Origin of the sequence: Actinophytocola algeriensis (assembly GCF_014203735.1) — a bacterium.
Lineage (GTDB): Bacteria > Actinomycetota > Actinomycetes > Mycobacteriales > Pseudonocardiaceae > Actinophytocola > Actinophytocola algeriensis.
The window spans coordinates 825,343-937,830 of sequence record NZ_JACHJQ010000005.1; the positions used below are offsets into that span (position 1 = coordinate 825,343).

The 112,488-nt window shown below is 72.2% G+C and carries 114 protein-coding genes, 1 pseudogene and 1 riboswitch (2 of these 116 cut by a window edge); of the genes and pseudogenes, 58 read left to right on the top strand and 57 right to left on the bottom strand.

Annotated features, from left to right (window positions below; translation table 11 throughout):
• The 4 genes in view from FHR82_RS26530 to rfaE2 are tightly spaced (each overlapping or abutting the next) and all read left to right on the top strand, a layout consistent with a single transcriptional unit that may run on beyond the window.
• On the top strand, positions 1-18 hold the 3' portion of the coding sequence (locus FHR82_RS26530) for an SDR family oxidoreductase (protein ID WP_184813181.1). Its footprint begins 675 nt before the window's first position; 18 of the gene's 693 nt are visible here — the last part of the coding sequence; the start codon falls outside the window, past its left edge; it ends in the stop codon at positions 16-18.
• On the top strand, positions 15-1,394 hold the full coding sequence (locus FHR82_RS26535; RefSeq protein WP_311771289.1) for an aldehyde dehydrogenase family protein: 1,380 nt from the start codon (positions 15-17) through the stop codon (positions 1,392-1,394). The genes FHR82_RS26530 and FHR82_RS26535 overlap by 4 nt, the downstream gene beginning before the upstream one ends.
• Positions 1,391-2,476 (top strand): glycosyltransferase family 9 protein, encoded by a 1,086-nt coding sequence (locus FHR82_RS26540; RefSeq protein ID WP_184813182.1) that lies wholly within the window; start codon positions 1,391-1,393, stop codon positions 2,474-2,476. Before FHR82_RS26535 ends, FHR82_RS26540 begins: the two co-directional genes overlap by 4 nt.
• Positions 2,473-3,951, top strand: coding sequence for a D-glycero-beta-D-manno-heptose 1-phosphate adenylyltransferase (gene rfaE2, locus FHR82_RS26545; RefSeq protein ID WP_311771290.1), 1,479 nt, complete (start codon positions 2,473-2,475; stop codon positions 3,949-3,951). Before FHR82_RS26540 ends, rfaE2 begins: the two co-directional genes overlap by 4 nt.
• On the opposite strand, the gene FHR82_RS26550 is transcribed toward rfaE2, so the two are convergent.
• Entirely contained in the window at positions 3,935-4,798 is an 864-nt protein-coding gene (locus tag FHR82_RS26550; RefSeq protein ID WP_376706445.1) for a glycosyltransferase family 9 protein, read from the bottom strand. The two genes, rfaE2 and FHR82_RS26550, sit on opposite strands and share 17 nt — an antisense overlap.
• Positions 4,799-4,849: 51 nt before the next feature.
• On the opposite strand from FHR82_RS26550, the gene FHR82_RS26555 reads away from it, so the two are divergent.
• Positions 4,850-5,815, top strand: a complete 966-nt coding sequence (locus FHR82_RS26555; RefSeq protein ID WP_184813183.1) for a glycosyltransferase — start codon at positions 4,850-4,852, stop codon at positions 5,813-5,815.
• Positions 5,816-5,884: 69 nt separating this feature from the next.
• Positions 5,885-6,154 carry a hypothetical protein gene (locus FHR82_RS26560; protein WP_184813184.1) on the top strand — a complete coding sequence of 90 codons (270 nt, stop codon included), beginning with the start codon at positions 5,885-5,887 and terminating at the stop codon, positions 6,152-6,154.
• 96 nt (positions 6,155-6,250) lie between these two features.
• Here the strand turns inward: FHR82_RS26560 and FHR82_RS26565 are convergent, their stop codons facing one another.
• Complete coding sequence (locus FHR82_RS26565; RefSeq protein WP_225943868.1) at positions 6,251-7,189, bottom strand: DNA polymerase domain-containing protein; 939 nt, start codon at positions 7,187-7,189, stop codon at positions 6,251-6,253.
• A gap of 83 nt (positions 7,190-7,272) precedes the next feature.
• On the opposite strand from FHR82_RS26565, the gene FHR82_RS26570 reads away from it, so the two are divergent.
• From FHR82_RS26570 to FHR82_RS26630, 13 genes are all read left to right on the top strand, one after another.
• On the top strand, positions 7,273-7,470 hold the full coding sequence (locus FHR82_RS26570) for a DUF2795 domain-containing protein (protein WP_184813185.1): 198 nt from the start codon (positions 7,273-7,275) through the stop codon (positions 7,468-7,470).
• Between the two features lie 55 nt (positions 7,471-7,525).
• Positions 7,526-7,993, top strand: a complete 468-nt coding sequence (locus FHR82_RS26575) for a YybH family protein (RefSeq protein WP_184813186.1) — start codon at positions 7,526-7,528, stop codon at positions 7,991-7,993.
• 353 nt (positions 7,994-8,346) lie between these two features.
• Complete coding sequence (locus tag FHR82_RS26580; RefSeq protein ID WP_221464246.1) at positions 8,347-9,042, top strand: response regulator; 696 nt, start codon at positions 8,347-8,349, stop codon at positions 9,040-9,042.
• Between the two features lie 11 nt (positions 9,043-9,053).
• On the top strand, positions 9,054-9,890 hold the full coding sequence (locus FHR82_RS26585; protein WP_184813188.1) for an aminoglycoside phosphotransferase family protein: 837 nt from the start codon (positions 9,054-9,056) through the stop codon (positions 9,888-9,890).
• A 105-nt stretch (positions 9,891-9,995) separates the two neighbouring features.
• Positions 9,996-11,234: an MFS transporter gene (locus FHR82_RS26590; RefSeq protein ID WP_184813189.1), complete on the top strand. Its 1,239-nt coding sequence runs from the start codon at positions 9,996-9,998 to the stop codon at positions 11,232-11,234.
• Between the two features lie 165 nt (positions 11,235-11,399).
• Complete coding sequence (locus tag FHR82_RS26595; protein WP_184813190.1) at positions 11,400-14,582, top strand: non-ribosomal peptide synthetase; 3,183 nt, start codon at positions 11,400-11,402, stop codon at positions 14,580-14,582.
• On the top strand, positions 14,575-16,674 hold the full coding sequence (locus FHR82_RS47625) for a type I polyketide synthase (protein WP_184813191.1): 2,100 nt from the start codon (positions 14,575-14,577) through the stop codon (positions 16,672-16,674). The genes FHR82_RS26595 and FHR82_RS47625 overlap by 8 nt, the downstream gene beginning before the upstream one ends.
• Entirely contained in the window at positions 16,674-16,937 is a 264-nt protein-coding gene (locus FHR82_RS26605; protein WP_184813192.1) for a phosphopantetheine-binding protein, read from the top strand. The genes FHR82_RS47625 and FHR82_RS26605 overlap by 1 nt, the downstream gene beginning before the upstream one ends.
• A complete protein-coding gene (locus FHR82_RS26610) occupies positions 16,937-20,206 on the top strand; it encodes a non-ribosomal peptide synthetase (RefSeq protein WP_184813193.1) in 3,270 nt (1,089 codons plus the stop codon). Before FHR82_RS26605 ends, FHR82_RS26610 begins: the two co-directional genes overlap by 1 nt.
• Complete coding sequence (locus FHR82_RS26615; protein WP_184813194.1) at positions 20,203-23,061, top strand: type I polyketide synthase; 2,859 nt, start codon at positions 20,203-20,205, stop codon at positions 23,059-23,061. The genes FHR82_RS26610 and FHR82_RS26615 overlap by 4 nt, the downstream gene beginning before the upstream one ends.
• On the top strand, positions 23,058-24,995 hold the full coding sequence (locus FHR82_RS26620; protein ID WP_184813195.1) for an amino acid adenylation domain-containing protein: 1,938 nt from the start codon (positions 23,058-23,060) through the stop codon (positions 24,993-24,995). Before FHR82_RS26615 ends, FHR82_RS26620 begins: the two co-directional genes overlap by 4 nt.
• 74 nt (positions 24,996-25,069) lie before the next feature.
• Positions 25,070-26,194: an acyltransferase family protein gene (locus FHR82_RS26625; RefSeq protein WP_184813196.1), complete on the top strand. Its 1,125-nt coding sequence runs from the start codon at positions 25,070-25,072 to the stop codon at positions 26,192-26,194.
• Positions 26,195-26,204: 10 nt separating this feature from the next.
• Positions 26,205-26,939, top strand: coding sequence for a hypothetical protein (locus tag FHR82_RS26630; protein ID WP_184813197.1), 735 nt, complete (start codon positions 26,205-26,207; stop codon positions 26,937-26,939).
• A gap of 3 nt (positions 26,940-26,942) precedes the next feature.
• On the opposite strand, the gene FHR82_RS26635 is transcribed toward FHR82_RS26630, so the two are convergent.
• A complete protein-coding gene (locus tag FHR82_RS26635; RefSeq protein ID WP_311771291.1) occupies positions 26,943-27,653 on the bottom strand; it encodes a M48 family metalloprotease in 711 nt (236 codons plus the stop codon).
• Between the two features lie 448 nt (positions 27,654-28,101).
• Positions 28,102-28,392, bottom strand: a complete 291-nt coding sequence (locus FHR82_RS26640) for a hypothetical protein (protein ID WP_184813198.1) — start codon at positions 28,390-28,392, stop codon at positions 28,102-28,104.
• A gap of 69 nt (positions 28,393-28,461) precedes the next feature.
• Between FHR82_RS26640 and FHR82_RS26645 the strand changes: the two genes are divergently transcribed.
• Genes FHR82_RS26645 through FHR82_RS26655 form a run of 3 tightly spaced genes read left to right on the top strand, consistent with a single transcriptional unit; the run spans position 28,462 to position 33,283 of the window.
• Positions 28,462-29,160 (top strand): protein kinase family protein, encoded by a 699-nt coding sequence (locus FHR82_RS26645; protein ID WP_184813199.1) that lies wholly within the window; start codon positions 28,462-28,464, stop codon positions 29,158-29,160.
• An 11-nt stretch (positions 29,161-29,171) separates the two neighbouring features.
• Positions 29,172-32,078: a DEAD/DEAH box helicase gene (locus FHR82_RS26650; RefSeq protein ID WP_184813200.1), complete on the top strand. Its 2,907-nt coding sequence runs from the start codon at positions 29,172-29,174 to the stop codon at positions 32,076-32,078.
• Complete coding sequence (locus FHR82_RS26655) at positions 32,075-33,283, top strand: hypothetical protein (RefSeq protein WP_184813201.1); 1,209 nt, start codon at positions 32,075-32,077, stop codon at positions 33,281-33,283. The genes FHR82_RS26650 and FHR82_RS26655 overlap by 4 nt, the downstream gene beginning before the upstream one ends.
• Before the next feature lie 21 nt (positions 33,284-33,304).
• Here the strand turns inward: FHR82_RS26655 and FHR82_RS26660 are convergent, their stop codons facing one another.
• Positions 33,305-34,621, bottom strand: coding sequence for a family 43 glycosylhydrolase (locus FHR82_RS26660; protein WP_221464247.1), 1,317 nt, complete (start codon positions 34,619-34,621; stop codon positions 33,305-33,307).
• 232 nt (positions 34,622-34,853) lie between these two features.
• On the opposite strand from FHR82_RS26660, the gene FHR82_RS26665 reads away from it, so the two are divergent.
• Entirely contained in the window at positions 34,854-36,095 is a 1,242-nt protein-coding gene (locus FHR82_RS26665; protein ID WP_184813202.1) for an MFS transporter, read from the top strand.
• A gap of 14 nt (positions 36,096-36,109) precedes the next feature.
• Here the strand turns inward: FHR82_RS26665 and FHR82_RS26670 are convergent, their stop codons facing one another.
• The gene (locus FHR82_RS26670; protein ID WP_184813203.1) at positions 36,110-37,033 is read right to left on the bottom strand and encodes a LysR family transcriptional regulator; all 924 of its coding nucleotides are present in this window, start codon (positions 37,031-37,033) and stop codon (positions 36,110-36,112) included.
• A gap of 83 nt (positions 37,034-37,116) precedes the next feature.
• Here FHR82_RS26670 and FHR82_RS26675 point away from each other — a divergent pair, with 83 nt between their 5' ends.
• Positions 37,117-38,421, top strand: coding sequence for an aspartate aminotransferase family protein (locus FHR82_RS26675; RefSeq protein ID WP_184813204.1), 1,305 nt, complete (start codon positions 37,117-37,119; stop codon positions 38,419-38,421).
• 55 nt (positions 38,422-38,476) lie between these two features.
• Positions 38,477-39,376 (top strand): LysR family transcriptional regulator, encoded by a 900-nt coding sequence (locus tag FHR82_RS26680; protein WP_184813205.1) that lies wholly within the window; start codon positions 38,477-38,479, stop codon positions 39,374-39,376.
• A gap of 12 nt (positions 39,377-39,388) precedes the next feature.
• On the opposite strand, the gene FHR82_RS26685 is transcribed toward FHR82_RS26680, so the two are convergent.
• Positions 39,389-39,670 (bottom strand): acyl carrier protein, encoded by a 282-nt coding sequence (locus FHR82_RS26685; RefSeq protein WP_184813206.1) that lies wholly within the window; start codon positions 39,668-39,670, stop codon positions 39,389-39,391.
• 221 nt (positions 39,671-39,891) lie between these two features.
• On the opposite strand from FHR82_RS26685, the gene FHR82_RS26690 reads away from it, so the two are divergent.
• Complete coding sequence (locus FHR82_RS26690; RefSeq protein ID WP_184813207.1) at positions 39,892-42,717, top strand: AfsR/SARP family transcriptional regulator; 2,826 nt, start codon at positions 39,892-39,894, stop codon at positions 42,715-42,717.
• 395 nt (positions 42,718-43,112) lie between these two features.
• Here FHR82_RS26690 and FHR82_RS26695 read toward each other — a convergent pair whose 3' ends face one another.
• Positions 43,113-43,637 carry a hypothetical protein gene (locus FHR82_RS26695; protein WP_184813208.1) on the bottom strand — a complete coding sequence of 175 codons (525 nt, stop codon included), beginning with the start codon at positions 43,635-43,637 and terminating at the stop codon, positions 43,113-43,115.
• 176 nt (positions 43,638-43,813) lie between these two features.
• Here FHR82_RS26695 and FHR82_RS26700 point away from each other — a divergent pair, with 176 nt between their 5' ends.
• The gene (locus FHR82_RS26700; protein ID WP_184813209.1) at positions 43,814-44,206 is read left to right on the top strand and encodes an STAS domain-containing protein; all 393 of its coding nucleotides are present in this window, start codon (positions 43,814-43,816) and stop codon (positions 44,204-44,206) included.
• Between the two features lie 9 nt (positions 44,207-44,215).
• Here FHR82_RS26700 and FHR82_RS26705 read toward each other — a convergent pair whose 3' ends face one another.
• The 7 genes from FHR82_RS26705 to FHR82_RS46460 all read right to left on the bottom strand — a co-directional run bounded on the left by FHR82_RS26705 (position 44,216) and on the right by FHR82_RS46460 (position 50,184).
• Positions 44,216-44,908 (bottom strand): class I SAM-dependent methyltransferase, encoded by a 693-nt coding sequence (locus FHR82_RS26705; protein ID WP_184813210.1) that lies wholly within the window; start codon positions 44,906-44,908, stop codon positions 44,216-44,218.
• A complete protein-coding gene (locus tag FHR82_RS26710; protein WP_184813211.1) occupies positions 44,905-45,681 on the bottom strand; it encodes an ABC transporter ATP-binding protein in 777 nt (258 codons plus the stop codon). The genes FHR82_RS26705 and FHR82_RS26710 overlap by 4 nt, the downstream gene beginning before the upstream one ends.
• Positions 45,678-46,661 (bottom strand): ABC transporter substrate-binding protein, encoded by a 984-nt coding sequence (locus FHR82_RS26715; RefSeq protein WP_184813212.1) that lies wholly within the window; start codon positions 46,659-46,661, stop codon positions 45,678-45,680. Before FHR82_RS26715 ends, FHR82_RS26710 begins: the two co-directional genes overlap by 4 nt.
• Before the next feature lie 16 nt (positions 46,662-46,677).
• Complete coding sequence (locus FHR82_RS26720; protein ID WP_311771292.1) at positions 46,678-47,787, bottom strand: FecCD family ABC transporter permease; 1,110 nt, start codon at positions 47,785-47,787, stop codon at positions 46,678-46,680.
• A gap of 115 nt (positions 47,788-47,902) precedes the next feature.
• On the bottom strand, positions 47,903-48,055 hold the full coding sequence (locus tag FHR82_RS26725) for a hypothetical protein (protein ID WP_184813213.1): 153 nt from the start codon (positions 48,053-48,055) through the stop codon (positions 47,903-47,905).
• Between the two features lie 30 nt (positions 48,056-48,085).
• On the bottom strand, positions 48,086-49,870 hold the full coding sequence (locus FHR82_RS26730; protein WP_184813214.1) for a metallophosphoesterase family protein: 1,785 nt from the start codon (positions 49,868-49,870) through the stop codon (positions 48,086-48,088).
• 95 nt (positions 49,871-49,965) lie between these two features.
• A complete protein-coding gene (locus FHR82_RS46460) occupies positions 49,966-50,184 on the bottom strand; it encodes a hypothetical protein (RefSeq protein WP_225945321.1) in 219 nt (72 codons plus the stop codon).
• A gap of 94 nt (positions 50,185-50,278) precedes the next feature.
• On the opposite strand from FHR82_RS46460, the gene FHR82_RS46465 reads away from it, so the two are divergent.
• A complete protein-coding gene (locus FHR82_RS46465) occupies positions 50,279-50,464 on the top strand; it encodes a hypothetical protein (protein ID WP_260418117.1) in 186 nt (61 codons plus the stop codon).
• Here FHR82_RS46465 and FHR82_RS46470 read toward each other — a convergent pair.
• Positions 50,417-51,049: pseudogene (locus FHR82_RS46470) on the bottom strand (cation:proton antiporter domain-containing protein); the annotation flags it as partial. The gene FHR82_RS46465 and the pseudogene FHR82_RS46470 sit on opposite strands and share 48 nt — an antisense overlap.
• An 85-nt stretch (positions 51,050-51,134) precedes the next feature.
• A complete protein-coding gene (locus tag FHR82_RS26740) occupies positions 51,135-51,515 on the bottom strand; it encodes a DNA polymerase ligase N-terminal domain-containing protein (RefSeq protein ID WP_184813216.1) in 381 nt (126 codons plus the stop codon).
• A 248-nt stretch (positions 51,516-51,763) separates the two neighbouring features.
• On the opposite strand from FHR82_RS26740, the gene FHR82_RS26745 reads away from it, so the two are divergent.
• The gene (locus FHR82_RS26745) at positions 51,764-52,261 is read left to right on the top strand and encodes a hypothetical protein (protein WP_184813217.1); all 498 of its coding nucleotides are present in this window, start codon (positions 51,764-51,766) and stop codon (positions 52,259-52,261) included.
• A gap of 114 nt (positions 52,262-52,375) precedes the next feature.
• Here the strand turns inward: FHR82_RS26745 and FHR82_RS26750 are convergent, their stop codons facing one another.
• From FHR82_RS26750 to FHR82_RS26765, 4 genes are all read right to left on the bottom strand, one after another.
• Entirely contained in the window at positions 52,376-53,107 is a 732-nt protein-coding gene (locus FHR82_RS26750; RefSeq protein ID WP_184813218.1) for an ABC transporter permease, read from the bottom strand.
• Positions 53,104-54,009, bottom strand: a complete 906-nt coding sequence (locus tag FHR82_RS26755) for an ABC transporter ATP-binding protein (RefSeq protein ID WP_311771293.1) — start codon at positions 54,007-54,009, stop codon at positions 53,104-53,106. Before FHR82_RS26755 ends, FHR82_RS26750 begins: the two co-directional genes overlap by 4 nt.
• A 119-nt stretch (positions 54,010-54,128) precedes the next feature.
• Entirely contained in the window at positions 54,129-55,694 is a 1,566-nt protein-coding gene (locus tag FHR82_RS26760) for a bifunctional 3-(3-hydroxy-phenyl)propionate/3-hydroxycinnamic acid hydroxylase (RefSeq protein ID WP_184813220.1), read from the bottom strand.
• A 9-nt stretch (positions 55,695-55,703) separates the two neighbouring features.
• Entirely contained in the window at positions 55,704-58,634 is a 2,931-nt protein-coding gene (locus tag FHR82_RS26765) for an ATP-binding protein (RefSeq protein ID WP_184813221.1), read from the bottom strand.
• 116 nt (positions 58,635-58,750) lie between these two features.
• Between FHR82_RS26765 and FHR82_RS26770 the strand changes: the two genes are divergently transcribed.
• The 6 genes from FHR82_RS26770 to FHR82_RS26795 all read left to right on the top strand — a co-directional run bounded on the left by FHR82_RS26770 (position 58,751) and on the right by FHR82_RS26795 (position 62,781).
• Positions 58,751-59,143 carry an STAS domain-containing protein gene (locus FHR82_RS26770; protein WP_184813222.1) on the top strand — a complete coding sequence of 131 codons (393 nt, stop codon included), beginning with the start codon at positions 58,751-58,753 and terminating at the stop codon, positions 59,141-59,143.
• Between the two features lie 183 nt (positions 59,144-59,326).
• A complete protein-coding gene (locus FHR82_RS26775) occupies positions 59,327-59,656 on the top strand; it encodes an STAS domain-containing protein (RefSeq protein ID WP_311771305.1) in 330 nt (109 codons plus the stop codon).
• Positions 59,657-59,727: 71 nt separating this feature from the next.
• Positions 59,728-60,966, top strand: coding sequence for a serine/threonine-protein kinase (locus FHR82_RS26780; protein WP_184813224.1), 1,239 nt, complete (start codon positions 59,728-59,730; stop codon positions 60,964-60,966).
• A gap of 67 nt (positions 60,967-61,033) precedes the next feature.
• The gene (locus FHR82_RS26785; RefSeq protein WP_184813225.1) at positions 61,034-61,606 is read left to right on the top strand and encodes a sigma-70 family RNA polymerase sigma factor; all 573 of its coding nucleotides are present in this window, start codon (positions 61,034-61,036) and stop codon (positions 61,604-61,606) included.
• Between the two features lie 101 nt (positions 61,607-61,707).
• Positions 61,708-62,325, top strand: a complete 618-nt coding sequence (locus tag FHR82_RS26790) for a sigma-70 family RNA polymerase sigma factor (RefSeq protein WP_184813226.1) — start codon at positions 61,708-61,710, stop codon at positions 62,323-62,325.
• A 105-nt stretch (positions 62,326-62,430) separates the two neighbouring features.
• Positions 62,431-62,781 carry a hypothetical protein gene (locus FHR82_RS26795; RefSeq protein ID WP_184813227.1) on the top strand — a complete coding sequence of 117 codons (351 nt, stop codon included), beginning with the start codon at positions 62,431-62,433 and terminating at the stop codon, positions 62,779-62,781.
• Between the two features lie 36 nt (positions 62,782-62,817).
• On the opposite strand, the gene FHR82_RS26800 is transcribed toward FHR82_RS26795, so the two are convergent.
• Positions 62,818-63,375: a 2'-5' RNA ligase family protein gene (locus FHR82_RS26800; protein WP_311771295.1), complete on the bottom strand. Its 558-nt coding sequence runs from the start codon at positions 63,373-63,375 to the stop codon at positions 62,818-62,820.
• 126 nt (positions 63,376-63,501) lie between these two features.
• Entirely contained in the window at positions 63,502-64,371 is an 870-nt protein-coding gene (locus FHR82_RS26805; protein WP_184813228.1) for a poly(ethylene terephthalate) hydrolase family protein, read from the bottom strand.
• Between the two features lie 162 nt (positions 64,372-64,533).
• Here FHR82_RS26805 and FHR82_RS26810 point away from each other — a divergent pair, with 162 nt between their 5' ends.
• Positions 64,534-66,969: a LuxR C-terminal-related transcriptional regulator gene (locus FHR82_RS26810; protein ID WP_184813229.1), complete on the top strand. Its 2,436-nt coding sequence runs from the start codon at positions 64,534-64,536 to the stop codon at positions 66,967-66,969.
• Positions 66,970-67,152: 183 nt separating this feature from the next.
• Here FHR82_RS26810 and FHR82_RS26815 read toward each other — a convergent pair whose 3' ends face one another.
• A complete protein-coding gene (locus tag FHR82_RS26815) occupies positions 67,153-67,422 on the bottom strand; it encodes a helix-turn-helix domain-containing protein (protein WP_184813230.1) in 270 nt (89 codons plus the stop codon).
• An 85-nt stretch (positions 67,423-67,507) separates the two neighbouring features.
• On the opposite strand from FHR82_RS26815, the gene map reads away from it, so the two are divergent.
• On the top strand, positions 67,508-68,332 hold the full coding sequence (map, locus tag FHR82_RS26820; protein ID WP_184813231.1) for a type I methionyl aminopeptidase: 825 nt from the start codon (positions 67,508-67,510) through the stop codon (positions 68,330-68,332).
• 66 nt (positions 68,333-68,398) lie between these two features.
• Positions 68,399-68,701: a DUF3817 domain-containing protein gene (locus FHR82_RS26825; protein WP_184813232.1), complete on the top strand. Its 303-nt coding sequence runs from the start codon at positions 68,399-68,401 to the stop codon at positions 68,699-68,701.
• 43 nt (positions 68,702-68,744) lie between these two features.
• Here the strand turns inward: FHR82_RS26825 and FHR82_RS26830 are convergent, their stop codons facing one another.
• Complete coding sequence (locus tag FHR82_RS26830; RefSeq protein ID WP_376706446.1) at positions 68,745-69,038, bottom strand: hypothetical protein; 294 nt, start codon at positions 69,036-69,038, stop codon at positions 68,745-68,747.
• 133 nt (positions 69,039-69,171) lie between these two features.
• Here FHR82_RS26830 and FHR82_RS26835 point away from each other — a divergent pair, with 133 nt between their 5' ends.
• Positions 69,172-70,059, top strand: a complete 888-nt coding sequence (locus FHR82_RS26835; RefSeq protein ID WP_184813234.1) for a bile acid:sodium symporter family protein — start codon at positions 69,172-69,174, stop codon at positions 70,057-70,059.
• Positions 70,060-70,249: 190 nt separating this feature from the next.
• On the opposite strand, the gene FHR82_RS26840 is transcribed toward FHR82_RS26835, so the two are convergent.
• The gene (locus FHR82_RS26840; RefSeq protein WP_184813235.1) at positions 70,250-71,230 is read right to left on the bottom strand and encodes a helix-turn-helix transcriptional regulator; all 981 of its coding nucleotides are present in this window, start codon (positions 71,228-71,230) and stop codon (positions 70,250-70,252) included.
• A gap of 232 nt (positions 71,231-71,462) precedes the next feature.
• Between FHR82_RS26840 and FHR82_RS47630 the strand changes: the two genes are divergently transcribed.
• Entirely contained in the window at positions 71,463-72,419 is a 957-nt protein-coding gene (locus FHR82_RS47630; RefSeq protein ID WP_184813236.1) for a GNAT family N-acetyltransferase, read from the top strand.
• On the opposite strand, the gene FHR82_RS26850 is transcribed toward FHR82_RS47630, so the two are convergent.
• Both FHR82_RS26850 and FHR82_RS26855 read right to left on the bottom strand, forming a co-directional pair.
• The gene (locus FHR82_RS26850; protein WP_184813237.1) at positions 72,350-73,015 is read right to left on the bottom strand and encodes a nicotinamide mononucleotide transporter family protein; all 666 of its coding nucleotides are present in this window, start codon (positions 73,013-73,015) and stop codon (positions 72,350-72,352) included. The genes FHR82_RS47630 and FHR82_RS26850 overlap by 70 nt on opposite strands.
• Before the next feature lie 15 nt (positions 73,016-73,030).
• A riboswitch (FMN riboswitch) is annotated at positions 73,031-73,156 on the bottom strand.
• Between the two features lie 92 nt (positions 73,157-73,248).
• Complete coding sequence (locus FHR82_RS26855; protein WP_184813238.1) at positions 73,249-73,626, bottom strand: DoxX family protein; 378 nt, start codon at positions 73,624-73,626, stop codon at positions 73,249-73,251.
• A gap of 101 nt (positions 73,627-73,727) precedes the next feature.
• Here FHR82_RS26855 and sigJ point away from each other — a divergent pair, with 101 nt between their 5' ends.
• Both sigJ and FHR82_RS26865 read left to right on the top strand, forming a co-directional pair.
• Positions 73,728-74,642 (top strand): RNA polymerase sigma factor SigJ, encoded by a 915-nt coding sequence (gene sigJ / locus FHR82_RS26860; protein ID WP_184813239.1) that lies wholly within the window; start codon positions 73,728-73,730, stop codon positions 74,640-74,642.
• Between the two features lie 38 nt (positions 74,643-74,680).
• Positions 74,681-74,851 carry a hypothetical protein gene (locus FHR82_RS26865; RefSeq protein WP_184813240.1) on the top strand — a complete coding sequence of 57 codons (171 nt, stop codon included), beginning with the start codon at positions 74,681-74,683 and terminating at the stop codon, positions 74,849-74,851.
• An 8-nt stretch (positions 74,852-74,859) separates the two neighbouring features.
• On the opposite strand, the gene FHR82_RS26870 is transcribed toward FHR82_RS26865, so the two are convergent.
• Both FHR82_RS26870 and FHR82_RS26875 read right to left on the bottom strand, forming a co-directional pair.
• On the bottom strand, positions 74,860-75,183 hold the full coding sequence (locus FHR82_RS26870; protein ID WP_184813241.1) for a hypothetical protein: 324 nt from the start codon (positions 75,181-75,183) through the stop codon (positions 74,860-74,862).
• A 91-nt stretch (positions 75,184-75,274) separates the two neighbouring features.
• The gene (locus FHR82_RS26875; protein WP_184813242.1) at positions 75,275-75,766 is read right to left on the bottom strand and encodes an MSMEG_6728 family protein; all 492 of its coding nucleotides are present in this window, start codon (positions 75,764-75,766) and stop codon (positions 75,275-75,277) included.
• Positions 75,767-75,889: 123 nt separating this feature from the next.
• Here FHR82_RS26875 and FHR82_RS26880 point away from each other — a divergent pair, with 123 nt between their 5' ends.
• Together FHR82_RS26880 and FHR82_RS26885 are read left to right on the top strand one after the other, a co-directional pair.
• The gene (locus tag FHR82_RS26880; protein ID WP_184813243.1) at positions 75,890-76,336 is read left to right on the top strand and encodes a hypothetical protein; all 447 of its coding nucleotides are present in this window, start codon (positions 75,890-75,892) and stop codon (positions 76,334-76,336) included.
• Between the two features lie 122 nt (positions 76,337-76,458).
• Entirely contained in the window at positions 76,459-77,064 is a 606-nt protein-coding gene (locus FHR82_RS26885) for a DUF3159 domain-containing protein (RefSeq protein WP_184813244.1), read from the top strand.
• On the opposite strand, the gene FHR82_RS26890 is transcribed toward FHR82_RS26885, so the two are convergent.
• A complete protein-coding gene (locus FHR82_RS26890; protein WP_184813245.1) occupies positions 77,028-78,125 on the bottom strand; it encodes an FAD-dependent oxidoreductase in 1,098 nt (365 codons plus the stop codon). The two genes, FHR82_RS26885 and FHR82_RS26890, sit on opposite strands and share 37 nt — an antisense overlap.
• A gap of 96 nt (positions 78,126-78,221) precedes the next feature.
• Between FHR82_RS26890 and FHR82_RS26895 the strand changes: the two genes are divergently transcribed.
• On the top strand, positions 78,222-79,241 hold the full coding sequence (locus tag FHR82_RS26895; RefSeq protein ID WP_184813246.1) for an LLM class flavin-dependent oxidoreductase: 1,020 nt from the start codon (positions 78,222-78,224) through the stop codon (positions 79,239-79,241).
• Positions 79,242-79,340: 99 nt separating this feature from the next.
• Here FHR82_RS26895 and FHR82_RS45290 read toward each other — a convergent pair whose 3' ends face one another.
• From FHR82_RS45290 to FHR82_RS26920, 5 genes are all read right to left on the bottom strand, one after another.
• On the bottom strand, positions 79,341-80,015 hold the full coding sequence (locus FHR82_RS45290) for a sigma-70 family RNA polymerase sigma factor family protein (protein WP_221464250.1): 675 nt from the start codon (positions 80,013-80,015) through the stop codon (positions 79,341-79,343).
• Complete coding sequence (locus FHR82_RS26905; protein WP_184813247.1) at positions 80,008-80,934, bottom strand: RNA polymerase sigma-70 factor; 927 nt, start codon at positions 80,932-80,934, stop codon at positions 80,008-80,010. The genes FHR82_RS45290 and FHR82_RS26905 overlap by 8 nt, the downstream gene beginning before the upstream one ends.
• 96 nt (positions 80,935-81,030) lie before the next feature.
• Complete coding sequence (locus FHR82_RS26910) at positions 81,031-81,192, bottom strand: hypothetical protein (protein ID WP_184813248.1); 162 nt, start codon at positions 81,190-81,192, stop codon at positions 81,031-81,033.
• The gene (locus FHR82_RS26915; RefSeq protein WP_184813249.1) at positions 81,189-81,533 is read right to left on the bottom strand and encodes a TraR/DksA family transcriptional regulator; all 345 of its coding nucleotides are present in this window, start codon (positions 81,531-81,533) and stop codon (positions 81,189-81,191) included. Before FHR82_RS26915 ends, FHR82_RS26910 begins: the two co-directional genes overlap by 4 nt.
• 52 nt (positions 81,534-81,585) lie before the next feature.
• Positions 81,586-82,788, bottom strand: a complete 1,203-nt coding sequence (locus tag FHR82_RS26920; RefSeq protein ID WP_184813250.1) for a PQQ-dependent sugar dehydrogenase — start codon at positions 82,786-82,788, stop codon at positions 81,586-81,588.
• 157 nt (positions 82,789-82,945) lie between these two features.
• Between FHR82_RS26920 and FHR82_RS26925 the strand changes: the two genes are divergently transcribed.
• Complete coding sequence (locus FHR82_RS26925) at positions 82,946-83,101, top strand: hypothetical protein (RefSeq protein WP_184813251.1); 156 nt, start codon at positions 82,946-82,948, stop codon at positions 83,099-83,101.
• A 2-nt stretch (positions 83,102-83,103) separates the two neighbouring features.
• Here the strand turns inward: FHR82_RS26925 and FHR82_RS26930 are convergent, their stop codons facing one another.
• Positions 83,104-83,517, bottom strand: coding sequence for a VOC family protein (locus FHR82_RS26930; RefSeq protein ID WP_184813252.1), 414 nt, complete (start codon positions 83,515-83,517; stop codon positions 83,104-83,106).
• A 149-nt stretch (positions 83,518-83,666) separates the two neighbouring features.
• Here FHR82_RS26930 and FHR82_RS26935 point away from each other — a divergent pair, with 149 nt between their 5' ends.
• From FHR82_RS26935 to FHR82_RS26955, 5 genes are all read left to right on the top strand, one after another.
• Positions 83,667-84,770 carry an S-(hydroxymethyl)mycothiol dehydrogenase gene (locus FHR82_RS26935; protein ID WP_184813253.1) on the top strand — a complete coding sequence of 368 codons (1,104 nt, stop codon included), beginning with the start codon at positions 83,667-83,669 and terminating at the stop codon, positions 84,768-84,770.
• A gap of 63 nt (positions 84,771-84,833) precedes the next feature.
• A complete protein-coding gene (locus FHR82_RS26940; protein WP_184813254.1) occupies positions 84,834-85,457 on the top strand; it encodes an MBL fold metallo-hydrolase in 624 nt (207 codons plus the stop codon).
• A 72-nt stretch (positions 85,458-85,529) separates the two neighbouring features.
• Complete coding sequence (locus tag FHR82_RS26945) at positions 85,530-86,336, top strand: class I SAM-dependent methyltransferase (RefSeq protein WP_311771296.1); 807 nt, start codon at positions 85,530-85,532, stop codon at positions 86,334-86,336.
• A 56-nt stretch (positions 86,337-86,392) separates the two neighbouring features.
• On the top strand, positions 86,393-87,646 hold the full coding sequence (locus FHR82_RS26950; protein WP_184813255.1) for an aspartate aminotransferase family protein: 1,254 nt from the start codon (positions 86,393-86,395) through the stop codon (positions 87,644-87,646).
• Positions 87,647-87,684: 38 nt separating this feature from the next.
• The gene (locus FHR82_RS26955) at positions 87,685-88,386 is read left to right on the top strand and encodes a transporter substrate-binding domain-containing protein (RefSeq protein ID WP_184813256.1); all 702 of its coding nucleotides are present in this window, start codon (positions 87,685-87,687) and stop codon (positions 88,384-88,386) included.
• Here the strand turns inward: FHR82_RS26955 and FHR82_RS26960 are convergent.
• The 5 genes from FHR82_RS26960 to FHR82_RS26980 are packed head-to-tail and all read right to left on the bottom strand — an operon-like array spanning position 88,356 to position 92,338.
• Positions 88,356-89,303 carry an SRPBCC family protein gene (locus FHR82_RS26960; protein ID WP_184813257.1) on the bottom strand — a complete coding sequence of 316 codons (948 nt, stop codon included), beginning with the start codon at positions 89,301-89,303 and terminating at the stop codon, positions 88,356-88,358. The genes FHR82_RS26955 and FHR82_RS26960 overlap by 31 nt on opposite strands.
• On the bottom strand, positions 89,300-89,614 hold the full coding sequence (locus FHR82_RS26965) for an ArsR/SmtB family transcription factor (RefSeq protein ID WP_184813258.1): 315 nt from the start codon (positions 89,612-89,614) through the stop codon (positions 89,300-89,302). The genes FHR82_RS26960 and FHR82_RS26965 overlap by 4 nt, the downstream gene beginning before the upstream one ends.
• 33 nt (positions 89,615-89,647) lie before the next feature.
• A complete protein-coding gene (locus tag FHR82_RS26970) occupies positions 89,648-90,478 on the bottom strand; it encodes a class II fructose-bisphosphate aldolase (RefSeq protein ID WP_184813259.1) in 831 nt (276 codons plus the stop codon).
• On the bottom strand, positions 90,459-91,427 hold the full coding sequence (locus tag FHR82_RS26975; protein ID WP_184813260.1) for a 1-phosphofructokinase family hexose kinase: 969 nt from the start codon (positions 91,425-91,427) through the stop codon (positions 90,459-90,461). The genes FHR82_RS26970 and FHR82_RS26975 overlap by 20 nt, the downstream gene beginning before the upstream one ends.
• Positions 91,424-92,338: an ROK family protein gene (locus FHR82_RS26980; RefSeq protein ID WP_184813261.1), complete on the bottom strand. Its 915-nt coding sequence runs from the start codon at positions 92,336-92,338 to the stop codon at positions 91,424-91,426. The genes FHR82_RS26975 and FHR82_RS26980 overlap by 4 nt, the downstream gene beginning before the upstream one ends.
• A gap of 42 nt (positions 92,339-92,380) precedes the next feature.
• Here FHR82_RS26980 and FHR82_RS26985 point away from each other — a divergent pair, with 42 nt between their 5' ends.
• Positions 92,381-93,163 carry a DeoR/GlpR family DNA-binding transcription regulator gene (locus FHR82_RS26985; RefSeq protein WP_184813262.1) on the top strand — a complete coding sequence of 261 codons (783 nt, stop codon included), beginning with the start codon at positions 92,381-92,383 and terminating at the stop codon, positions 93,161-93,163.
• A gap of 15 nt (positions 93,164-93,178) precedes the next feature.
• Here FHR82_RS26985 and FHR82_RS26990 read toward each other — a convergent pair whose 3' ends face one another.
• The 7 genes from FHR82_RS26990 to FHR82_RS27020 all read right to left on the bottom strand — a co-directional run bounded on the left by FHR82_RS26990 (position 93,179) and on the right by FHR82_RS27020 (position 98,488).
• Positions 93,179-93,472 (bottom strand): hypothetical protein, encoded by a 294-nt coding sequence (locus FHR82_RS26990; RefSeq protein ID WP_184813263.1) that lies wholly within the window; start codon positions 93,470-93,472, stop codon positions 93,179-93,181.
• A gap of 231 nt (positions 93,473-93,703) precedes the next feature.
• On the bottom strand, positions 93,704-94,249 hold the full coding sequence (locus FHR82_RS26995; RefSeq protein ID WP_184813403.1) for a TetR/AcrR family transcriptional regulator: 546 nt from the start codon (positions 94,247-94,249) through the stop codon (positions 93,704-93,706).
• A gap of 77 nt (positions 94,250-94,326) precedes the next feature.
• Entirely contained in the window at positions 94,327-95,412 is a 1,086-nt protein-coding gene (locus FHR82_RS27000) for an acyl-CoA dehydrogenase family protein (RefSeq protein ID WP_184813264.1), read from the bottom strand.
• Positions 95,409-96,581, bottom strand: a complete 1,173-nt coding sequence (locus FHR82_RS27005) for an acyl-CoA dehydrogenase family protein (RefSeq protein ID WP_184813265.1) — start codon at positions 96,579-96,581, stop codon at positions 95,409-95,411. The genes FHR82_RS27000 and FHR82_RS27005 overlap by 4 nt, the downstream gene beginning before the upstream one ends.
• Positions 96,582-96,642: 61 nt before the next feature.
• On the bottom strand, positions 96,643-97,095 hold the full coding sequence (locus tag FHR82_RS27010; protein ID WP_184813266.1) for a MaoC family dehydratase: 453 nt from the start codon (positions 97,093-97,095) through the stop codon (positions 96,643-96,645).
• Positions 97,096-97,107: 12 nt separating this feature from the next.
• On the bottom strand, positions 97,108-97,863 hold the full coding sequence (fabG, locus tag FHR82_RS27015; protein ID WP_184813267.1) for a 3-oxoacyl-ACP reductase FabG: 756 nt from the start codon (positions 97,861-97,863) through the stop codon (positions 97,108-97,110).
• A gap of 109 nt (positions 97,864-97,972) precedes the next feature.
• Positions 97,973-98,488 carry an XdhC family protein gene (locus tag FHR82_RS27020; RefSeq protein WP_184813268.1) on the bottom strand — a complete coding sequence of 172 codons (516 nt, stop codon included), beginning with the start codon at positions 98,486-98,488 and terminating at the stop codon, positions 97,973-97,975.
• 19 nt (positions 98,489-98,507) lie between these two features.
• On the opposite strand from FHR82_RS27020, the gene nudC reads away from it, so the two are divergent.
• From nudC to FHR82_RS27040, 4 genes are all read left to right on the top strand, one after another.
• Positions 98,508-99,356 (top strand): NAD(+) diphosphatase, encoded by an 849-nt coding sequence (gene nudC, locus FHR82_RS27025; protein WP_221464254.1) that lies wholly within the window; start codon positions 98,508-98,510, stop codon positions 99,354-99,356.
• Between the two features lie 84 nt (positions 99,357-99,440).
• Positions 99,441-100,217, top strand: a complete 777-nt coding sequence (locus tag FHR82_RS27030; RefSeq protein WP_184813270.1) for a class I SAM-dependent methyltransferase — start codon at positions 99,441-99,443, stop codon at positions 100,215-100,217.
• 4 nt (positions 100,218-100,221) lie between these two features.
• Positions 100,222-100,842 carry a phosphoribosyltransferase gene (locus FHR82_RS27035; protein ID WP_184813271.1) on the top strand — a complete coding sequence of 207 codons (621 nt, stop codon included), beginning with the start codon at positions 100,222-100,224 and terminating at the stop codon, positions 100,840-100,842.
• A gap of 13 nt (positions 100,843-100,855) precedes the next feature.
• On the top strand, positions 100,856-101,341 hold the full coding sequence (locus FHR82_RS27040) for a barstar family protein (RefSeq protein WP_221464255.1): 486 nt from the start codon (positions 100,856-100,858) through the stop codon (positions 101,339-101,341).
• Positions 101,342-101,538: 197 nt separating this feature from the next.
• Here FHR82_RS27040 and FHR82_RS27045 read toward each other — a convergent pair whose 3' ends face one another.
• Both FHR82_RS27045 and FHR82_RS27050 read right to left on the bottom strand, forming a co-directional pair.
• Positions 101,539-104,055 carry a DEAD/DEAH box helicase gene (locus tag FHR82_RS27045; protein ID WP_184813272.1) on the bottom strand — a complete coding sequence of 839 codons (2,517 nt, stop codon included), beginning with the start codon at positions 104,053-104,055 and terminating at the stop codon, positions 101,539-101,541.
• Between the two features lie 136 nt (positions 104,056-104,191).
• A complete protein-coding gene (locus tag FHR82_RS27050) occupies positions 104,192-105,232 on the bottom strand; it encodes a hypothetical protein (RefSeq protein ID WP_184813273.1) in 1,041 nt (346 codons plus the stop codon).
• Positions 105,233-105,434: 202 nt separating this feature from the next.
• On the opposite strand from FHR82_RS27050, the gene FHR82_RS27055 reads away from it, so the two are divergent.
• Both FHR82_RS27055 and FHR82_RS27060 read left to right on the top strand, forming a co-directional pair.
• Entirely contained in the window at positions 105,435-106,691 is a 1,257-nt protein-coding gene (locus FHR82_RS27055; protein ID WP_184813274.1) for an SGNH/GDSL hydrolase family protein, read from the top strand.
• A gap of 120 nt (positions 106,692-106,811) precedes the next feature.
• Positions 106,812-107,609, top strand: a complete 798-nt coding sequence (locus tag FHR82_RS27060; RefSeq protein ID WP_184813275.1) for an SGNH/GDSL hydrolase family protein — start codon at positions 106,812-106,814, stop codon at positions 107,607-107,609.
• A 132-nt stretch (positions 107,610-107,741) separates the two neighbouring features.
• Here the strand turns inward: FHR82_RS27060 and FHR82_RS27065 are convergent, their stop codons facing one another.
• From FHR82_RS27065 to FHR82_RS27090, 6 genes are all read right to left on the bottom strand, one after another.
• Entirely contained in the window at positions 107,742-108,161 is a 420-nt protein-coding gene (locus tag FHR82_RS27065; RefSeq protein WP_184813276.1) for a DUF6010 family protein, read from the bottom strand.
• Between the two features lie 74 nt (positions 108,162-108,235).
• Entirely contained in the window at positions 108,236-108,553 is a 318-nt protein-coding gene (locus FHR82_RS27070; protein WP_184813277.1) for an antibiotic biosynthesis monooxygenase family protein, read from the bottom strand.
• Between the two features lie 22 nt (positions 108,554-108,575).
• Complete coding sequence (locus tag FHR82_RS27075; RefSeq protein WP_184813278.1) at positions 108,576-109,259, bottom strand: FHA domain-containing protein; 684 nt, start codon at positions 109,257-109,259, stop codon at positions 108,576-108,578.
• A gap of 4 nt (positions 109,260-109,263) precedes the next feature.
• Positions 109,264-110,595: a vWA domain-containing protein gene (locus FHR82_RS27080; protein ID WP_184813279.1), complete on the bottom strand. Its 1,332-nt coding sequence runs from the start codon at positions 110,593-110,595 to the stop codon at positions 109,264-109,266.
• On the bottom strand, positions 110,596-111,624 hold the full coding sequence (locus tag FHR82_RS27085; protein WP_311771297.1) for a PP2C family protein-serine/threonine phosphatase: 1,029 nt from the start codon (positions 111,622-111,624) through the stop codon (positions 110,596-110,598).
• 2 nt (positions 111,625-111,626) lie between these two features.
• Positions 111,627-112,488: the 3' end of a serine/threonine-protein kinase gene (locus tag FHR82_RS27090; protein ID WP_184813281.1), read on the bottom strand. Its footprint extends 1,580 nt past the window's final position; the window shows 862 of its 2,442 coding nt (coding positions 1,581-2,442); the start codon falls outside the window, past its right edge — the gene reads right to left on this strand; its stop codon occupies positions 111,627-111,629.

Genomic DNA, 112,488 nt, shown 5'->3' on the forward strand with positions numbered 1-112,488 from the left:
GAACCGTCCTGGCCGTGAGGAGGTCCGCTGTGCTCACCGCGAACCACGACATCTCGATCAGCGATCCCGCGACGGGTGCCCACATCGGCAGCCGCGCCTCGGCCACGCAGGCCGACATCGAGGACGCGATGACACTCGCCCGCCGCACGTTCCCGATGTGGCGGCACACCGCGGCGGCCGACCGCGGCGCCGCGCTGCGCACCGCGGCCGCCGCCCTGCGCGCCGGGACCGCCGAACTGGCCGAGATCCACGAACACGAGACCGGCCGTCCCCGTGCCGAGGCGGCGGAGTCCATCGCCGCCGGGGTGTCGACGCTCGAGCAGTACGCCGAGCTGGGGCCCGTGCATCGCGGGAAGAGCCTGCACGGCGCCTGGTCGGCGACCGACCTGATGGTGCCGGAACCACGCGGAGTCGTGGTCGCGCTGACGCCGTGGAACGACCCGGTCGCCGTCGCGTGTGGACTGCTCGGCGCCGCGCTGGTGACCGGGAACACCGTGGTGCACAAGCCGAGCGAGCGGTGCCCGCACACGGGTGAGCGGCTGGGCGCCCTGCTCCGCGACGCGTTTCCCGACGGGGTCCTGCAGACGCTCCTCGGTGGCGGCGCGACCGGGGAGCGGCTCGCCGGGCACCACGACGCGGACGTGGTCGCGCACGTCGGCGGCGCCGCGACCGGCAGGCGGGTCGCCATGGCGACCGCGCGGACAGGGGCGAAGGCGTTGCTGGAGAACGGCGGCAACGACCCGTTGCTCGTCGACGACGACGTGGATCCCGGGTGGGCGGCGGAACAGGCGGCGCTCGGGTCGTTCGCCAACGCGGGCCAGATCTGCGTGTCGGTGGAACGGATCTACGTCTGCGCACGCCGCGCGGGGGAGTTCCTCGACGCGCTCACCGACGCCGCGCGGCGGTTCGCCCTGCCGCCGCTCGTCGACACCGACCACCGCGACAAGGTGCACGAGCACGTGCGGCAGGCAATCGGCGCTGGCGCGGAAGCGCTGACCGGCGCGACGATCCCGGACGGCCCTGGCGCGCACTACCCGGCCACCGTGCTCGCCGGGTGCACCCCGCGCATGACCGTCATGGCGGAGGAGACGTTCGGCCCGGTCGCGCCGGTGATGGTCGTGCCAGACTTCGCGACCGGGCTCACCGAGGCGGCCAGGGGACGGTACGGCCTCGCGGCCACCGTCCTCACCGCCGACCTGGCGCACGTGCACGAGGCGTACCGCACCCTGCCCGCGGGCACGGTGAAGGTGAACGCGGTGTTCGGCGGCGCGCCGGGCGGTGCCGCGCAACCGCGTGGCGTGAGCGGCACCGGGTTCGGCTACGGACCGGAGCTGCTCGACGAGATGACCGCCACCAAGGTCGTGCACCTGACCGCGCCGGGCGGGCTCGGATGAAGCACCCGGCCGTCGACCTCGGCCGCCCGCCGGACTGGCGGGCGGTCGAGCGGGTGCTCGTGGTCCGCGCCGACAACCTCGGTGACGTCGTGATGACCACGCCCGCGCTGCGCGCGTTGCGGCGGGCGGCGCCGCACGCGCGGGTGGACCTGCTCGCGTCCCCGGCCGGTGCCCAGGTGGCGCCGTTGATCCCGGCGGTCACCGAGGTGCTGACGGTGTCGGCGAGCTGGCAGCAGGCGGGCACGCCCCGAGCCGTGGGCGACCTGGCGGCGGAGGAAGCCCGGCTCGTCGAGCGGGTCCGGGCCGGGAACTACGACGTGATGCTGGTGCTCACGTCCCACGGCCAGTCGCCGTGGCCGGCCGCCCACGTCGGCATGCTCGCCGGGATCGGGTTGCGGGCCGTGCACTCCACGGAGTTCGGCGGCGCCGTCGCGACGCACTGGGTCACGCCACCGCCGGTCGGCACCCACCAGGTGGACCGCTGCCTGCTCCTGCTCGCCGCGCTCGGCGTCCCGCCGGCCGGCCACGAGCTGGAACTCGCGATCCCGAAGGCGGACGGTGTACCCGAGGGCCCGTTCGCGGTACTCGCGCCGGGTGGTTCCTGTCCTTCGAAGCGGTACGCGCCGGAGCGGTTCGCGGTGGTGGCCCGGCGGCTCGCCGAGAGCGGTCTCGCCGTGCTCGTCACCGGCGCGCCGAAGGAGGCGCCGCTGGTCGACGAGGTCGTCGCGGGCGCGGCCCACCCGCTCGTCACACCGCTCGGCGCGGTCGCCGTGCCGGAGCTGGCGGCGGTGATCGCCGCCGCGGATGTGGTGGTGTGCAACAACTCCGGGTGCCTGCACCTCGCCGACGCGGCGCGGGTGCCGGTGGTCGTCACGTACGCGGGCACGGAGGGACGCACCGAGATGCCGCCCAGGACGACCCTCGCCGCACAGGTGCTGGGCAACGTGGTGCCGTGTGCGCCGTGCAGGCAGTTCCACTGCCCGTACCACCACGAGTGTCTCGACCTCGACCCCGAGCACGTCGCCGCGGCGGCGCTGCGCATGACCGGAGAGCGCATGACCAGGGAGGTGGCTCTGCCGTGACCGATCTGTCTACAGTGGACTCGACGGTCGGTGGCGACCACGAGCTGCCCGAGCTGACCCCGGACGTGCCCGCGCGCCTGGCCGCGCTGCGGCCCAGGGTGCTGGTCGTCGGTGACGTGATCCTCGACGAGTGGTTGAGCGGCAACGCGGAACGGCTCTGCCGCGAGGCACCCGCGCCGGTCGTCGCGGTCGAGAGCAGGACCGTGGCACCCGGCGGGGCCGCGAACACGGCCGTGAACCTGGCCGCACTCGGCGCGGACGTGCGGCTGGTGTCCGCCGTCGGCGCGGACGACAGCGGCCGGGAACTCCTTGCCGCACTGGAGAAAGCGGGTGTCGACACGTCGGCGGTCGTGGTCGAGCCGGGCAGGCGGACCACGGCGAAGCGGCGCGTGGTGGCGGGGGAGCAGGTGCTCGTGCGGCTCGACGACGGCGACCGCGACCAGGCGCCGCTGACCGAGGTGCCCGGGCTTTCCGACGGGTGGGACGCCGTGGTCGTGTGCGACTACGGCACCGGCCTGCTGACCGGCACCGTGCTCGACGCGGTGCGACGGACCAGGCCACCGCTCGTGGTGGTGGACGCGCACGACCCGGCCCGCTGGGCGCGGCTGTGCCCCGACCTCGTCACCCCCAACGCGGGCGAGGCGGCCGCGGTGCTCGGCCGGCCGATCCCCGCGACGGACCAGCTGCGGTTCCTCGACGAGCACCGCGGCACACTGCTGACCCGCACCGGCGCGCACGCCGTCGTGGTGACGCTGGACCGGGACGGTGCGGTGCTGCTCGACGGTGCCCGGCCCGTGCACCGGACGTGGGCGCGGCCGGTGCCGGACAACCACACGGCGGGCGCGGGCGACACGTTCTGCGCTGCGCTGACCGTGGCCCGCTGCGGTGGGCTGCCGTCGGTGGTGGCGGTGGAGCTGGCGCAGGCCGCCGCGGACGTGGTCGTGCACCGGCCGGAGACGGCGGTGTGCACGGTCGACGACCTCGCCGGGCGGCTGGGCGGGCACGGCGCGGTCGTCGACCCCGACCGGCTCGCCGGCATCGTCGCGGAGCACCGCGCGGCCGGGCGGCGGATCGTGTTCACCAACGGGTGCTTCGACGTGCTGCACCGCGGCCACGTCAACTACCTCAACGAGGCGAAACGGCTCGGTGACGTACTGGTCGTGGCGATCAACTCGGACGAGGGCGTGGCCCGGCTGAAGGGGGACGGGCGGCCGGTCAACGGGGTCGCGGACCGCGCCGCCGTCCTCGCCGGGCTGTCCTGTGTGGACCATCTGACGGTGTTCGACGAGGACACCCCGTCCGCGCTGCTGTCCCGCCTGCGCCCGGACATCTACGCCAAGGGCGGCGACCACCGCGTGGAACTGCTCAGCGAGGCGCCGGTGGTGCGGGAGTACGGCGGGGAGGTCCGCATCCTGAGCTACCTGCCGGACCGCTCGACCTCGGCGGTGATCGAACGCATCAGAGGCGGACGCTGAGCACCCGGTGCGCCGCGGCGAGCACGTCCGCCACGGTGAGGGAACCGGTCCGCAGCACGGCATGCCGCGGCCGGTCCGCCGGCGGCCCCCACCGCCGCGGCGGCGTCGCTCCGAACAGGACGACCGAGGGGGTGCCGTAGGCGGTCGCGAGGTGTCCGGTGCCGGTGTCGTTGGTGACCACGAGTGCCGCGTCCGCGACGAGGGCCGCCAGCTCCGCCAGGTCGATCTCCCCGGCCAGCACCGAGGACTCCGGCAGCCCGGCACCCGTCGCGACGGTCACGGCGAGGTCGCGTTCGGCGGCGCTGCCGGTGATCACGACCCGGTGCGCCGCCGCCAGTTCGCGTGCCACCGCCGCGAACCCGTCCGCGTCCCACCGCCGTTGCGCGACGCTCGCACCAGGGTGCACCACCACCGCGCCCGGCGCCACGCTCGCCACGTGCGGCAGCGCGAGGTCGAGCTCGCCGGGATCGGCGGGGATGTCGTGCCAGGCGAGCAGACGGCACCAGCGGTGCACCTCGTGCTGCTCCTCCACCCACTCCGGACCCGGCACCGCGGGGAACGCCGGGTGGCGGTGGGTGATCAGCCTCGTGGGCAGGGTGGCCAGCAGGTCGGCGATGCTCTCCGGCCCGGCGCCGTGCAGGTTGACCGCGACCCCCGGATCCCGGTACCGCAGCGCACCGAGCCCCGCGGTGGGCAGCAGGGTGTCCACGCACCCGGTCAGGTCCACGAGCGGCGCCAGCCACGCGGGCGCGGCGAGGACGAGCCGGTCACTCACGCGGCGCAGGCCACGCAAGGCGGGCACGGCGACCAGCAGGTCCCCGATCCCGAGCGCACGCAACACGAGCATGCCGGGCAGGTACCCCGTTTCGCCCGCCGTACGCGGGAAACCCGGGGAACCATGAACGTGTTGCTGTGGCACGTCCACGGTTCGTGGACCGACGCCTTCGTCCGTGGCAGGCACCGCTACCTCCTGCCGACGCTGCCGGAGGGCGGCCCGTGGGGCGGCGGCCGCTGCGGCCGGGACTGGCAGGCGACCGAGGAGATCGCGCCGGAGCGGCTCGCCGACACCGACGTCGACGTGGTGGTGCTGCAGCGCACCGAGGAGCTCGAGCTGGTTCGGCGGTGGCTGGGCCGCGAGCCCGGCCGCGACGTGCCGGCCGTGTTCGTCGAGCACAACACCCCCAAGGGCACGCCACACCCGCTGGCCGACCGCGACGACGTGCTCGTCGCGCACGTCACCCACTTCAACGAGTGGATGTGGGACAACGGCCGCGCAACCACGACGGTGGTCGAGCACGGCATCGTCGAGCCCTCCGCCCGCTACTCCGGCGAGCTGGCGCGCGCCGCGGTCGTGACCAACGAGCCGGTGCGCCGGTGGCGGGTCACCGGCACCGACCTGCTGTCCCGGTTCGCCGGGGAGGCCCCGCTCGACGTGTTCGGCATGGGCCTCGACGGCCTCGGCGACGCACTCGGCACGGACCGGCTCACCTGCCACGGCGACCTGCCGCACGACCGCCTCCACCCCGAGCTGGCACGGCGGCGCGCCTACCTGCACGTGCCGCGCTGGACGTCGCTCGGCCTGTCGCTGATCGAGGCCATGCAGATCGGCATGCCGGTCGTGTGCCTCGCCGCCACCGAGGCGGTCGAGGCGGTGCCGCCCGGCGCGGGCGTGCTCTCCACCCGCCTGGACGTGCTCGCCACCGGGCTCCGGGAGCTGATGGCCGAACCGGAACTGGCCGTGCGGATGGGCGAGGAGGCGCGGCAGTACGCGCTGCGCCGCTTCGGGCTGGACCGCTTCCTCGCCGACTGGGACCGGGTCCTCGCCGCGGTCCGGGACCGGTCGGCGGAGGCGCTAGTCGGCTGAGGGTGAGGGTTGGGGACGCTCCCACGGGGTAGTCCGGACGGTGACGGCGACGTGTTCCAGGAGAGCCACATGCAGCACAAGCACCCGGACGACCGGTTCGCGCTCAACGCCGAGGAACGGCGCCAGTTCCGTGAACTCTGGAAGGAACTGGCCGACGACGGCACGCCACGCCCGGCCGACGACACGGCGGAGGTCGACGGCGCCCGCGCGGGATGGAGCTTCGGCATCATCGTGTGCGTGGTGCTGATCTTCATCGGCCTCGCGGCGAACAGTGGTGTGATCGTGGTGCTGGCCGCGGGCGCCGCGGTCGGTGCGTACGTGGCGCAGCACCGGGACTGAGCCCGGCTTTCCCGCGGTGAAAGCCACCGGAAAGCGGCGGGGCGATTCCGTGGCGAGTTCTGCACGGAATTCGCGCAGTGAGGGCCGCTGAACCCGTTACAGCGGCGGTAGTTCCTGCTGTCGTCCGATGAGCGGCGCGAGCGGGTCGCCTTTCGTCCGCAGCCGGTCGGAGACGTCACGGACGGTCCAGCGGTCGGGGCGCAGCCCGGGCTCGGTCAGCTCCGCCCACCTGATCGGCACCGACACCGGTGCGTGCGGGAGCGGGCGGATGCTGAACGGTGCCACCAGCGTCTTGTTGATCGCGTTCTGCGTGTAGTCGAGACGGGCCAGGCCGCGGCGGCGGTCGCGGTACCACTCCCAGCTCACCAGCTCGGGCCGGACGCGGCCGACCACCCGGGACACCTTCCGCACCCACGAACGAGTGTCGTCGAAGGTGTACCCGTCACGCACCGGTATCCAGATCTGCACGCCCCGTTTCCCCGTCACCTTCGGCATCCCGGCCACGCCGAGGTGCGCGAGGGCGGTCCGGAACAGCCTGGCCAGCTCGACGATGTCGGCGAAGGTGGTGGTCTCGCCGGGGTCGATGTCGACCAGCGCCCACGTCGGCGCGTGCACGTCCGGCAGCCGGGACGTCCACGGGTGCAGCTCGACCCCGGCGAAGTTCGCCATCCACACGAGCGCGGGCACGCTGTCGAGCACGGCGTAGCACTGCGTCTCGTCCACGTCCGCCTCGGTGTTGTGCCACCGCGTCAGCCATTCCGGGGCGTGCCCGGGCACCTCCTTGTGCCAGAAGCCGGGGCTGCCGACACCGTCGGGGTAGCGGTGGGCGTTCACCGGCCGCCCCGTGAGGTACGGCAGCAGGAACGGTGCGACGTCGGCGTAGTACCGGATCACGTCCCGCTTGGTGAGTGCGGGTGGTCCGGGGAAGAGCACCTTGTCGAGGTTCGTGACCCGTACCTCCCGGCCACCGACCGACCACCACCCGCCCCGGCCGAGGTCGTCGAGCGAGGTGGACGTCTGTTCCGCGACCTTCATGACCAGGGAGTACCCCGCCGGAGCGACTTTGCCCGTCCGGTTTGCGGTGGCAGGCGGCGGGGCAGACAACAGGTATGGCCACGATGGACGAGACCCTCGAAGACATGCTGGCGGATCTCACCTTCCCGGTGGAGAAGTGGGAAGTGACCATGTGCGCCGACCTCCGCGGCGCCTCGGCCGCCACCCGGCGGAAGCTGTACGACCTGCCGTGTCGCACCTTCGAAAGCCCCGAGGACGTCGCCGCGGCACTGAATCGCCGTGAGGTGCCCGAGGTGACCTGACATTCAGGTGCGCCGTCTCGTCGTCCACGGTGACACCGATGGGAAGGGGACGGCGATGCCGGCACCACGCGAGACGGACGAAGCCCTGATCAGGAAGCTCGTCGACACGACCGTCGACCGGCTCCGGGCCAAGGATCTCGACGGTATGAAGCGGCTCTACGCGCCGGACGTCGTGTCCTTCGACATCGACCCGCCGCTGCAACACGCCGGGGTGGCGGCGAAACTGGAGAACTGGGCACGCGTGTTCACGTTCTTCCGGGACGTGACCTACGAGCTGCGCGACCTGACCCTCACCGTGGGCGACGACGTGGCGTTCGGGCACGGCTTCGGCCGCCTCAGCGGCACACTGCGCGACGGCACGGCGACGGACGGCATGTGGGTCCGCGTCACCTACGGCCTCCGGAAGATCGACGGCGACTGGCTGATCGCGCACGACCAGGTGTCCGTGCCCCTGGACGTGGCGACCGGCAGAGGGGTGGTCGACCTCGAACCGGCGACCGCCGCGGTGCACCCGTCACCGTGAGCGGACGGGGCCCGCGAGGTGGGACCGCACGGTCCGCGCGAACCGGTCCGTCGACAGGATCGGCACCGGCTCCGCATCCGGGCTGACCTCGTGTGCTGCCCTTTCGTGCAGTCGTCGCCGCCCTTTCGGCGCTGGTCAGCGGGTGTCCGGATGCATCGGAAGGTGGTTAAGGCTCCACCCGGCCGCGTCCCCGCATCCAGTCGCACGATGCGCATTGAGCCACCTGATGGTCATTTGCCGTTCTTTTGGTGTTGATGTGGCGAACAGCGTCACGCTCACCCACCCCGCCGCGATGTTCGTCCTGGTGTCCATCGTGTGTTGGAGGGAATTTGGGATCGGCGATTGTGTCCGTCGTGATCGCGGACGAGCAGCCTGTCGTTCGGCGGGGGTTGGGCGCGTTGCTGTCCAGGAACGCCGCCATCGCGGTCGCCGCGGAGGCGGCCACCGCGCGGGAGGCGCTCCGGATGGCCGTGTTGCACCGGCCGGACGTGCTCGTGCTCGACACCGGGCTGCCCGGTGGGCATGTGGACGGCACGGTGCGGGAGCTGCGCCGCGCGTCGCCGGGCACCGCGGTGCTCGTGTTCACGGCCGCCGACGACGAGGACACGGTGATCGCCGCGGTGCGGGCCGGGGCGCGGGGTTACCTGCTCAAGAACAGCACCGACGACAGCATCGTCCGTGCCGTGACCGCGCTCGCGCACGGTGAGACCGTGCTGGGGCCCGGTGTCGCCGACCGGCTCATCAGCCGCATCGGCAGCAGGCCTGCCCGGTTCCAGGACATGTTCCCCGAGCTGACCGCGCGGGAGCAGGACGTGCTGGAGCTGGTCGCGGCGGGCATGGGCAACACCGCGATCGCCGCCCGGCTGCACCTGTCGCCGAAGACGATCGCCAACCACCTCTCCGTGATCTTCGGGAAGCTGCACGTCCCGAGCCGCGCGGCCGCCATCGAGCTCGTCAAGGGCGGGCGGCGCGCACCCCTCGAACTCGTGCGCGGCACCCCCGCCCCGTTCCGTCTCCGCGCCGCGTCCGGTGCCATGGCCACCTCCTAGGAGTGATCTCGTTGCTCGACCTCGAGGCGATCACCGCCCGGCTCGAACCCCGCTTCGGCAAAGGCGCGCACCGCTGGGTGCCGAAGCTGCCCGGCCGCGTCGCGGCCATCGCGCAGGAGTGGGGGCTGACCGTCGGCGCGGAGTTCAAGTCCGGCAACTCGTCCGTCGTGCTCCGCTGCGACCACGCGAGCGGCCCGGCGATCCTCAAGCTCTCACCCGACTCCTACGCGGTGCGCGAGGAAACCGAGATGCTGCGGCAGTTCGCGCCCAGTGGCCGGGTGCCCGCCGTGCTCGCCGCCGACCGCGGCGCCGTGCTGCTCGAAGCGGTGCACCCCGGCGCGCTCGTCGAGAAGCTGGCCACCCCGCCGACCCCCGAGGAGTACGCGGCGTTCCTCACCGACCTGCACTCCTCGGGTGACCCGGACAGCGCGCCGCGCAAGCTCGTCGACTGGCTGGAGGTCCTGTTCAGCTCCGCCGCCAAACGCGGCGCCGACCTGACCTCCTCCCGCGCGCTGCGGGACGAGCTGCTGGCCGAGCCGACCGAGGACGTGCTGCTGCACGGCGACCTCCACCTCGGCAACGTCCTCACCTCGGACCGGAAGGGGCTCGTCGCGATCGACCCGATGGCGTGCGTCGGCGACCCGTGCTTCGACGCCGTCGACTACGTCCTCGAAGGACTCGACCGTGCGGAGATGCTGCGCCGCCGCGACGCGCTCGCCGCCGCGGCCGGTGTCGACGCCGGCCGGCTCGACGCGTGGTGCCGCGTCACCGCCCCGATCGGCGCCACCCACGTCAGCAACCCGGGGCACTCCGCCGAGCTGGCCGCGTTCGGTCGCGGCGAGTACTGACCGGGAAATCCTCCCGGCACGTTCCCGGCCGCGACACTGCCGCCGGGAACGTGCCGTGGCGTCTCATCGAAACGTCGGAACCCCACCAGCACAGGACGTGTACCCATGCCCATCGCCACCCTGCTGTCCCGGGTGATCCCGCCGGATGCCCTGCGCCGCAAGCTGATCGCGATCCGCCTCGCCGAGTCGATCGGCAAGGGCGTGTTCATCAGCGGCAGCGTCGTCTACTTCACCCTCCACGTCGGACTGTCGGCCGGCCAGGTCGGCCTCGGCCTGTCCGCGGCGGGATTCTCCGGGCTCGTGTCGTCGGTCGTGTTCGGCATGGTCGCCGACCGGATGAGCCGCAGGAAGCTGTTGTGCGCCCTGTTCCTGACGCTGGCGGCCGGGTTCGGCCTGTATTCCCTTGTGGACACCGCGGGTGCGTTCTTCGCGCTGGTCATGTGCGTCGGGTTCGTGGAGTACGGCACGAGCCCGACCATGAGCGCGCTGATGGGCACGCTCGTGCCACCCGACGAGCGGGTCCGGCTCAAGGCGATGATGCGCTCGGTGTTCAACATCGGCTTCAGCGTGGGCATCGGCGTGGCCGCGGCGGCCGCGCTGTCGCCGCGGCTGCTGGTGGTCATCCCGCTGACCACCGCCGCGCTGATGGTCGTCGCCGCCGTGCTCGTCACCCGGCTCCCAGAAGGCGAGCGCAAGACGATCCCCAGTGGACTCGCGAAGTTCGCGGCCGTGCGGGACCTGCCGTTCCTCGGTGTCATCGGGGTGTCGGCGGTGCTCGCGTCGCACGTCACGATCGTGCTGGTGACGTTGCCGCTGTGGGCGTTGAGCCGGACCTCGGTGCCGCACTTCGTGGTGCCGCTCCTGCTGATCTTCAACACGGTGTTCGTGATCCTCTTCCAGGTGCGGGCCAGCAAGGGCGCCGAGACGGTCGCCGGGGCGTGCCGGACCGCCCGCCGCTCCGGGTTCTGGCTCGCGGGCGGCTGTCTCGTCATCGCCCTCACCGCCCTGACCAGCAACATGGTGGTGGTGACCGTCGCGATCGTCGCGGCCGTGCTCGTCCTGTCCACGGCCGAGATCATGCAGTCCGCGTCGGCGTGGGGACTCGGCTTCGGGCTCGCGCCGGAACACGCGCAGGGCGAGTACCTCGGCGCGTTCGACCTGCACGTCATCACGCAGAACATCGCGGGTCCCGCGGTCCTGTCCGGAGTGGTGATCGCGTTCGGACTGTGGGGGTGGGTGGCGGTCGCCGTCGTCGTGCTCGTGGCCGCCACGGTCATCACCCCGGTGGCGCGCAACAGTGAGCGGCGACTGGTCGCCCAGCAACCGGAACTCGCCACCGTGTAACGGTTTCGCGATCAAGGCCCGGGTCGGCAGTGCGCCGCCCGGGCCTTTTCGCATACCACGGTCCCGTGGATACACCGGTGACCTCCCGCTGAACGAGGAAGGTTTCCCGGGCGTCCCGGAGGTCTGCCACCTCCATCGGGAACGCGCTCGTACCAAGCTCGAGGCATGGTCTTCACCGGTCGGGCGTCGTTCGCCCAGGAACGGCTGTACTTCCTCAACGAGCTGCAGCCGGGCAACCCCGCCTACGTCGTCGCGTTCGCCGTCCGCCTCGACGGTCCACTCCGGACCGACGCGCTGGCGACGGCGTTGCGGCGGGTGGTCGCGAGGCACGACGCCTTGCGCACGACCTTCGCGGTCGTCGACGGCGTGCTCGAACAGCACGTGCACGAGAACGGCGGTCCGGACGTCATCGCCCAGGACGTCCCGTGGGTGGACCGCGCGACCCAGGAGGCCCAGCTGCGCGACCTCGTCGCGACCGAGGCCGCGCGCCCCTTCTCGCTGACCGCCGGACCGCTGCTGCGGGCGTGGCTGAGCAGCTGGAGCGCCGACGAGCACGCGCTGACCGTCCTCGTGCACCACATCGCCTGCGACGGCTGGGCGGTCGGCCTCCTGCTCGCCGACCTCGCCGCCGAGTACAACGCCGCCGTCGCGGGGAACAGCGCCACCTACGACGAGGAGCCGCGGTCCTACCTGCGTTACGCGGCGGCCCAGCGCGCGGAGTCCGGTCGCGACGAGGCCGGTCTCGCCTTCTGGCGGGCCAGCCTCGCGAACGCCCCTCGGCTCGCCATCACCACCGACCACCCCCGCCCGAGCGTGCTGAGCTGCCGGGGCGAGGTGCTCCGCAGGCCGGTCACGCCGGAGCTCGTCGACCGGCTCACCGGCTGGGCCCGCGCGCACGGCACCACGCTGTTCACCGTCGCGCTCGCCGCCTACGCGTCCGTGCTCGGCAGGCACACCGGCCAGGACGACGTGGTGGTCGGCGTGCCCGTCGCGAACCGGATGGAGGAGGGCGAGGAACAGCTCGTCGGCTGCCTCGTCAACACGCTCCCGGTGCGCGTCGACCTGTCCGGCCACCCGTCGTTCGCCGAACTGGTGGACCGGGTCCGGGCCGCGTCCCTCGCCGCGTTCTCCTGGCAGCACGTGCCGTTCGAACAGATCGTCGCGGCCACCATGTCGGTCACCGAGGGGGAGCGGGAGCTGAGCCACGCGCCGCTGTTCCAGACCGCGCTGTCCGTGCAGAACTTCCCGTTCGCGTTCCCGGAGCTGACCGGCCTGGTGCTCACCGAGGTCGACGTGGAGATCGACGCGACCAAGTTCGACATCGGCATGACGCTCGACGTCGCCACGGAGATCCCGTTCCTGCGCGCCGAGTTCAGCACCGACCTGTTCGAACGGGACACCGCGGCGACGCTGCTCGCGCACTACCACACGTTCCTCTCGTCCATTGTGGACGGCGAGCCCGGCATGGTCACCGAGGCGGAACGGGCGCGGCTCACCGCCGACGCGGACAAGCCGATGCCCGTCGCGCCTTCGGTGGCGGCGCGGTTCGTCGAGCAGGCACACCGGAACCCGGCGGCCACCGCGATCCGCCACCGGGGCGGCGAGCTCACCTACGCGGAGCTGGACCGGTGGTCCGACCGCATCGCGGGCGCACTCGTCGCGAACGGCGTCGCCCGAGGCGACCGGGTCAGCCTGCTGCTGCACCGCTCCCCGGCGGTGGCGGCGGCGATCCTGGGGGTCTGGAAGGCGGGTGGCGCGTACGTGCCGCTCGACCCGGAGTACCCGAGGGGACGGCTGGACCTGATCGTCGCGGGCGCGGCGACCCGGGTGACACTGACCGAGCCCGGCACCTCGGTGCTCGCAGACGAGCTCACGGCCGGGCAGGACACCACCCTGCTCGACGTGTTCGCGGCCGACGGCGATCCCGTCCCGCCGCACAGCTTCCCGTCCCCCGGTGACCTGGCGTACGTGATCTACACGTCCGGGTCGACCGGCGCCCCCAAGGGGGTGATGGTCGGGCACGGCGGCGTCGACGCGTTGTTCACGCCCACCCCGGCCGGGCTCGACACCACCGCGGACGACGTGTGGCTGTGCGCGCACTCGTTCGCGTTCGACTTCTCCGTGTGGGAGCTGTGGGGCGCGCTCACCACCGGCGCCCGCGTGGTGATCGCCGACCAGGCAGACCTCGTGGACCCGGCCCGGCTGGCCGCGCTGGTCCGGGACGAGGGCGTCACCGTGCTCAGCCAGACCCCCGGTTCGCTGTACCGGATGTTGCCGTCCTACCTGGACCTGGCAGGCGCCGGCGCACCACTGCGGTACGTCGTGCTCGGCGGCGAGGCGCTGACGTGGTCGCGGGTCGCCGCGATGGTGACACCGGGACTCCGGACCGAGTTCGTGAACATGTACGGCATCACCGAGGGCACCGTCCACGTGACGATCACGCGGGTGCCCGCCGCCGGCCTGGCGTCCGTGCGGCCGGGGGACATCGGCGTCGCGCTGCCGTCCGGCCGCTGCTACGTGCTCGACGAGAACCTCGAGCCTGCGGGCACCGGCGTCCCTGGCGAGCTGTACATCGGCGGTGCGCTGGTCGCGCACGGCTACCTCGGCAACCCGGACCTGACGGCGGAGCGGTTCCGGCCCGACCCGTTCGGTCCCGGCACGGTCTACAAGACCGGTGACGTCGTCCGGCAGCTGTCCGACGGCAGGCTGGTGTACCTGGGCCGCAACGACAGCCAGGTCCAGATCCGCGGCCACCGCGTCGAGTGCGGCGAGGTCGAGCAGGCGTTCCTGCGCCACCCGGAGGTGCGTGCGTGCGCGGTGGTCCCGGACGGCGACCGCCTGCTGGCCTACGTCGTCGGCACGGGTGACGAGCGTGCGCTGCGTACCCACGTGCAGACCGTGCTGCCCGGTTACATGGTGCCGTCCACAGTGGTCCCCGTGGCCGCGATCCCGTTGACCGCACACGGAAAGGTCGATGCGCGGAAACTGCTCGCCGACCACCGGCCGGTCACCGTCCGAACCGGGCCCGCCGAGCGCGGCAGCTCGCTCGAGGAACGCATCCGCCGCATCTGGATCGACGTCCTCGCGAACGACGACGTCGGCCTGCACGACAACTTCTTCGACCTCGGCGGCCACAGCTTCGCGCTGATCACCGCTCAGGAACGGATGGCGGCCGACGGCCTCGACATCTCGGTCACCGACCTCTTCCGGTCCGGCACGGTCGCGGCCTGCGCCGCGCACTTCCGGCCCACGGCCGCGGTGGTCCCGGCCGCACGCGCACAGGACCGCAGGACCGGCCGCGCCATGCTGGCCGGCCGACGCAGAAGGGCAGGAGCCGACCGTGGCTGAGCAGGACAGCGGCAAGGTCGCGATCGTCGGGATGGCGCTGCGCGTCCCGGGCGCGGACCGCGACCTGGACCGCTTCTGGCAGAACATGGCCGACGGTGTCGACTCGATCAGCTTCTTCGGCCGCGACGAGCTGCGTGCGTGGGGCGTCCCGGACGAGCTGGCCGACCAGCCCGGCTACGTGCCCGCCCGCGGTGTGGTCGATGGCGCGGACCGCTTCGACCACCGGCTGTTCAGCTACTCGCCGCAGGACGCCGCGCTCATGGACCCCCAGCAGCGGGTGCTGCTCGAGTGCGCGTGGAGCGCCCTGGAACACGCCGGTCACGCACCCGTCGCCAAGGACGGCAACCGCACGGCGGTGTTCGCGGGCACCGGCATGAACGTGTACTTGCTGGACAACCTGTGGCCGAACGAGCGCGTGCTCAAGGCGGCGGGCGGGTTCGGGCTGGTCATCGGGAGCGACAAGGACTACGCGGCCACCCGTATCGGCTACAAGCTGAACCTCCAGGGCCCGGCGCTCACCACGCAGACCGCGTGCTCGACGTCGCTCGTCGCCGTCCACCTCGCGGTGCAGAGCCTGCTCACCTACGACGCCGACCTCGCGCTCGCGGGTGGTGCCACGATCGCACCGCCGACCCGGCGCGGGCACCTGCACGAGCCGGGTGGCATCTTCTCGCCCGACGGCCGCTGCCGCGCGTTCGACCGCGACGCGGCGGGCACGGTCCCCGCGGACGGCGCGGGCATGGTCGTCCTCAAACGGCTCGAGGACGCGCTGTACGACGGCGACCCGATCCACGCGGTGATCGCCGGGTCGGCCGTGAACAACGACGGCGCCCGCAAGGCGGGCTTCACCGCGCCGGGCCCGTCCGGGCAGGCGACGGTGATCACGACCGCGCTCGAGATCGCCGGCATCGACCCGGCCACGATCGGTCTGGTCGAGACGCACGGCACCGGCACCGCACTCGGCGACCCCATCGAGGTCGCGGCCCTGCGCCAGGTGTTCGACACGCCCGGCCGGGCGCCGCTCGCGCTGACCGCGCTCAAGTCGAACGTCGGGCACCTCGACACCGCGGCCGGGGTGGTCGGCCTGATCAGGATGGCGCTCGCGCTGCGGCACCGCACGATCCCGCCGGTCGCGCACTTCACCGCGCCGAACCCGGCGCTCGAGCTGGACGAGTCGGCGCTGTGGGTGCCGTCCTCGGCCAAGGCGTGGGACCCGATCGACGGCGTGCGCCGCGGCGGGGTCAGCGCCTTCGGCATCGGCGGCACCAACGCGCACGTCGTCGTCGAGGAGGCGCCCGCGGCGAAACCCGCCCGGCGCAGGCGTTTCCCGGAGCTGATCACGGTGTCAGCGAAGACCGAGCAGGCGGCCCGCGACAGCCTCGACCGAGTCGCCGCGTTCGTCGCGGACGCCGCGGCGCACGACCTCGGCGACCTCGCCTGGACCCTGCGGGAAGGCCGGGCCACGCTGCCGTGGCGGGCGACGTTCGTGGCGGGCGAACCACACCGGGCACCGGTGCGCGCGGCCGGTGCGCCCGGCGTGCCGTTCGTGGTGACCGGCGCCGGTGAGGTGACCGGCAACCGCCCCAACTACGACGCCGACCCGGTGTACCGCGCGGTCGTGGACACCGGGACCACCCACCTGCGGGCAGCAGGCGTCGAGCGGACCGAGGCGATGGAGCGGTTCCTCGCGGCTGTCGGGCTCGCGGCCTCGCTGCGCGCCCACGGCGTCGCACCGTCGGCCGTCCTCGGGACCGGTCCCGCGGCCGCGTGCGTGGCGGGGGAGCTGACCATCGAAGAAGGCCTCGGCCGCGTCGCCGTCACGATGCCCGAGCACGACGTTCCCGAGGTACCCGACGGGCCGTGGGTCGAAGTCGGCACCGCGGTCACCCTCCACCTCCCCGGCGAGACCGTCGACCTGCCCGTCAACCGGCACGCCCGGCTCCTCACCGTCGTCGGCAGGCTCTGGGAGCTGGGCATGGCGGGGGAGTGGGACCCCGCCACCGGGACCGGCCGCCGCGTACCCGCACCCACCTACCCGTTCGCGCCGACCCGGCACTACGTCGACGCGCCAGGCAATGGAAGGCAGATCTGATGCAGGACATCACGAAGCAGGACTGGGAAGCCGAGTTCGCGCAGCTGTGGATGGAGGTGCTCGGCGTCGACGAGATCGACGAGCACGACGACTTCTTCGACCTCGGCGGGCACTCGCTGTCCGCGCTGCGACTGTCCACACTGGTCCGTGAAGAGCTGAACCGCGCGGTCATGTTCGGGCACGTGCTGGAGAACCCGCGGTTCGCCGACCTCATCGCGGTGGCCAGAACCGTACCCGCCGACCGCCCGGTGGCGAAGGTCTGATGCGCGACACCTGGCTCCCCCTCATCACCGCCGCGCTCGGCGTCCCCGTCGACGAATCGGCGCTGCACACCCGGTCGTTCGTCGCGCTCGGCGGCACCTCGCTGCAGGCCATCGGCCTCGTCGCGGCGGGACAGCGGCACCTCGGCAAGGACGCCGACATCGCGGGCGTGCTGTCCGGCCGTCCGCTCGGCGAGGTCCTCGCCGCGGCCGCCGGCTTCACCGGTTCCGCGCCGGCGGTCGCCGCCGGTCCAGGGCGGCGGGACCTGTTGCCCGGTCAGAAAGGGATGCTCGCGGCACACGTGTCCGGACAGGACCAGGCGTACCACCTGATGTTCACCCTCGCCACCGGCGTGGGCGGCACACCATTCGACCTCGGCCGGACGCGGGCCGCGCTGCGTGCGCTCGTGGCCAGGCACGAGTCGCTGCGCACCATGTTCACGCACGGAGCCGACGGGGCCGGCCGGGTCGTGCTGCCCGCGCCGCACGAGCCTCGCCTGGTGTCGCTGTCGTTGCCTGCCGGGGTGGACGCCGTCGCCGCGGTCCACGACCTGTACGGCCGGGACAGTGCGACCCTGCTGCGCCCGTTCGAGGCGCCGCCGGTGGTGTTCGCGCACACGGACGCGACCGTGACCGTGCTCGTGCACCACGTCCTCGCCGACGGCTGGAGCGTCGGCGTGCTGCTGCGCGAGTTCGCGGACCTGTACGCGGGTGCCGACCTCGGTGCGGCGCCGAGTCCGGAGTGGATCGGGACCCGGCTCGCGGCGGTGTCGGGGTCCCGGGACGCGGCGCTCGCCAGGGTGACCGCGCGGCTCGACGGCGCACCGGCCGAGCTGACGCTGCCCACGGACCTGCCGCCGGTCGTGGAGGCCGACGGCCGGGGTGCCCGGCTGGTGTTCACGCTGTCGCAGGCGGCCGCGACCGCGGCGGAAACCCTGGCCCGGCAGGCGTCGGCGACCGTTCCGACGGTGCTGCTCGCGGCGTGGTCGCTCACCGTGGCGCGCCGCGCCGGAGCGGCCGACCTCGTGCTCGGCGTCCCCGCGGCCGGGCGGTTCGAGGCCGGCATGGACGGGATCGTCGGGTTGTACACGCGGGTGGTGCCGGTGCGGTGCCGGATCGCGGGCGACGGCGCGCCGACCGCGTTCGTCCGTGCGTCGGCGGCGGCGATGGCCGACGCCGTTGCCGATGCGGACCTGCCGTTCGAGGACGTCGTCGCCGCGCTCGGCCACACCGGCGACACGGGGCACAACCCGGTGGCACAGTTCGGTTTCGCGGCCCACCACGAGCTGGTGCCGTCCACCGTGGGGCCGTGGCACCTCCACGAGGGGCACTGCGCAGGCGCGGTGTTCGACGCGTTGCTGTACCTGCGCACGTGGTCGGCGCGGCCCCGGTTCGCACTGGAGTACGCGACCTCGGTGCTGACCGCGGCCGACGCGGGGGAGCTGGCGTCGTCGTTCGAAGCCGTGCTCGTGGAGCTGGCCACCGCGGCCAGGGTCGACGACGTGACGGGTCTGTCCGCCGCGCAGGCCGCGCGTCTGCGGGAGCTGGGCGCGGGTGGCGAGTTCGCCACCGCCGACGACCTGTGGAGCGCCTTCGTCCGCCACGCCGCCGCGACCCCGGACGCACCGGCCGTCACCGACGAGCACGAGAGCCTGACCTACGGGCAGCTGCACGACCGGGCGCTCGCGCAGGCCGCCGCACTGCACGCGTGCGGGGTGGGTGCCGGCGACCGGGTCCTGCTGGACGTGACCCGCTCGGTCGCGGAAGCGGTCGCGGTGCTGGGCATCGCGCGGATCGGCGCGGCCTACGTGGCGGTCGACCGCACGGCGACGGCCGAGCAGCGCGCCCACCTCGCGCGGGCCGCGACCCCGAGGGCCCGCATCGCGGATCGCCCGGCGGAGCCGGAGTGGACACACATCCCGGACTGCCCGGCCACGGCGGCCTGCGAGCCGCCACCGCACACCCCCGACCCCGCCGGTGTCGCCTACGTGTCGTTCACCTCGGGGTCCACCGGTACGCCGAAGGGCGTCGTCATCCCGCACCGCGCGGTGCTGCGGCTCGCGGCCGACCCGAACCTGTTCGCCGACCGGGACGGCATGTCCTTCCTGCGGCTCGCGCCGATGGCGTTCGACGCGTCCACCCTCGAACTGCTCGTCCCCCTCGCGAGCGGGCACGCCGTCCGCGTCCACCCGCCCGGCGACCCCACGCCGCAAGGGCTCGCGGACTTCCTGCGTGGCAGCGGTGTCACCCACCTGTGGCTGACGTCCGGCGTCTTCCACCTCGTCGCCGAGCACCGGCCCGACGCGTTCGTGGGCCTGCGTCAGGTGTTCACCGGCGGCGGGGTCGTGTCGCCGCCGCACGTGCGCCGGGTCCTCGAGCACTGTCCCGGCCTGCGCGTCACCAACGGCTACGGCCCGACCGAGAACACGACGTTCACCACGACCTTCGACCTCGACCACGCGTCCGCGGTGCCCGACCCGCTGCCGATCGGCACGCCGGTGCACGGCACCACCCTCCGGGTCGTGGACCGGGCGGGCAGGCTCGTGCCGCCCGGTGCGGTCGGCGAACTGCTGGCGGCCGGGCCCGGCCGCGCCGACGGGTACCTCGCCGACGCCGAACGCACCGCCGCCGCGTTCGGGACCGACGGGTACCGGACCGGTGACCTCGTCCGCTGGGACGCCGCCGGGCGGCTGCGTTTCCTCGGGCGCAACGACAAACAGGTCAAGATCGCCGGGCACCGCGTCGAGCTGGCCGACGTCGAACGGCGGATCCGGGACCAACCCGGCGTCCTCGACGTGGTCGTCTTCCTCGCGGGTGACGAACCGGCCGCCAAGCGGCTGTGCGCCGCGGTGAAGGCCGAGCCCGGCACGGACCCGGTGCCCGCCGCGCGGACGGCCGCCGAAGGGGGGCTCGCCCCCTACGCGCGTCCCCAGCAGTGGTTCACCGTGACCGAGTTCCCGTTGGACCGCAACGGGAAGGTCGACCTCCGCGCGCTCGCCGCCACACCGTCCACTCCGGACGCGGTCGCCGAGCGAGCCCCCGCTCTCGACGTCGAAACCGTGATCGTCGACGCCTGGACCGAGGCGCTCGGCACCGACGACTTCGACCTCGACGAGGGCTTCTTCGACGTCGGCGGCGACAGCCTCAGCCTCGCCGTCGCCCGCAAGCTGATCCAGCGGGGGCTCGGCGGCCGGCCGCTGCCCCTCACCGACCTGTACCGCTTCCCGACCGTGCAGTCGCTCACCCAGCACCTGGCAGGAACACACTCATGACAGACAGCAGTGACATCGCGATAGTCGGCATGGCCGGCCGCTGGCCCGGCGCCACGACCGTGGAGCAGCTGTGGTCGAACATCTCGGCCGGCCGGGTCACGATCACCGAGCTGACCCGCGGCGAGCTGGTCGCGGCCGGGGTGGCCGAGGAGACCCTCGACGACCCGGCCTACGTACCCGCCCGCGGCACCATCGCCGACCCGGACCGGTTCGACGCGGACTTCTTCGGCATCCCACCGAAAGAGGCCGCGATCATGGACCCGCAGCACCGGCTGCTGCTGCAGACCGCGTGGGAGGCGCTCGAGTCGGCCAACCTGACCGGTGACGCACCGTTCGGCCGCGTCGGCGTGTTCGCCGGCGCCGGGTTCAACTACTACCTGCTCAACCACGTCCTGGCGCGACCGGAGGTCGTCGACACGCACGGCCTGCTGTCGGTGGTGCTGGGCAACGAGAAGGACCACCTGGCGGCGAAGCTCGCCTACCGGCTCGACCTCGGCGGCCCCGCCGTCACCGTGCAGACCGCGTGCTCCACCTCGCTCGTCGCCGTGCACCTCGCGTGCCAGAGCCTGCGGTCCGGTGACGCGGACGTGGTGCTGGCCGGCGGCGCGTGCGTCGCCGTGCCGCAACAGGCGGGCTACACCTTCGAGCCGAAGGGGATCACGTCACCGGACGGGGCGTGCCGGCCGTTCGACGCGGGCGCGGGCGGCACGGTGCCGGGCAACGGCGTCGCGCTGGTCGCCATGAAACGGCTCGCGGACGCGACCCGCGACGGCGACACCGTCTACGCGGTGATCAAGGGCTCGGCCATCAACAACGACGGCGGCGCCAAGGTCGGCTACACCGCGCCGGGCATGGCGGGCCAGGTCGACGTGCTCGCCAGGGCGTACGCCGCGGCCGGGGTGGATCCCGCGTCCGTCGGCTACGTCGAGGCCCACGGCACGGCGACCGAGATGGGCGACGCGATCGAGCTGGCCGCGCTCGCCGAGGTGTTCGGCGCGGCGGCCGCCTGCTCGCTGGGCTCGGTGAAGGCGAACATCGGTCACCTGGACGCGGCGGCCGGGGTCACGGGGTTGATCAAGGCCGCGCTGGCGCTCCACTTCGGACAGATCCCGCCGCTGGCGGCGCTGAAGCAGCCGCGGCCCGAGCTGCTGGACGGGTCGACGCCGTTCACCGTCGACCCGGCCGGCCGGGCGTGGGACGACGGCCGGGTGCGCCGGGCCGGCGTCAGCTCGTTCGGTCTCGGTGGCACGAACGCGCACGTGGTACTGGAGGAGCACACCCCGGCCCGGCCGGCAGCGTCTGATGTGGACTCCCGGGAGGCGGTCCTGACCGTCTCGGCCCGGACACCGGAGGCGTTGCGGGAGTCGGCGGACCGGCTCGCCGAGCACCTGCACGACGAGCTGGACCTGCACGACGTGGCGCTGACCCTGCAGTCGCACCGCAGGCACTTCCCGCACCGGCTCGCGGTCACCGCCGCCGACGTGCCCGCCGCGGTCAAGGCCCTCCGCAAGGGACGGGGCCGGGAACGGTTGCGGCGCCCCAAGGTCGTGTTCCTGCTGCCCGGCCAAGGCGCGGAAGCGGCGGGGATGTCGGCGGAACCGTACGACCGGTACCCCTCGTTCCGCGCGGACATCGACCGCGGCGCCGAGCACCTGCGGGACCTGACCGGCATCGACCTGCGGGACGTGCTGGTGGGCGCCGACCCGCGGAACCTGGTGCACCGCACCGACATCACCCAGCCCGCGCTGCTGCTGCACTCCTACGCGTTCGGCAGGCTGCTGATGTCCTGGGGTGTGCTGCCGTCCGCGCTCGTCGGGCACTCGGTCGGCGAGCTGGCCGCCGCGTGCCTCGCGGGCGAGCTGGACCTGACCGACGCGCTGCGGCTCGTCGCCACCCGCGGCCGGCTCATGCAGGAGGCACCCGAGGGCGGGATGCTCGTCGTGATGGCGGCACGCGCCGAGGTCGAGGCGCACCTGGGCGGTGACACGGGCGGTGGCCTGGATGGCGACCTGGACGTCGCGGCCGTCAACGCGCCGGACGTCACCGTCGTCGCGGGACCGGTCGCGGCCCTGGCCGCCCTGCGTGCCAGGCTCGACGTGGCCGGGATCACGCACCGCGCGATGCCCGCGACCAGGGCGTTCCACTCCCGCATGATGTCCGGCGCGTCCGACGGACTGGCGGCCGTGCCGGTGACGCACCAGCCCAGGAAGATCGACGTGATCAGCAGTGTGACGGGCGCGGTGCTGCCGCGTGGGCAGGTGCGTGACGCCGGGTACTGGCCGGAGCAGCTGCGCCGCCCGGTCGACTTCCTCGCCGCGATCACCACCGCCGCCGCGCGGGGCCCGGTCGTGTTCGTCGAGGTAGGCCCTGGCACCGCCCTCACCGGCTCGGCGCGGCAGATCGCCGCCGACGCCGCCACCGTGGCCGTACAGCCGCGCCGGTCCGGCGCCCGGGACGTCGCCGCGGCCGCGGGAACCCTGTGGTCCCTCGGTGTTCCGGTCGACTGGGCCGCGGCGCGCGGCGTGCGGGCGGCCCGCGTCACGTTGCCGACGTACCCGTTCGCGCGGACCCGCCACTGGCTCGACGCGGCACCCGCCACCCCGGCGGCGGTGCCCGAGGCGCCCGCCCCGGACCCCGTTCTCGACCAGGTGCTCACGCTGTGGCGGTCGATGCTCGGCGACCCCGACATCGACGCCGACACGAGCTTCTACGCGGCGGGCGGGGAGTCGTTGCTGTTCATCAGGATGGTGTCGCGCGTCCAGCGCACGTTCGGCGTCACGGTGCCGGTCGGCGACCTGGCGTCGTCGCCGACACCACGCACGCTGGCCGCACAGCTCACGGAGGCGCGGGCATGACCGCCATGGACACAGCCACCATCGACACGGCCACCGTCGACACGGCCACCATCGACACGGCGACGGCCGCCGCTGCCGCGGCGGTCCTGGTGCACCGGCTCGAGCGACGGGACACCGTGACGGTCGCGCTGCCCGACCGCACGGTGTCGGTGACCGTCCGACCGGGCAGCACCCTCGCCGAGGTGGTCGACGGTTTCCGCCCGGCCACGGCACCTCCCGACGTCGTGTTCGGGTCCGACGCGACGGTCGCCGACCTCGGGCCGCACACGCTCGGGTTCCGCTTCGAGTGGCCGGAGCACACGACCGAACGCCTCGCGACCCTGCTCGACGGCCTCCGCGCGGGCTTGCCCGTCGGCGCGTGCCGGGTCGTCGGGCCGGTCGAACGGTCGGCCCTCCTCGCGTTCAACCCGCCGCTCGGCACGCCACCGCGGGTCCCGGTGCACGAGCTGATCCGCCGTCAGGCCATGGCGACCCCGGACGCGGTGGCGTTGCGCGACGCGTCCGGCGAGCGCACCTACCGGCAGCTCATGGCCGACGCCGCGGTGGTCGCGGGCCGTCTGCGGAGCGAGGGCGTCGGGCCGGGCGCGGTCGTCGCGCTGTGCACGGAACGCTCCGGAGACATGGTGGCCGCGGTCCTCGGCATCCTGCTGGCCGGGGCCGCGTACCTGCCGCTCGACCCCGCGCATCCCCAGGCGCGGCTGGACCTGATGCTCGCGACGGCCGGTGCCGAGCTGGTACTGGTGAGCCCGGCCGCCGCGCCGGTGTTCGCCGACTCCGCCGTACCGGTCCGCCCGCTGCGTGCGCAGGGCGATCCGCTGTCGTGGCGGGACTTCTCCACCTCGGTCGACGGCCTGGCGTACGTGATCTTCACGTCCGGCTCGACCGGGCAGCCCAAAGGTGTGGAGATGACGCACGCGAGCCTCGCGAACCGGCTCGCGTGGATGCGGGACGAGTACCGGCTCGGTGCGGACGACGTGGTGCTGCACAAGACGCCGTACACGTTCGACGTGTCGGTGTGGGAGCTGCTGTGGGCGTTCGCGGCCGGTGCGCGGCTGGTGGTGGCGCCGCCGGAGGCGCACCGCGACCCGCAGGAGCTGGTCGAGCTGATCGTGCGCGAGCGGGTCACGACTGTCCACTTCGTACCGTCGATGCTCGCGCTGTTCGTCGCGGAGGACGAGGTGGCGCGGTGCGTGTCGCTGCGGCGCGTCATCTGCAGCGGCGAGGCCCTGCCACCGAAGGTGGTGAACAAGCTGACGGCCGCGTTGCCCGCTGTCGAGGTGCACAACCTGTACGGCCCGACCGAGGCGGCGATCGACGTGACGGCGTGGCCGTGCCGCCACCCGGAGCCCGCCGACGGGGTGCCGATCGGCCGCCCGATCGCGAACGTGGCGGCGTACGTGCTCGACGAGACCGGTGACCTGGCGCCGATCGGGGTGCCCGGTGAGCTGGTCCTGGGTGGACACTGCCTGGCTCGCGGGTACGCGTCCCGGCCGGACCTGACGGCGGAGCGGTTCCCGCACGTCGAGGTCGCGGGCAGGCGGGAACGCGTGTACCGCACCGGTGACGAGGTGTGGTGGTCACCGGAGGGGCACCTGAACTACGTGGGCCGCATCGACACCCAGGTCAAGATCCGCGGCCAGCGCGTGGAACTGAGCGAGATCGAGTCGGTGCTGAACCGCCACGCCGCGGTCGCGAACTCGGCCGTGCTGCTCCGCACCGACCTGGGCGCGACCCCGGCACTGGTGGCCTACGTGGTGCCGGAACCGGGTGCGGACCCGTCGGACAAGGAGCTGCGCGCACACCTCGCCACCTACCTGCCCGACCACATGGTGCCGCTGCGGTACGTGTCGCTGCCCGAGCTGCCCGCCACCGCGAACGGCAAAGTGGACCGCCGGGCCCTGCCCGCGCCGGCGCCGAGGACCCGCCGCCGCTGACACCGTGCGCGCTGAACCGCACGCGGCCTGCCCACGTGTAGTGGACAGCTGTCGTCGGCGCGGAAGGCGGGGGGATGGCACACGACACGGTGCCCGGCACGGTGCCCGACGCGAGGGCGCCCGCGTCCCGCGGCGCGGCGGGTCCTCGTCTCGAGGTGCTCGACGGCCTGCGGTTCCTCGCCGCGATGGCGGTCCTCGCGTACCACTTCACGACGATGGACCGGGTCTGGCAGCGACCGGCCGTCGAGCTGTTCCCGAGGCAGACCTTCGCGTACGGGTGGCTGGGTGTCTACCTGTTCTTCCTGATCAGCGGGTTCGTGATCGGCATGAGCGCCTGGGGCCGCGGCGCCGGGTCGTTCCTGGCGTCGCGGGCGGTCCGGCTCTACCCCGCGTACTGGCTGTCCGTCGTGGTGGTCGCGGCCGTGACGACCGTGTGGCCGTGGTGGCAGCGGCCGGACGGGTGGGGGAGCACGCTGGTCAACCTGACCATGTTCCAGGACGCGGTCGGGGTGTCCTCGGTCGCCGAGGTGTACTGGACGCTGTGGGCGGAGCTGCGGTTCTACCTGCTGTTCTCGTTGGTCGTCCTGTGGGGCCTCACGTACCGGCGGGTCGTCGGGTTCTGCGTGGTGTGGCTGGGCGCGGTGGCGTTCGCCAAGGTCGCGGTGCCGGACTCCGACGTCCTGGTCCACACCGCGCTCATGACCGACCACGCCCCCCTGTTCGTCGGCGGTGTGGGCTGCTACCTGATGTACGGCTTCCGGCCGACGATCACGACGTGGGGGATCGTCGGGGCGTCGTTCGTGCTCTCGGTGCCCTCGGCCCGGTTCCGCGCCGGACTGGAGGCCCACCACGGCGAGGTCGTGTCACGCTGGCCGGCGGTCGTGCTGATGGCGGTGTGCTTCGCCCTGGTCGCGGCCGTGGCACTGGGCTGGTTGTCGTGGTTGCGGGGCCGGTGGCTGGTGGTGCTGGGGTCGACGACCTACCCGCTGTACCTGCTGCACATGGATCTGGGCGCACCGGTGCTGTCCCGGCTGCGGGGGATCCTCCCGCCGACGGTGCTGGTGTGCGTGGTGACCGCGGCGGTGATCGGTGTGGCGTGGCTGGTGCACCGCTTCGTGGAACGCCCGGTCGCCGCCTGGTGGCGCGCCAGGAGGCCGGCTGCCGACAGCACTCCTCCCCACCGCCCGCCCGTGCGCTAGCCTCCCTCGAATGGGTGGTCGGCGCGGGTACTGGTTTCCGTTGGTGCTGCTGGGTTTCGGGTTGCTCACGCTGCTCGGCTGGGAAACCGTGACGGCACCTGCCGACCACGGCTGGTTCGCCTACACCCCGGGGTCGTTCCAGATCACGCAGACCGTGGTGGGGGTGTCGGTCGCCGAGTCGCCGGTGGGATCCCAGCTCCGGGACTGGCCGTGGACGGTGCTGATCGCCGTGACACTGGTCGGAACCGTGGCCTGGTACGCGTTCCGCGCTCGCCGGGCGGGCGGTCCGGTGCGTACCCACGTGGCCCTGGCGGTCGCCGGAGGACTGGCCGTGCCCACCTGTTACATCGTGGCGGGGATGGCCGACGCGATCGCCGACCCGGAAGGGATGATCCCGGCCGTCGGATTGCCGCTGCTCGGGCTCGGCGCCCTGACCGGCGCGGCGTACGTCGTTCTCGGCCCCTGGCGCCGCACGGCGGCGGCGGTCAGCGTCGGCTGCCTGGTGACCGGTGCCGCCACGGTGCTGGGCGCGTGGTCGCCAGGACTGCTCGAACCCGTGCTCATCACCGTCGGCCTGCTGGCCCTCGCCCGGTACGAACGCAGCCGCCTGCTCGCGGTCGCGGCCGTCGCGGTGCCGGTGGCGCTGGTGGTGTTCCCCGACGGCACCCTGAGCATGCTGGTCCCCGCCGCGATCGCGCTCGCCGTCGCGATCGCGGCGCTGGTGCGCGAGAACAGCCTGGCCTAGTTCTCAGCGCCGCAGACCGTGGAGGCGGTGGATCCGGTCGGTGGGTGACGGGTGCGTGGCGAGCATCCGAGCCTTGACGGACTCCTGACGCCGGCCGTCGGCCGCGATCCACCGGTGCAGGACCTCGACGAGATGCGGGCCGTAGCCGAGCTCGGCCGCCGTGCGGTCCGCGCGAAGTTCACCGATGCGGCTCGCCCAGGCGAGGAGCGGCGCGGTGAGCGGGATCAGGAGGAGCCAGAAACCGACGAACGCCAGCATGGTCAGGACGACGAGGCTGAGCAGCAACGCCACGAGTGCACCCGTGCCGCCGCCGAACCGGGCGAACGCGTCCGCCACGGCCAGGATGAACCGCACCGCGATCCGGGCCAGGAACGCGGCTCCACGGGCAGGCAGCGCGTACCACCACGACAGGATGCTCACCGTCGGATGTCCGGACAGGTGGTGCCCGAGTTCGTGCGCGAGCACGGCTTCCAGCTGTTTCGGCGGCAGCCGCAGGGACGTCTGGGTGACCGCCACTGTCCGCCCACCCGCGGCGAAGGCGTTGAGCTCGTGGGAGTCCTCCACCATCAACACGAACCTGCCGGGGGCGACCCCCGCTGCCTGGCACACCGACTGCCAGGGCTGCCTGAGGTGGTTCATCTCGTCCGGCCCCGGCGGTCGCACCCTGAACATCAAGCGGGACACGGTCGTCTCGACCGACGGCACGAACAACACCGCACCAGAGGATATCCACAGCACGGGTATCAGCCAGGGTATGTCCGGCAGAATGTAGGAACCCGCCAGGGCCACCACGGCGAGACTGCACAGGAAAGCGGGCAATCCCAATAGCACGGACATCGAACTGGACGCGTCCGGTCGCCGCCGCATTGCCGGTCTCGGGGAGTACGGATCCATCTGGTTCGCCATGTGGCTCCCTCACAAGAATTCCGCTCGCGACAACCCTGTTCACGAGTGCGGAAGACCATAGCCCGGTCACCCAAAGTATTTCTATCGGGTATTGCTGTCACGGAAAGTCACGGCCGGGGAAATGAAAGACGAGTTCTCGTCGGACCTTCGTGGCAATGTGGAACGTGCCGGAGTCACATCCAGAACAAATCCATGTGTGGTCAGGACGCGTGCGGCAGCATGCCATCTCCGGCCTGAACAGGTTTTATGCGGCGGATTACCGGGCCGGGTCCGGGTGTCCCCACAGGGCGGTTAGTCTGAGCACTTTCATCTCCCGGCGAGTGTGAGCGGTGGCGTGGAACGACAAAGCGAATCGGCGCGAACGGATGACGGTCACGTCGTGCACGGAGATGTGCACGGGAATGTCCTCCAGGCGGGAATCATCGGCGGGGATGTTCACCTGCACGAGAATTCTCCGAAAGTCCACGTCGTAACGACTCGTGACCCCGTGCCGGTGTTCGGCGCCGGCGTGGAGGTGTCGGTCGGTGATCTCACCTATCTCGTCCACGACCACATGGTGGCCGAGGAATTCGCGGCCGGCGGTGGAGCCGTGTGCCGGCGAGCCAGAGTCAGTTCGGTGCGGGGACGGCCGCCCGGGTTCGGCTGGTTCCGGCAGATCGACGACCGGGACGGCGGCGGAGCGGGCCGGACGTTGGTGGACGAGTACGCGCTCCTGCGTGAGTACCTGCCGGACGCGCCACTGCAGTTCCACCGCGACGACCGCACCACCACGCTGGTGACCCGGTGGCCCGGCGAGCGTTCCGGTCGGCCGAGCGACAGCCTGCACCAGGTGCTCGGCGACGGCACCGGGCGGGACCACGGCCAAACCTCCCGATGGTGTACCGGTCTCGCCGGGTTGTGCGACTCGCTCGGCGCACTCCACGATCGGGGCCGCGCGCATCGCGCGCTGTCTCCGGCCGCGCTCATCGCGCGTGACGACGGGCGAATCGTGCTCCGTGACCTCGGGCTCGCCGCGCAGGCGGGCCGCGCGGGCGAGAACCCCGGCGAGTACCAGACTCCCGAGCAGCGCAGGCGTGGCGCAGCAGGCCCTGGACCGTGGACCGACGTGCGCCAGGTGGCGGCGATCGCGCATCTCGTTCTCACCGGTCGCGTACCGCATGCCACCGCGCCGCCGCCGTTGCGGAGGTGGGAGCCCGCCGTTCCCGGTGAGATCGCGACCGTGGTCGACGCCGCTCTCGCGGCCGATCCCGCGGCCCGTCCGGACATCCGGTCGCTCGGCGTCGCGTTGCACCTGGCCCAGCACCACATGGACTGAGGGGAGACCAGGTGCGCTTTGTCCGGCTGATCGGATCCGTCACCATCGTCGTGTCGGCGGAATCCCAGGCTCACCTGCACCGCAAGCGCGTGGACCACCCGACCCTGCCAGGATCCTTCGCGCAGGTCCTGCGCGAGTTGAACGAGCGGCCCGACGGTGTCCCGGTCGTGGTCGACCACCCCGGCCGCCTCGGCGACCGGAGCCTCCTGGTCCACGGGTCGACCTGGGCGATGCGCCTGTACCCGACCAGGGAGTTCAAGGGAACACGTCGCGGGTACACGGTCGCGTCCATCGACCCCCTCCGGCTGCGAGACCACCACCGGCTCGCCGAGGGCTACCTGTCGGTGCGACCCCTGTCCTGGGAGCAGGTACCGACGATCAGGGACCTGGGTCCGCACACCGACGCCCAGTACGAACGGCTGCTCCACGAATGGCAGACCCCGGCCAGGGGACGCCCGGTGTCCCGTCCGGAGTCGCACCGGCTGCCGCCGGCGCACACGGCGTTCCTGGACACGGTGGACCAGGTGATCGACGCCAACGAACGGATCACCACCGCGACGGCCCGGGCCCAGCGCCCCTTTCCCTACCGCGCGGTGAAACCGGTCGGCGAGCGCAGGCACGGCACCCATTCGGTCTACGAGTTCGTCCTCACCGCAGGCCGCCCGGAGGACGACGCGTTCGTGCAGATCCGGGGCGAGCGGGAGCAACGCGGTCAGGTGACGCGGGCCGTGCGCGGCGCGGTGACCGTCCGGTTCGACCGGCCCATCGACTGGGACCGGATCGCGAAGGTCGGCGAGCTGGAACTCACCCCCAGCACCGTCGTCTTCCGCAAGCAACGGGAGGCGGTGACGACGCTCCGCGACGGGAAGTCGCGCAACCCCGCCGCCCTGGACGTGCTGGTGGACCACCGGACCCAGCGGTCGGACCCGGCACCGGACCGTCCGACGATCGACCTCGACCAGAGCCAGGTCCGCGCGTTCGGCAGCGCGCTCGGTGTGCCGGACCTGATGGTGATCCTGGGACCACCCGGCACCGGCAAGACCAGGGTGATCAGCCAGATCGCCAACGCGGCGGCCGTCGGCGGTCCCCATCGCCCTGCGCAGCGGGTGCTGATCACGAGCCACACCAACCGCGCGGTCGACAACGTGCTGCAACGGCTTCCCGGTCACCTCGTCGTCGTGCGGGTCGGCAGCGAGGGCTCGGTGACCGACGAGGGCCGGCCCTACCTGCTGGAGACGCAGGCGCGCGAGCTGCGCACCCGGATCATCGAGACGGTCGGCGCCACCATCGGCGGCTTGGGGGACCTGGAGATCGCCGATCAGTGGGCGTCCGAACTCGGCGAGCGCACCGGGGTTCTCACCGCCGCCATGACGGCGGTGGCCCAGGCCAGGCAGAGGCTCGACGGCGTTCGCCGTGCCGGTGGCGGCGCCGCCCAGGTGGAGCTCGACCGCATCGCCACGGCATGGCGACGGCGTGCCGCCCGGCTCTCACGGGTGAACCGTTCGTTGCACCGCGCCGCGGCACGTGCCGGGAAAGCCGGACTGCTCAGCGGCTTCTGGCAGGGACGACGAACACGTCTGCTCTCCCGGGCCCAACAGCTGCACAGCGAGCAGAACGCGGCGAACGTCGCGCTCGCCGCGGCCGAACGGCACCTCGAGGAGGTCACGCGAGACCTGCCCGCGGTGCGCGAAGCCGGCGCCCACCTCGCCGCGGCCACCGCCCACCTCGGCCAGGTCCAGGACAGCGCGCTCACCGCCGCGCACTGTGCGCGCGCGGCCGTGGGCAACCAGCAGGCACCGCCGCCGGTACGGGACGGGAGTACGCCCGAGGAGACCCACTCCGACCTGACCGCGCTGCTCGCGTGGCTGGCCCACTGGCTCCCGTTGCTGGGCAGGCGAGCCCGGCTGCTGGCCGAATGGCACGCCGAGGTGTCCAGCGCCACCGGGCAGCTGAGCCCCGAGCTGGTCCGGTACGCCGACGTCATCGCGGCCACCGCGATCGGCACCGCGTCGCGCCCCGAACTGTCCGAGATGGACTTCGGGCTGGTGATCGTGGACGAGGCGGGCCAGATCGGCACCGCGGACGTGCTCGTCCCGCTGGTGCGGGCCCGGCGCGCCGTCCTGGTCGGCGACCACCAGCAACTGCCGCCCTACCTGGATTCCGAGGTCGAGGTGTGGGGCAAGGGCATCGACGACCCCGCCGTGCGCGGGCTCCTGTCGCACAGCGCGCTGGAGCTACTGGTGGACGGGCTGCCGCAGGCGAACGTGGTGCCGCTGACCGAACAACGCCGGATGCCGCTGGTGATCGCCCGGTTCATCTCCGACACCTTCTACGAGGGCCTGCTCGAGACCGCCGTGGCGCGAGACCACACCGACCAGCTGTTCACCAGCGCGTTCGCATTCGTCGACACCGCACGGCTGCCGGCCGGCACACAGCACGAGCAGCCGGTCCGCGGCGAGGACCGCGGCCTGCGCGGCTACCGCAACCCGGCCGAGGCACGCCTGCTGGTGAAGCTCGCGGCACACTACGACCAGCTCGGCCAGGACTGGGCGGTGATCGTGCCCTACCGCGCCCAGATCAAGGAGATCACGAACGCGCTGATCGACCTCATCGGCCAGGCCGACAAGGTCCGGCTCAACGTCGGCTCGGTGGACTCCTTCCAGGGCGGCGAGCGCGACGTCATCCTGTACGGGTTCACCCGCAGCAACGCGGCGGGGAACGTCGGCTTCCTCGCGGAGCTGCGGCGCGCCAACGTCGCGTTCACCCGCGCGAAGCGGCAGCTGGTACTCGTCGGTGACCTCGGCACGCTGACCACCGCGCGGGACCAGCCGTTCCGGGAACTGTCCCGCGCTCTGCGCGACTACGTGGCCCGGTGGGGCGACATCCGCCAGTACGAGGAGATCGACGCGAAACTGTGAACAGGAACCGACTATTCTCGTTCCCCGAGCAGCGGGTGCTGGAGGATGCCGCCTTCGCCAGGGACGTGCTGCCCACCCAGATCTTCGCGCTGTTGCTGCCGGTCTGGTCGGTCACCATCCAGGCCGACATCACCGAGGCCGAGGACTACGAGCTGATCGACCGGTTCCTCGCGCGGGGCATCGCCGAGGGCGGTTTGACCACCACCGCGGAGCTGGCCGACTTCTACGCGCTGGAGCCGGAACTCGTCGACCGCGCGCTCCGGGCCCTCGCCGCGATCGGGCACGTGGCCGACGACTCCGGACGATGGGCCCTCACCGGTCTCGGCCTGCGGTCGGTGCGCGACCGGAAGCGGTACATCGTCACCCGCGGGGACCGGCGCAAGCTCTACTTCACCGCGTTCGGCTCGAAGCCGCTGACCCGGCCGTACTACGACACACGCAAGGTCACGCTCGTCACCGCAGAAGAGGTGCCCGGCATCCGGTCGGCGGACGGCCCGCGCTTCCACGAGTTGATGACCACCCGAGGGCTGGACGGGAACGCGTTGGACGCGTTGGCCGCCAACCCGCAGCGCGACCGGTTCAACATGCCCGACCGCGTCGAGGGACTCCGGAGGCTCGGCTCGGACGAGCTGGTCTACCTCCCGGTGTACGTCGTCCGTGGCCGCACACCACAGGGTAGGCAGCGCTACCTCGCGTACGGCCAGGTCTCCGCCGAGGCCGACCCCGACCTGAGCGACCTCGTCGACCGGACCCCGGAAGTGGTCACGGTGCTGGAAGCCGAGCTGACGACCGCCCGGCGCGAGAGCGACCTCGAACGCGTGCGAGCGTGGCTGCGCAAGCAGAACCTGGGGAAGCAACACGTGGCGCGGGTGTCGTCCGACGAGCTGCTCCGGGTGCGCCTTTCTCCGGACCGCTTCGGCGGCGACGGCCTTTCCCTGAATCGGGTCGGCTCCTTCGTCGTCCAGGCGAACAGCCTCTTCCAACTGTGGTGCGACGACGTCGCGGTACGCCGTCTCGCGCTGCTCAGCCGCATCGACACCACCCTGGCCGCTTATTCCAAAGTGGACAGAACCGTGGTGGTCGACCGGATCGCCCGCATCGCCCGGCAACTCGACCTCGGCGAGATCAGCCTGGCCGAGCTGCGCGACGCGGCCGTCGCGAACAAGAGAACCGCGCTGGCGGCCCAGCTGAACGGGTTCCTGTGAGCGGCGCGGCCTGAGGAGCGGTCAGGCGACCTCCACGTAGTCGAGTTCCGCCCAGCGGCTCCGGAACTGGAGGCGGACGGTGTTGAAGCCCGCCGCCAGGTTCACGTCGACGGACACCTGGGTCCAGTTGTCCCAACCGCGGTTGGGATACGTGACCGCCTGTGCCGCGCCGCCGTTCACCGTCAGGGTGTGCTGGGCGTCGCCGTAGCCCGCGGCGTATCCGATGTGGACGGTGTAGTTCCCGGCCACCGGGGCGAAAACGGTCATGTCCACCCAGCTGTCGGCGTAGTCGATGCCCGCGGCGACCGCGCCCTGGGACGCCCCCGCCGCGCCGGTGCGGATGTGGGCGTGGTTCAGCGTGCCGCGTTCTGCCTCGTAGCGGACGCGGCTGCCGCGCACCACCGGGTAGTCGTTGGCCCAGCCCAGCGCGGCCGTGTACATGCCGCGGCCGCCGCCGGAGAGGTGGCCGTGGAAGAAGATCCGGTCGCCGACCACGTCCGCGCCGCCCGGGCCGTTGACGGCGCCGTCCACCGACGCCGTGGTGAGCAGCGGGCGGTACGCGCGGGTGTACGGGCCGGTCAGCGAGCCGGACACCGCGTAGCTCGTGTGGTAGTTGCCGGTGGTGTACACGCCGGCGGAGTAGAACAGCACGTAGTGCGACGGCCGCCGCACCAGCACCGGCGCCTCGATCACGCCTTCGTCCTCCGGGCGGTTGTTGCGCAGCAGCTCGACCCGGTTGCCGGTGAACGTCACGCCGTCCGCCGCGGTCGGCTGCAGCCAGATGATCGTGGGCTGGCCGATCGCGTTCCCGTCGTTCTTGTACAGCAGGTACCGCGCGCCGCCTGCGTCGACGAAGCTCGACGGGTCGATGTCACCGCCTTCGCCCGCGTTGCACACGAGCGGCTGGCCGGACGTGGGCACGAACGGTCCGGCGGGGCTGTCCGCGAGCGCGGCGCCGAGGCACATGCGGCCGGTCGCGGTGCTCGGGCCGGTGAAGTACATGAGGTACCTGCCGTCCGCGCGCCGCGACACGTCCGGTGCCCAGAACCCGCCGTTGCCCGCCCACGCGGGCTTCTGCGGCAGCGCGTCACCGCGGACGGTCCACGGCCCGGTGGGCGTGGACGCGGTCGCGTACGGGACGCGGCCGGGGGAGGAGCTGGTCGAGTAGGCGTAGTACGTGCCGCCGACCTGGAGCACGTCCGGGTCGGGGAAGTCCCGGTTGATCACCGGTGCCGGCGGCACCGTGCGGACCGGACCGCTCGCGGCGGTGGCCGGGGTGGCGAGACCGCACGCCACCGCGGCCACCATGGACAGGACAACGGCCCGTGACAGATTCACAGCTTCACCCGCCAGTCAGTCAATCCCCTCCATTCGAGAGGTACCGGACGGTGCCCCCGAACACCAGCGATGTCCCGCGAACGGACCAGCGGCCGAAAGCGGCCGCGACCGCACGGGCCGGTGCGAGTGCGGCTGATCGCCGGGACGTGATCGTCGCGACGTTTGACGGTGGCCGGGCCGGAGGGCGTGCTGGACTGGGCTGTCCGTGCTCTGTTCTCGCAGGAAGGCCGCCATGACACTGCCCGCTACGTCGACCGGTGGGCGTACGTTCGCGATCGCTGTGCTCTCCCTCGCCGTCGGCGGGTTCACGATCGGCACGACCGAGTTCGTCACCATGGGACTGCTGCCGAGGATCGCCGACGGCATCGGCGTCTCCGAGCCGACCGCGGGGCACGTGATCTCGGCGTACGCCATCGGCGTGGTGGTCGGGGTGCCGATCCTGTCCTTCTTCGCCGCCCGGCTGCCCAGGCGGGGGCTGCTGGTCGCGCTGATGGCGGCGTACGGCGTGTTCAACCTGGTCAGCGCGGCGGCCTCGTCCTACGGGCTGTTGTTCGCGGCACGTTTCTTCGACGGGCTGCCGCACGGCGCGTACTTCGGTGTCGCGAGCCTGGTGGCCGCGAGCCTGGCACCGCCGCACCGGCGCGGCCGGGCCATCGCCAGCGTGATGCTGGGCCTGTCGGTCGCGAACGTGGCCGGGGTGCCCGTCGCGACGTGGGTGGGGCAGCACCTCGGGTGGCGGGCGGCGTACGTGCTCACCGCGGGCCTCGCGCTGGTGACCGTGGTGCTCATCCTGGTGTTCGTGCCGTCCGTGGCGGGCGACCGGAACGCGACCGGCCGGGGTGAGGCGCGCGAGTTCTTCCGCCGCAAGCAGGTGTGGCTCACGATGACCGCGGGCGCCGTCGGGTTCGGCGGGCTGTTCGCCGTCTACTCCTACATCGCCACGACCGTCACCGACGTCAGCGGCCTGACCGAGGCGACGGTCCCGGTGTTCCTGCTGGCGTTCGGCCTCGGCATGACGATCGGCACCTGGGTGGGCGGCGAGCTGGCCGACTGGTCGGTGTTCCGCACCCTTCTGTGGTCGAGCGTCGTCTCCGTGGCGGTCATGATCGCGTTCTGGGCCGTCGCGCCGTACGGCTGGTGGCTGCTGCCCGTGGTGTTCCTGACCACCGCGATCGGCTCGGTGACCGTCACGAACCTGCAGCTGCGGCTGATGGACGTGGCGGGCGATGCCGTCACCCTCGGTGCGGCGATGAACCACGCGGCGCTGAACGTCGCCAACGCGCTGGGCGCCTGGCTGGGCGGGATCGTGATCGCGGCCGGTCACGGTTACCGCGCACCGGCCCTGGTGGGCGCGGTGCTGTCGGTGGCGGGCGTGGGGATGTTGCTGTGGTCGGCCGCCGTCGACCGCCGCACCACCGGCGAGGTCCCTGCCGCCGGCACCTCCCGGCTCGATCCGACCGAAGCCCGCCGCTGACGGATGCCCGCCGCTCAGTCGAGGTTCTGCGGCGGGGCGGACAGGGCCGGGATCTCGGGGTGGTCGCGCAGTGCCGCGACGACCGCGTTCACCGCGGCGCGCTGGGTCGTGCCGCGGCGGACCACGATGGTGACGTTGCGGTGTACCGGCGTGCTGAGCTCCCGGGTCTCGACGGCGTGGTCCGGGGTGACGGCCAGCGCGGGCAGCAACGCGATCGACCGGCGGGACTCGACGTGCCGCAGCTGCATCAGGTAGTTGCCGAACCGGCACGCCACCGTCGGCTCGAAGCCCGACGCGCGGCACAGGCGCACGGTCAGGTCCGCCATGTAGGACCCCGGCCGGTCGCACGCCCACGTCTCGTCGGCGCAGGCCGCCAGGTTCACCGTCGTGCGGCGGGTGAGGGGGTGGCCGCGCGGCAGCACCAGCACGACCGGGTCGGTGCCCAGCGGGATGATCTCCAGGTCGGGACCCCACGGGAGGCCGACGTAGTCGGTGGTGGTGACGATGATGTCCGCTTCACCCGCGCGCAGGGCCGGGCCGCTCTCGTGCGGCTCCGCCTCGATCAGCTCCAGGTGCAGGTGCGGGTGGGTCTCCGCCAGCCGCACGGCCGCGGGGACCGCCAGTGGGTAGATCGCGCTCTGGAACACGCCGAGCCGGACCGTGCCGATGGGTTCGTCGTTCAAGGCCCGCAGTTCCGCCTCGGCCTCGGACATCCGGTCCAGGATCTCCCGGCCGCGGCGGGCCAGCAGGAGACCGGCCTCGGTCAGCCGCACCCGCCGACCCGTCCGCACCAGCAGTCTGCAGCGGGTCTCGGCCTCCAGCACGGCCAGTTGCTGGGACACCGTCGACGCGCTCACGTGCAGCGCCTCGGCCACCGCGCGGACGGTACCCAGGGTTTCGAGCTGGCTGAGCAGCCGCAACCGCCACGAGCTGAGCACGCCGCGATTGTACGGTTCTGCTGAACAGAACGGTCGGATCTGTGCGATGGACGTGCGCAAGGATGGCTCCTAACGTCCATGACATGCCTCTCGACTTCGAGCGCCACCTCATCCGCTACTCGGGCCATGCACCGTTCATCCCGGAGCTCATCGTGCGTGCCGAGGGCACCTCGGTGTTCACCGAGAGCGGGCGCGAGCTGCTCGACTTCACCTCCGGCCAGATGAGCGCGATCCTCGGGCACAGCCATCCGGACATCGTCGCCACCGTCCGCGCGCAGATCGCCCATCTCGACCACCTCTACAGCGGCATGCTCAGCGAACCGGTCGTCGAGCTCGTCGGCAGGCTCGCCGGCACGGTGCCCGACCCGCTGGACAAGGTGCTGCTCCTCACGACCGGGGCGGAGGCGAACGAGGCCGCGCTGCGGATGGCGAAACTCGTCACCGGCCGCCACGAGGTCGTCTCGTTCGCCCGGTCCTGGCACGGCATGACCCAGGGCGCCGCGAGCGCCACCTACAGCGCGGGCCGCGACGGGTACGGGCCGGCCGCGCCGGGCAACTTCGCGCTGCCGGTGCCCAACCGCTACCACCCCGACATCGTCGACACCGACGGCGCGCTCGACTGGCGCCGCCAGCTCGACCTCGGCTTCGACCTGATCGACGCCCAGTCGGTCGGCAGCCTCGCCGCCTGCCTGGTCGAGCCGATCCTGTCCTCCGGCGGCATCATCGAGCTCCCGCCGGGCTACCTCGCCGCGCTGGCGCGGAAGTGCCGCGAACGGGACATGCTGCTGATCCTCGACGAGGCGCAGACCGGCCTGTGCCGCACCGGCGACTGGTACGCCTTCCAGCACGACGGCGTCGTCCCGGACATCCTGGTGCTGTCCAAGACGCTCGGCGCCGGCCTGCCGCTGGCCGCCGTGCTGACCAGCCAGGAGATCGAGCAGCGGGCGCACGACCGGCGGTTCCTGTTCTTCACCACGCACGCCAACGACCCGCTGCCCGCCGCCGTCGGCAACACCGTCCTCGACGTGCTGCACCGCGACCGCCTCGACGAGCAGGCCCGCGTGCTGGGCACGAAGCTGCGCGACGACCTGGAGGAGCTCGCGAAGCGCCACGACGTCGTCGGGGACGTCCGCGGCCGAGGGCTGCTGCTGGGCATGGAACTGGTCGGTGACCACGTCCTCGGCCCCGGCGGCGCCGACCGGCTCGGCGCGGCCGTCACCCGCCGCTGCTTCGAGCTGGGGCTGCACATGAACATCGTCCAGCTGCCCGGGCTGGGCGGCGTCTTCCGCATCGCACCCCCGCTGACCGCGACCGCCGACGAGCTCACCCGCGGCGCCGCCATCCTCGACGAGGCGCTCACCCACGCGGCCCGCGAGACCGGCACGTGACGAAGTGGCGGTCAGGTCGTTGACCCGCGACAGGTCGTGACCGGCACCATGCACCATGGACACCGCGCAGCTGGCCGCTTTCGTGGCCGTGGTGGACGTCGGCAGCTTCACGCGGGCGGCCGCGCGGCTGAACGTGTCCCAGCCGACGGTGACCACGCGGATCCAGGCGCTGGAGCAGGGCGTCGGCACCCCGCTGCTGGAGCGCCTGCCACGCGGCGTCAGGCTGACACCCGCCGGTGTGGACCTGCTCCCGTACGCGCGGGACATCATGACGCTCACGGAACGGGCCAGGCAGGCGGTCATGTCCGGTGGGCAGCCCCACGGCCGGCTCGAGGTCGGCACGGTGGAGAGCCTCACCACCTACCGGTTGCTGCCGCTGGTCGAGTACCTGTACCGGCGCTACCCGGACCTGCGGATCTCGCTGCGGTCCCCGGCGTGCGGCGAGACGATCGCCAGGGTGCGCGACGGCGGGCTGGACTGCGCGTTCTTCGTCGACTCCGCGGCGAGCCACGCCGACCTGGAGACGGTCGTGCTGTGCCAGGAGCCGCTGGTGCTCGTCGGGGCGCCGGACCACCTCCTGGTCGGCCGGCACCGGGTGACCGACGACGACCTGCTCGGCGCGACGCTGGTCCGGGCCGACCACGGCGCCGACTACCACCAGGGGCTCGAACGGGTCGTCGCACCCGGTGCCGGCCACGAACGCCCGCGGATCCTCGAACTGGACTCGATCACCGCGGCGAAGCGCGGCGTCGCGAACGGCATGGGCATGGCGCTGCTGCCGCTGGTCGCCGTGCGACAGGAACTGGCCGCCGGGACACTGCACCGGATCGACTGGGAACCGCCGTTCCGGGTGTACACACAGGTGACGTGGCGCCGCGGTGTCCGGTCCGCTGCGGTGCGCGCGCTGGTCGACGCCGCCGCCCAGGTCATCGAGGACCAGCTCGCCGGGACCTGACACCCGTGCCCTTCAACGCGCGTGCGTCCCGGCGAGCACCGCGTCGACGAAGTCCCCGACGGTCCGGAACCGGCGTCCCACGACGATGTCGTCCGGCAACCGCACCGCCAGGTCCGCCTCGAGCCGCACCAGCAACCACACCGCGTCGACCGACGTGAGCCGTAACCGTCCGCCGTTCAGGGGTTCGTTCTCGGCGAGCGTGTCCGGGTCGATGGGCTGCCGGGAGTCGGCGACCAGGAGCGCGCGCACCGCGTCGACGACGGTCCCACGAGTCAGTTCGTCTACTGTGGACATCGGGTTCTCCTTGTGTTCCCAACGAAAACGTTCTGGAATCTTGGACAACGGAGCGCACGACGTTGTTCCGGGAGGAGATAGGGATGCCCTATGCCTGAATAGGGAATGTTCGCGTCCCGCCACCGGCACAGGGCGGCGTGCCGAGGTGAGGGGAACCGGGGCGGGCGCGCGCCCCTCTACTTCCGAGTAGCCCTGCGACTCGAACTCGGGAGGCCCGGCCGGTGCGATTCCAGCTGCTGGGGCCGTTGCGCGTGGACGTGGACGGCCGCCCGGCGCCACTCGGAGGCACGAAGCAGCGGATGCTGCTCGCGCACCTGCTGTTGAACGCCGGCAGGCCGGTGCGGGCGGCGCAGCTCGTCGACGTGCTCTGGGGTGCGGCACCACCGACGTCGGCGACGGCGAACCTGCAGACCTACGTGTGGCGGCTGCGGCGCGCGCTGCCCTTCGACGGCGGCGACGGCGGCCTCGTCACCAACGGCGCGGGCTACGAGCTGCGGACACCGCTGGAGTCGGTCGACGCGCGGCTGTTCCGGGCGGAGTGCGCGCGGGCCCGTGCCGAGCGGGACCCGGCGGTCGCGCTCGCGGCACTGCGCGCCGCGGAACGGCTCTGGCGCGGTGACCCGCTCGCCGACCTGCCCGTGGTGCCTGCCTGGGAGGCCGAGCTGAGCGGCCTCACCGAGGCCCGGCTCGCCGCGACCGAGGACCGGCTGGCCCTGCAGGTCCGCCTCGGGCAGCACGAACCGGTGCTCGAGGAACTTTCGGCGCTCCTCGCCGAGCACCCGTACCGGGAACGCCTCTGGCAGCAGTACGTGCTGGCGCTGGCCGGGGCCGGGCGGCGGGCCGACGCGCTCGCCGCGTACACCGACGTGCGGGAGCGGTTCGTCGCCAACCTCGGGGTGGAGCCGGGGCCCGCGCTGCGCGACGCGCAGGCCGCGGTGCTCCGCGGGGATCGTCCCGGCGCCGCCCAACGGGGTGTGCGGGTCACCGGCGTCCACCAGCTGCCCGCGGACATCACCGACTTCGTCGGGCGCGAGGCCGTCGTCGCCGAGCTGCAGGTGGCGCTGGCGCCGCGGCCGGGGACGTTCGCGGCGCCGGTCGCGGTGGTGTCGGGGCCGCCGGGCACGGGGAAGTCGGTGCTCGCGCTGCACGTCGCCCACCGGTTGCGGGAGGCGTACCCGGACGGCCAGTTCTACGCCGACCTCGACGCCATGGGCGACCAGCCGCTCGAACCCGCCGCGGTGCTCGCCGACTTCCTGCACGCCCTCGGCGTGTTCGGGGCCGGCCTGCCCGACGGGGCCCCGGCCAGGGCCGCGCTGCTGCGTTCGCGGCTGGCCGGGCGGCGGGTGCTGGTGGTGCTCGACAACGCGGCGACCGCCGCCCAGGTCCGTCCGCTGCTGCCCGCCGACGGTGGCTGTGCCGTGCTGGTCACCGCGCGCACGAGGCTGCCAGGGCTGACCGGCGCCCACGCCGTCGAGCTCGCCGTGTTCGCAGAAGAGGAGAGCACGCGGCTGCTCGCCGCCGTCGCCGGCGCGGACCGGGTCGCCGCAGAACCCGCCTGCGCCGCCGACATCGTGGCGTTCTGCGGGCACCTGCCGTTGGCGATCCGGATCGCGGGGACGCGGCTGGCAGGCAGGCGGGCGTGGTCCCTGCGGACGTTGCGCGACCGCCTTGCCGACCGGTCCGCGCGCCTGACCGAACTGCGGGTGGGTGACCTCGCGGTGCGGCGGAGCTTCGAGCTGAGCGTCCGGCAGCTGCCCGAGGCAGGCGTGCGCGCGTTCGGCAGGCTCGCGCTGCTCGGCGGCCGTGAGTTCCCGGCGTGGATGGTCGACGCGCTGCTGGGCGAGCCCGCGCACGATGTGCTCGACGTCCTGGTCGACGCGAACCTGGTCGCGGTCGTAGGACCGGGCCGGGACGGGCAGCCGCTGTACGCGCTGCACAGCCTCCTGCACTGCCACGCCGTGGAGATCGTCAGCGCCGAGCGGGCGGAGGTGCGTGTCGCCGCGTTCGTGCGGTGGGTGTCGGCGCTGCTCTCGCTGGTCAAACGAGCTGCCGCGCGGCTGCCGACGGCGTTCGGCGCGGTGACCGGCGAACCGCTCGGCTGGACGCTCGACGAGGCGACGGAGCGGGCGGTGGTCGCGGAGCCGCTGGAGTGGTTCGGCGCCCAGCGGCTTACGCTCACCCGCACGGTGAAGCTGGCCGCCGCGGCGGGGGAGGCGGCGCTCGCGTGGCAGCTCGCCGCCGCCTCGGTGCCCTTCCACGACCTGCGCGGCCACTACGACGACTGGCGGACCTGCCACGAGCACGCCCTCACCGCCGTCCGCGCCGCGGGAGACCCGGTGGGCGAGGCCGCGTTGCTGCGCGGCCTGGGACAGGTCCACCTCTACCGCGACGAGTACCGCGACGCGCACCACGCGTTCACCCGGTCCACGGCGTTGTTCGCCGAGGCAGGCGACCGGCGCGGCGAGGCGTTCGCCGTGGCCGGGCTTGGCACGGTGGCGCGCGTGGCGGACCGGCCGGACGAGGCCCTGCCGCACTACCTGCGTGCGCTGGGCCTGTTCCGCGAGGTCGGGGATCGCGGCGGCGAGGCGCAGATGCTCGGGTCGCTCGGCACGATGTGCCACGTGCTCGGTGAGCCGGAGGAGGCCACGGCACATCTGGAGGCGGCGCTGGCCATCGCCCGCGACCTCGGGGACCGCCACCGGGAGGCGAAGGTGCGCACCGAACTCGGCGCCGTGCACCGGACCACCGGTGACGTCGCCGCCGCCGAACGGGAACTCGTTGTCGCACTGGGCATCCTGGAGGAGATGCGGGACGAGCGCTGCACCGCGCACGCGCTGCTGGGCATCGGGGAGACACTGCTGGCGACCGGCTCGCCAGGACGGGCGCGGGGGATGGGGGAGCGCGCGCTGGACGTCTTCCGGCAGACAGGGAACCGCGGCGGCGAGACGCAGGCGCTGATCCTGCTGGCACAGGCCAGGAGAGCACGGGTGCCCGCGCATCCGCCGGAGTCGCGGCAGGTGCGCGGGCAGCGTGGCTCAGGACGTTAGTGCCGTGGCTGGTTCGTTTGCTGGTCGTTGTCCTTGGCGAGGTTCTGCCTCGGCGGGATTTGTCTTCGCCGGACGGGCTTGCCTCCGGCGGCTCCTCGCCGGAGGGGCAGGTCTCTGGGATGGCAGGCAGCCTCGGATGTGGTGTGGGGCTAACCCCCCTCGGCGCCTGCGCGCCCTCGCGACGACCCGTTGTGCCGTGAAAGGCGCTTTCACGGCGTTGGCCACGCTGTGAAAGGCGCTTTCAGGGCACCCAACGCCCTCAACGCGCCTTTCACAACGCCAGCTATGTCCCGAACGCGCCTTTCACGGCAAAACCAGCCCACCCCGGCACGGCGATCACCGACGGCTTGGCCGGACCCGCCGCAGGACCCGGCAAAACATTGGTGGACACAGCACTAGTTGCTGTTGCCTGGCTTCCAGCCGAGGTAGTTGGCGAAGTAGTGCATGCTCACGTGTCCGATGCGGCCGTTGACGCTCGTCGCCCAGACGCCGCCGTTGCCGTCGGACAGGCCGACGTGGCCGTAGGCGGAGATGTTCCAGAAGACGAACGCGCCACGCGGCGGGTTGTTGCCGGTGTGGCGTGCGCCGTCGGACGACCGCCAGTGGGCGATGGCGCTCGCGTGATGGGTGGCGCGGTTCCACGCGAGGCGGACGGCACGCTCGCAGTAGCCGTCGTAGGCGGTGCTGCCGTTGCGGTTCCGGAACCAGGCGATGGCGCCCTCGACCGTCTGCAGCGTGCCGATCTCGTCGTCGGCGCTGTCGGCGGGCAGGATCGCTGTCGGGTCGGCGATGTCGGCGGCCGTGACCGGGCTGTAGACCTCCGCGGGCCGCGGTTCCGCCGTGGCCGTGCCGAACCCGGTCCCGGCCGCGATGGCCACCGCCACTCCGAGCGTCCCGATGATCCTGGCCAGTTTCTGCATGGTGCGTACTCCCTCGCGTTCGAAGTCCGGCAGGGCGAGCGCGGGTCCCGACCCCCGCCGATGACCCGGTCAGGCTGTGCCGTGCCGCTACACGGGCACTACAACCGCAGGTCCCGCGCCCCTGTGCGCGTTCCGGCGACTCCGCGATCCATTACGCGTCATGGTTGTATACGTGGGTGGGAACGGACGAGACCGTCAACGTGCCAAGGCCCAGCGACCTGTTGCGGGTCTGGCAGGAACCAGCCGGTGAGTCGGTGCACGTCGTCGTGCACGTCGCCGGTGAGGTCGACCTGACCACCGCGCCGCAGGTCGACGACCTGCTGTGCGGGATCGAGCCGCGGCAGGCCGAGCCGCGGTGCGTCATCCTCGTCCTGACCGGGGTGACGTTCCTCAGCTCGGCAGGCCTCAGCCTCCTGATCAAGAACGACCGCCGGATGCGGGACGCGGGTGGTCACCTGTACGTGGTCACCGGCAACAGGCTTGTGAACCGGACGATCACCAGGACAGGACTCGCGGAGACGCTGGTTCTCTTCGACACACTCGGCGATGCCGTGACCGCCGCGCCGTGAACGCAGGTGTCACACGGCCCGGCCGGTGATCAGGAACTGCATCCGGACCTCGTGCCCGTCGGCGACGCCGTGGCGGCGGTCGAGGTCGAGGATCTCCGGCAGCGGTGTGACGGTCACGTCGGCGAAGCCCGCGGCGCGGACGATGTCGGCGCTCGCCCCGATTCCGGTGGCCTCGGCCAGCGGCAGCAGCGACCGCACGTCCTGGTCGTACAGCTCACCCATCGACGTGCCCTGGATGCCGTTCGGGAACCACGTGCTGTCGACGGCCGCCAGCAGTCCGCCCGGTGCCAGCAGTCCGCGCCAGTTCCGCGCGGCGGTCAGCGGCGTCCGCAGTGTCCACAGCACGTACCGGCTCGTGACCACGTCGAAGCTCGCCGCCGGGAAGTCCGGTGCCACCGCGTCGCCCAGGCGCAGGTCCGGCGGGTCCGGCAGCTCCGCCGCCTTCTCCTTGGCCTTGGCGAGCATCCCTTCGGCGAGGTCGATGCCGGTGACGTCGTAGCCGAGCCCGGCGAGCAGCAGCGACACGTGCCCGGTGCCGGTCCCCACGTCGAGCACCCGTGCCGGCGGGGCGGGCAGCACACGGCGCCAGACGTCCGTCCACCCCTGCCGGATCTCCGGGTTCCCGATCTGCCTGACCTGGTGCGCGTCGTAGGAGTCCGCGCGTCCCGTCCAGTACCGGTTGATGTTCTGCTGGGCGGTCATGCGGGTTTCTCCTCGTGGTCGAGCGGGCGGAACAGCAGCTGGACGCCGTCGTCGGTGGCGATGCGCTGGACGCCGATGCCGTAGACCGGCTCCAGCACCTCCGGCCGGAGAACGACGTCCGGGGTGCCGGTGGCGGCGACCCGGCCGGTGTCGAGCAGGACCAGCTCGTCGCAGTACCGGGCGGCGAGGTTGAGGTCGTGGAGCACCACGACGGTCGTGACACCGAGGCGGCGCACCAGAGCCAGGACCTCGTGCTGGTAGCGGATGTCCAGGTGGTTGGTCGGTTCGTCGAGCAGCAGGTGGTCGGCCTGCTGCGCGAGCGCGCGGGCGATCAGCACCCGCTGCTTCTCCCCGCCGGACAGCCCGGCGAAGACGCGGTCGGCCAGGTGCCGGACACCGACCCTGGCCAACGCCGCCGCGGCGATGCGGTGGTCGCCGCGGCCGGGTCGCTGGAAGGTCGTCAGGTGCGGTGCCCTGCCGAGCAGGACAGTGTCCGCCACCGTGAGCGGCAGTTCGCCGGAACCCTCCTGCGCCACCACCGCGAGCCGCAGGGCCAGCTCCCGTGGCCTGAGGTCACCGATCGGCTTCTCGTCCAGCGCGACCAGGCCGGCGCGCGGGGTCAGTGCGGCGTAGAGCGTCCGCAGCAGCGTGGTCTTGCCGCTGCCGTTGGGGCCGATCAGGCCGACGACCTGGCCGGGAGCGACGGCGACCTCGACCCCGTCCAGCACCAGGGTGCGGCCGTAGGAGAAGGAGACGACGTCGGCGGTGATCACCGGCCGCCGCCGAACCGGTCGGCGATCCGTTCCAGCCCGACCATCGACAGCGGCGTGGGTGGTTCGGTGAAGTTGAACAGCTGCACCAGGATCTCGTCGTTCTTCACCGCGCGCAGGCTCTCGGCGCCGGGGAGGGCGGTGACGGCGTTCTTCACGTCGCCGGGGTCGCCGTCGATGTGGAGCAGCACCAGCACGTCGGGGTCGGCGTCGACGAGCTGTTCCGTGGTGACCTCGAAGACCCGCTCGTCGACGTCACCGAAGACGTTCGTGAACCCGGCGGCGGCCAGCTGCGGGTGCGCCATGCTCCGGTTGCCGTACGCGTAGCCGCTGCCGCCGCCGACGGTGGGGAAGAGGACGGCCGCGGTGCGCTCCGCACCGGGTTTCGCGGACTTCTCGACCGCGGCCATGCGCGCACGCAGGTCAGCCACCAGCGCGGCGGCCTCGTCGCCCCGGTCGAAGATCCGGCCGTAGGTCTCGATCTGCTCGTAGACGTCGTCGAAGGTCGTCGCGTCCACGCCGTCCGGGCAGTACACCGGCTGCACCAGCGCGTTGATGCCCACCCCCGACAGGCTTTCCCGCGTGATGCCGTCCGGCAGGCCCATCACCAGCTCCGGCTGCCGGTTGATGATCGTCTCCTGCGAGATCTGCAGGTGACCGCTCTCGTCGAGGTCCTCCCCGAGCGACTCGATGCCGGCGATCGCCGCGTTGGTCTCCGCGTCGTAGTACTCCTCGGGGAACGCGCCCGCCCGCAGCACGGCCCGGTCGAGCACGCCCAGCCCGTGCAGGATCGTGACCGGCGCGCTCTCCAGCAACGCGATCCGCTCCGGCGGCGCGTCGAACGTCACGTCGGTGCCGCAGTTCCGCACGGTCACGGGAAAGCCGGCGGTCGCCGACGGTGCCCTGCTGTCGTCTTTCGCGGCACAGGCGGTGGTGAGCAGGGCGAGTGTCAGCAGCGGCGTCATGATCCGCGGGCCGGGCATGGGTCTCCTTCGGTTGTCAGGCACCGGACGCGTGGAAGCGCCGGACGAGGATCAGCAGGAACGGGGCGCCCACGAGGGCGGTGATGATGCCGATCGGCAGCTCGCGCGGCTCGAGCACGGTCCGCGCGACGACGTCCGCCCACACGAGGAAGATGGCGCCGATCAACGCCGCCACCGGGATGACGCGGCCGTGCCCGGCACCGACGAACCGGCGGGCCACGTGCGGGATCACCAGGCCGACGAACCCGATCCCCCCGGAGGCCGCGACGATCGACCCGACGCACAGCGACACCACGACCAGCAGCTGCATCCGGAACCGGGTCGGCGGCACCCCGAGCGTGTGCGCCGTCTCGTCGCCGATCGCCAGCGCGTCCAGCCGCCGCCCCCACACCATCAGGAGCGCGATCGTCAGGCACACCACCACGACCACCACGGCCAGCGGGATGGACCACCGCGCCAGGCTCAGCGAACCGAGCAGCCAGAAGAGCACCGACCGGGCCCCTTCCGCCGAGTCGGCCGCGAAGATCAGGAAGCTGGTGGCCGCGTAGAGCGCGTACCCGACCGCGACACCCGCCATCAACAGCCGCAGCGACGTGATCCGGCCACCCGCCCTGGCCACCAGGAACACGGCGACCGACGCGGCGAGCGCACCGAGGAAAGCACTGGCCGACAACGCGTTCTCCCCGAAGCCCGCTCCCAGTCCGAAGAGGATGGCCGCCGCGGCACCGGTCGACGCGCCGGAGGTGACACCGAGCAGGTACGGGTCGGCCAGCAGGTTGCGGACCATCGCCTGCAGCGCCACCCCGCACACCGCCAGCGCGGCACCCACCAGTGCCCCGAGGATCACCCGTGGCAGCCGCACCCGCCACACGATGGAGTCCTGCGCGGGTGTCCAGACCACCTCGGACGGCCAGCCCACGAGGTGGTGCCCCACCACCCGCGCGACCGTCCCCGGCGCGATCCCCACCGCCCCCAGGCCCACCGCGAGCACGAGCGTCACCAGCAACCCGGCCGACAGCCCACCGACCCACAGCACGGTCGACCGCCGCCGCGCGGCATGGCCGAGGTCGTCCTCGGGTTCGTGGTCGTCCACCAGCTCCGCAACGTCGATGCCGCCCAACGCCACCGAACCACCCGCCCCCTGCTGCCCTGAGCTGGCTAGTGCCAACTACTTGCAACAGCGTAGGCGGCAGCGGCGCGAAAGGTCTGTGGCACTCACCACAAACCAGCAGGTGGCCGGGTCAGCGGGCGACCGACGGGTCGACCTCGGCGAAGGACGTGCCGATGGCGATGTTGTCGTGGAAGACCGTGCGGCTGGTGACGGTGGTCGGGCCGGTTTTGCCGTCCGCTGCCAGCCGGGGTTCTTGTGGGTCTGGTTGCTGTCCGGCGAACACCGGACAGCAACACCTGACACGGGGTTGTCCTCAGCCGATGGGCCTGCCCGTCCGGTCGAGGTCGATCACGGTCTGGTCGTGGTAGGTGCGGCGTTCGGTCCTGGTCACCGCCAGGTTCCTGTCCAGCACCGGGAACACGTGCACCGGCGTCAGGGTGATCCGGGCCCGGTCACCGCGGCCGCGGTCCACGTCGATCTCCAGGTGGCCGTAGTGCTTGCCGCCGCCGGTCAGCCGGGGTACGCCGTCGGTGTCCTGCCACTGTTCGGGTTCGCTCTGGTCGGCGGTCCACTGGCTGTACGGGTTGTAGCGCAGCGGCGGGCTGCCCGGCGACGCGCTCTCCTTGCGCACACCCCGCAGGCCGTCGCCGGACACGCCGACGTCGTAGTAGTGCACGCCGGTCCCGTCGCCGTTCTCGTCGACGAAGCTGCGTTCGAACATCTCGCTGTGCCCGGAGATCACCGCCGCGACGCCGTACCGCTCGAACAGCGAGTGGTAGACCCGCATGGGGGTGCCGCCCTGGCCCGAGGTGAGCGCGTGGTTCATGGGCAGGCCGTGTTCCCCGGAGCTGTACGGGACGTGGTGGAACTGGACGATGACGGCCTGGCCCTTCGCCCGTGCGTCGGCCAGCTGCCGCTCCACCCAGTGCCACTGCCCGCTGCCGGGGCGGTAGTCGGACAGGTCGGTGCCGCCCGCCTTCTCGTACTCCTCGCGGGTGAAGTTCTCCTGCGTGTCCGCACCAGGACCGGTGTACTCGCGACCGCTCAGCTTCTCCTCGGCCGGGTAGTTCGCGGCCCGGTCGTCCGGTTCACCGTTGTTGCTGTCCAGCGTGAGGATCGTCAGCGGGCCGTAGTCGATCCGGTAGTAGTTGTCCTGGTGCGCGGGAGTCCCGTTGCCCGGTCCGTCGAAGTACGCGTGGAACTTCGCGCGGGACCGCACGACCGGCGTCCGGTCGGCCGGGGTGCCGTAGCCGCCGTTGAGGGCGCTGAAGCTCTCCCAGTTCCCGAACGCGGGCAGGACCGGCACCTGCGACAGCAGGTCGCCGCCCTCGCCTGCCGTGTTGCGGAAGAACTCGTCCCACCCGGGCTGGTAGCCGCCGCCCTGCACGAGGTCACCGGTGAACAGCACGGCGTCGGGCGCCCGCTGCTCGACCACGGCGAGGTTGCGGCGCAGGCCCTCGTCCTCGGTCAGCGGGTACCGCAGCACCCGCGCCCCGGACAGCGTGGTCGTCCCGTGGACCCGGTCCCAGGCCGAGCCCGGTTCGGCCGACGGCCGGGCCGCTCCGGCGAGCGCACCGGGTGCCCACTCGCGTTTCTGCACGCGGCCCAGCGGCTCGGTCTCCAGGTCCGACATGGCGATCAGCCGCAGGTGCCGCCAGTCGTCGGCGGTCGGGGCGGTGCGGAACCGGCCGGTGACCGTCGCGTCGCCCTGCCGCACGGTGTAGCTGTACTGCTTGCCGGGCCGCAGCCCCGTGACGAGTTCGGTGTGCTTGTAGCTGGACTCGCCGAGCAGCCACGAACCCTGGTCGAGGCCCGGGATCTCCTGCGCACGCTCGGCGTCGGTGTACGCGAGCGCCGCCTGCGGCTCGCCGTCGACCTCGTACGTGCGATGCCCGCCGGGGCCGAGGACGGTCAGCCGTCCCGGCTCGCCGTCCTCGGTGAACCACGTGACCCGGATACCGGACGCGCTCGGGCTCTGCAGGTACGGCAGGACCCGGAACTCGTCCCGCGCCGCGCCCGCGGCGGGCGGTGCCGCCACGACGGACAGGACGAGCGCCGCGGCGACCGTGGCGACGAGCACCTTCCTCGGGCTGCGCATGCTTCTCCCTCAGCGCTGGGGACCACGTCACCGGTGGTCCGGGTACCGGTTGGTGCTACCCAACCGGACCGCGGCCCGATGCGGAAGTGCGCGTCTCATCGCTGACCGGTGCCGTCGTCGCCGAAGCGGGCGGCCTGGCTGTCGATGACGTGTTGCGCGCGTTCGAGGGTGTGGGAGCTGTAGGTGCCGCCCGCGCGGGCGTCCAGCAGTGCGTTCTGCTGGGCGTCCAGCATGAGGCGTCGCAGTTCGCGGCGTTGCGACAGCGGGCTGTCCGGCTGGCGGTCGGTGAGCAGCTTGTCGATGGCCTCGGCCATGCCCGCGCTGCGTGCACGGGCGTGGCCGAGAAGGGTCTCGTCGAACGGGTCGCCGTTCTCGCGGCACAGGGCCGGGTTGTCGAGGAGGTCCTGGGTGGCGGCGTTGATCTCGGTCGCGAGGCGGGAGTTCGCGGCGTTCGTGGTCGGCGTCGGTGCCCTGGATGCCGAGCCGCTTGATGAGCACGGGCAGGGTGCCGCCCTGGCCGATGAGGGTGACGATCGCGACGGTGAAGGCGATCAGGACGAGTTCGGCGCGGTGGGGCACGTCGGTGGGCAGTGACTGGGCGGCGGCGAGGGTGACGACACCGCGCATCCCGGACCAGGCGAGGACGGCACCGCCGCGGGTGCCGAGCCCTTCGTTGGAGTAGAAGACGGCGTCGGCGTGGCGCCTGCGGAGCGCGTGGGTCACCCGGTCGTGCCGGCGCTGGTTGCCTTGGCGCGGTCCGCGGGCCATGAGCCGGTCCAGCGCGGCCTCGATGCGTTCGACCATTCTGCCCGCGCCCGCCTGCTGGCGGCGGAGCCGCGCGATGACCGGGACGATGAACGCGACCCGCAGGACGACGAGCGTGACCGTCGCGAGCAGCCCGAGCCCGACCGAGGACCACACGCCCTGACCCGCGGCGTGCACGTCGGCGACCACGGTCGTGATCTCGAAGCCCATGACCAGGAAGACGCCGTTCTCGAGGAGCAGCTGGACCGTGCGCCAGTTGGTGCGTTCGGGGATCCGGTCGTGTGCGGTGAACCGCTTCGCGCTCTGGTGGCCGGTGATCAGGCCCGCCGTGACGACGGCGATGACACCGGAGGCGTGCAGCTCCTCGGCGGGGATGAACGCGAGGAACGGCACCACGAGCGAGATCGCGGTCATGAGCACCGGCTGAGTGCGGATCCGGGAGCGGGCCCACACCGATCCTGGGTTTGTGCGACTGTGCCGTGCCGTGGGCTGGGCGGACCTAGCCGTCGGCCGGAACCTGGGTGTTCGTGCGCCGGAGGAGCCAGTCGGAGCCGGTGTCGATCAGGACGTAGCGCACGTCGTCGTGGCGGCCGTGCAGGGTGAAGATGAAGCGTCGCGGGGTCCGGTCGTGTTCTTCCCACCAGCCGATGTCGGCGATGCTCTTGTGCTCGTCCTCGTAGCGGAGGTGGTCGAGGTCGTGGTCGGGCACGGCGATCGCGAGCCGGTTCTCCCCCGGCTTGTCCGGCAGCCCGCGCGGCACGGCCCACGAGCGCAGCACACCGTCCTGTTCGAGCCGCAGGTCGAAGTGTGGCCGCGGCCGACGGTGGTCGTGCAGCACGAACGCGGGCCGGGGGCAGGGCGGTGCTGTGTCCGAACCCATGCCATCCCCCGATCGACCGCGCCTCCGTGAGGGTAACCACGCCCGCCGTGCCGCGGCCGAACCGAGCCGTCGCACCGGCCTGACCTCGGGGTCAACAAACGCGCAACGTCCACGCAACGACGAGCCGGTTGAGTACCGCACCATGATCAGCCCCGGGGGACGGCACCACCAACTCATCGACGGCCTGCGGGCGGGGATGGCCGCGAAAGAAGTTCACCGGCTACGACATCGTCGCCGAGTGGACCCCGGTGGTCCTCGGCGACTGGGGCGCGGGCTACCGGATCGCCGACGCGTGGACCGAGGTGGCGCACAGCCTGCGGGCCATCGGCGCGGACCTCGACGGCGGGCTGACCCTGCTGTCCGCGCACTGGACCGCCGCGGACGGGGGTGGCGCGGCAGCCGCGTTCGCACGGTTCGCCCACGACAGGACCGGCGTGGTGACGGTCTTCGCGGAGCTGGCCGACGCGGTGAGCGAGGCCGTCAAGGTCCCGTCCCTCTACTACGAAGGCGTCATCACCAACGCGTTCTGGGTGATCGAGTACTACGGCGTCCGGTTCAAGGCGGTCGCCAAGAAGATCTCCAAGGCCTTCAAGGACCTCACCGTCAACCCGAAGACGTGGATCGACCTCGGCGAGGAGCTGTGGGGGATCGTCGAGGACTACATCGAGTTCATCAAGACGACCTTCGAGGCGCTCAAGACCTGCGTGGAACTGATCGTCCAGATGGGCGAGCTGGCATCGAGGTGATCGACCTGATCGCCGTGACCCTGGAGTGGAAACTCGGCGGGAACTGACAGCGGTGCCGAACACGAACGGCCTCGGCAACCAGTGGGTCACCGAGGCCGTTCGTGTTCGGAGCAGTCAGTTCTTGGACAGCCGCCGCGAGGCGAGCGCGAACCCGGCGACCGCGATGAGCACCAGCGTCACCATCGCCGTCACGTCCAGCCCGTTGCCCGCCCAGGGGGAGCGGATGGCGTCGAGCAGCAACCCGGTCGGCGTCCACGACGTGATGGCGTTCAGCGCGGCCGGGAACACCGCGGGCGGCGGACCGCCACCCACCAGCAGGAAGGTGCCGAAGAACAGCAGCAGGCCAAGGCCTTGCGCGGAGCGGGCGCCCGGCATGATCGACCCGAGCAGTGTGCCGATGCCCGCGAAGGCGAGGATGCCGACGGCGAACGCGGCGGCCACCCCGAGTGCCGAGGCCGGACCGGGGATGTCGAACAGGATGGTGGCCAGCACCAGCATCACCGCGGCGCCGATGACCGCCAGCAGCGTGAGGACCGCGGCCTGCGAGAACACCACGGCACGCGCGGAGATCGCGGCGGCGCGGAAGCGGCGGAGCACGCCACTCTCGCGGTACCCGGCGAGGTGGGTTGGCGTGCCCATGAACCCCATGATCGCGATGCCCGCGCCCAGGTAGGCGGTCACGTAGAACTGGGTCCCGTCCAGGTTGGCGAACACCGGGCCGCCGTGGTCGGCGAACGCGGCGGCCAGCACGACCATGAGCAGGATCGGGAACATCAGCGTCAGTACCAGCACGAGTGGCTCGCGGGTCAGCAGCTTGAACTCGGTCCAGGTCAGGTAACGGGTCACGACGGAACCTTCTCGCTCAGCCGGTGGCCGGTCATGGACAGGAACACGTCCTCGAGGGACGGGTAGTGCGTGCGGTAGTCGGCCGGGGCGACGCCGTGCTCGGCCAGCGCGGCGGCGACGTGGACGACCGTCTGGCCAGGTCCGGTGACCGTGACCGTGTCGCCCGCCCTCGTGGCGGACTCGACACCGGGAACGGCGAGCAGGTGGTCCGGCCGGTAACCGTTGGTGGTGCTGAACGTGATCGTCACCGGCTTGCCGCTACCCGCGGTCAGCCCGCCGGGGGTGTCGCAGGCGACCATCTTCCCGCGGTCCATGATCGCGACGCGGTCGCACAGCAGTTCGGCCTCGTCCATGAAGTGGGTGACCAGCACGACCGTGGTGCCGCGGTCGCGCACCTCGCGGATGAGGTCCCACGTCGCGTGCCGGGCACTGGGGTCGAGGCCGGTGGTCAGCTCGTCGAGCAGCACGAGCTCCGGGTCGCCGAGCAGGGCCAGCGCGACGAACAGCCGCTGCTGCTCACCGCCGGACAACGACCCGAACGCGCGGTTGCGCAGTGTCTCCAGGCCCCAGGTGCCGATGGTGGCCTCGACGTCGACGGGAACGTTGCGGGTGTGGGCGAACAGCTTGATGGCCTCGACGACCCGCAACCGCTCGGGCAGGGCCGCCGACTGCAGCTGGGAGCCCAGCTTGCGGCGCAGCTGGTTCTTCTCCCGGGCGGGGTCGAGGCCCAGCACGGAGACGTGTCCGCTCGTGCGGTCCCGCAGTCCCTGCAGGATTTCCACGGCGGTGGTCTTGCCGGCACCGTTCGAGCCCAGGATGCCGAAGATCTCGCGTCGCCGGACCTCGAAGGAGACGTCGGAGACCGCCGCCTGCTGTCCATAGGATTTGTGGAGGTTCTCCACGGTGACAACGGTATCCATGCCGGATTGGTCCTCAGGGGTTCACGGGAAGCTTCCTTGACGTGCACCCACCAACCTGCCGCAGTGATCACGATTTTCGCTCGTACCTGACTCGCACCGCGTCATGACGGTGCCAGGGAGACCGCTGACGTCGCGGTGGCGTACACGAAACGGTCGGGCCGCAGGACGACCACGCCGACGTCGTGGCGGGTGAACCACGCGGCCAGCGACTCGTCCACCAGCTCACCGACCGCGCCGGCCGGTGTCTCGTTCGATGTCACGGTCGGTGTCACGCCCGGTGTCTCGCCCGGTGTCTCAGTTGGTGTATCGGCCTGTGTCACGCGGAAGAAGCGGGCCCGAGGGCCCTGCCACGTGCCGGCCGTGTGCCGGTCGACGGCCGGGCCGAGTACGGCGAAGTCCGGGCCGAGCAGGTCGTCCAGTGGCCGGTCCCCGATGGCAGGCTGGGGGAACATCGTGCCGATCACGCCGGTGCGGCGGCCACCCGCCATCAGGCCTTCGCGGTGGGCGGGGAGCGGTTTGAACTCGAAGTGGCTGATGAACCGCCGGATGCGCGGAACGGTCTGGATCGCGGTCAGCACCGCGTCGCGGGTCGCGGCGGCGAACCGGTTGCGCACCAGGAAGACGTGGCCCATGCGCACACTGGTGGTCGCCATCTCCTCGGTGTGGGGGCGGCGTTCGGTCTCGTAGGTGTCGAGCAGGTCGTCGCCCGCGTCGCCCGCGAGGACCAGTGCGAGCTTCCACGTCAGGTTCGCCGCGTCGCGCAGGCCGCTGCACAGGCCCTGGCCGAGGAACGGCGGCATCTGGTGCGCGGCGTCGCCGAGCAGGAACACCCGGCCGGCGCGCCACCGCGACGCCACCAGCTGGTGGAAGGTGTAGCCGGTGGACCGGGTGATCGTGAAGCGGCCGGGGTCGACGTAGGGGGCGACGAGCGCGGGCACGTCCATCGTCTCGGGGGTCTCGCCGCCGTGCAGCATGAACTCGAGGCGGTACGTGCCGTGCGCGCCCGGCGACACGAACGCGGGGCGGCGCCAGTCGCACACGAACCGCGTGTCGGCCACGCGGACCGCGTCCGGCGCCACGGGGCCCGACACCGCGAGCCACTGCTCGGCGTAGGACGAGCCGGACAGGGGGATGCCGACCGCGTGCCGGGTCGCGCTGCGGGCACCGTCGCAGCCCAGCACGTACCGCGCGCGGACCCTGGTCTCCTCGCCGGTCGCCGGGTCGCGCAGGACGGCGGTCACGGTCGCCGTCCCCTGCGACAGCGCCACCATGGCCACGCCGGTGCGCAGGGTGACGTGGTCGAACCGGTCCAGGCCCGCCCGCAGCGTCGCCTCCAGCCTCGGCTGGTCGAAGAAGTACAGCGGGCGGGAGCCGAGGCCGAAGTCGATCTCGTCGAGTGCGATGCGGGCGAACACCCTGCCTTTCGCGTTGACGTAGTCGGCGACCGACGGCACGTGCATGTCGGCGGCGACCTCGTCGCGCAGGCCGGCCTGCTGGTAGATCCGCAGGGCCTCGTCGTCGCACGAGAACGCCCTCGGCTGCCCGTGCGGTGCGGTGCTGTGTTCCACGACCAGCGTGCGGACGCCGCGCACGCCAAGCAGGTTCGCGGTCAGGGCGCCGACCGGTCCGCAGCCGACCACCAGGACGTCAACGTCTTCTGTGTGCATGCGGCCACTTCAGCCCGCCGTTGTGGAGATCCTGTTGAGGTCGGCCGCCACCCGCTCCGACAGCAGGCCCGCGCCCTGTGCCGCGGCCAGGCCGGCGGCCGTGCGCAGGTCGGCGGGGTCACGGGTGGCGACGCCGCGAACCCGGTGCAGTTCGGCGGCCAGCACCCGTTCGCCCGTCGTGCCGGACCGGGTCAGCGCCTCGTCCGCCAGCCGGGCGGCGGTCGCGGTGTCGCCCGCGGCGAGGTACGCGTCGGCCATGGCGGCCGCGGTGATCGTGCGGGTCGAGCGCAGGCCCAGCCGGTACACCCCGGCACCGGCGGCCCGCATCGCCGCCAGCCTGCCCGGGTCGCCGCCGCGGGCCGCCGCCCACTCGGTGAAGAACTCACCGGTGTGCACGAAGTGCGGCATGTTCTCCTCGACGCCCACCGCGTGGCAGCGCAGCCCCGCCACGCGGCCCGCGTCGGCGTCCTGTTCCTGGAGCGCGACCCAGCCCGCGAACAGCGCGGCGTTGGCGCGGCCGTGCGGGTCCATGGCCGCGCGGGCCTCGGCCAGGTCGGCCTCGGCCCCGGCGTGGTCGCCGCGCAGCGAACGGGTGAGGGCGCGGAAGTGGTGCACGGTCAACGTCGGTGTGCGGGCAGGAGGGACCGGCCCGGCAGCGGCGAGCAGGGCCAGCGCCCGGTCGAGGAAGGACTCGGCGGTCGCGAGCCGCCCGGTGAAGTAGGCGACGACGCCACGCAGGTAGTGGCCGCCGACCGCGACCAGGCCGGTTCTGTCGTGGTCACGGCTGTCGGTCGCCGCGCACAGCCTGGCGGCCAGGTCGTCGGCCACCGCGAAGTCGGCGTGGTTGCACGCGATCTCGCCCAGCGCCCACAGCGCGGGCCGCTGGTCGACGTCGGAGCCTGCCTGGGGGAGCAGGGCCCTGGCGCGCGTGGCCGCGGCGACGACGGCGTCGCTGCCGATGCCCGCGGTGACCTGCAGCAGCGACATCCGCAGCAGCTGGACCTCCAGCTCGCCCTTCGCGTCGGCGAGGTGCGCGAGGCGGTCCGCGGCGCGGTCCAGGTGCGCGACGGCGTCCTCGTAGGCGAGGCGGCGGGTGGCGTCGTCGGCCGCGCGCAGCGTCCAGCGCAGGTGCTCCTCGTCGTGGCCCGCGCGGTCGTGGTGGTGCGCGCGTTCGGCCGGGGTGAGGCCGGGCCAGCGGGCGAGCCGTGCGTGCAGTGCGGCGCGTTCGGCCGGGGCCAGCGCCGCGTAGACGACCTCCGCGAACAGCGGGTGCCGGAACCGGACCGTGCCCTGGCGCGCCTCGGTGACCAGGTGCGCGGCGAGTGCGTCGGCCAGGCCGCCTGGGTCGTCGAAGAGGGCGGGCGCCAGGTCCCGGTCCGCGACGGCCAGCAGGTCGAGGCACGCGCGGGCCGGGCCGGGCAGCGTGTCCAGGTGAGCGCGGACCGCGTCACGCACGCTGGGCGGCAGCGCGGCGCCGGTGCGGTCGGCCGCGAGGACCTCGGTGATGAAGAACGGGTTGCCGCCGGTGCGCGCGACCAGCCTGCCGACCAGTCCGGGCGGCGGTGGCGCAACCGTGGCGGTCCGGACCAGGGCGGTCACGGCGCCTGCGTCGAGCCCGGCGGGGCGCAGCTGGGTGCCACCCGGGGTGCGGACCAGGTCGGCGACGGCGGCGACCACGGCAGGCAGGTGGTCGTAGGGGCGGGACGTGACGACGACGAGGACGCGGGCGGTCGCGAGCGTGGGTGCGAGGTAGCGCAGGAGGAGCAGGGAGTCCGGGTCGGCGGCGTGGAGGTCGTCGAGCACGAGGACCAGTCCCGCACGCGCCGCGGCCGCCGTCACCAGCGCCGCCACGGCGTCGTAGGTGCGGAACCGCGCGGCCGGGTCCGCGGTCTCGGCGGGCCGGCCCTCGGTGAACACGGCCAGCGCCGCCGACTGGTCCGATGTGGACAGTTCGCGGACGACCTGGGTCCACAGCCAGAACGGCGGGGTGCGGCCGAGATCGGGGCAGCGGGTCCACACCACCGGCACGCCCCGCGCCCGCGCCTGGTCCCGGACTGCCGAGGCGAGGCTGGTCTTGCCGATGCCCGCCTCGCCGACGATGGTCACGACCCGCCCGCGGCCGGCGTTGGCGTCGTCCAGGAGGGCGGTCAGCCGGGCCAGCTCGGCCTCACGGCCGAAGAGCCCCGGCTCGACGAGGGGGACGGTGTGGGTGAGGACCTGCCGGTGCAGGGCGCGGAGCTCCGGGCCGGGTTCGACCCCGAACTCGGTGGCGAGCAGCCGCTGCCCGTCGGTGTACGCCGCCAGCGCGGCGGTCTGGCGGCCCGCGCGGTAGAGGGCGAGCATCAGGGTGGCCCGCGCCGCCTCACGCTGGGGGTGGGACGCGACGTGGTGGTGCAGCTCGGGCAGCACGCTCTCGTGCCGCCCGGCGGCGACCGCGGCGGCGTGGCGCCCGTCGACGGCGGCGAGCCGGGCCTCGGTGAGGCGGGTGAGGTCGGGCCGCAGCACGGTGAGCCCGGCGGCGCTGGCCAGCGGGTCGCCGTGCCACAGCGCGAGCGCCTCGGTGTACCGGCGCTCGGCCGTCACCGGGTCGGCGGTGGCCGCGGCCTCGGTCAGCCGGTCGAAGCGGACCGCGTCGATGGCGTCCGGCTCGACGTGGAGCTCGTAGCCGCCGGGATGGGCGCGGAGGAGGTCGCTGTCGGCCCGCCTGCCCCGGCCGGGTTCGAGAGCGCGGCGCAGCCCGGTGACGTAGGTGCGGAGCGTGACGTGCGCACCGGCGGGTGGGCGGCCGTCCCACAGCGCGTCGGCCAGCCAGTCGGTGGTGAGCACCTGGCCGGGCCTGGTCAGGAACACCGTCAGGAGCGCACGCTGCTTGGGCCCACCCACGTCGACCGGCGCACCGTCGCGCAGCACGCGCACGGGCCCCAGGATTGCGAACCGCACCCATGGAGAGTCGGCACTCCGGCGGATCCGTTACGCGCCACGCCGCGGAGCGTGATCTTCGCCAATCGCGACCCTTCACCGAGGTGCTTGCGACCGGTCTCTGGGAAGGTGAATCCATGTGGGACGACACGTACTTGCCGAAGGGGCAAGGGTTCGACATCGAAGTTCGCCGCAGTGACGACGGCACCCTCGTGGTGGTGACGGTGTCGGGTGCGCTCGACCTCTCTGCCACGCCGGCACTGGGCACGACGCTCGGCGCGGAGGTCGACCGCGAGCCGGTCACGCTGGTCGTCGACCTGACCGCGGTGACCATCCTGTCCTCCCCGGGGATCGCGGTGTTGCTCAGGACGCACCGCGGGATCGGGAAGACGCGGTTGTGCTTGCTCGTGGACACCGATCACGTTCAGCGCCCGCTGGAGCTGCTGGGCGTCACCGAGGCGATCCCCGTCTTCCGGCGGCTCGAGGAGGCCGTGGCGGGTCACGGCGGCGGCCGCGACTCGACGGCGTGACGGCCACCGCTGAACAGCAGCCTGGCGCGATCGTGGAAGGACGGTTACGCTGGGCCTCCTGAACGGGTTGAAACCCCAGCCTGACGCCGCAGCGATTTCTCGAGGTCGCACACCGTAGGCCGGAGGACCCAGTTGTCACAGCCCAACCCCGTCGATGACGCCCTGTTGTGGGTCGATCGCATCGTGGACAACCACGCGGTCGTCGTACGCGCCGTGGGTGAAGTCGATCTCACCACCGCGCCCTTGCTGAGCGCACAGCTCGAGCTGGCCGAAGCCGTCGTGGTGCCGCCCGCACCGGTGATCCTCGACCTCACGCGGGTCACCTTCTTCGAGTCGGCGGGCGTGAACGTCCTGCTCGACCACCACGGCCGGTGTACCGAACTGGGTACCCGGCTCCAGGTGGTGGGCAGCCGGTCCGTCACCCGGGTGCTCGCCCTCGTGGGCGTCGACAAGGTGATCCAGGTCGTGTCATCGCAGCCAGGACCGCCATCGGAGTCGCCCTCCCTCGCCTGATCGTCATGTTTAGCTCCGCCCGGAAAATGCAATCCCTGTGACGGGAGGCACCTGGCGAGAGCGAGGGCGTGATGACCGACGAGGGCCATCTGGTGGCCGGGCGTTACAGACTGGTCCGCCGGATCGGCACGGGCGGGATGGCCGTCGTCTGGCAGGGCCACGACGAACGGCTGAACCGGCCGGTGGCGGTCAAGAAGCTGCTGCCGCACCGCGGCCGTCCGCAGCCCATGAAGGCGGTGGCCCGCTGCCTGCGTGAGGGTCGCATCGCCGCCCGGCTGCACCACCCGAACGCGACGACCGTGTTCGACGTGGTCGACGAGGACGGCGTGCCCTGCCTCGTCATGGAGTACCTGCCGTCCCGCAGCCTGGCGACGGCCATCGCCGAGACGGGCACCCTCCCGCCGGGCGAGGTCGCCGCCATCGGCGTCCAGATCGCGGCGGCACTGGCCGCGGCGCACGCCGCGGGCATCGTGCACCGCGACATCACGCCTGCCAACATCCTCCTCGGTGAGGACGGTTCGGTGAAGCTCACCGACTTCGGCATCTCCCGGTCGGCCGACGACGCAGCGGCGACCAGGACAGGCGTGATCGGCACCCCCGCGTACCTGGCGCCCGAGGTGGCTCTCGGCGCTGAGCCCACGCCTGCCTCGGACGTCTTCTCACTGGGCTCGACCCTGTACACCGCGCTCGAGGGGGAACCACCGTTCGGCAAACCACCGAACACCCTCGCCCTGCTGCACGCGGTGGCAGGCGGCGAGATCAACCCGCCCCGGCGGTCCGGCCCGCTGACCGGGGTGCTGACCGCGCTGCTCACGGCCGACCCGCACACTCGCCCCACCGCGCAGGAGGCGCTGGATCTGCTCGCCGCCGCCGGGTTCGGCGCGGTCGCGGAACCTGTGCCGCCGCCGGTCACGTCCACCGGACGCCGGCCCGTGGCGGCGGTCGGTGCCCTGGTCGTCGCGCTGGCGGCGGCGGGCATCTGGCTGACGGGCGATCGCACCAGCGTGATCCCGGTCGAGGAGCGGGCCCCGGTGACGGGGACCGAACACAACCCGACCACCCAGCCACCGGCGAACGCGCCTGCTGGTGAACCCGTCCGACTGGACGAGACGCCGACCAGGACGAGGCCGGCCCCGAAGGCGCCGCCACCCCCGGCCGTCGATGTGCCCGTGACGACGACCCAGCCGGCGACCACCACCGAGAACACGCCCGCCCCGTCGGAGCCCGTCCCGACCACCACTCCGCCGACCAGCAGTGAAGAGACGACCACCGCCCCCGGCTCCGTGGAACCCACCGAACCACCGGAGTGAATTCGAAGCACGCAGTCGTGAAGAACGCATATGTTCCCCGGTCGCGTCGGCCATTACTCTCCAGAATGTGACGGCTCCTCATAGTGATGACGACCTGACCGAGGCAGCCTTCGCCGCAGGCGGGGGCGATCGGGCGGCGCTCGAGCGGTTCGTGCGCGGTACGCAGCGTGACCTGTGGCGGATGGTCGCCCATTTCGCCGGTCCTGGTCTGGCCGACGACCTGACACAGGAGACGTATCTGCGGGCACTGCCCAGCCTGCCTTCCTTCGCGGGCCGCTCATCGGCGCGGACGTGGTTGATGTCGATCGCCCGCCGGGTGGTCGTGGACCACATCAGAGCCGCCAGGGTGCGGCCACGCGCGGATGGTGCCGCCGACCTGGACTGGATCTCCGACCGGAAGCAGTTCGCCACCCAGTCCGGGATGGCGGGTTTCGAGGAGGTCGTGGAGGTCGGTCTCCTTCTCGAGGGTCTCCTTCCGGAGCGTCGTGAGGCGCTCCTCCTGACCCAGGTGATCGGCATGTCCTATGGGGAAGCCGCCGAGGTCGTCGGTGTCCGGGTCGGCACCATCCGGTCGCGTGTCGCACGGGCCAGGGACGATCTCCTGCACGCCGACCGGAACGTCGCGCTGCGCACAGGCTGAGCGGTGCCTGCGCGGCGAGTCGCACCCCGCCGTCGTCGGCAGCTGGTTCCCTGGTCAGGCGGCACGGTGGCGGCCGGTCCGCACGCCGATGGCCGGGCCACATGGGCCTGTGGTTCCCGGCGGTGTGTCGGATACGCTCCGGGCCTGTGGGGACTCCTCGGGACGTCGACGAGCTGACCGAGTCGGCGATCGCCGCGGGCAAGGGCGATCGCGGCGCGCTGGAGCGGTTCGTGCGGGCGTCGCAGCGGGACGTGTGGCGGCTCGTCGCGCATCTCGCTGGTGTCGGTCTCGCGGACGACCTCACGCAGGAGACCTACCTGCGGGCGCTGCCCAGTCTGTCGTCGTTCGCGGGCCGGTCGTCCGCGCGGACGTGGTTGATGTCGATCGCGCGGCGGGTCGTGGTGGACCACATCAGGACCGTGACGTCTCGGCCGAGGACCACCGGCGCCGTGGACTGGACCCAGGTCGCCGACCGGGGGCAGGCCGCCGCTCACGACAACGTGGCGGGTTTCGAGGACATCGTCGAGCTCGACCTCCTCCTCGACGGACTCCTGCCGGAGCGCAGGGAAGCACTCGTCCTGACCCAGGTGCTGGGCCTGTCCTACGGCGAGGCGGCCGACATCTGCGGCGTGCCGGTCGGCACCATCCGGTCCCGCGTGTCACGCGGCAGGCAGGACCTCCTCGACGCGGAGGGGTCCCGGCAGCACGGCACGGCCTGACGCGGCGAACGCCGAGCCGGGGCAGGTGCACGCGACTCCCGGACAGCCGCCCGGCATGCGGCACGTGGATCTGCCGGGAGCCGTCCTGTCGAGCAGACTGGACCGATGTCGAACTACTCGGTGAACCAGGCCGGCGTGGCGTACGCACGCCGGTTGATCGACACACGGCAGTACGTGGTGCGGAGCCAGTGGCGGGACGTCCAACCCAGTGCCACAGCGGAGAACGACTACCTCGACGGCCACTCGTGGGACGAGTACGGCGCGTGGCACCTCGCGGTGACCGACGGTGCCACCGAGGAGACGAAGGCCCGCTACGCCTTCGTCTTCGGCGACTTCCGCCGCCTGCACCGGATGGGCATCATCGCGTGTCACTACCGCGCCGCCGAGTGGGGGCACAAGGAGGTCGAACTGGCGGCTCACGAGCTGCTGCAGTACCTCGACAACGCCCGGGGCTGACCACCGTGTGCCGAGCGGCCACCGCGCCGCCGTCGCTCAGCCCGCACCCCGTGACCCTGCCACGACGGACCGGCGGAACGGCACGGTCCGGATCGCTGCCCACCGACCGCCCTCGTAGTGCCACAACGCGATGCCGGTCGCGGTGCCCGTCCACCGGCACGGTGCGGCGGCGCGGAGCTCGGCCAGTGTCCGGCGGGCGAGCTGGGCATCGACCTTGTTCTGCACGGTGACGTGCGGCCGGAACGGCTGACTGTCCTGCCGGGAAAGCCAGGCGCCCCAGCGGGTCGCGAGGTCGGCACGCACGGCCCGCAACCCGGCCGAGACCACCCGCAGCGCCACGCCGGAGCCGAGCGAGTACGGCTCGTCCTCCGTGACCGGGAACGGTCCGGTCTCCTCCGCCAGCGCCGTCACGTCGGCGAGCGCGCCGTCGCCGCGCTCGCCGGGAATGGCGTGGAACAGGGTGACGTGCGCGCCGACCAGCAGCCGGTGCGACGGGAAGTGGCGGCGGCGCAACGCATCCCACCGCTGCTGGGTGTCGTCGTCCACGGCCAGGGTCACGACCACCGGCCGGACCGCGATCGCGCTGCTGTCCACGTACCGACCCTGCCCGACGGGTCGTCGCGGCGCGCGGTGAACCGGTCGGCGCCAGCCGGTCGTGGGACGCCGAGGAGTCCTGGCCGGCGCAGGGTTTCCGGCCAGGACTCCGTCACGGGGTGGCGCTCAGGAGTGGGGGCAGGTGTCCCGGTACTCCTGGATCAGGTTGCTCGGACCCGGTGCGGGGCACAGGAACTGCTCGTACCGGGTGTCGTTGTCGATGAAGCGTTTGAGCCAGGAGATGCTGTACCGGGCCACGGTCGTGTTGGCGCTCGTCGGGGCCGAGTGGCTCGCGTTGTTCAGTTCCAGGTACGCCTTGTCCTGGGCCGCGCTCATGCTGGTGTAGAACGGTTCGGAGTGGGACGACACCGGGGCCACCCGGTCGTTCTCCGCGCCGATGATCATCGTGGGCACGCCGACGGTCGACCAGGACTTGGTGCCGTGCCAGGGAGTCAGCGGGACCGCGGCCTGGATCGTCGGCCGGGTGCGGGACGCCGCGAGGCTGCCGCCACCGCCCATCGAGTGACCCATGACGCCGAGGCGGGTGCCGTCGACGCGGGTCCGCACGGAGCTCGTGTTCCGCACGTAGTCGAGCGCGGCCAGCAGCTGACCGCCCCGGCTGTCGGGCTGGTCGAGCGTCGAGAGGGTGTCGATGGTGATCACCACGAAGCCCTGGGACGCCAGGCGCGGGCCCAGCCACGCCACGCTCGACTGCGACGCCGTGAAGCCGGGTGAGATCGCCACCGCGCCGAACGTGCCCTCTGTGGTGCTCGTGGGGTAGTAGACGGTGCCGCCGCCGAAGCCCGATGCCGACGACCGGGACACGGTGACGCTGGCGACGGCGAACGGGCCGCGCGACGCCTCGATGCTCGACGTGGTCGGTGCGGGGCCACGTTCGTACGGGTTGGCGGCGACCGGTACGGCGGCCTGCGCCGGGGTGCCGGCCACGAGCAGCGCCGACGCGGACAGCGCGCAGAGGATGCTGCGGATTCGCATGGATGCCTCGCTGGTGCAGGGGAACAGACGCCTTCGACCCTCGGGCACCCGCCGGACCGCGCGCATCGGCGGACACACCGGTTCCCCGCCAACTGGGATCGGTAAAACTACCGTGCGGATGGCGTCTTCCCGTCGCGGTGCCCGGTGTGGAAGAAAGGTTCCATGCTGCGGGGACGCGACCGGCAGCGCGTCGCCGTCGACGCGTTGCTCGACCGGGTTCGCGCCGGGCGCGGCGGGGTGCTGGTGTTGCGCGGTGAACCGGGAGCGGGCAAGAGCGCCCTCCTGCGTGCCGCGCGGGCGGCGGCCGCCGACTTCGCCGCCGACCCGCGGCGGGTGTTGCTGTGCGTCGACGACGCCCACGACCTGGACCTCGCCTGGCTGCTCGACGCGCTCCCCGACCTCGCCGACAAGCCGGTCGCGGTGCTCATCGCCACCGAGGGCACCACACACGGGTTGCCGTGTGTGGAGCTGGACCCGCTGGACCAGGCGGCGAGTGTCCTGCTGCTGCGCGACCTGCTGCCGGGCCTGCCCACCGGGCTCGCCGCCGAGGTCGCCCGGGGCGCGGGCGGCAACCCCCTCGCACTGGTGGAGGTGGCGCGGTCGCTGACCAGCGCCCAGCTCGGCGGTGCGGAACCACCGCCGGACGTGTTGCCACCACACAGTTCCCTCCGCGCGCGGCTGCGGGACCGGTTCGCCGCGCTGTCGCGGGACGCGCGGCACGCGCTCGCGATGACCCTCGTCGACGACGAGGTCGACGTGGACACCCTGGCGCGCACGCCAGGGCTGGACCTCGCCGCGGTCGAGGAGGCCACCGCACTCATGTACCGCGCGCCGCTCGTGCGGGCGACGCTGTGCGCGGAGCTCCCCGTCACCGCGCGCTACGCCGCCCACGCGACGCTCGCCGCCACCCTGCCCGACGGCCCGCGCCGCACCTGGCACGAGGCCGCCGGCCTGCCCGGCCCGAGGGACGCCCACGCCGACCTGCTCCGCGCCGCCGCCGTCGATGCCCGCTGTCGAGGCGACTTCGCCGCGGCGGCCCGGGATCACGACCGTGCCGCCACGCTGACCACCGCACCCGACCTGCGGGCCCGGCATCTGGTGTCCGCCGCGGCCGACCACTGGCGGCACGGCCTGCCGCACCGGGCGCGCGCGACGCTGCGTGCCGTGCTGCCGCTGTCCGCGCAACCCGAGGTGCGGGCACTGGCCGAACTCGTGGCGGGCGGCATCGAGGTCGGTGCCGGCCGGCCGGTCGTCGCCGCGCGCAGGCTGGTCCGCGCCGCGGAGCAGCTCCTCGCAGGCAACCGCGCGCTGGCCGTGACGGCGCTGGGGTTCGCGGGCGAGGCCGCCGCCGTCGCGGGCGACCACGCGCTGCACGGCGAGATCGCCGCCATCGCCGCCCGGTGGCGCGCCCCCGGCGAGGCACCCGGCCAAGGGCTGGTGCTGGACCACCTCATCGGCACGGCCGCCAGCTTCGCGGGGCGGCACGAGGCGGCGCTGCCCGCGCTGCGCTCGGCGGTGGCGCTCGCGGGCGGGCTGCCCGACGCGACGTCCGCGATCTGGGGCGGCCACGCGGCGTTCGTCCTCGGGGACGTGGTGACCGCGCTGCGGCTCACCGAACGGGGTGTCGCCGCGGCGCGGGAAACCGGCCTGACCACGCTCGTGCCGTGGGCGCTGACCTATCGCGCGATGACGGCGCTCCTCGCCGACCAGCACGAGCTCGCCCGCGAGTCCGCGTTCGAGGGCGCGCACGCGGCGATCGCGGCGGGACAGCCCAACGCCATGACCGACCACCTCATGTTCCTGGCGCTGCTCGCGGCGTTGCTCGGCGACACCGACACCGCGCTGCACCGGATCGGCGCGGTCGGCGCGGAGGTGCGCGACCGCGGCCTCGGCCGGTCGGGCACGCTCGGTGCCTGGGCGTTGACGTGCGTGGACCTCGTCCGCGACCGGCCCGCCGACGCCCTGGGCCACCTGGCCGACGGCGGCACGGACAGGGTGCACGCCGGCGTGCGGGCGCTGGCGGCCCCGGACATCGTGGAGGCCGCCGTCCGCTGCGGCGAGCCGGCCACGGCCCACTCCGCGCTGCGCGGCTACACCCGCTGGGTGCACAGCACCGGCCCGTCGTCGCGGCTCGCGGTGTCACACCGCTGCCAGGCCATGGTGTCCGACGGCACGGACGCCGAGGACCACTTCACCGAGGCGATCCGCCTGCACCACATCAGCGGCACGTCGATGGAGCTGGCGAAGACCGAGCTGTTCTACGCCACCCGCCTGCGCCGCAACCGAAAACCGAGGCAGGCCCGCGAGCTGCTGTACGACTCGATCGACTACTTCGAACGTCACGAGGCCGACTACTGGGCGAACCGCGCCCGCGCGGAACTGCACGCGGTGGGCGAGCCACCGAAGGGCGGTCGTGGGACGCCCGCGCTGACCCCGCAGCAGGACAAGATCGCGCGCCTCGTCGCGGAGGGGGCCACCAACCGCGAGGTCGCGGCCCAGTTGTTCCTGAGCCAGCGCACCGTGGAACACCACCTGCGCAACATCTTCACCCGCCTCGGGGTGCGCTCCCGCGTCGAACTGGTGCGCATCCTCGAATGACGGGGAGGGCGCCGCGCTCGTTGCCGCCGATGCCGTGAAAGGCGCTTTCAGGACACCGAACGCCCCGAAAACGCCTTCGGGACACCAGCCAGAACCACGAAAGGCGCGAAAGCCGCGCGCGGAGGGCGCAAGCCCCACATCACCCCCGTGCAGAACCTCCGACGAGGACAGCACCCACCAGGGCTAGGAGACGGCTTCGAGCGGTAGGTCGGTGCCGCGCCAGGTGGCTGCCAGTTCCTGCACGGGCAGGTCGAGTGCCTCGGCCAGGCCGACGATCGTGCCGAATCCGGGGGAGGGCAGCCGTCCGGTCTCGATCTTGCGCAGGGTTTCCGGTGAGATGCCCGCCGCGTGTGCGACGTCCGCCAGGTCGCGTCCCGCTCGCGCGCGGCGCAGCAGGGCGCCGAGTCGTCTGCCTGCTTCGATCTGCTGTGGCGTGAGCGGTTGGCGGACCATGCTGCCAGGATACGGTTGGTATTACTGTACCGGCAAGTGTTAGAGTCGGTATAGTAATACCAACACTCTGTGACGTGAGGTTGTCGTGATCGAACTGAAGACGCCTGCGGAGATCGAACGCATGCACGTGGCCGGGCGTTTCGTCGCCGAGGTGCTCTCCGAGGTCGGCAGGCTCGCCGACGTCGGCGTCAACCTCCTCGATCTGGAACACCACGTGCGCGGCATGATCGAACGGCGCGGGGCGGAGTCGTGCTACTGGGACTACGCGCCCTCCTTCGGCAGGGGCCCGTTCCGCAACGTCATCTGCCTGTCGGTCAACGACGCCGTCCTGCACGGTCTGCCCCACGACTACACGCTGCGAGACGGGGACGTGCTCAAGGCGGACCTCGCGGTCGGCATCGACGGCTGGGTGGCCGACTCGGCGCGCACGGTCGTCGTCGGGACCGCCGCCGAGGAGGACCTGCGGATCATCCGTGCCACCGAGGAGGCCCTCGAAGCGGCGATCGAGGTGGCGCGTCCTGGCAACCGCCTCGGCGACATCTCGGCGGCGATCTTCGCGGTGGCCTGCGACTACGGCTACCCGGTCAACACCGAGTTCGGCGGTCACGGCATCGGCCGCACCATGCACGAGGAGCTCCACGTGTCGAACAAGGGCCGGGCCGGTCGCGGCCTGAAGCTCCGGCCTGGCCTCACCCTCGCGCTCGAGCCCTGGTTCGCCCGCACCACCGACCGGATCGTCTTCGACCCCGACGGCTGGACCATCCGGTCGGCCGACGGCTCACGCACGGCCCACTCCGAGCACACGATCGCCATCACCGAGAACGGCCCCTTGGTGCTGACCCGCCGCGAATCGGAGAACCCCGTGACGAGGGGCGACGCCACCGGTCAGCTATCCACAAAGGACGCGTAGCGGCCCCGGCCGGGTTCGGGGACACCCGCCGCGGGTCTGGGCGAATTGTCCGGCTAGGGTCGGGTCGTGTTGACCAACCCCGTTGCCCGGTTCCGTGTGCTCTCCCTCGTCGAGGGCTGGTCGTTCGTCGTGTTGATCCTGTTCGGGTCGGTGCTGAGCCGCGTCTCGGACATCGACCTCGTGATGCCGCTCGGCATCCTGCACGGTGCGTTGTTCACCGCGCTGGTCGTGGCCATCCTCACCGTTCGTCGCGTGCTGGACTGGAGTCTGCTCACGACCCTGCTCGCGCTGCTGGCGGCGGTCGTCCCGTTGGGACCGTTCGTCTTCCACTACGCCAAGCGCGACGAGCTCCGCACCGCCGCCGCCTGAGTCGCCATCCGTCGTGGCCGGGCACCGGCAGACCACGTGACGGTCACTGCTGGGGCTGGGGGTTCGCGGACAGTTCGACGCAGCAGCCACCCGCGCCCGGGTCGAGGACAGCCCGGATCGACGTGGCCGCCAGCCCGTCGACGACGCCGGTGAGGAAGGCGTGGTTGATCCCGCACACCACGTCGGGCGCTTTGGCGGCCAGGGGGTGGAACGCGGCGAGCTTGCGGGAGATCCCGACAGCCGCGGCGGCCTCGTCGCGGGTCACCGGCCTGCTCGCGGTCCGGATGAAGGTGTACATGCCGCGCCGCAGGTCGTCGTCGAGTACGGCGATCGCCACGCCCCTGGACGGGCTCACTGCGGGCGACTGACCCCGCTGCCGGGTGGCCGCGGCGACATGACGGCAACGTGGAGGAAGCAAACGGACGAACCGGTCGCGACACTGTGGGAACGATCCACGAAGGGCGACCGACATGGGACCGATTCTCACCGTGCTCCTGCCGGCCACGCTCGGCGTCGTCATGCTGGGGCTCGGGCTGGCACTGACCACCGCCGACTTCGCGCGTGTCGTGACCGCGCCCAAAGCGGTGGTCGTGTCACTGGGGTGCCAGCTCGTCGTCTTGCCGCTGTTGTGCTTCGGCCTGGTCGAGATCGCCGACGTGCCACCGGTGTTCGCGGTGGGCATGATGATCCTCGTCGCCTCGCCGGGCGGGACCATGGCCAACCTCTTCAGCCACCTCGCGCGTGGTGATGTCGCCTTGAACGTCACCCTGACCGCGATCAACTCGGTGCTGGCGGTGGTGACGTTGCCGGTCGTCGTCGGGCTGTCGATGAACCACTTCCTGGCCGACGACGCGAACATCGGGCTGCAGCCGGACAAGTTGGTCCAGGTGTTCGCGGTGGTGCTGGTGCCGGTCGCGGTCGGGATGTGGATCAACCGGGTGTTTCCCGAATTCGCGCGGCGGATGCGGGGACCGGTCAAGAAGACGTCGGTGGTCGTGCTGGTGGTCATGCTGGTCGGGACCGTCGTGCAGAACCGCGAGACGATCTTCTCGAACATGGGCACGATCGGTGGGGTGGCGCTCGCCCTCACCGTCCTCAGCTTCACCGTCGGCTACTGGGCGCCGCGGCTGGCCGGGGTGAACCGGGAGCAGTCGATCGCCTCCGCCATGGAGATCGGTGTGCACAACGCGGTACTGGCGATGACCGTCGCCGCGTCGGTGTTCGACAGCCTGGAGATGGTCATCCCGGCTGCCGTGTACGGCACGTTGATGTTCGTTCCCGCCGGGCTCGCCGCCTTCTGGTTCGCACGCAAGGCGGCCCCGGCCGCGGCACCCCAGGCGGACGTCGCGCGGGTCTGAACATCGTTTCGTTTTCCGGCCCCTTTCGCGCCTGTGCTGGGTGGGGAATGTCGTCTGGTGTGCTGTCCGGAGGCGGGCAGGCGGGGAGAATCGGTGGGTGCCCCACTGGAATCCGGTGACCTGGACCCTGTCGCCGCCCCAGGAGGCGGGCTCCTGGCGTCGTCCCCCTTCACACCGCCAGGAGCCCGCTTCAGGGCGCGTCCCGGAGCAGGGTCTGGTAGGGCGAGTTGCCATGCGCTTCACGGTAGTAGCGGGCGAAGCGGCCCGGGTGGAAGAAGCCCCACCGCGCGGCGACCTGCGTGACCGTCACCCCGGAGGTCGGGTCCGTGGCCAGCAGTTCCCGGTGGGCCTGCCGCAACCGGACCTGCCGGACGTAGCCCATGGGTGTGGTGTCGCGGTGCCGCCGGAAGGCGTGTTGCAGCGCGCGGATCGTGACGTTCGCGGCCGCGGCGATGTCGGCGACGCTGATCTCCTCGTTGGCGTGGTCGTCGATGTACGCGATGGCCCTGCGCAACGTGCGGGGGTGGGAGTCGTGCCGGTCCTCGATGGTCGGGTCGAACCGGGCCGTGTTGGGGAAGGCGGACAGGACCGCCGCGCACAGCTGCTGGCCGGACGCGCTCGCCACGAGCGGCTCGGCCATGATCTCCGGCCGGTCGCGCAGCGCGTCGATGAGGTAGTCGATCGTCGCGGCGAGGTGGCGGGTGGCCGCGCGGTTGTACGGGCGCAGGTCGGTGAACCGGACCGGTTGGTCGTGGACCGTGTCGTCGGTGGCCGCGACCTGCCGCAGCAGGTCGAACGGCAGCGCCGTGGCCTCGATGACGCCGTCGACCCACTCCACCCGGTACGGCAGGCCGACGTCGCTCGCCGACGCGATGAACAGCTCCCCGGCCCCGACCTTGTGTTCGACGTGGTTCGACCGGTAGTCCATGATCGTCCCGTGCGGCCGCACGATGAACAGGCTCGGCGGACTCTCCACGGTGATCGCCATCTCGTCGGTCTGCGCCGCGGTGCCGACGGAGAACGTCGACATGGTCAGCTGCGTGAAGCGGAACGAGTACCCGACCCGGCCGCCGGTCATGTGCATGTTCGTGCCGTAGACCCTGGTCAGGTATTCGCCTGCCTGGTCGTAGTCGGTGGTCTGGAACGACACGTGCTGGGGTGAAGTGGTCATCGTCGACACTCCTGGGACACGGTTCATCGCCCGGCGACGGGCGCGGCCCGTCGTCGGTGGCAACCCGGCCAGCCTCCTACTCCCGGTGGCAGAAGGAACCGCTTCGCGCGCATTGCCACCCGGCTGGAGCAGCGGCCGAACCCGTCCGTGCCCGGAATCGGCTCTGTCGTGCGGATCCGGCGGCCGGTGAATTCGGTCGACAGTGCCGTGGTGCGGCGCGCACCATGGCGGCGTGGAGCTTCCTGCCGGGTATGTAGCCAGGGCGCCGCGGGTCGGTGACGACCTGGCGGACGCGCGGGCCCTGCACGTGCTCGTCCGCGACTACACGCTCGCCGTCACCGGGTCCGCCGACTACAGCTTCGACGACGCGCGGGACGAGCTGACCGAGCCCGGGTTCGAGCCCGCGCGGGACGGGCGGTTCGTCCTCGACGCGGGCGGGCGGCTCGTCGGGAACGCGTTCGTGCACCGCAAGGGTGACGGCGGCATGGTGAACGTCGACGTCGTCGCGCGGGACGACGTCGTCCGGCGGTGGCTGTTCTGGTGGGCGCTCGATCAGGTGCGGGCTGGCGCCGACGGCCACGGAGCCATCACCGTCGACCACGGGTGCTACCGCGACGACGTGCCGCTGCGGAACACGTTGACCGAGAACGGGTTCCGCCTCGCCACGACCTACCACCGCATGCGGGCCGACCACACCGCCGAGGTGCCGGCGCCCGCACCGCCCGACGGTGTGGTGCTCCGGGTGGCAGGGGACGACGACGGGCTTCGGCGCTCCGCGCACCACGTGCTGATGAGCGCGTTCACGGACCACTTCGGGTTCGCCGACCAGCCCTACGACGAGTGGCTCGAGCACCACGAGCGGCGGCCGGTGTTCGCGTGGTCGCAGCTGTGGGTGGCGGAGCTCGACGGCAGACCCGTTGGCGTGCTCGAGTGCGACGACCGGTTCGCCGCCGACGAGCGGTGCGGGTGCGTCGCCGAAGTCGGGGTGGTCGCGGCGGCGCGGGGGCGTGGCATCGCCTCGTTCCTGCTCCGCCACGCCTTCGCCACCGACGCCGCCGCGGGCCTGGCCGGCACGCTGCTGCACGTGGACACCGACAACGTCACCCCGGCGCTGCGTCTCTACGAGTCGGTGGGGATGCGCCCGGTGCTCGTCATCGACGCCTGGCGCGCGGTCGTGACGCCGGGCTGAGCCGCCGCCCGGTACCAGGTCCACAGCCCGTTGAGCACCAGCGCGCCGAACACCACGTAGACCAGTGCGCTGAAGTACAGGTGCGACGAGATCTGCAACGGCACCCCGATCGCGTCCACGACCAGCCACACGACCCAGAACTCGACCAGGCCCAGGCTCTGCAGCAGGAACGCGAGGGCGGTGCCGACGAAGATCGCGGCGTCCGGCCACGGCGCCCACGACGCGTCGAACGCGTCCAGCGCCAGCGCGAACACCACGGTGCCCACGACGAAACCGGCCACGGCGGCGAGCCGTTCGCGGGTGGTGCCGGTCCGCACCGGGACCCCGAGGACGGGGTCACGCCGCCGCGCCCACGCCCACCAGCCGTACACCGCGATCAGGCCCACGATCACCTGGCGCACGGCCAGCCCGCCGAGCTGTGCCGAGGCGTAGACGCCGAACAGGAGTGCCACCGACACCAGCTGCACCGGCCACGTCCACAGCGTGCGCGCGCGGGCGAGGAACACCACCGCGATCGCGAAGACCTGGCCGATCAGCTCGGCGTAGGACATGGTCTGGCCCAGGAAGGGAATTCCGTTGTCCAGCAACGTGTGCATGAGAACCTCTCAGCCCGCGTGCTCCTCCCATCCGGACTCTGACCGTCGGCCCCGGAATCCCACCGGGTCAACCATCCGCGGGTGCGGACGGGTCGCGGGCTGTACCGCCGGTTCGGAATTCCACCGACCCCGGAACACGCGTCCCACCCACACTGCACCCGTCCAGAACCGCGGGCAGCGCCTTGTGACCAACCCCACCGAGGTCACCGGTCCCGGCGACGAGGATCCCTGTCCTAGGCGGCGAACGGGCCGAATCGCCCCCACGCCACGACGGCCGCGAGTGCGAGCAGGACGACGTTCATCGTGACCGCCTGGGCTTCGTGGCGGCGGGTGTGCGTGACGATCGCGCCGAGCATCAGCAGCACGACGCCGACCGCGGCCAGTGGGACGAGGACCGGGGTGATGTCGAGTGCGGCGGGGAGGACGAGGCCCACGGCGCCGAGGACCTCGAGGGTGCCGATGGCCTTGATGGCGGCGGGGCTGAAGCCGGCGAGCGCGGCGCCCATGGCCGAGGCGACCAGCTTCTCCTTGGACTGGGCGAGTTTCCCGATGCCGCTGGCCAGGAAGAGGGCGGCCAGTACCCCGGCGATGATCCACAGAGTGACGTTCATGCCCGGTCCGACGACGCGGCCCGCCGTAGTGTGAGGTGACGCGCCGGCCTCACATCCGCGGGGCCTGTCTCGTCGGACCAGGGGAAGGGGGTGGCGGCACCATGACCACACCGGCAGAGCCCGACCCGGGTCTGAGCGCGATCATGAGCGAGCGGCGTCAGCTGATCAACCTCGCGTACCGGCTGCTCGGTTCCCTGGCCGACGCGGAGGACGTCGTCCAGGAGACCTACGCCCGCTGGTACGCGATGCCGCGGCCGCGGCAGGAGGCCGTCGAGTCGCCAGGGGCCTGGTTGACGACCGTCGCCGGCCGCATCTGCCTCGACGTGCTCCGCTCGGCCCGCGCCAGGCGGGAACGGTACGTGGGGCAGTGGATCCCGGAACCGGTGCCCGAGCGCACGGAGTGGGGCAGCACGCGGCCCGCCGACATCGATCCGGCCGACCGGATCACCCTCGACGAGTCGGTCAACATGGCCTTCCTGGTCGTGCTCGAGTCGATGACCCCGGCCGAACGGGTCGCGTTCGTCCTCCACGACGTGTTCCGCTACTCCTTCGCCGAGGTGGCCGAGATCGTCGGCCGCACCCCGGCTGCCTGCCGCCAGCTCGCGTCGTCGGCGCGCCGACGCATCCGGGACTCGGCGGCACCCGCGACACCAGCACCCCAGCGCGCCGACGTCGTCAGCAAGTTCAAACGGGCGTGGCAGGCGGGCGACATCGCCGCGCTCATCAGCGTGCTCGACCCCGACGCCACCGCCACCGGCGACGGTGGGGGCCTCGTGACCGCGTCGCCGCGACCGGTCAACGGCGCCGAGACGGTCGCGCGGTACTTCGCGGACCTCTCGCCGGGGCTGGCGGGCATGACGCTCCTCGAACGCACGGTCAACGGTCAGCCGGGCCTGGCGATCCGGCACGACGGCGCCACGGTGGCGGTACTCGCGTTCGACGTGGCCGACGATCGGATCAGGAACATCTGGGCGGTGCTCAACCCGGAGAAACTGCGCCCCTGGACGGCAGGCTGACGGCGCATCGAACCGTCGTCGCGGGGTACCCGGCGCCCATGACCACGAGCCCGATGGAACCGCACGAGGAACCACGTGAGGAAGTCGCCGCCGACCCGGGGCAGGAGGCGCCGGACACGGCACCCGATCTCGGGGACGAAGGCGTGGCGCCCGGCGACTCGCCGGAACGGGCCGCCGAAGAAGGTGAGCCCGTGGAGCCGCCCGACTGAACAGCCGGTCAGACGCTCAGCGTCGACAGCGCGTACAGGACCACGGCGAACGCGACCAGGACGAACGCGATCCCCAGGCCGCCGCCCACCAGCACGCCGACGCCGAACCGCCGCCACCGCGAGTGCTTGCCCGACGCCACCATCACGGTGCCGACGACGACCGAGGCGAGCGCGATGCCGACGAAGGTGTTCGCGTACTCGCCGCCTGCCCAGCCCGCGCCGGCCAGTGCGCCGGTCTGGTAGGCGAGCACCACGACGAGCAGCAGCCCGAACGTCACCCCGAACCCGGCGGGCGCCATGCCCGGATGCCTCTGGTGGTCGATGTCAGCCATACCCACGACTGTGACGACCCGGCGCCGCCCTGCGCATCGGTAGGACTACGCAACCCCGGCGCACCCGCCCCGCACCGTCGGACCGGCCGCCTCACCGGCGCCCGATGGCAGGCTCCCGGCGCGGGCGGTCCGACCCGGGCCACACGTAGGGCAGGTCGTCGGGGATGTCCGGGAAGAAGTGCCGGTAGTGGGCTGGGTCCTTGCGGACCAGAGCGGACCGGTGGCTGAGGTGGAACTCCGTGTCACCGAGCCAGGGCGGAAGTTCGCCCGCGCCCGCCAGGTCCTGCTGGGTGCGCACGACGTCCACGCCCGTCGCCCGGTGCAGGTCCTGGCGCAGCGTCACCTGGCAGGTGTCCTGCCTGCCCGTCGCGCACCAGACCGCGCAGATCTCCAGCCCATAGCGCACGAGCGCCTCTTCGTAGCCCGCCCACATGGCCGCGGCCGGGTGGTGCCGCCAGCCGTAGCCCGCCACGGTCAGCGCACGCAGGACCTGGATGGTCTCGACGCGCTGTTTGCCGAGCCGCCGCTGGTCGAGCACCACCGCGGTGTCGTGGAAGTCGGCGTGGGGGAGGAAGGTCTGCACGGTGCCGGTTACCCGGCGAGCTCCCCGGTATGCGGACCACTCAGGACGGACGACGCGAGCGGTCACCGTGCCTCGGTCCTGTGACCTGGCCTGAAACGCGTGATCGCGGGTACCCCCACGCCCATGACACACACGACGGACGACCCCCGCCTCGAGGGTGGCGACTGGCGCGACCGACTGGACGACGCCACGGTCGAGGCGGTGGGCGCGATGACCGAGGCCCTCGAGACCGTGGAGGTGGCCAGGGGCCACCTCTTCGCGTTCCACCAGCTCACCGGTTCGGCGGACTTCAAGCTGGAACGGGCGATCACGCTGCTGGGCGAGGCCGGTCACCACGACCTCGCCGAGCGCCTGAAACGCGAACTGCTCGGCCGCAACGTCCTACCGGGACGGTGGACGTTCCAGGTCATCGAGGACTACGAGGACACGTACTACACGCCCTTCCGCGGCCTGGAGCGCGAGGTCCGCGACCTCACCCACGGCGTGGCCCACGTCTACGAGGCCGACCTGAAACGCAGGCGCCGCACGGTCGGTGAACCCGGGCACGAGGCCACGCCCCGGGAGGTCTGAGTTCCGCGGCCGCCTGCCCACGCGGCGGCGATCGGGTCGGCTGGGCCGGGTGGCTCTTTCCGTTGCGGCGCACATGGTGTACGACCGAAGCGGATGGGCTGTCCGTCGATGGGGGCGATCCCATGAAGGCCCGTGTGCTGACGCAGCGGTCGCAGTCCTTGTTCGGGGCCATGGGAGGGTGGCGCACGGTCGCGGAGATCTTCGCGTCGCGAGTCGTGTTCCTCATCGCCTACCTGCTGACCGGGCAGGTGTGGTTCTCCGCGCTCGCGGCGGTCGGGGCGGTGGTCGTGTTCGTGGTGGTGCGGGTGTGGGCCGACCGGAAGTACTGGCAGGCGCTGGCCGCGCTCGTGATGGTGGGGATCTCGGCGTTGCTGGCCGGGGGCACCGGCCAGGGCATCAACTTCTACCTCACCGACATCGTCCGCAACGTCGGTGCGGCGGTCGTGCTGGCCGTTTCCATGCTGGTGCGGTGGCCGTTCATCGGCCTACTGGTCGGCGCGGCCCGCGGTGAACGGCTCGGCTGGCGGCAGGACCGCGCCAAGCGGCGGCGGTACCAGGCGTGCACGGGCGTGTTCCTGACGAAGTTCACGCTCGCGCCGCTGGTGATGACGCCGTTCTACCTCGCAGGGCAGGTGGTCGCTCTCGGCATCACCGCCACCCTGGTGGGCACCCCCGCGATCGCGGTCTGCGTCTACTTCTCCTGGCGGATCCTGCGCGTCAGGGCCTGAGCCGCCACGGTGTCGGGGAACGAGCCGTCCCCGAACAGCAGACGGGACGCCGCCGCCCGGCCGGGGCGGGTGCGCAACAGGCGGAACGCCAGCTCCACCGTGGCCGGGTTTCCCATGCGGGACAGGGCATCGCGCAGCAGGAGCCGACCTCGGAACCGTGCGCGCAGTGCCGTGCCGTCGTAGTGCCGCAGCACCGAGGTGTCACCGGTGCGCAGGTAGTCGCCGGTGACGGCCGCCGCCAGCTGTGACAGGCGCAGGCACGGGTCGAGGCCGCCCGCGGTCAGCGGGGACACCGCGCCCGACGCGTCGCCGACGAGGAGGCCCTCGGCGCACGCGATCCGGCGCAGCACACCGCCGACGGGGATCGGCCCGCCGCGGCGGCGCACCGGGCCCTCGGGTGCCGGCACCGGAGGGAACCCGTCGCGGAAGGACCGCAGCAGCCGGGGGAGCGGCGCGGTGAGCCGGTCGGGCCGCCCGGCCAGGCCGAGGTGGGCGTGCGCCCCGTCGTCGACGAGCCAGGCGAGGTACCCGGGTGCGAGCCGCGGGTCGAGCACGCAGTGGAACGTCGGCGTGCCCGCGCCGACCGGGTACACCTCCTCGACGCCGATGATCAGCCGTCGGTTCACGTCGAGTCCGAGCCTGCGTGCGACCGTCGACCGGGCGCCGTCGGCGCCGATGGTGAACCGCGCCGTGACCCCCTCCACCGGATACGGGACCCCCAGGCGGATCCGCGCCCCGGCCTGCCTGGCCGCGGCCAGCGCGTGCGCGTAGATGCCCGCCATGTCGGCGACCCGGAACTCGTCGCGAGCGCTGACCAGCTCGACCGGCTTCCGCAGCGACGGCGGGTAGAGCAGCACTCGCCGCACCGCGGGCCCGAGGTGGTGCTCCGGCAACGCGAAGTCCTCGAGCGTCCGCCGCACGAAGATGCCGGTGGTCCGGATGCCGACGTCGAGACGGCTGCGGCGCTCGCACACGAGGACGTCGAAGCCCTGCAACGCGAGCAGCCGCGCCGTGTGCAGCCCGGCGAGCCCGGCGCCGACGACGAGCACATCCACCATCATGCATCGAGTATCACTTGAAATCTATCGATTTTCAATAGGCAACTCCAGGGCTGTAGTTGAGGAATCAATCAGCTGGGTGGTGCGTTGGACAATGTCGTGAAGAACATCGGATTCCTCTCGTTCGGACACTGGTCGGACAGCCAGCACTCGCAGACGCGGACGGCGGCCGACGCGTTGCTGCAGGCCGTCGACCTGGCCGTGGCGGCCGAGGAGCTGGGTGCGGACGGCGCCTGGTTCCGGGTGCACCACTTCGCGCAGCTGGCCTCGCCGTTCCCGCTGCTGGCGGCGATCGGCGCGAAGACCCAGCGCATCGAGATCGGCACCGGCGTGATCGACATGCGGTACGAGAACCCGATGTACATGGTCGAGGACGCGGGTGCGGCGGACCTCATCGCGGGCGGCAGGCTCCAGCTCGGCATCTCCCGCGGCTCACCGGAGCAGGTGATCGACGGGTGGCGCTACTTCGGCTACCAGCCGAACGAGGGCGACACCGACGCCGACATGGCCCGCAAGCACGCCGAGGTCGTGCTGAAGGTGCTGGAGGGCAAGGGGTTCGCCCAGCCCAACCCGCGGCCGATGTTCGCGAACCCGCCCGGGCTGCTGCGGGTCGAACCGCACTCGCCGGGGCTGCGGAACCGGATCTGGTGGGGCGCGGGCTCCAACGGCACCGCGGCGTGGGCGGCCAAGCAGGGCATGCACCTGATGAGCTCGACGCTGAAGAACGACGAGGGCGGCGCACCGTTCCACGTGCAGCAGGCCGAGCAGATCCGCGCGTACCGCAAGGCGTGGGCGGAGGCCGGGTGGGAGCACGAGCCGCGGGTCTCGGTGTCGCGCAGCGTCTTCGCGCTCACCACCGACCTGGACCACGCGTACTTCGGCGGTGACGGCGAGAGCGCCGACCAGATCGGCTACATCGACGCCGACACGAAGGCGATCTTCGGGCGCACCTACGCCGCGGAGCCGGACGCGCTGGTGGCGCAGCTGGCCGAGGACGAGGCGATCGCCGAGGCCGACACGCTGCTCCTGACGGTGCCCAACCAGCTCGGCGTGGACTACAACGCGCACCTGCTCGAGAGCATCCTCACGCACGTGGCGCCGGAGCTCGGCTGGCGCTGATCGGCGAGAACTCATCCCCAGCACCAAGTCCGAGGCGGGCGCGACCGACCGCGGCGACGGCGAGGACTGCGAGACCGACCGCTGACCGGCCACCGCGGGTCACGGCCGGTGCCAGCCGTGCAGCTTGTCGGGGTTCAGGACGATCCACACGGCGGTGACCTCGGTGTCCGCGAGGCTCACGCTGACCACCGCGACCGCCCGGCCCGCGCGGCGCAAGGCAAGGCCGGTCCTGCCGTTGACGGGTTCGACGGTCAGCACGTCGCCCGCGCGGCCGGACAGCAGCGCGGCGACGAACCGGGCGACCTCGGTCGCGCCCCGGATCGGGCGCACCGGCGCCCGCACCTTCCCGCCGCCGTCGCACACGACCACCGCGTCGGCGGCCATGATCGCGGTCAGGCCCGCGATGTCGCCCGTGCCGCAGGCGGCGGCGAACCGGCGCGCGACGTGGTCGTGCGTGGCGAGTGCCGCCGGATCGGAACCGCCCGCCGGGCAGGGCACGTGCACCGGAGCCGGCACGGGAGCCGGAGGGCTCGCCGTGGTCCGGTCGATGTCGAGCAGCTCCAGGCTGATGTCCGCGGCGGCCCGGGTCAGCCAGGCCTTCGGCAGGAGGATGGCCGACCGCGTGTCGTCGTCGAGGGTGTACCAGCGGCGGTAGGTCTCCTGGACGATCCAGTCGGCCGTACTCGCCGACCCGAACATCCACAGCGCGATCTCGAGCAGGTGCTGTCGTTCGTCGAGCATCTCCGCCAGTGACTCGGCACCAGCATCAGGCACGGTCGGTCGTCCTGCTGGCGGCGGCCGTGATCTTGGCCGGGTTCATCATCCAGAGCACCTGGTCGATGCCCTGCGCGGAGGCGTTGACGGTGAGCACGGCGAACACGGTGCCGTCGTTGCGCAGCAGCGCCGAGGCCTGCCCGTTCGTGGTCGCGAACGACACGTCGACCCCGGCCCAGAACCGGTCCGCGAACGCGCGGTGGTACTTCGCCACCCGGTCCACGCCCACCACCGGGATGCGGGAGGCCCGCACGGCACCGCCGCCGTCGGAGTAGCTGATCACGTCGGCGGCGAGCAGCTCCTCCAGCGCGGCGAGGTCACCGGAACGGGCCGCGGAGACGAACGTGGCCAACAGCTTGCGCTGCTCGGCCCCGGACACGGGCGCGCGGCGCTCCGAGGCGACGTGTTTGCGGGCCCTGCTGACCAGCTGCCGGACGGCGGCCTCGCTGAGCTGCACGATGTCGGCGATCTGCGAGTACGGGTAGTCGAACGCCTCCCGCAGCACGTAGGCCGCGCGTTCGTTGGGGGTCAGCCGTTCCAGCAGGAGCAGCACCGCGAAGCCCAGCGCCTCGCCCCGCTCGGCGCCCAGGTGCGGGTCCGCGCTGGTGTCGACCGGTTCGGGCAGCCACGGGCCGATGTAGGTCTCGCGGCGGACCCGTGCGGTCTGCGTGGCGTTGATGGCGAGCCGGGTGGTCGTCGTCGCCAGGAACGCCGCCGGGCTGGTCACCGACGCGCGGTCCTCGTAGGTCTGCCAGCGCACCCAGACCTCCTGCACCAGGTCCTCGGCGTCGGTGACCGTGCCCAGCATCCGGTAGGCGATCCCGAACAGGCGCGGCCGCACGTCCGCGAAGACCGCGGCCGCCTGTTCGAGGTCGTCCAGTCCACGGGTCTCGTTCGCGTGCACCGTCTCCGCCACCATCCTCGCCCCTGTCACGACAGCCTGTCAGACAGACAGGACAAGACAGCCGGGCGGTTTGTGACAGTGCCGAGAAGATTCAGCTGCTCAGCTCGGGTGTCACGGATGCCGGACGGGGACCGCCTGGTCGCCGGTGAACGCGTCCTCCAGCAGGTACAGCAGGGTGCGGTAGGCGTCGTTGAACTCCTCCTGCGCGACGCGGACCGGGTGGCCCACCTCGTGGTCGGCCAGTATGGGGTTCGGCCGCCATCGCGACGTCATCGGCGGCGGTCGGCGCACCGGATGCAGGTGGTGGCCGCGGGTAGGGCCTCGAGCCGTCCCGGTGCGATGGGACCGCCGCACCGCAGGCAGGTCCCGTAGGTGCCGGCGGCGAGCCGCTCGGTCGCGGCGTCGAGGTCCCGCAGTTCCGTCCGTGCCTGCTCGAGCAGCGCGGCGGTCTGGGCCCGTTCGAACGCGATGGTGACGCCTTCGGGGTCGTGCTCGTCGTCGTCGGTCGTGTAGGCGGACGCCTCGATGATCCCGTCCAGCCTGCGGCTGAGCGCGTCGACCAGCCCGAGCGTCTCCGCACGACGCGCGGTCAGCCATCCCGCCGGGTCCGTCACGTCTCCATTGGAGCACGGGGCCGGCCGCGTGTCCCGCGGCCGGCCCCGGCCGTCAGCTCACCTGGTCGAAACCGACGCGGTACAACACGCCCGCGCGGTCGGTGACCACGTACAGCTCACCGGACCGGTCCTGCGCGAACGAGCTGACCTGGAGCGGGAACTGCCCGATCGCCGCCGTCTCGTAGGCGCCGCCGCGGCCCTGGCGGACCGCCCACGCGGTGCCCGAGCAGTAGTCGGTGGCCACGTAGGTGCCGTAGGCGAGGCGGGCGTGCTGCTTGCCGCGGTAGACGTGGCCGCCGATCACCGCGCAGCCCTCGACGCGGGTCCGGTAGTGGAACACCGGGTCGGTGAACCGGGCACCCGGTTCGCAGCGTTCGGCGTTGAACACCTCGGGACCCTCCATGCAGGACCACCCGAAGTTGACGCCACCGCGGCTGTTCCGCGTGTGGTTGACCTCCTCGAAGGTGCCCTGGCCGACGTCCGCCAGCCACAGCGAGCCGTCCCGCGAGTCGAACGAGAACCGCCACGGGTTGCGCAGGCCGTACGCCCAGATCTCCGGCCGGGCCCCTGGCGTGTGCACGAACGGGTTCTTCTTCGGGACGCAGTAGGGGAGGTCGCCGCACGCGCGGCTCACGTCCAGGCGCACGACCTTGCCGAGCAGGGTGCCCAGGTTCAGCGCGTTGGCGTCCGGGTCGCCGCCGCTGCCGCCGTCCCCGAGGCTCCAGTACAGGTACCCGTCCCGGCCGAACGCCAGCTGGCCACCGTTGTGGTTGCTGAACCGCGAGTGGTCCTGGGTGAGCAGCACCTCCTCCCTGGCCGGGTCGCCGAGAGGCACCCGGGACAGCGTCAGCGCCCCGTCCGGCAGACTCGTGTAGGCCACGTAGACCGTCGACGTGCGGTGGAAGTCCGGCGCGGGCACGATGCCGAGCAGCCCGCGCTCGTTGGCGACGCTGTTCACCCGGTCGCTGATGTCCAGCACCGGGTCCGCGGCCAGCCCGTCCTCCGGGTGGAAGACCCGCACCGTGCCACGTTTCTCGGCGATCAGCAGCCGTCCCTCGCGGTCACCGGCGCCGGCCATCGCGACCGGCCGCACCAGCCCGGCCGCCACCTCGGTGGTCACGACCGACAACCGGTCCAGCGGCATGCCGTGGCGGCCACCGCCCGGTTCGGCCGTGGCAGGCAGGATCGTGGCGGGCATCACCGCGACCGTGGCAACCGTGGCGACCAGGAGGCTTACCCGTCTGAGTCCTGACATTCATCACTCCTCAACGCAGGGGGAATCCAGCGTCGGAGTCATACGCACACGCAGCGTCATCGGTTCAATGGCCGTGCGCGGGTGGCGCGACGGGGTGTCGCGCCACCCGGTCCGGGGTACTCATCCTCACCTGAACGTGTGACGGGAGGAGTCAGGAATGCCTTGGGTCACCAGTCATCGCCGCCGAGTTCCAGGCAGGTGGTTCCGCTCCACGACGGTTCGCAGTCACCACCGCAGACGCCCGGGTGGCGTACCGGTCGTGGGCATCGTCATCGCGGTGCTGATCATCCTGGTGCTCATCGCGGTGTTCTGAGTTCACCAGTCTTCCGACGGTTCGCCCGGCTTGTGGGTGCCGAAGGACCACTCGTAACCCTCGAGGTCGCGGATCCGGCAGCGGTAGTTGCCCCACTCGGTGTTCTCCGGCTTCCACACCGGTACCGCCCCCACGGCCAGAGCGCGTGCCCAGACGGCGTCGACCGCCGCGCTGTCGGCGACGGCCAGGTAGGTACCGTGGCCCGCGGCGTCGTTGGCCTTCGGGTGCATCCGGTCGTAGCCAAGGCCGTCGTCGCTGAACACGATGATCGCCGCGTCGCCAACGCGTAGTTCCGCGTGGGCCACGCCGTGTTCGTCGTCCCAGCGCATGGTCGTCTCGAACCCGAACGCCTCGGCGAGCCAGGTGAGGGCGGCTTCGGCGTCGACGTAGCTGAAGTACGTGTGCAACGTGGTCATGCCGTCAGGCTGTCAGGCGTCGCGGCCGGATCCTGTCCGCGAATTCCGGCTGTCCGCGAATTCGGTGCCCGCCACGGTATTCCACGCCCGCACGGCCGGGCCCGGGCTGGTAGAAGTACACATACCGAACCGCGCATGGAAGGTGGCACATGGCTCAGGAGGTCAGGGGCGTCATCGCCCGGTCGAAGGGTGCTCCGGTCGAGATCGCGACGATCGTCGTGCCGGCTCCCGGACCTGGCGAGGCGGTGGTCAAGGTTCAGGCCTGCGGGGTCTGCCACACCGACCTGCACTACCGCGAGGGCGGCATCAACGACGAGTACCCCTTCCTCCTCGGACACGAGGCCGCCGGGATCGTCGAGGCCGTCGGCGACGGGGTGACCGACCTCGTACCGGGTGACTTCGTGATCCTGAACTGGCGCGCGGTCTGCGGGACCTGCCGGGCGTGCCTGCGTGGCCGCCCGTGGTACTGCTTCGCCACGTTCAACGCCGCCCAGCCCATGACCCTCACCGACGGCACCGCGCTGTCACCCGCGCTGGGCATCGGCGCGTTCGCCGAGAAGACGCTGGTCCACAGTGGCCAGTGCACGAAGGTCGACCCGTCCGCGTCGCCCGCCGCGGTGGGCCTCCTGGGCTGCGGGATCATGGCGGGCATCGGTGCGGCCGTGAACACCGGCGGCGTGACCCGCGGCGACAGCGTCGCGGTCATCGGCTGCGGCGGCGTGGGCAACGCGGCCGTGGCAGGCGCGAAGCTCGCCGGCGCCACGAAGATCATCGCGATCGATCTCGACGACCGGAAACTGGCCTGGGCCAAGGGTTTCGGCGCCACCCACACCATCAACGCGGGCCAGGGCGACGTGGTCGAGGCGGTGCGGGAACTGACGGACGGCTTCGGCGCGGACGTGGTGATCGAGGCGGTGGGGCGCCCGGAGACGTGGAAGCAGGCCTTCTACGCACGCGACCTGGCGGGCACGGTGGTCCTGGTCGGCGTGCCGACCCCGGACATGCGCCTGGACATGCCGCTGATCGACTTCTTCTCCCGGGGCGGCTCGCTGAAGTCCAGCTGGTACGGCGACTGCCTGCCGTCCCGCGACTTCCCGTACCTGGTCGACCTGTACCAGCAGGGCCGCCTGGACCTGGACGCGTTCGTCACCGAGACCATCGCGCTGGACCAGGTGGAGGACGCGTTCACGAAGATGCACCACGGCGATGTGCTGCGGTCAGTGGTGGTGTTTTCCGGAACGGAGCTTGCGTAGTGACCCAGCGATTCCGAACGGAGCTTGCGTAGTGACCCAGCGATTCCGAACGGAGCTTGCGTAGTGCGGGTGGAGAAGGTCGTCACGTCGGGCACGTTCAACCTGGACGGCGGCACCTGGGACGTCGACAACAACGTCTGGCTCCTGGGCGACGACGACCAGGTGCTGGTGATCGACGCCGCCCACGACGCCGAAGCCATCGCGAAGGCGGTGGGGGACCGGGAGGTGCTGGCGATCGCGTGCACCCACGCCCACGACGACCACGTGAACGCCGCTCCCGCACTCGCCGAGCGGGTGGGCGCCCCGGTCCTGCTGCACCCGGCCGACGACGTCCTGTGGCGCCTGGCGCACGAGGAGGACCGTCCCGCGGACACGCTGTCCGACGGCGACATCCTGCGTGTGGGGGATGTCGAGGTGCGGGTGCTGCACACCCCGGGCCACGCACCGGGTGCGGTGTGCTTCCACGTGCCGGAGCTGAACGTGCTCTTCACCGGCGACACCCTGTTCCAGGGTGGCCCTGGCGCGACGGGCCGCTCCCACTCGGACTTCCCGACGATCGTCGACTCCATCCGGGACAAGCTCCTGACACTGCCGCCCGAGACGACCGTCCACACCGGCCACGGCGGCGACACGACGATCGGCGCGGAGGCGCCGCACCTGGAGGAGTGGATAGCGCGCGGCCACTGAGGACCGCTGCCCAGTACCGGCTCCGGGAAATTCGGTACCTGGCCGGACTCGTCTCTGGCACTGTGCCGCCCCGTGGACTACCTGGCGATCAACAAGGCGAACTGGGACGAACGAGCCCCGGCACACGCGACATCCCCCATGTACGCGCTGGACCGTTACGAGGACCCCGCCCACCTGAGCGACACAGTGCGCTACGACCAGCCACGACTGGGGAACATCGACGGCCTGCGAGGCGTACACCTGCAGTGCCACATCGGCACGGACACGATCTCCCTGGCGAGACTGGGCGCGCGGATGACCGGCCTGGACCTGTCCCCGGCCTCACTGGAGGAAGCCAGGAAACTGGCGCTGGCGACGAACACGAGCGTCGACTTCCACGAAGCCGACGTCTACGACGCCACCGCCGTCCTCGGCGAAGGCGGGTTCGACCTCGTCTACACCGGCATAGGCGCGCTGTGCTGGCTGCCGGACATAGCGCGCTGGGCCCAGGTCGTCGCCGCCCTCCTGACACCGGGCGGCCGCCTGTTCATCAGGGAGGCACACCCGATGCTGATGACCCTCGGTGACGACCTCCGCCCCCACTACCCGTACTTCGAGACCGCGGAACCGATCGTCGAGGAAGACGAAGGCACCTACACCGGCGACGACACGGTCTTCGGCCACCGGCTCACGCACAGCTGGGACCACGGCCTCGCCGAGACGATCACCGGTCTCCTCGAAGCGGGTATGCGGCTGACGGCGCTGGCCGAACACGACAGCGTCCCGTGGAACGCGCTCCCGGGGCACATGACCGAGGACGATCATGGGGAGTGGCGTCTCACCGACCGCCCGCGGCGGCTGGCCGCGAGCTACACCCTGCAGGCGGTCAAGGAAGGGTAGCCACCTGACCAACCCATCCGTAGGATTGTCGACAATCCACAAGGAGGGGTGTGCTGATGGCTGAGTTGTCCCCGATCCTCAAGCAGGCGACGCCGGTGCTCGCCGAGCGCGGCGAGGGCGTGTACCTCTACGGCGAGGACGGGCGCCGTTATCTGGACTTCACGGCCGGTATCGGCGTGACCAGCACCGGGCACTGCCATCCGCGTGTGGTCGAGGCCGTCCGCGAGCAGGCCGGGAAGCTGATCCACGGCCAGTACACGACCGTCATGCACCGGCCGCTGCTGACGCTTTCGGAGCGGCTGTCCGAGGTGCTGCCGGAGGGCCTGGACTCGCTGTTCTACGTGAACTCGGGCAGCGAGGCGGTGGAGGCGGCGCTGCGCCTGACCCGGCACGCCACGGGCCGGCCGAACGTCGTGGTCTTCCACGGCTCGTTCCACGGCCGCACGATCGGCGCCGCCACGATGACGACCTCGGCGACCAAGTTCCGCGCCGGGTTCGCGCCGCTCATGGGCGGTGTGGTGGTCTCGCCGTTCCCGACCGCGTTCCGCTACGGCTGGAGCGAGGAGGAGGCGACGAGGTTCGCGCTGCGCGAGCTGGACTACACGCTGCAGACGCTGACCTCGCCCGCCGAGACCGCCGCGTTCTTCGTCGAGCCGGTGCTCGGCGAGGGCGGGTACGTGCCCGCGAACAGCGCGTTCATGCGCGGCCTGCGCGAGCGCGCCGACCGGCACGGCATCCTGCTCGTCGTCGACGAGGTCCAGACCGGGTTCGGGCGCACCGGCCGGTTCTGGGGCCACGACCACTTCGACGTCGGCTCCGACGTGCTGATCACCGCGAAGGGCCTGGCCAGCGGCTTCCCGCTGTCGGCCATCGCCGCCTCCAGGGACCTGATGGCCAAGGCGTGGCCGGGTTCGCAGGGTGGCACCTACGGCGGCAACGCCGTCGCGTGTGCCGCCGCGCTCGCCACGCTCGACGTCGTCCAGTCCGAGGGGCTCGTCGAGAACGCGGCGACGCAGGGGGCGCGGCTGCGCGAGGGCCTCGCGAAGGTCGCGGCGGACGTGTCCGCCATCGGCGACGTGCGTGGCCTCGGCCTGATGCTCGGCAACGAGTTCGTGGACAAGGACGGCAACCCCGACCCCGCTGCCGCGGCCCGGGTCCAGCAGGCGGCGTCCGCCGCCGGTCTGCTGCTCCTGACCTGCGGTGCGGCAGGCAACGTCGTGCGGATGATCCCGCCGCTCGTGGTGAACGCCGACCAGATCGACGAGGGGCTGGGGCTGTGGCGGGAGGCCGTGAACGCGGGTATGAGCTGAGCTTGCGGAGTGAATATCTCCGTTGCGATGCTGCTCCGGTGATCACCGAGGACCTGGCGCCGACGGGCGTCCTGCGTGCGTCGATCAACCTGGGCAACCCCGTGCTGGCGCAGGGCACCCTGGACGCGCCTGCCGGCGTGACCGTCGACATCGCCCGCGAACTCGGCGCCCGTCTCGGCGTGCCGGTGGAGCTGGTGGCGTTCGACGCCGCCCGCAAGTCGTTCGAGGCGATGACGAGCGGGCTCGCCGACATCTGCTTCCTCGCCATCGAGCGGAAGCGGGCGGAGCAGGTGGCGTTCACCGCGCCGTACGTGCTGATCGAGGGCGTGTACGCGGTGCGGGCGGACTCGTCGATCACCAGCCAGGACGAGGTGGACCGGCCGGGCGTGCGGGTCGGGGTGAACCACGGGTCGGCCTACGACCTCTACCTCACCCGCACGCTCCGGCACGCCACGCTCGTGCGCGGCGAGGACGGGATCGCCGTGTTCCGGGACCAGGGCCTCGAGGTGGCCGCCAACGTCCGGCAGCCCATGACCGCCTACGTCGCGGAGCACCCGGACCTGCGCCTGCTGGAGCCCCGGTTCATGGAGATCCGCCAGGCGCTGGGCACCACCAGGTCACGCAGGCCCGAGACGGTCGCCTACCTGTCCGAGGTCATCGACGAGCTGAAGGCGAACGGTTTCGTCGCCGACGCGCTGCGGCGCGCGGGTCAGGACGACGGCCTGGTCGCGCCCGCGTAGTGCCTGGTCAGCTCGGCGATCCGCTCGGCCGACCACGCGCAGCGCACGTCGCCCATGGTGGCGGCGAAGAACAGCTCCATCTGCAGGTGCCAGGCGGCCATCGCCTTCGGCACCTCCGCGCCGAGGTGCGCGGGCACGGTCTGCGTCAACTCGACCCGTTCCCCCACCTTCGGCTCGGAGCACAGCTCCCACCGGACGGTGCCCGCGGGTGTGCCGTCGTGGAGCCACTCGTACTCCAGCACTGCCGGCGCCTCGGACCGGAGCACCCGGCCCGGGGGCACGATGTCGTTGGTGGTCTGGACGGGCGGCGTCTCGCCGACCTGCCCGTCGGTCATCACCTTCCACACGTCGGCGGGCGGCTTCCACACCAGGTCGCGGGCGAACCGCAGCTCCCAGCCGTCGTCGGTGCGGGTGGCGGTGCCCTCGCCGAGCCCGAACTCCCCGATGTAGTGCTCCATCGGGGACAACCAGTCGGAGCGTTGCGCGACCGGCGTCCCGTCGAGCCGCGCGAGCAGGGCGTCGAGGCAGTCGTCCCAGCCCGCCGCGGTCCGGCCTGCGCCGAGGAGCCCGGTGCGCCCGCCGCCGATCGTCTGCGTGAACACCAGACGGCAGCCGTCGCCGTCGGGGATCAGCTCGATCCGCACCACGTCGGTGTCCCAGCGGAACATGAAGACCCGGGGTTCGTCGACCTCGAGCACCTCACCCTCCCAGTCGTTGTCGACCGGGGCCTCGTCGGGGAACGTGAACCGCATCGGCGCGCCGGGCCGCAGCTCGGCCTCGACGGCCGCCGGGAACCAGTGCGCCAGCTCGGCCGGCTCGGTGACGGCCCGCCAGACCTTCGCGGGGGAGTGCCGCAGCCGTCGCTCGAACCGCAACGTCGGTTCCCCGTTGACCGTGTGCAAGGTGGCGTCGCTCATGAGTCGCCTTCCATCGTGTCCAGGTGACGTTCGAGGGCGTCCAGGCTGTCTGTCCACATGCGACGGTACGGTGCGAGCCACGCGTCGATCTCCGCGAGCGGTGCGGGGCGCAGCCGGTACCAGCGGCGCTGCGCGTCCGTGCGGACCTCGACCAGGCCCGCGCCCCGCAGCACCTTCAGGTGCTTGGACACCGTCGGCTGTGTCAGTGCCAGCCGGTCGACCAGGTCGCCGACGAGCCGTTCGCCGTCACGCAGGAGGTCGAGGATCTCCCGGCGGCGCGGCTCGGCCAGCACCTCGAACGTTGATGTCATGCGAGGAATATAGACCGATGGGCATATAGACTGTCAAGCGCCGAGGACCGCCAGCAGTCGCGCCACCTCGGTCGCCACGGCGTCCCGGCCCGCGCCGAGGTACTTCCGCGTGTCCACCGCGGCCGGGTTCGCCTCCAGGTGCGCACGGACCGCCGCCGTGAACGCCTTGTTCAGCTGTGTGGCGATGTTGACCTTCGTCATCCCGGCCTCGACGGCGCGGCGCAGGTCGTCGTCGGCGACACCGGACGAGCCGTGCAGCACGAGCGGCACCGGCACGGTCGCGCGCAGCCGCTCGATCAGTCCGAAGTCGACGGTCGCGTCGCGGGTGAGCATGGCGTGCGAGGTGCCGACCGCGACGGCCAGCGCGTCGACGCCGGTCGACGCCACGTACGCGGCCGCCTCGTCGGGATCGGTCCGCGCGCCGGGGGCGTGCACCCCGTCCTTGCCGCCGACCTCGCCCAGCTCCGCCTCGACGTACACGCCGCGCTCGTGGCAGTGCCGCACCACCTCGGTCGTCGCCGCCACGTTGTCCACATAGGACATCACGGACGCGTCGTACATGACCGAGCCGAACCCGAGCAGCACCGCGTGCCGCACCAGCCCGACGTCGGTGGCGTGGTCGAGGTGCACGGCGACCGGCGTCGTCGACGCCCGTGCGACCGCCAGTGTGGCCTGGGCGATGGGTTCCAGCGCACCGTGGTACTTCACGGCGTTCTCGCTGATCTGCAGCACGACCGGCGCGCCTGCCTTCTCCGCGCCCGCGACGAGCGCCTCGGCGTGCTCGAGCTGGATCACGTTGAACGCGCCGACGCCCCGGCCCGCCGCGCGTGCGGCCGCGACGATGTCAGCGGTCGGCGTGAGCATCCAGTGCCTCCACGGTGATGGCGGGCCGCAGCCGCGCGTAGGTGTCGGGGTCGATGTCGCCCGCGAGCGGGCAGGGGACCGCGGCGGCCGAGACCGCCACCGCCTCCGCGAGCCGGTGCGGCCACTCCAGCGCCTGCCCGGCGGCGAGCGCGGCGACGCACGCGTCACCCGCGCCGGTCGGGTTCCCGTGCAGCTCCTCCGGCACGCGCACCCGCCAGGAACCCTCGTGGGTCACGGCGACCAGACCGTCGGGGCCGAGCGTGGCGACGACCGCGTGCGCACCCCGGTCGAGCAGCGCCCGTGCCGCGGCGGCCGGGTCGTCGAGCCCGGTCGCCGCGGTCAGCTCGTGGACGTTCGGCGTCACCACCGACGGCCGCGCCGCGATCCCCGCGAGCAGTGGCGGCCCGGACGTGTCGAGGATGACCGGCGTCGAGGTGGCGCGGATCAGCTGCGCGTACGCGTCGTCGGGCAGACCGGGTGGCAGGCTGCCGGACAGCACGACGGCCGACGCGCGGGCCGCGAGCGCGTGGTAGCCGCCGACGAAGTCCGCCCAGTCCGAAATGGACACCCGGGGGCCCGGCTCGTTCACCGCGGTGGCGGTGCCGTCCGACACGATCGTGACGGTGCGCCGGGACGGGCTCGCCATGTCGAACAGCGCTTCCCGCAGGCCCGCGAGGAGCACGTCGGCGCGGATCGCGGTGCCGGTATCGCCACCGACCAGCCCGGTGACCATGGTCTCGTGGCCGAGTGCGTGCAGGACGCGGGAGACGTTGACGCCCTTGCCGCCTGCGCGGACGTCCACCGCGGTGGGCCGGTGGGTGTGCCCGAGCCGCAGCGCGGGCACCTGGTAGGTGACGTCGAGCGCGGCGTTCAGCGTGACCGTCAGGATCGGCGCCCCCTCGCGGGCTCCGGGACGTCGATCCTGTGTGCGATCGTTCGCCCCGCTCATGCCGCCGCCTGCCACGCGAGGATGCCCGCGCCGATGCAGCCCGCGTTGTCGCCGAGCTTCGCGCGGACGAGCGTCGGCATCCGCTGGAACGCGAGCCGTCCCTCGAGTGCCTCCCGCAGGGGCGTCATCAGCGTGTCGCCGGACTCGGAGAGCCCGCCGCCGATCGCGACGATCTCGGGCGCCAGCAACGTGGTCGCGGTCATCAGCGCGTCGGCCAGGCCGTCGACGGCCCGCGCCCACACCGCGACCGCGTCCGGCTCACCGGCCATGACCGCGGCGGCCACGTCGGCGGCGCGGTCGACGGTCTTCCCGCTGCGCTCGCTGTAGTTGCGGGCGATGAACGCGGCCGACGCGACGGTCTCCAGGCAGCCGAGGGTGCCGCACCCGCACACCTGCCCGCCGGGGTCGACGACGATGTGGCCGATCTCGCCCGCGTACCCGTCCGCGTCGAGCCGGTGCCCGTCGACCAGGACGGCGGCGGCGATGCCGGTGCCGATCGGCATGAACATGGCGTTCCGCACGCCGGTCGCCGCGCCGACGGTGAACTCGGCGAGCCCACCGGTCCGCACGTCGTGCCCGAGCGCGACGGGGATGCCCGCCGCCTCGGTGAGCCGGTCACGCAGCGGCAGGTCGCGCCAGCCGAGGTTGACCGCGGCCCGCGCGATGCCGAGCCGCTCGTCGATGATCCCCGGCGCGGCGACGCCGACACCGACGACGGTCGCGTCCCCCGCCTTCCCGCGCAGCTCGTCGATCAGCTCGACGATCTGCGCGACGTCGACGGACCCGCGTGGGTCGCCGCCCAGGCGCCGGGTCGGGGTACGCAGGGTGTGCACCACGTGCAGGTCCTCGGCCACGAGGGCCGACTTGATCGACGTGCCGCCGATGTCGATGGCCGCGACGAGCCGGTCCATGCCACCGCCTTCCCAGGTAGTCGGGGGTTTACATTGCATCACGTGGATCGTTACGAACGGCTGAGCACCCTGCTGGACCTGCTCGGGCAGCGCGGCAAGGTCGACGTCGACGACCTCGCCGGGGAGCTGACGGTGTCCGCCGCGACGATCCGCCGGGACCTCGACCACCTCGCCGACCAGCAGTTGCTCACCCGCACCCGCGGTGGTGCGGTCGCCAACAACGTTGCCTACGACCTGCCGCTGCGGTACAAGACGGCCCGGCACGCCTCGGAGAAGGAACGCATCGGCCGCGGCGCCGCCGCCATGGTGGCGCGGGGGAGCGTCGTGGGCCTCAACGGCGGCACGACGACCACGGAGGTCGCGCGTGCGCTCGCGGTGCTGCCGGAGCTGAACGGCGCCGACGAACCGACCCTCACCGTCGTGACGAACGCGCTGAACATCGCGAGCGAGCTGGCGGTGCGCCCGCACGTGAAGATCGTCGTGACGGGCGGCGTCGCCCGCCAGGCGTCGTTCGAGCTGTCGGGTCCGCTCGCCACGCGGATCCTCGACGAGATCACGATGGACCTGGTGTTCCTCGGCGTGGACGCGGTCGACCCGGTGCACGGCGCGTACGCCCACCACGAGGGCGAGGCGAGCATCAACCGGCTGATGGCCGAACGCGCCCGCCGCGTCGTGGTGACCGCGGACAGCTCCAAGCTCGGCGGGCACGCGTTCGCCCGCATCTGCCCCGCGTCGGCGATCGACACACTGATCACCGACGACGCGGCACCCGAGGAGGTCGTGGCCGCCTTCGAGGCCGAGGGAGTGACCGTCCGGCTCGTGTAGCCCGGGCGGTACCGATCAGGCGTTCTCGGAGCGGGCGAGCGCGATCGCGTCGGTGACCCGGCTGCGGGCCACACCCAGCCTGCGGGCGAGCTCGGTGGCGCCGATGGGTTCCGGACCGGTGGTGTTGGCCTGCAGGAGCGCGTGCCTGCGCTCGTAGGAGAGCACGGCCTTGGTGACCTCTATCAGTTTCTTGCAGGCGCGGGCCCGCTCCACCGGGTCGAGGTCGGGGAGTTCGCTGAGGGACTGGAGCAGTTCGTCGAGGGTGGCCGTCGGGCTCGTGGGGAGACGGCGCTTGGGAGCGGTGGTCATCAGGTCGGCTGCTCTTTCGGAGGGCGTCCGCCAGGAGGGCGTTCGCGTCGGCGTTGTTGTAGAAGATCTCACGGCCACCGAGGTCTGGCACACCCTCGTCCGATTCCAGCGCCAATGACAATGAATTATTAACTATATAGATGTCCGATTTGAACGCCGAGTGCGGTCGTCGGTGGCGAATCACGAAGAACGGCACAAAGCAGCCTCGAAGGGAAGGGCAGCGACCCCAGCTCAGTGGTGGCCCAGCATGCTGAGCACCAGCTCCGCGTACTGCTTGCCCAGCACCGTCGGCGCGGGTTTGCTCGTGGGGGAGTACCAGCGCGCCACGTCGATCCCCAGTGACAGCACCGCGCGGGCGGCCGTCCGGACGTCCGGCACCGTGAACGCGCCCGACTCGACCCCGCGTGTGATGACGTCTCGGACCAGGCTCTCGGTGCGTCGGCGCAGGTCGACGACCACCTGGTACTCCTCGGCGGGCAGGGCGTCCAGCTCGTGTTGCACCACCCGGGCGACCACGTGCCGCTGCGCGTGCCACGCCACGAACCGCTCAACGAGGGTGCGCATGGTGTCGACCGGGTCGGTGTGTTCGGCGATGGTGGTCTCGACCATCGCCAGGGTGCGCTGGTGGCCGCTGCGGCTGATCGCGAACAGCACGGCCGACTTGGCAGGGAAGTGCACGTACAGCGCGGCCGGGGACATGCCGGCCGCCGTCGCGATGTCGCGTGTCGTCGTGGCGTGGTAGCCACGCGACGCGAACGACTCGACGGCGGCCGCCATCAGCCGGCGTGCGGCGTCCGGCCGCACGTCCGGCCACAGGTCCTCGGGCGGTGTCGAATGGCTCACGTCGTTCCGCGTCACGCCGGGATGTTCGCGTGTGGCGCCAGCAGCTGCCGGTGGCGTCCCGCGGTGCCGAGCGCGATCGAGTCGGCCTTCGCGCGCTTCAGGTACAGGTGGGCCGGGTGCTCCCAGGTCATGCCGATGCCGCCGTGCAGCTGGACGCACTCCTCCGCCGCGTGCAGGGCCACCGTCGAGCACAGCGCCTGCGCGACGCTCGCCGACAGCTGACCCGGCTCGTCCGCCGCGTTGCGGGCCGCCGCGCGCGCCAGCACCAGGTCGCCCCACAGGTCGGCCAGCCGGTGCTTCAGCGCCTGGAACGACCCGACGGGGCGGCCGAACTGGTGCCGGTCCTTGAGGTACGCGACCGTGGTGGCGAGGCACCACTCCGCGATCCCCAGCTGTTCGGACGCGAGGAGTCCCGCGGCTGTCCACAGTGCACCGTCCACCGCGGGCTCGGCGGCTTCCGGGCCCGCGAGCAGTGTGCCGGTGGCGCGGTCGAGCGTGACGTCCGCAACCGGGCGGGTCAGGTCGAGCGAGGTGACCGGAGTGACCTCGACCCCGGGCTGTGCGACCGGAACCGCGTACAGCTCGAGTCCGCTTCCGCCCTGCGCGGGTACCAGCAGCACGTCCGCGGGCAGTGCGTCGGCGACCGAGCGGACCCGGCCGGAGAGCCCGGAGTCGGAGCGGATCGCGTCCGGCACGGTCGAACCCGGTGCCGTGGCGAGGGAGATCGCGAGCGTGGCGATCTGTTCGCCGGAGCCGATCGCGTCCAGCAGCGAGCGCACCTCGTCGCTCGGCTTGCAGCCCAGCAGTGCCGTGGTCGCGAGGACCGCGCTGCCGAGGAACGGCACCGGTGCGACGGACCGGCCCAGCTCCTCCATGACGACCGCGACCTCACGGGTGGACGCGCCCTGCCCGCCGAGTTCCTCGGGCACGTGCAGCGACACGGCCCCCAGTTCGGTGAGCCTGCGCCACAGGTCGAGGTCGTAGGGCTCGGTGGTCTCGGTGCGCGCGATGACGTCGGCGGCCTTCGCGCGGTCGGTCAGCAGGTCCTTGACGCTCGCGCGGAGATCGTCCTCGATGTCGGTGTAGAGGAGGTTCATCGCGGCAGGTCCTTCCAGGCGACCTTGGTGTCGGTGCGCGGCTCGGCGGGGAGTCCGAGCACGCGCTCGGCGATGATGTTGCGCAGCACCTCCGACGTGCCGCCCTCGATCGAGTTGCCCTTGGCCCGCAGGTAGCGGTAGCCCGCCTCGCGACCTGTGAAGTCCACCTTGTCCGGGCGGCGCAGTGTCCAGTCGTCGTAGCGGAGACCGTCGTCGCCGAGCAGTTCCACCTCGAGGCCGGTCAGCTCCTGTGCCAGCCGCGCGAACGCGAGCTTCATCGCGGAGCCCTCCGGGCCGGGGGCGCCTGCGGCGAGCTGCTGCCGGAGCCGGATTCCCGCCAGCCGCAACGCTTCCGACTGCGTCCACAGGTCCAGCAGCCGGTCGTGCAGGTCGGGGGTGTGGTTCTCGGGGTGGTTCCGCCAGGTCTCCGCGACGACGCCGGACATGCCGCCGTCGCGGGGTGCCGGGCGGCTGCCGATCGCGACGCGCTCGTTCATGAGCGTGGTCTGCGCGACCTTCCAGCCCTCGCCGACCGCGCCGAGCCGGTTGGCGTCCGGCACCCGCGCGTTGTCCATGAACACTTCGTTGAACTCGGCTTCGCCGGTGATCTGGCGCAGTGGCCGGACGTCCACGCCGGGGTCGGTCATGTCGAGGATGAAGTAGGTGAGGCCCGCGTGCTTGGGCAGGTCCGGGTCGTGGCGTGCCACGAGGATGGCGAACCGGGCGGTGTGCGCGCTGGACGTCCACACCTTCTGCCCGGTCATCAGCCAGTCGTCACCGTCGCGGACCGCGCGGGTGCCCAGGGCGGCGAGGTCGGAACCGGCGCCCGGCTCGGAGAACAGCTGGCACCACACCTCCTCGCCGGTCCACAGCGGACGGAGGTAGCGCTGCTTCTGTTCCTCCGTGCCGAAGGCGAGGATCGTCGGGGCGGCCATGCCGAGCCCGATGCCGATGCGGCGCGGGTCGTTGTCCGGTGTGCCTGCCAGCTCCTCGTCCACGACGGACTGCATCTCGCGCGGCAGGTCGAGCCCGCCGAGCCCGGTGGGGAAGTGCACCCAGGCGAGGCCCGCGTCGAACCTGGCACGCAGGAACTCGAGGCGGTCCATGGTGGTGGGGTCGTTCTTGGCTAAGAACTCGCGGGTCAGCTCCCGCAGCTGTGCTTCGTTCACGGCCGCTCCTCGCAGGCTCCGAGCGGCCGTGAGGTGCGATCTTTCGCTCCGCAAGCTCCGCTCATGGCACGTACACCACGATCGTCTCGGCGACGCAGGCCGGTTTCTCGCCGCCCTCGATCTCGACGGTCCAGCGCAGCGTGGCCTGCGTGCCCTGCGCCCGGTCGGTCAGGTCGATCAGCTCGGCACCCGCGCGGATGCGGGACCCGACGGGCACCACGGACGGGAAGCGGACCTTGCCGAGCCCGTAGTTGATGCCCATGGTGATGCCGTCGACGCGGTAGATCTCCCTGCCCAGGAACGGGATCAGGGACAGCGTCAGGTAGCCGTGCGCGATGGTGGTGCCGAAGGGGCCCTGTGCGGCCTTCTCGGCGTCGACGTGGATCCACTGGTGGTCGCCGGTGGCGTCGGCGAACCGGTCGACCTGGTCCTGGGTGACGGTGTGCCACGCGCCGTGGCCGAGCCCTTCGCCCTTGGCGGCGGCGAACTCGTCGAGGTTGGCGAATACGCGCATGTGTCTTCCGCCTCAGTCCTGTGGCCCGCCGGCCACGTAGATCACCTGGCCGGACACGAACCCGGCCTCCTCGCTGACGAGGAACGACGCGACGGCGGCGACGTCCTCGGGCTGGCCGACGCGCCGGACCGGGATCGCGGCCGCGGCGCCCTCCTTGAACTGGTCGAAGTCGACCCCGACGCGCGCCGCGGTGGCCGCGGTCATGTCGGTCTCGATGAACCCGGGCGCGATGGCGTTCGCGGTGATCCCGAACTTGCCGAGTTCGATCGCGAGGGTCTTGGTGAAGCCCTGCATGCCCGCCTTGGCGGCGGAGTAGTTGGCCTGGCCCCGGTTGCCGAGGGCGGAGGTGCTGGAGAGGTTGACGATGCGGCCGTAGTTCTCCTGGGTCTGGTGCTTCTGCACCTCGCGCGACATCAGGAACGCGCCGCGCAGGTGGACGTTCATGACCAGGTCCCAGTCGTCCTCGGACATCTTGAACAGCAGGTTGTCGCGCAGGATGCCCGCGTTGTTGACGAGGACGGTCGGTGCGCCCAGCCGGTCGGCGACCTTGTTCACCGCCGCGGCGACCTGCTCGGCGTTCGACACGTCGGCCCCGACGGCGAGCGCGGTGCCACCCGCCTCGGTGATGGCGGCGACGGTCTCCTTGCAGTTGTCCTCGGTGAGGTCCACGACCCCGACGGCGAAACCGTCCTTGGCGAGGCGCTTGGCGACGGCGGCGCCGATCCCTCGAGCAGCACCGGTGACGATCGCGACACGGGACTGAGCCACGGGTTCTCCTTCGAACGCTACGACAACGAGCTAAGCAAGCGCTTAGTAAGCTACCTCGTGCGTGCGAAGCGGGCAACCATGCAGGCCGCAGAGCGGGAAACAGCCGGGATCAGAACTCGAAGCCGCCCGGTTTGGCGTTCCGGTCCGCGATCAGGCCCGCGAGGGTGGCGATCGCGATCTCCGGTGGGGTGCGGGAGCCGATGTTGAGGCCGATCGGGCGGTGGACGCGCGCGATCTCCGTGTCGTCGACGCCCAGTTCGCGCAGTGCGGCCACGTGCGGGCCGGGGTGGCGCGGGTTGCCCATCACGCCGACCCAGCGGACGGGGAGTTTCAGCGCATCCGCGAGCAGTTGGCCCAGCTCGGCGCGGTGGTGGTCGGTCACCACGATGTCGGTGTCGCCGTCCAGCGCCGGGAAGTGGGTGAGCACCGTGGTGGTGCCCGCCTCCTCGTTGGTCACGCGGCCGCGTTCCGGTTCCACGAGGACCGTGTGGTAGCCGAGGTCGTGCCCGTACCGCAGGAGCAGGTCCGCCACGGGGGACGCGAACACGGCCACCAGCGTGCGGGTCCAGGGTGGCGCCTGCTCGGCGCCGTGTGCCACCGCACAGTTCGCATCGTCTGTCGCCATGGGATCTAGGGTTGCACGGGTGCCGAAGAACGTCACTCTGCCGTACAACGGGCTCGCTCTCGACCGGGGTCGTCGCGGGGACCCGGACTGGCTGGCCGCCGCCGCCACGACCGGGCGCGTGCTGGCGTTCTGGCGGGACCGGTGCCTCGTGGCCGGCGGGGAGCCGGTGAACCTGACCGCGTCGCTGCGGGAGACGGTGTTCCTCGGCGAGGGCGCGGTCGCCGTGTTCGCGGTGGACCTGTCCGATGTGGACGAAGCGGCGGCCGTGGGCGAGGCGGACGCGGACGAGGCCGTCGACATCCGGGGCCTGTTCACGGGGCTCGACCCGCAGGAGGCGGCCACCCTCGCCTACGCGCGCGGCATGCTGCACTGGGCTCGCAACCAGCGGTTCTGCGGTGCGTGCGGCGGCGAGACGGCGGCCGAGCAGGCGGGTCACGTGCTGCGCTGCCAGGGTTGCCGGAAGATGCACTTCCCGCGCATCGAGCCCGCGGTGATCATGCTGGTGACGTCGCAGGACCGGCGGCGCTGCCTGCTGGCGCGACATCGCGGCGCGACGGCGTACTCGACGCTCGCCGGGTTCCTGGAGATCGGGGAGAGCCTGGAGGACGCGGTGCGCCGCGAGCTGGCCGAGGAGGCCGGGGTGCGGGTCAGCGAGGTCGTCTACCAGGCGTCACAGGCGTGGCCGTTCCCGTCCGGGCTGATGGTCGGGTACCGCGCGGTCGCCGAGACCGACGAGTTCGCCGTGGACCACGACGAACTGGACGAGGCGCGCTGGTTCACCCGCGCCGAGGTCCGCGCCCTCGGTGCGAGCCGCCCGGACTCCATCGAGTCGTACCTCGTCGGCGAGTGGCTGGCGGAGGAGCAGTAAAGGATTATCGCCACGCGTGCGTGGTTCGTAGACTCCGCCCGTGGCGACGAGCGTCGGACTGACGACCGAGGACGGGCCGGCCCGGTGAGTTTCGAGGATCTGGTCGCCGAGGCGGCGGCCGTCTCCGTCGACGGCTGGGATTTCTCCTGGCTGGACGGCCGCGCGACGGAGGAACGTCCGCCGTGGGGGTACCAGCGCTTGATGGGCGAGCGCATGGCCAGGGCGTCCGTGGCGCTGGACATCCAGACCGGTGGCGGCGAGGTGCTCGCCGGGGTACCGCGTCTCGCCCCGACGACCGTCGCCGTCGAGGCGTGGCCACCCAACCGCCGCCGCGCCGCCGACCACCTCCTCCCGCGTGGCGCCCACGTCGTGGCCGACGACGGTGAGCCGCCGTTTCCGTTGCGCGCCAACACCTTCGACCTCGTGGTCAGCCGCCACCCCGTCCGGGCGTGGTGGGACGAGATCGCGCGCGTGCTCGCACCGGGCGGCACGTACCTGTCGCAGGAGGTGGGGCAGGGGAGTGGCGCGGAGCTGGTGGAGTTCTTCCTGGGGCCCCAGCCGTGGGCGGACCGGAACCCGCAGGCCGCCCGCGCGATGGCCGAGGCGGCCGGTCTCGAGGTGGTGGACCTGCGCACGGCTCGGCTGCGCACGGAGTTCCTCGACATCGGCGCGGTCGTCTACTTCCTCCGCAAGGTGATCTGGATGGTGCCCGGCTTCACCGTCGACGCCTACCGCCCCCGGCTGCGGGACCTGCACGAGAAGATCACGGCCGATGGCCCGTTCGTCGCGCACACCACCCGCTTCCTGATCGAGGCCAGAAAACCGCGCTGGGCGCGGGACGGCGACAGGGGCGACACTTGATGGCATGCGCTTCCGAGACCGCGCCGACGCGGGACGGGTGCTCGCCGCGCGCCTGAAGCACCTTCGCGCCGCCGACCCCGTCGTCGTCGGGCTGCCACGTGGGGGAGTGCCGGTCGCGGCGGAGGTCGCGGCCGCCCTGGGGGCACAGCTGGACGTCGTCCTCGTGCGGAAGATCGGTGCGCCGGACCGGGAGGAGCTGGCCGTCGGCGCGATCGGGGAGGACGGGGTGACCGTCCGGAACGACGCCGTGCTGCGGGACCTGGGGCTGTCCTGGGACGACCTCGCCGACCAAATCGAGCGGGAGCGGGCCGAAGTGCGGCGCCGGGCGGACATCCTGCGGCCGGGGACGCGGCCGGACCTGCGCGGCCGCACGGTGATCCTCGTAGACGACGGGATCGCCACCGGCGCCACCGTGGTCGCCGCGTTGCGGGTGCTGCGGGACCTCGGGGTCACGCACATCGTGCTGGCGGTGCCCGTCGCGCCGCCGGACTCGCTGGCGGCACTGGCGCCGCTCGCCGACGAGGTCGTGTGCCCGTCCAGGCCGAGGCGGTTCGCGGCGGTGGGGCAGTGGTACGACGACTTCACGCAGGTCCCGGACGAGCGGGTGCGCATGCTGCTGGAGTGACTACGCTGATCACGTGGCACCTTCCGGCGCGGACTTCGACCTGCTCAAGAACGGTCCGGTGACGCTGTACCACCGTCAGGAGGTGCTCGACGAGGCGGTCACGACGCTCGTCGGCCTCGGCTACCTCGTCCACCGGCTCGACGCGCGTGCCTGGGCCACCCGGGCCGACTTCGCCGCCGCCGTGCGGGAGGAGCTGGATTTCCCCGACCACTTCGGCGGGAACCTCGACGCGTTCAACGACTGCATGCGTGACGTCGCCGCCTTCTCCTACGGCGCCGACCGCGAGTCCGCGGGCACCGTCCTCGTGCTGACCGGCTACGACACCTTCGCCGCCCGGGACCGCCGCGCCGCCCAGATCATCCTCGACATCGTCGCCGACAACGCGCGGGTCGGCCTGCTCCACGGCCACCGCATGGTCTGCCTCGTCCAGTCCGACGACCGGGACATCCGGTTCGAGCCCGTCGGCGCGACGCCGGTCGGGTGGGCCGATCGGTCATGACCGGCGCAGGGCGTCCGTCAGCAGTTCGATCAGCCGCGTCGCCTGGTCCGGGCCGGTGGTGACGAGGAAGATCCCGACCAGGCCGGTCCCCACGTCCTCCGGGGCCACGTCGTCGCGGAGCGTGCCTCGGGCGTGGTGTGGGGGCTTGCGGTCCCTCCCCGGCGCTCGCGGGTTTCGCGCCTTCGGTGCTTTCGGGTCTAGAGCTGGCCCGCGTCCAGGACCTTCACCGCCGCGGCGCCGATCTCGTCCGAGTCGGCCAGGTCGACCTCCGCGACGATGCCCCAGTCGCCGTCGCCCGCCGGGTCGTCGAAGATCTGCCTGACCTCCCACCTGTCCTCGTGTTCGGTGATCATCAGGAACTTCGGGCCTCGGGCGTCGGGGCCGGTGCGGATCTCGTCGTGCTCGTCCCAGTACGGCACGAGCGCGTCCATCCACGCCTCGGTGTCCCACCCGGCGTCGCCGTCGAGTGCGCCGAGGTCGGCGTAGCGGCGGGCCGCCGCCAGCTGCACCCGGTGGAAGAGCGCGTTGCGAACCAGCACCCGGAACGCGCGCACGTTGCGCGTCACCGCCGGGACCCGCTCGTCGGCGTCCGCGGACACGGCGTCGTCGTCGGGGTTGGTCAGCTTCTCCCACTCGTCGAGCAGGCTGGAGTCGACCTGCCGCACCAGCTCGCCGAGCCACTCGACGAGGTCCGACAGCTCCTCGGTCTTGGCCTCGTCCGGCACCGTCTGCCGCAGCGCCTTGTACGCGTCGGCGAGGTAGCGCAGCACGATGCCCTCGCTGCGGGCCAGCTGGTAGAAGCTCACGTACTCGACGAAGGTCATGGACCGCTCGAACATGTCGCGGGCGACGGACTTCGGCCGCAGGTGGTAGTCCGACACCCACGGGTGGCCGCGCCGGTAGGTCTCGAACGCCCCGTTCAGCAGCTCCTCCGCGAGCGGCTTCGGGTAGGTGATGTGCTCGAGCAGCGTCATCCGCTCCTCGTACTCCACCCCGTCGGCCTTCATCGCCTGCACTGCCTCGCCGCGCGCCTTGTGCTCCTGCGCGGACAGGATCTGGCGCGGGTCCTCCAGGGTGGACTCGATGACCGACAGCACGTCCAGCGCGTAGGACGGCGACTCCATGTCGAGCAGCTCGATGGCGGCCAGCGCGAACGGCGACAGCGGCTGGTTCAGCGCGAAGTCCATCTGCAGGTCCACGGTCACCCGCACCGAGCGGCCCGCCTCGTCCGGTTCGGACAGCCGCTCGACCACACCGGCGGAGAGCAGCGCCCGGAAGGTCGCGATGGCGCGGCGGATGTGGCGGCGCTGCGCAGGCCGGTCCTCGTGGTTGTCCTCCAGCAGCTTGCGCATGGCGGTGAACGCGTCGCCGGGGCGGCCGATCACGTTGAGCAGCATGGAGTGCGAGACCGCGAAACTCGACGTCAATGGCTCCGGCTCGGCCTCGACGAGCCGCTGGAACGTCGGCTCACCCCAGCCGATCGACCCCTCCGGCGGCTTCTTCTTCACCACCTTGCGGCGCTTCTTCGGGTCGTCCCCGGCCTTGGCGAGCGCCTTCTCGTTGTCGATCACGTGCTCTGGCGCCTGCACGATCACGTTGCCGACCGTGTCGAAGCCCGCCCGGCCAGCCCGCCCCGCGATCTGGTGGAACTCGCGGGCCTTGAGCAGCCGCACCCGCTGACCGTCGTACTTGGACAGCGCGGTGAACACGACCGTCCGGATCGGCACGTTGATGCCGACGCCGAGCGTGTCGGTGCCGCACACGATCTTCATCAGGCCCGCCTGCGCGAGCCGCTCGACGAGCCGCCGGTACTTCGGCAGCATGCCGGCGTGGTGCACGCCGATGCCGTGGCGCACCAGGCGCGACAGCGTCTTGCCGAAGCCCGCGGTGAACCGGAAGTTGCCGATCAGCGTCGCGATCCGGTCCTTCTCCTCGCGGGTGCAGACGTTGATGCTCATCAGCGACTGCGCGCGCTCCAGCGCGGCGGCCTGCGTGAAGTGGACGACGTAGATGGGGGCCTGGTTGGTGCCGAGCAGCTCCTCGATCGTCTCGTGCAGCGGCGTGAGGCGGAACGAGTAGAACAACGGCACCGGCCGCTCCACCGACGTGACGACCGCGGTCGGCCGCTCGGTGCGGCGGGTCAGGTCCTCCTGGAACCGGGTGACGTCGCCGAGCGTGGCGGACATCAGCAGGAACTGGGCGTCGTTGAGCTCCAGCAGCGGGATCTGCCACGCCCAGCCGCGGTCGGGCTCGGCGTAGAAGTGGAACTCGTCCATGATCACGAACCCGACGTCCGCGGCCGAACCCTCGCGCAGCGCGATGTTGGCGAGGATCTCCGCGGTGCAGCAGATGATCGGCGCGGCCGCGTTCACGCTGGAGTCGCCGGTGATCATGCCGACGTTCTCCGCGCCGAAGATGTCGCACAGCGCGAAGAACTTCTCCGACACGAGCGCCTTGATCGGCGCCGTGTAGAAGCTGCGCTGCCCGTTCGCCATCGCGGTGAAGTGCGCGCCGGTGGCGACCATGCTCTTGCCCGAGCCGGTGGGCGTGGACAGGATGACGTTCGCCCCGGAGACGATCTCGATCATCGCCTCCTGCTGCGCCGGGTACAGCGACAGGCCCCGTCCCTCCGCCCACGTGGAGAAGGCGTCGAAGAGGGCGTCGGGATCGGCGCCGGAGTCGGTCCGTTCGGGGAGCAGGTCGGTGAGAGTCATGGTGACGACAGTGTTGCACCCCGTCGCTCTCGCTCAGACCCGTCCCATGTCTCGTGCCTGCCAGGTTCCCGAGGCGGAGATCGGTGTGCTCATCGGCCGGCCGCCGAGAAGCACGCCGGATCCCCGCTTCGGGAGGCTAGGCGCGGCGGTCGATCCGTTGGCGGCGCCGCGGGTCGTAGGTGTTCTGGCGGGGGACGGTGGCGCCGACGGGCGGCGGGTGCGCGTCCCGCCACCAGCGCAGCGAGGTCGGCACCGGCCACGGCGGCATGAGCTCGGCGACCTTCTCGTGCAACGCCAGTGCCTGGTCGCACCGCGTTCGCCACGTCCTGGTCATGGCCGCGACGTCGTGCCGGGCGGACAGGGTCCGGTCGCCGAGTGTCAGCTGGGCGTGCAGCGAGTGCCGGTAGATCCCGTCGGGGGACAGGTCGGTCGGCACGGCGCCGCCGCACTCGGGGCAGGCGCACGGCCAGCGGTCCGCCAGCTCCGGTGTCCGCTCGACGATCCGCGCGAGCACGGCGGGCCGGTGGTGGCTCAGCAGCGCTGGCACGAACAGGCCCGACGTGGTGGCCAGCGCGCCGGCGTGCGCGCCGTGGCAGACCGCCCCGAGCGCGCCGATGTCCGACCGCAGCAGCATCACCGGCACAGTGACGGTCAGGAGCCGGACCAGGCCGCGCGTGACGTACCGGGTCGTGAACGAGTCGCCGACGATCGCGATCGCGACGGGCAGGCGCGCGCTGTTCAGCGTGGCGACGAGCCGGTCGATCCACGCCGGCACGGCGAACCAGCCCGCGCCGAGGGGCAGCGTGACGAGCAGTGGCGGCGGGTGGCCGCGGGCGTCGGCGAGGAGCCGGTGCAGCCCCGGCCAGTCGCCGGGGGCGAGGAATCCGGAATCGGTGAGGGCGACGAGGCCGAGGTCGTGCTGTTCCGCTGTCCACGCCCTGCGCAGGCCGGCACCCGCGCGGAGGGGATGGTTACCGGCGTAACGGCCCGCGTCGCACAGCAGCGGTCCGTCGTAGCCGGTGCGGAGTAAGTGCCGGACCGTGTTGCGCGGCTTGGCACCCGTCAGCACGAGTCCGGAGTGGTAACCGGAGGCGATGTCGGCGGCCATGACCGCCTGTTCCGGCGCGCACTGGACGAGCAGTCGGCGTAATAGGTCGTCGACCCTGGGTTGGGTCATGCCCTACACCGTGCACTGTGTGCTGTAGTTCTGTCACGCGTTGTCACGCCTCTGCGTGAAGAAAGTCCGCCAGATGGCCCTCGTCGCTACAGCATGTGCTCGAACGGGTGCGCTAAAGCACACGCGATCTTGACGCGCGGCACACCTGGTGGTCTCATTCGCGTGAAACTTATTCACGTTCGTGGCCGGTCGGGAGGCCGTGATGTCCCTGCTCAAGCGTTATCTGGTGGCGGCAGGCGCCGCCGTCGCGGTGGCCGGTGCGATCGCACTGCCCGCGACGGCGGCGGAACCCGCTGCCGCTCCCACTGCCCTGCCCACCGCGGCCGTCGCCCTCGGCGACAGCTTCATCTCCGGCGAGGGTGGCGGCGGCTACTCCGCCGTCACCGACGTCAACGGGGTCTCGCAAGGGTTCCCGGGGTGGTCGGCGGCCAACAACAACGCCTACTTCTGCCACCGGTCGCCGAACGCGTCGCTGCACCGCGCGACGCTGCCCGGCATCCAGGACCGGTTCAACCTCGCCTGCTCCGGCGGCCAGCCGCACGACATCACCAGTCCGTCGGCGAACCGCGAGAAGGGCCGCACGGTCGCCGCCCAGCTCGACCAGCTCCGCGGGGTGGCGCAGACCCACGACGTCGACCTCGTGCTCGTCGGGCTTGGCTCGAACAACAGCTCGTTCACGTTCGGTGACGCCGCCTCCGTGTGCGCGAACCGGTTCATCGCCGACGCGTGGACCGGCTGGTGGGAGTTCTGGGCCGGCGACCCGCCGCAGGAGCCGTGCACCATCGGCGACCTCGCGACCGACGCTGAGGTGGCCGCGGCCACCACGGAGACCACGAACGCGCTGCGGGCGCTGCTGACCACTTTGGACCAGGTGGACGCCGACGGACAGCACCGCGTGGTGTTCCAGGACTACACCAACCCGCTGCCGCAGGACTACGCGCAGCGGTACCACGAGGAGGACGGCCGCGCCGACGACCGCGACAAGTTCCGCGACCTCGGCGCCGAGCGGTACGCGGCGGGCTGCCCGGCCCACCGGGCGAGCCTCGCGGCCGGGCACCTGTTCTCGCAGGCGCTGGGCCGGATCGTCCAGTCCGCGCACCAGGCCCTGTCGGCGGAGTTCCCGGCCGACGACCTCGTGTACCTCAACGTCCAGGGCGCCTTCAACGGCGCGCGGCTGTGCGAACAGGACGGCAGCCCGGACAACGCCCTGGCGACGCCGATCCGGCTGATGGACGGGCCGAGCGGGACGTTCGTGACGAGTCTGTCGGGCAAGGACAAGATCGCCATCCAGCGGATCGCAGGCACGTGCGTGGACTACTTCCAGACGTGCCAGGAGTCGTGGCACCCCAACGCGAACGGTTACGGAGTGCTCGGACAGTGCCTGTCCGGTGCTGCGACAACCGGCAACAGGCAGGTGTCGTGCGTCCGGCAGGGTGACGGCAGCGTGTCCGTCGGGTAGCGGCTGCTCCGTTCACGTGGGAATCTGGCAACGTTAAGGCCCGTCGGGTGGATTCCCGACGGGTCGTCCACATCGGATCATGAGCGGGTTCGGGAAAACCTGCGTCCCGTGGAGGCAACAGTGCGGTTCCCTCGACCCGTTCTCCGCTCTCTCCTCGTCACCGCCGTGGCGGCGGCGACCGTCATCGGGCTGGCATCGCCCGCCTCGGCAGCGGCAGGCAAGTATGTCGCGCTCGGTGACTCCTACTCGTCCGGCACCGGCGCGGGCAGCTACGGCAACAGCGGCGGCTGCAAGCGCAGTGCGAACTCCTACCCGCAGCTGTGGGCGAACGCGAACGCGCCGTCGGCGTTCTCGTTCGTCGCCTGCTCCGGCGCGGTCACCAGCGACGTGCTCAACAACCAGGTCTCGGCGATCACGTCCGACACGGCGCTCGTGACCATCTCCATCGGCGGCAACGACGCCGGCTTCGCCGACGTCATGATCACCTGCAACACCAGCTCGGACGCCACCTGCGTCAGCCGCAACCAGCAGGCGCAGACCTTCGCCAGGGACACGCTCCCCGGACGGCTGAACAACGTCTACACCCAGATCCGCAACCGGGCACCGAGCGCACGGGTGGTCGTGCTCGGCTACCCGCGCATCTACAAGGTGGGCGGCTCCTGCTGGGTCGGCCTGAGCGAGACCAAGCGCGCGGCCATCAACCAGTCCGCGGACGTGCTCGCATCGGTGATCTCCGGCCGCGCCGCCGCGTACGGGTTCTCCTTCATCGACGCCAGGAACTCCTTCGCCGGCCACGAGATCTGCGCGTCGGGCACGCGCTGGATCAACAGCATCACGTGGCCCGTGGACGAGTCGTACCACCCGAACGCGTCCGGCCAGCGGGGCGGCTACTACAACCCGCTGGAAGCCGTGGCGTGACGACGGCGGCGGCCCGGTCCTGGAACAAGGGCCGGGCCGCCTGCCAGTCTGGGTGGTGATCTGCGCGGCGTCTCCGGGTTGGCATCTTCGGGCTCGTTGGCGGGTGGCGGGTCGCCCCGCAACGGGGGCTGTTCACTCCGTCCGTGTGGCCGGACGGGGGCGTGTCGTCATGGTGCGAAGGGTCTCGAACACCGACGGGCCGCCTGCCAGGCACCAGACGGCGATCACCGGGTCGCAGATCGCGCAGCCCAGTGAGCTGTGGTCGGCGAACGGGACGATCGGTTCGCCGCGCACGTGGTGGACCACGTCCCACGCGGTGTGGAGGAGCCAGCCGATGCCGATGAACGTCCACGACTCCAGGCCGCGGTAGGCGACGTAGGTGAGGACCGCGGTGAACGCGAACTCCCACGGGCCCAGTCCGCCGCCGGACAGGTAGGCGGCACCGGCGCCGCCGACCATGATCGCGTTGAAGCGGCGGCGGGCCGGTTCCGGGATGAGGGAGTTCAGGAGCACGTACGCGACGCCGATCAGCACCGCCACCACGATGTTCACGTCAGCAACGTAGGACGCGGCCTGCCGGGCTGACAGTGGCGTGAGTGCCGTGCACCAACGGATTCTCGCCAGCGCTACCCGTTCTTCGGTGCCGCCTGCTGGATCACCTCGAACGACCACGCCGACGAGTCGGTCGCCGCCGGGCCGCGGCCGCCGCCGCTACCGCCGTGGCCCTGCCGCATCGAGCCCTCCATCCACTTCTGGAAGTCCTCCTCGCTGCGCCAGCGCGTGTACACCAGGTACTTGTCGGTGCCGTCGACCGGTCGCAGCAGCTCGAACCACTCGAAGCCGTCCGAGTTCTCCACCATGCCCGCGCGGGACGCGAACCGCTGTTCGAGCTGTTCGCGCATCTCCTCGGGGACGGTCAGCGCGTTGATCTTCACGATGCTCATGCCACCCATGATGGCCCACCGCTCAGGTGCGGCGCAGCGTAATCCTGGTCCACGCGCCGATGTACACCCGGTCGTCCTCGCCCAACGGCCTGGGGGTGTTGGGGGGCAGGGGTTTCTTCTCGTCGTTGACGACCGTGCCGTTCGCCGAGTCGAGGTCCACAATGGACCACGTGCCGTCCGCCTGTGCCAGCAGCACCGCGTGCAGGTGGGACACGCCGGGGTCCTCCGGCGGGCCGATCAGGTCGATGTCGGGCTGGATGCCGCGGCTGCGGCTCTGCCTGCCGATGCCGACCTGCTTGCCCGCCAACGGGAAGTGCCGGTCCGGGCAGTACGGCGGGAACGCGATGCCCGCCGCGTCCGGACCATCGACCGCCATCACCGAGTCGTAGTACGCCCGGTCCGCGGTGACCGTCGCGGTCCACGTCGTCGCCTCCGGGAGGCGGTCGGCCGGCACCGGGGGAGCGGGGGCCGGGGGAGTCACCGCCGCGGGCGCCGCCGCCATGGAGTCGTGGCCGCACGCCTCGCAGAACCGTCCTGCCAGGTCCGAGCCGCACGCCTTGCAGGTCGCGCCCGCCGCGGGCAGGTCCGGTTCGGCGGCCGCGGGCGCGTCGGGAGCCGCGGCCGCGGCCGCGCCGCCGATCTCGCGGCCGCAGACGTCGCAGAACTCGTCGTCGGCCGACGAGTGGCCCTGCGGGCAGGTCGCCATGCGGTCAGGCCTCCTCGGAGCCCGGCACCGCGTCCGGCTGCTTCTTGCGCACCCGCATGGTCTTCGACGACCGGGTGTCGAGCGTCATCTCGTCCACGGCCTCGACCTTGCGCTTCAGCCGCACGGTGCCGGTGCGGGCGTCCTCGACGTCCACGACCTTCGAGAGCAGCTTCGCGGTGTCCGAGTGGCCGGTCTCCGTCGCGAGCTGCACCGCGCGGCCCAGCTTCGCGGTCGCCGTCTCCACGTCGCCCGACTTGCGCGCCTCCAGGCCCTCCTGGATCACCGCGGCCAGCTCGGCCTGCCCGGTGTAGTGGGCGACCTCGCGGTTGATGCGCGTGGACAGCGCGGTGTCCTCGGTCCACACGGCCAGGATGCGGCCCTTGCCGAGCACCTGGTCCGGGTTCCCGCCGGTGCCGGGCACGACCAGGCTCACCCGGCCCGCCATCATCTTCTCGCCGGTCGCCGCGGCCGGGACCTGCACGCAGACGTGGTAGTCGCGGGTCTCCGACCCCCACGAACCGGTCGGGTAGTCGCCCTCGCGGGGGGTGGTGTCGGTGCGGCGCGCGGTGAGGTCGACGAGTGTGGGCTCCACCTGCTTCACGAACTTGACCGTCGCCCCCTGTGGCGTCCACAGGCGCAGCGACACGTCCGCGACCGCCTTGTCCATGGCGCCCGCGGCCATCGCGCGGAAGTCCGCCTCCAGGTCCTCGGGCTGCGCGACGATGTCGACCGTGCCGAGCAGGGTGTCGGCGATCGTGCGGAGCTCCTTGACCTCCCAGTCGGTGCCCACCCCGCGGCAGTCGCACACGAAGTGCCCGGTGACCTGCTGCAGCGTGGTGGCGAGCTGGCGCGGCGTCTCGTGCATGTTCTGGCCGTCGGTCAGCAGGATCGCGTGCCGCATCGGCGCGGCCGACGTGGCGAACAGCGCGTCCGCGAGTGCCAGCCACTTGCCGATCGCGGTGCCGCCGTTCGCGGCGAGCTGCGCGACGGCCTGCTTGGCCTCGGCGCGGGTCGTCGGCGACGACACCACCATGCCGTGCTGGTAGGGGTACACGCGCCGGGCCTCGTCGGTGCCCGCCACCACCGCGAACTCGACGCCGTCGCGCAGCGTGTCGATGGCGGCCGCCGTGGCCTGCTTGGCCGACGTCAGCTTCGTGCGCGGCACGTGCATCGAGCCGGAGCAGTCGATGATGATCACCTCGGCCGCGCCACCCGACGTGGCGGGCCCGGTCGGCGCACCGGACGCCGTGACGGTGACGATCGCGTTGACCTCGGTCGACCCCGAGGAGAGGTACTCGTTCTGGTAGACCTCGACCGCGAAGTCCGGCTGCGTCATCTACTCAGTCCCTTCCGTCGGGGGGAACGGCACGATGACCGTCGTGATGTTGTCGTGGCCGCCGAGGTCCAGCGCGAGCTTCGTCAGCCCCGCCGCCGCGACCATGCCGCCCTCCTCGGGCATCGCCTCGGCCAGCGCCGCCGCGTCCGGCACGTAGTTCCACAGGCCGTCGCTGCACAGCAGCACGAACCCGGGACCACCCGGCTCGACGGTGACCACCCTCGGCTCGATGTCGCCCGCGTCCGCGCCGATCCACTTGGACAGCGCGTGCGCCTGGTGCACCGCGTTGGCCTCCTCCGGGCTCATGCCCTCGGCGATCAGCTCGGCGGCGACCGTGTCGTCGGCGGTGAGCACCTGCGAGGGCATTGCTCCTCGGTGGAGCTCGCGTGGCGCGTCGGGCCCCGGGTCCGGCGCCGCGATCCAGTACACGCGGCTGTCGCCGACCGACCCGACCGTCACCTTCTCCGGCGTCACGACCGCGGACACGAACGTGCACGACGGTGCGGTGCCCGGCACCGACGGATCGGCCAGCTCCGAGACCACCTCGATCGCCTTCGCGACCGCGGCCCGCGTCGCCTCCTCGGCGTCGCCGTTCTCCAGCACCGCGTCGAGCAGCACACCCAGTGCCTCGTCGACCGCGCGCTGGGACGCGCTGTCCGCGCGGTCGGAGGTGGCGACGCCGTCGCACACCACGCCGACGACCGTGGGCGGGGCGTCCGCGCCGAGCACGGTGCCGTACGACATCGAGTCCTCGTTGCGGGCCCGCCGCCGCCCCTTGTCGCTGACGCCGACGACCATGCCGAGGTCGCTCTCCATGCGGTCGCGGCCGCTGGGCTGCGCCCGCCCGCAGTCCGCGCAGAAGCCGTCGGCGTCGATGTTCTCGCCGCCGCAGGCCACGCACGCGCCGCCGGCCAGCTCGTTCACCGGCCCGCCCACCGGGGTCCTGCGCACGAGCAGGCTCTGGCCGCAGCTCTCGCAGAACCGGTCCTCCTGGCCGACGGCCGCACCGCACCCTGGGCAGCTGGTCACAGTCACACCCACGTTGTCGGCCGGATCTGGTTGGCGCTGTCCACCAATGCGATGCGCTCCCTCGTGTTGTCCGCGTGCCGCGCGAGCGTCCGGTAGGTCTCCTCCAGCGCGACCCGCAGGTCGTTCTCCCTCAGTGGGCAGCCAAGCACAGTACCGCCGGCGCGTCCGCCCTGGGTGACCCACTCGAACGCGGCCGTGAGCAGCCGTTCGCCCGCCAGCGCCTTCGGCTCGGCGTGCAGCTCCAACCCGGACAGCAGCGCACCAGCGGAGGTTAGATCGTCTTCGGCCAGCTGCGCGGCAGGAACGTTCCGCACCCGCACGTCCGCGGCGGCGAGCCGGGCCGCGGTGTGGTGGTTCGACGTCTCCGGCACCGAGCACAGCACGTCGAACGCCTCCAGCCGCCCTCCCCGCGCGAGCAACGCCCTGGCCAGGCCGAACGCGGCGGTCACGTACGTGCGGTCGGTGCGCCACACGACGCGGTGGTACCGGTCGGCCGTCGCGTGGTCGCCCACCGCCTCCGCGCACACCGCGAGCGCGAGCTTCGGCGCGGCCTCGCCCGGCACCGCCGAGTAGACGCGGTCGAAGAACTGGCTCGCGCTCTTCGCGTCCCCGGACGCCAGCGCGGCCACGCCGCGGTACCAGTCGACGAGCCACAGCCGGTCCAGGTCCCGCACCTCCCGCACCAGCTCGTCGAGCTTGCGGCGGCCGGTTTCCACGTCGCCCGCCTCGAGCAGGGCCCGGACGAGCCGCAGCCGCACCTCGACGGAGTTCTTCGGCGCCTGCCGCAGCTCGTCGGCCAGCGCGGCGGGCTCGGTGGCGGTGACGGTCGCGAGGAACGCCGCGGACGGGTCCGTCCCGTCCACC

Coding starts and splice junctions, on each gene's coding strand:
- FHR82_RS26620 (WP_184813195.1), top strand. CDS start 23,058: ATGACCGCCATGGACACAGCCACCATCGACACGGCCACCGTCGACACG.
- FHR82_RS26630 (WP_184813197.1), top strand. CDS start 26,205: ATGGGTGGTCGGCGCGGGTACTGGTTTCCGTTGGTGCTGCTGGGTTTC.
- FHR82_RS26850 (WP_184813237.1), bottom strand. CDS start 73,015: ATGCACACGTTGCTGGACAACGGAATTCCCTTCCTGGGCCAGACCATG.
- sigJ (WP_184813239.1), top strand. CDS start 73,728: ATGACCACACCGGCAGAGCCCGACCCGGGTCTGAGCGCGATCATGAGC.
- FHR82_RS26675 (WP_184813204.1), top strand. CDS start 37,117: ATGCCTCTCGACTTCGAGCGCCACCTCATCCGCTACTCGGGCCATGCA.
- FHR82_RS27055 (WP_184813274.1), top strand. CDS start 105,435: ATGTCCCTGCTCAAGCGTTATCTGGTGGCGGCAGGCGCCGCCGTCGCG.
- FHR82_RS27020 (WP_184813268.1), bottom strand. CDS start 98,488: ATGGCGACAGACGATGCGAACTGTGCGGTGGCACACGGCGCCGAGCAG.
- FHR82_RS26560 (WP_184813184.1), top strand. CDS start 5,885: ATGCAGCACAAGCACCCGGACGACCGGTTCGCGCTCAACGCCGAGGAA.
- FHR82_RS26570 (WP_184813185.1), top strand. CDS start 7,273: ATGGACGAGACCCTCGAAGACATGCTGGCGGATCTCACCTTCCCGGTG.
- FHR82_RS26550 (WP_376706445.1), bottom strand. CDS start 4,798: ATGCTCGTGTTGCGTGCGCTCGGGATCGGGGACCTGCTGGTCGCCGTG.
- FHR82_RS26705 (WP_184813210.1), bottom strand. CDS start 44,908: ATGACCGCCCAGCAGAACATCAACCGGTACTGGACGGGACGCGCGGAC.
- FHR82_RS26965 (WP_184813258.1), bottom strand. CDS start 89,614: ATGACATCAACGTTCGAGGTGCTGGCCGAGCCGCGCCGCCGGGAGATC.
- FHR82_RS26890 (WP_184813245.1), bottom strand. CDS start 78,125: ATGATGGTGGATGTGCTCGTCGTCGGCGCCGGGCTCGCCGGGCTGCAC.
- FHR82_RS27070 (WP_184813277.1), bottom strand. CDS start 108,553: ATGAGCATCGTGAAGATCAACGCGCTGACCGTCCCCGAGGAGATGCGC.
- FHR82_RS26925 (WP_184813251.1), top strand. CDS start 82,946: ATGCCTTGGGTCACCAGTCATCGCCGCCGAGTTCCAGGCAGGTGGTTC.
- FHR82_RS26715 (WP_184813212.1), bottom strand. CDS start 46,661: ATGCCCGGCCCGCGGATCATGACGCCGCTGCTGACACTCGCCCTGCTC.
- FHR82_RS26730 (WP_184813214.1), bottom strand. CDS start 49,870: ATGCGCAGCCCGAGGAAGGTGCTCGTCGCCACGGTCGCCGCGGCGCTC.
- FHR82_RS26975 (WP_184813260.1), bottom strand. CDS start 91,427: ATGAGCGGGGCGAACGATCGCACACAGGATCGACGTCCCGGAGCCCGC.
- FHR82_RS26695 (WP_184813208.1), bottom strand. CDS start 43,637: ATGCAGAAACTGGCCAGGATCATCGGGACGCTCGGAGTGGCGGTGGCC.
- FHR82_RS26760 (WP_184813220.1), bottom strand. CDS start 55,694: ATGCACACAGAAGACGTTGACGTCCTGGTGGTCGGCTGCGGACCGGTC.
- FHR82_RS26625 (WP_184813196.1), top strand. CDS start 25,070: ATGGCACACGACACGGTGCCCGGCACGGTGCCCGACGCGAGGGCGCCC.
- FHR82_RS26840 (WP_184813235.1), bottom strand. CDS start 71,230: ATGACCACTTCACCCCAGCACGTGTCGTTCCAGACCACCGACTACGAC.
- FHR82_RS26920 (WP_184813250.1), bottom strand. CDS start 82,788: ATGTCAGGACTCAGACGGGTAAGCCTCCTGGTCGCCACGGTTGCCACG.
- FHR82_RS26870 (WP_184813241.1), bottom strand. CDS start 75,183: ATGGCTGACATCGACCACCAGAGGCATCCGGGCATGGCGCCCGCCGGG.
- FHR82_RS26605 (WP_184813192.1), top strand. CDS start 16,674: ATGCAGGACATCACGAAGCAGGACTGGGAAGCCGAGTTCGCGCAGCTG.
- FHR82_RS26835 (WP_184813234.1), top strand. CDS start 69,172: ATGGGACCGATTCTCACCGTGCTCCTGCCGGCCACGCTCGGCGTCGTC.
- FHR82_RS27045 (WP_184813272.1), bottom strand. CDS start 104,055: ATGACTCTCACCGACCTGCTCCCCGAACGGACCGACTCCGGCGCCGAT.
- FHR82_RS26815 (WP_184813230.1), bottom strand. CDS start 67,422: ATGGTCCGCCAACCGCTCACGCCACAGCAGATCGAAGCAGGCAGACGA.
- FHR82_RS26795 (WP_184813227.1), top strand. CDS start 62,431: ATGTCGAACTACTCGGTGAACCAGGCCGGCGTGGCGTACGCACGCCGG.
- FHR82_RS26680 (WP_184813205.1), top strand. CDS start 38,477: ATGGACACCGCGCAGCTGGCCGCTTTCGTGGCCGTGGTGGACGTCGGC.
- FHR82_RS26930 (WP_184813252.1), bottom strand. CDS start 83,517: ATGACCACGTTGCACACGTACTTCAGCTACGTCGACGCCGAAGCCGCC.
- FHR82_RS26575 (WP_184813186.1), top strand. CDS start 7,526: ATGCCGGCACCACGCGAGACGGACGAAGCCCTGATCAGGAAGCTCGTC.
- FHR82_RS26970 (WP_184813259.1), bottom strand. CDS start 90,478: ATGCTCACGCCGACCGCTGACATCGTCGCGGCCGCACGCGCGGCGGGC.
- FHR82_RS26910 (WP_184813248.1), bottom strand. CDS start 81,192: ATGACGTCGCGATGGCGGCCGAACCCCATACTGGCCGACCACGAGGTG.
- FHR82_RS26995 (WP_184813403.1), bottom strand. CDS start 94,249: ATGGCGGCCGCCGTCGAGTCGTTCGCGTCGCGTGGCTACCACGCCACG.
- FHR82_RS26865 (WP_184813240.1), top strand. CDS start 74,681: ATGACCACGAGCCCGATGGAACCGCACGAGGAACCACGTGAGGAAGTC.
- FHR82_RS26555 (WP_184813183.1), top strand. CDS start 4,850: ATGAACGTGTTGCTGTGGCACGTCCACGGTTCGTGGACCGACGCCTTC.
- FHR82_RS26790 (WP_184813226.1), top strand. CDS start 61,708: ATGGGCCTGTGGTTCCCGGCGGTGTGTCGGATACGCTCCGGGCCTGTG.
- FHR82_RS26805 (WP_184813228.1), bottom strand. CDS start 64,371: ATGCGAATCCGCAGCATCCTCTGCGCGCTGTCCGCGTCGGCGCTGCTC.
- FHR82_RS27050 (WP_184813273.1), bottom strand. CDS start 105,232: ATGACCCAACCCAGGGTCGACGACCTATTACGCCGACTGCTCGTCCAG.
- FHR82_RS26540 (WP_184813182.1), top strand. CDS start 1,391: ATGAAGCACCCGGCCGTCGACCTCGGCCGCCCGCCGGACTGGCGGGCG.
- FHR82_RS26980 (WP_184813261.1), bottom strand. CDS start 92,338: ATGGACCGGCTCGTCGCGGCCATCGACATCGGCGGCACGTCGATCAAG.
- FHR82_RS26780 (WP_184813224.1), top strand. CDS start 59,728: ATGACCGACGAGGGCCATCTGGTGGCCGGGCGTTACAGACTGGTCCGC.
- FHR82_RS26565 (WP_225943868.1), bottom strand. CDS start 7,189: ATGAAGGTCGCGGAACAGACGTCCACCTCGCTCGACGACCTCGGCCGG.
- FHR82_RS26885 (WP_184813244.1), top strand. CDS start 76,459: ATGAAGGCCCGTGTGCTGACGCAGCGGTCGCAGTCCTTGTTCGGGGCC.
- FHR82_RS26855 (WP_184813238.1), bottom strand. CDS start 73,626: ATGAACGTCACTCTGTGGATCATCGCCGGGGTACTGGCCGCCCTCTTC.
- FHR82_RS26685 (WP_184813206.1), bottom strand. CDS start 39,670: ATGTCCACAGTAGACGAACTGACTCGTGGGACCGTCGTCGACGCGGTG.
- FHR82_RS26590 (WP_184813189.1), top strand. CDS start 9,996: ATGCCCATCGCCACCCTGCTGTCCCGGGTGATCCCGCCGGATGCCCTG.
- FHR82_RS26905 (WP_184813247.1), bottom strand. CDS start 80,934: ATGGTGGCGGAGACGGTGCACGCGAACGAGACCCGTGGACTGGACGAC.
- FHR82_RS26810 (WP_184813229.1), top strand. CDS start 64,534: ATGCTGCGGGGACGCGACCGGCAGCGCGTCGCCGTCGACGCGTTGCTC.
- FHR82_RS26950 (WP_184813255.1), top strand. CDS start 86,393: ATGGCTGAGTTGTCCCCGATCCTCAAGCAGGCGACGCCGGTGCTCGCC.
- FHR82_RS27000 (WP_184813264.1), bottom strand. CDS start 95,412: ATGAACCTCCTCTACACCGACATCGAGGACGATCTCCGCGCGAGCGTC.
- FHR82_RS26615 (WP_184813194.1), top strand. CDS start 20,203: ATGACAGACAGCAGTGACATCGCGATAGTCGGCATGGCCGGCCGCTGG.
- FHR82_RS27010 (WP_184813266.1), bottom strand. CDS start 97,095: ATGCGCGTATTCGCCAACCTCGACGAGTTCGCCGCCGCCAAGGGCGAA.
- FHR82_RS26960 (WP_184813257.1), bottom strand. CDS start 89,303: ATGAGCGACGCCACCTTGCACACGGTCAACGGGGAACCGACGTTGCGG.
- FHR82_RS26610 (WP_184813193.1), top strand. CDS start 16,937: ATGCGCGACACCTGGCTCCCCCTCATCACCGCCGCGCTCGGCGTCCCC.
- FHR82_RS26990 (WP_184813263.1), bottom strand. CDS start 93,472: ATGACCACCGCTCCCAAGCGCCGTCTCCCCACGAGCCCGACGGCCACC.
- FHR82_RS26935 (WP_184813253.1), top strand. CDS start 83,667: ATGGCTCAGGAGGTCAGGGGCGTCATCGCCCGGTCGAAGGGTGCTCCG.
- FHR82_RS27075 (WP_184813278.1), bottom strand. CDS start 109,259: ATGGCGACCTGCCCGCAGGGCCACTCGTCGGCCGACGACGAGTTCTGC.
- FHR82_RS46460 (WP_225945321.1), bottom strand. CDS start 50,184: ATGGCCGAGGCCATCGACAAGCTGCTCACCGACCGCCAGCCGGACAGC.
- FHR82_RS27035 (WP_184813271.1), top strand. CDS start 100,222: ATGCGCTTCCGAGACCGCGCCGACGCGGGACGGGTGCTCGCCGCGCGC.
- FHR82_RS26770 (WP_184813222.1), top strand. CDS start 58,751: ATGTGGGACGACACGTACTTGCCGAAGGGGCAAGGGTTCGACATCGAA.
- FHR82_RS26665 (WP_184813202.1), top strand. CDS start 34,854: ATGACACTGCCCGCTACGTCGACCGGTGGGCGTACGTTCGCGATCGCT.
- FHR82_RS26595 (WP_184813190.1), top strand. CDS start 11,400: ATGGTCTTCACCGGTCGGGCGTCGTTCGCCCAGGAACGGCTGTACTTC.
- FHR82_RS26880 (WP_184813243.1), top strand. CDS start 75,890: ATGACACACACGACGGACGACCCCCGCCTCGAGGGTGGCGACTGGCGC.
- FHR82_RS27080 (WP_184813279.1), bottom strand. CDS start 110,595: ATGACGCAGCCGGACTTCGCGGTCGAGGTCTACCAGAACGAGTACCTC.
- FHR82_RS26740 (WP_184813216.1), bottom strand. CDS start 51,515: ATGGGTTCGGACACAGCACCGCCCTGCCCCCGGCCCGCGTTCGTGCTG.